Annotated in this window: 89 protein-coding genes, 2 tRNA genes and 1 other annotated feature; of the genes, 41 read left to right on the top strand and 50 right to left on the bottom strand. The window is 49.0% G+C overall.

The genetic code is table 11. From position 1 onward, the window contains the following. The coding region (locus M979_RS07520) for an alkaline phosphatase PhoX (RefSeq protein ID WP_157093213.1) at positions 1 to 306 on the top strand (306 nt) is incomplete at its 5' end. A 147-nt stretch (positions 307 to 453) separates the two neighbouring features. On the opposite strand, the gene M979_RS07515 is transcribed toward M979_RS07520, so the two are convergent. From M979_RS07515 to mdtK, 3 genes are all read right to left on the bottom strand, one after another. Then, positions 454 to 530, bottom strand: a tRNA-Val gene (locus M979_RS07515). A gap of 26 nt (positions 531 to 556) precedes the next feature. Continuing rightward, positions 557 to 633 (bottom strand) — tRNA-Val (locus tag M979_RS07510). A gap of 153 nt (positions 634 to 786) precedes the next feature. Further along, positions 787 to 2,160 carry an MdtK family multidrug efflux MATE transporter gene (mdtK, locus tag M979_RS07505; protein WP_034455356.1) on the bottom strand — a complete coding sequence of 458 codons (1,374 nt, stop codon included), beginning with the start codon at positions 2,158 to 2,160 and terminating at the stop codon, positions 787 to 789. A gap of 226 nt (positions 2,161 to 2,386) precedes the next feature. Between mdtK and M979_RS07500 the strand changes: the two genes are divergently transcribed. Continuing rightward, positions 2,387 to 3,028, top strand: coding sequence for a riboflavin synthase (locus M979_RS07500; RefSeq protein WP_034455357.1), 642 nt, complete (start codon positions 2,387 to 2,389; stop codon positions 3,026 to 3,028). A 47-nt stretch (positions 3,029 to 3,075) separates the two neighbouring features. Here the strand turns inward: M979_RS07500 and M979_RS07495 are convergent, their stop codons facing one another. The 5 genes from M979_RS07495 to punC all read right to left on the bottom strand — a co-directional run bounded on the left by M979_RS07495 (position 3,076) and on the right by punC (position 9,664). Beyond that, positions 3,076 to 3,999: a LacI family DNA-binding transcriptional regulator gene (locus tag M979_RS07495; protein WP_064554310.1), complete on the bottom strand. Its 924-nt coding sequence runs from the start codon at positions 3,997 to 3,999 to the stop codon at positions 3,076 to 3,078. A 56-nt stretch (positions 4,000 to 4,055) separates the two neighbouring features. Then, positions 4,056 to 5,447 (bottom strand): glycoside hydrolase family 1 protein, encoded by a 1,392-nt coding sequence (locus M979_RS07490; protein ID WP_034455359.1) that lies wholly within the window; start codon positions 5,445 to 5,447, stop codon positions 4,056 to 4,058. 50 nt (positions 5,448 to 5,497) lie between these two features. Next, entirely contained in the window at positions 5,498 to 6,817 is a 1,320-nt protein-coding gene (locus M979_RS07485; RefSeq protein ID WP_064554309.1) for a PTS sugar transporter subunit IIC, read from the bottom strand. A gap of 206 nt (positions 6,818 to 7,023) precedes the next feature. Then, a complete protein-coding gene (gene cfa / locus M979_RS07480; RefSeq protein ID WP_064554308.1) occupies positions 7,024 to 8,172 on the bottom strand; it encodes a cyclopropane fatty acyl phospholipid synthase in 1,149 nt (382 codons plus the stop codon). Between the two features lie 298 nt (positions 8,173 to 8,470). Then, positions 8,471 to 9,664, bottom strand: coding sequence for a purine nucleoside transporter PunC (gene punC, locus M979_RS07475; protein ID WP_064554307.1), 1,194 nt, complete (start codon positions 9,662 to 9,664; stop codon positions 8,471 to 8,473). Between the two features lie 115 nt (positions 9,665 to 9,779). Between punC and punR the strand changes: the two genes are divergently transcribed. Further along, a complete protein-coding gene (punR, locus tag M979_RS07470; RefSeq protein WP_064554306.1) occupies positions 9,780 to 10,691 on the top strand; it encodes a DNA-binding transcriptional activator PunR in 912 nt (303 codons plus the stop codon). 68 nt (positions 10,692 to 10,759) lie between these two features. Here punR and purR read toward each other — a convergent pair whose 3' ends face one another. Next, positions 10,760 to 11,785 (bottom strand): HTH-type transcriptional repressor PurR, encoded by a 1,026-nt coding sequence (gene purR, locus M979_RS07465; RefSeq protein ID WP_034455364.1) that lies wholly within the window; start codon positions 11,783 to 11,785, stop codon positions 10,760 to 10,762. Between the two features lie 295 nt (positions 11,786 to 12,080). Between purR and cydH the strand changes: the two genes are divergently transcribed. Then, complete coding sequence (cydH, locus tag M979_RS23270) at positions 12,081 to 12,170, top strand: cytochrome bd-I oxidase subunit CydH (RefSeq protein ID WP_034455366.1); 90 nt, start codon at positions 12,081 to 12,083, stop codon at positions 12,168 to 12,170. A 52-nt stretch (positions 12,171 to 12,222) separates the two neighbouring features. Here the strand turns inward: cydH and sodB are convergent, their stop codons facing one another. Next, positions 12,223 to 12,804: a superoxide dismutase [Fe] gene (gene sodB, locus M979_RS07460; RefSeq protein ID WP_064554305.1), complete on the bottom strand. Its 582-nt coding sequence runs from the start codon at positions 12,802 to 12,804 to the stop codon at positions 12,223 to 12,225. A 198-nt stretch (positions 12,805 to 13,002) separates the two neighbouring features. Next, positions 13,003 to 13,851 (bottom strand): C40 family peptidase, encoded by an 849-nt coding sequence (locus M979_RS07455; protein WP_034455368.1) that lies wholly within the window; start codon positions 13,849 to 13,851, stop codon positions 13,003 to 13,005. Between the two features lie 362 nt (positions 13,852 to 14,213). On the opposite strand from M979_RS07455, the gene grxD reads away from it, so the two are divergent. Next, on the top strand, positions 14,214 to 14,558 hold the full coding sequence (gene grxD, locus M979_RS07450) for a monothiol glutaredoxin 4 (RefSeq protein ID WP_034455369.1): 345 nt from the start codon (positions 14,214 to 14,216) through the stop codon (positions 14,556 to 14,558). 59 nt (positions 14,559 to 14,617) lie between these two features. On the opposite strand, the gene rnt is transcribed toward grxD, so the two are convergent. The 5 genes from rnt to eptA form a co-directional block, all read right to left on the bottom strand. Next, positions 14,618 to 15,277, bottom strand: coding sequence for a ribonuclease T (gene rnt / locus M979_RS07445; protein ID WP_034455370.1), 660 nt, complete (start codon positions 15,275 to 15,277; stop codon positions 14,618 to 14,620). A 92-nt stretch (positions 15,278 to 15,369) separates the two neighbouring features. Next, on the bottom strand, positions 15,370 to 15,777 hold the full coding sequence (gloA, locus tag M979_RS07440) for a lactoylglutathione lyase (RefSeq protein WP_034455371.1): 408 nt from the start codon (positions 15,775 to 15,777) through the stop codon (positions 15,370 to 15,372). Positions 15,778 to 15,915: 138 nt separating this feature from the next. Then, positions 15,916 to 17,013 carry an alkene reductase gene (nemA, locus tag M979_RS07435; RefSeq protein ID WP_064554304.1) on the bottom strand — a complete coding sequence of 366 codons (1,098 nt, stop codon included), beginning with the start codon at positions 17,011 to 17,013 and terminating at the stop codon, positions 15,916 to 15,918. A 51-nt stretch (positions 17,014 to 17,064) separates the two neighbouring features. Beyond that, complete coding sequence (locus M979_RS07430; RefSeq protein WP_034455373.1) at positions 17,065 to 17,664, bottom strand: TetR/AcrR family transcriptional regulator; 600 nt, start codon at positions 17,662 to 17,664, stop codon at positions 17,065 to 17,067. A gap of 71 nt (positions 17,665 to 17,735) precedes the next feature. Next, positions 17,736 to 19,364 carry a phosphoethanolamine transferase EptA gene (gene eptA, locus M979_RS07425; protein ID WP_064554303.1) on the bottom strand — a complete coding sequence of 543 codons (1,629 nt, stop codon included), beginning with the start codon at positions 19,362 to 19,364 and terminating at the stop codon, positions 17,736 to 17,738. A gap of 184 nt (positions 19,365 to 19,548) precedes the next feature. Here eptA and M979_RS07420 point away from each other — a divergent pair, with 184 nt between their 5' ends. The 3 genes from M979_RS07420 to sodC all read left to right on the top strand — a co-directional run bounded on the left by M979_RS07420 (position 19,549) and on the right by sodC (position 21,345). Further along, complete coding sequence (locus M979_RS07420; RefSeq protein ID WP_034455375.1) at positions 19,549 to 19,788, top strand: DUF1289 domain-containing protein; 240 nt, start codon at positions 19,549 to 19,551, stop codon at positions 19,786 to 19,788. A 57-nt stretch (positions 19,789 to 19,845) separates the two neighbouring features. Next, positions 19,846 to 20,742, top strand: coding sequence for an aldo/keto reductase (locus tag M979_RS07415; protein ID WP_034455376.1), 897 nt, complete (start codon positions 19,846 to 19,848; stop codon positions 20,740 to 20,742). 81 nt (positions 20,743 to 20,823) lie between these two features. Next, complete coding sequence (gene sodC, locus M979_RS07410) at positions 20,824 to 21,345, top strand: superoxide dismutase [Cu-Zn] SodC (protein ID WP_064554302.1); 522 nt, start codon at positions 20,824 to 20,826, stop codon at positions 21,343 to 21,345. 2 nt (positions 21,346 to 21,347) lie between these two features. On the opposite strand, the gene M979_RS07405 is transcribed toward sodC, so the two are convergent. From M979_RS07405 to M979_RS07395, 3 genes are read right to left on the bottom strand one after another with little or no spacing between them, the layout of a single operon-like run. Then, positions 21,348 to 23,369 (bottom strand): FUSC family protein, encoded by a 2,022-nt coding sequence (locus M979_RS07405; protein WP_064554301.1) that lies wholly within the window; start codon positions 23,367 to 23,369, stop codon positions 21,348 to 21,350. An 8-nt stretch (positions 23,370 to 23,377) separates the two neighbouring features. Continuing rightward, positions 23,378 to 24,235: an efflux RND transporter periplasmic adaptor subunit gene (locus M979_RS07400; protein ID WP_034455379.1), complete on the bottom strand. Its 858-nt coding sequence runs from the start codon at positions 24,233 to 24,235 to the stop codon at positions 23,378 to 23,380. 3 nt (positions 24,236 to 24,238) lie between these two features. Continuing rightward, entirely contained in the window at positions 24,239 to 24,475 is a 237-nt protein-coding gene (locus M979_RS07395) for a DUF1656 domain-containing protein (RefSeq protein WP_034455380.1), read from the bottom strand. Between the two features lie 174 nt (positions 24,476 to 24,649). On the opposite strand from M979_RS07395, the gene slyA reads away from it, so the two are divergent. Then, on the top strand, positions 24,650 to 25,090 hold the full coding sequence (gene slyA / locus M979_RS07390) for a transcriptional regulator SlyA (RefSeq protein ID WP_034455381.1): 441 nt from the start codon (positions 24,650 to 24,652) through the stop codon (positions 25,088 to 25,090). 104 nt (positions 25,091 to 25,194) lie between these two features. Here slyA and slyB read toward each other — a convergent pair whose 3' ends face one another. Next, entirely contained in the window at positions 25,195 to 25,662 is a 468-nt protein-coding gene (slyB, locus tag M979_RS07385) for an outer membrane lipoprotein SlyB (RefSeq protein ID WP_064511755.1), read from the bottom strand. Positions 25,663 to 25,944: 282 nt separating this feature from the next. Here slyB and anmK point away from each other — a divergent pair, with 282 nt between their 5' ends. From anmK to pdxY, 5 genes are all read left to right on the top strand, one after another. Beyond that, positions 25,945 to 27,066, top strand: coding sequence for an anhydro-N-acetylmuramic acid kinase (gene anmK / locus M979_RS07380; protein WP_064554300.1), 1,122 nt, complete (start codon positions 25,945 to 25,947; stop codon positions 27,064 to 27,066). A gap of 158 nt (positions 27,067 to 27,224) precedes the next feature. Beyond that, entirely contained in the window at positions 27,225 to 27,548 is a 324-nt protein-coding gene (mliC, locus tag M979_RS07375; protein WP_051880466.1) for a C-type lysozyme inhibitor, read from the top strand. A 178-nt stretch (positions 27,549 to 27,726) separates the two neighbouring features. Beyond that, positions 27,727 to 28,383, top strand: coding sequence for a pyridoxamine 5'-phosphate oxidase (gene pdxH, locus M979_RS07370; protein ID WP_034455385.1), 657 nt, complete (start codon positions 27,727 to 27,729; stop codon positions 28,381 to 28,383). Between the two features lie 142 nt (positions 28,384 to 28,525). Beyond that, the gene (gene tyrS / locus M979_RS07365) at positions 28,526 to 29,800 is read left to right on the top strand and encodes a tyrosine--tRNA ligase (RefSeq protein ID WP_034455386.1); all 1,275 of its coding nucleotides are present in this window, start codon (positions 28,526 to 28,528) and stop codon (positions 29,798 to 29,800) included. A 99-nt stretch (positions 29,801 to 29,899) separates the two neighbouring features. Continuing rightward, positions 29,900 to 30,760, top strand: coding sequence for a pyridoxal kinase PdxY (gene pdxY, locus M979_RS07360; RefSeq protein ID WP_034455387.1), 861 nt, complete (start codon positions 29,900 to 29,902; stop codon positions 30,758 to 30,760). A 43-nt stretch (positions 30,761 to 30,803) separates the two neighbouring features. Here pdxY and gstA read toward each other — a convergent pair whose 3' ends face one another. From gstA to ydgT, 11 genes are all read right to left on the bottom strand, one after another. Next, positions 30,804 to 31,406 (bottom strand): glutathione transferase GstA, encoded by a 603-nt coding sequence (gene gstA, locus M979_RS07355; RefSeq protein ID WP_064554299.1) that lies wholly within the window; start codon positions 31,404 to 31,406, stop codon positions 30,804 to 30,806. Between the two features lie 111 nt (positions 31,407 to 31,517). Further along, complete coding sequence (gene dtpA, locus M979_RS07350) at positions 31,518 to 33,026, bottom strand: dipeptide/tripeptide permease DtpA (protein WP_034457046.1); 1,509 nt, start codon at positions 33,024 to 33,026, stop codon at positions 31,518 to 31,520. Between the two features lie 615 nt (positions 33,027 to 33,641). Continuing rightward, positions 33,642 to 34,277 carry an endonuclease III gene (gene nth / locus M979_RS07345; protein ID WP_064554298.1) on the bottom strand — a complete coding sequence of 212 codons (636 nt, stop codon included), beginning with the start codon at positions 34,275 to 34,277 and terminating at the stop codon, positions 33,642 to 33,644. Continuing rightward, positions 34,274 to 34,963 (bottom strand): electron transport complex subunit E, encoded by a 690-nt coding sequence (locus M979_RS07340; protein WP_034455390.1) that lies wholly within the window; start codon positions 34,961 to 34,963, stop codon positions 34,274 to 34,276. Before M979_RS07340 ends, nth begins: the two co-directional genes overlap by 4 nt. Continuing rightward, positions 34,960 to 35,586 (bottom strand): electron transport complex subunit RsxG, encoded by a 627-nt coding sequence (gene rsxG / locus M979_RS07335; RefSeq protein ID WP_064554297.1) that lies wholly within the window; start codon positions 35,584 to 35,586, stop codon positions 34,960 to 34,962. The genes M979_RS07340 and rsxG overlap by 4 nt, the downstream gene beginning before the upstream one ends. A gap of 9 nt (positions 35,587 to 35,595) precedes the next feature. Beyond that, positions 35,596 to 36,645 carry an electron transport complex subunit RsxD gene (rsxD, locus tag M979_RS07330; RefSeq protein ID WP_064554296.1) on the bottom strand — a complete coding sequence of 350 codons (1,050 nt, stop codon included), beginning with the start codon at positions 36,643 to 36,645 and terminating at the stop codon, positions 35,596 to 35,598. Next, on the bottom strand, positions 36,646 to 38,715 hold the full coding sequence (gene rsxC / locus M979_RS07325) for an electron transport complex subunit RsxC (protein WP_064554295.1): 2,070 nt from the start codon (positions 38,713 to 38,715) through the stop codon (positions 36,646 to 36,648). After that, complete coding sequence (gene rsxB, locus M979_RS07320) at positions 38,708 to 39,286, bottom strand: electron transport complex subunit RsxB (RefSeq protein WP_034455394.1); 579 nt, start codon at positions 39,284 to 39,286, stop codon at positions 38,708 to 38,710. The genes rsxC and rsxB overlap by 8 nt, the downstream gene beginning before the upstream one ends. Further along, on the bottom strand, positions 39,286 to 39,867 hold the full coding sequence (gene rsxA / locus M979_RS07315; protein WP_034455395.1) for an electron transport complex subunit RsxA: 582 nt from the start codon (positions 39,865 to 39,867) through the stop codon (positions 39,286 to 39,288). Before rsxA ends, rsxB begins: the two co-directional genes overlap by 1 nt. Positions 39,868 to 39,945: 78 nt before the next feature. Next, the gene (locus M979_RS07310) at positions 39,946 to 40,398 is read right to left on the bottom strand and encodes a DUF2569 domain-containing protein (protein WP_064554294.1); all 453 of its coding nucleotides are present in this window, start codon (positions 40,396 to 40,398) and stop codon (positions 39,946 to 39,948) included. A gap of 93 nt (positions 40,399 to 40,491) precedes the next feature. Beyond that, positions 40,492 to 40,707, bottom strand: coding sequence for a transcription modulator YdgT (ydgT, locus tag M979_RS07305; protein WP_034455397.1), 216 nt, complete (start codon positions 40,705 to 40,707; stop codon positions 40,492 to 40,494). Positions 40,708 to 40,987: 280 nt separating this feature from the next. On the opposite strand from ydgT, the gene M979_RS07300 reads away from it, so the two are divergent. Then, on the top strand, positions 40,988 to 42,028 hold the full coding sequence (locus tag M979_RS07300) for an oxidoreductase (protein WP_064554293.1): 1,041 nt from the start codon (positions 40,988 to 40,990) through the stop codon (positions 42,026 to 42,028). Positions 42,029 to 42,084: 56 nt separating this feature from the next. Here M979_RS07300 and speG read toward each other — a convergent pair whose 3' ends face one another. Both speG and M979_RS07290 read right to left on the bottom strand, forming a co-directional pair. Continuing rightward, complete coding sequence (speG, locus tag M979_RS07295; RefSeq protein ID WP_034455399.1) at positions 42,085 to 42,642, bottom strand: spermidine N1-acetyltransferase; 558 nt, start codon at positions 42,640 to 42,642, stop codon at positions 42,085 to 42,087. Between the two features lie 63 nt (positions 42,643 to 42,705). Further along, entirely contained in the window at positions 42,706 to 43,056 is a 351-nt protein-coding gene (locus M979_RS07290) for a DUF1283 family protein (protein ID WP_034455400.1), read from the bottom strand. 110 nt (positions 43,057 to 43,166) lie between these two features. Here M979_RS07290 and M979_RS07285 point away from each other — a divergent pair, with 110 nt between their 5' ends. The 5 genes from M979_RS07285 (at position 43,167) to M979_RS07265 (ending at position 49,532) form a co-directional block, all read left to right on the top strand. Continuing rightward, a complete protein-coding gene (locus M979_RS07285) occupies positions 43,167 to 43,493 on the top strand; it encodes a YnfA family protein (protein WP_034455401.1) in 327 nt (108 codons plus the stop codon). A gap of 191 nt (positions 43,494 to 43,684) precedes the next feature. Further along, complete coding sequence (gene rspA / locus M979_RS07280) at positions 43,685 to 44,899, top strand: starvation-sensing protein RspA (protein WP_064554292.1); 1,215 nt, start codon at positions 43,685 to 43,687, stop codon at positions 44,897 to 44,899. Positions 44,900 to 44,953: 54 nt separating this feature from the next. Then, positions 44,954 to 46,360, top strand: coding sequence for a glucuronate isomerase (uxaC, locus tag M979_RS07275; protein WP_064554291.1), 1,407 nt, complete (start codon positions 44,954 to 44,956; stop codon positions 46,358 to 46,360). A 27-nt stretch (positions 46,361 to 46,387) separates the two neighbouring features. Beyond that, on the top strand, positions 46,388 to 47,932 hold the full coding sequence (locus tag M979_RS07270; protein ID WP_064554290.1) for an MFS transporter: 1,545 nt from the start codon (positions 46,388 to 46,390) through the stop codon (positions 47,930 to 47,932). A gap of 148 nt (positions 47,933 to 48,080) precedes the next feature. After that, the gene (locus M979_RS07265) at positions 48,081 to 49,532 is read left to right on the top strand and encodes a mannitol dehydrogenase family protein (RefSeq protein WP_064554289.1); all 1,452 of its coding nucleotides are present in this window, start codon (positions 48,081 to 48,083) and stop codon (positions 49,530 to 49,532) included. 38 nt (positions 49,533 to 49,570) lie between these two features. Here the strand turns inward: M979_RS07265 and M979_RS07260 are convergent, their stop codons facing one another. Beyond that, positions 49,571 to 50,257, bottom strand: coding sequence for a GntR family transcriptional regulator (locus M979_RS07260; RefSeq protein WP_034455406.1), 687 nt, complete (start codon positions 50,255 to 50,257; stop codon positions 49,571 to 49,573). A gap of 95 nt (positions 50,258 to 50,352) precedes the next feature. Next, positions 50,353 to 51,102: a bifunctional NADP-dependent 3-hydroxy acid dehydrogenase/3-hydroxypropionate dehydrogenase YdfG gene (gene ydfG, locus M979_RS07255; protein ID WP_064554288.1), complete on the bottom strand. Its 750-nt coding sequence runs from the start codon at positions 51,100 to 51,102 to the stop codon at positions 50,353 to 50,355. A gap of 356 nt (positions 51,103 to 51,458) precedes the next feature. On the opposite strand from ydfG, the gene guaD reads away from it, so the two are divergent. The 5 genes from guaD to dcp are packed head-to-tail and all read left to right on the top strand — an operon-like array spanning position 51,459 to position 59,408. After that, entirely contained in the window at positions 51,459 to 52,790 is a 1,332-nt protein-coding gene (guaD, locus tag M979_RS07250) for a guanine deaminase (protein ID WP_064554287.1), read from the top strand. Beyond that, positions 52,787 to 54,223: a xanthine dehydrogenase small subunit gene (gene xdhA / locus M979_RS07245; RefSeq protein WP_064554286.1), complete on the top strand. Its 1,437-nt coding sequence runs from the start codon at positions 52,787 to 52,789 to the stop codon at positions 54,221 to 54,223. Before guaD ends, xdhA begins: the two co-directional genes overlap by 4 nt. A gap of 49 nt (positions 54,224 to 54,272) precedes the next feature. Continuing rightward, the gene (gene xdhB / locus M979_RS07240) at positions 54,273 to 56,558 is read left to right on the top strand and encodes a xanthine dehydrogenase molybdopterin binding subunit (RefSeq protein ID WP_425338129.1); all 2,286 of its coding nucleotides are present in this window, start codon (positions 54,273 to 54,275) and stop codon (positions 56,556 to 56,558) included. Continuing rightward, positions 56,555 to 57,325: a xanthine dehydrogenase accessory protein XdhC gene (gene xdhC, locus M979_RS07235; protein ID WP_064554284.1), complete on the top strand. Its 771-nt coding sequence runs from the start codon at positions 56,555 to 56,557 to the stop codon at positions 57,323 to 57,325. The genes xdhB and xdhC overlap by 4 nt, the downstream gene beginning before the upstream one ends. Positions 57,326 to 57,362: 37 nt before the next feature. After that, positions 57,363 to 59,408: a peptidyl-dipeptidase Dcp gene (gene dcp / locus M979_RS07230; RefSeq protein WP_064554283.1), complete on the top strand. Its 2,046-nt coding sequence runs from the start codon at positions 57,363 to 57,365 to the stop codon at positions 59,406 to 59,408. A 58-nt stretch (positions 59,409 to 59,466) separates the two neighbouring features. Here the strand turns inward: dcp and yciA are convergent, their stop codons facing one another. After that, positions 59,467 to 59,859 (bottom strand): acyl-CoA thioester hydrolase YciA, encoded by a 393-nt coding sequence (gene yciA, locus M979_RS07225; protein ID WP_034455413.1) that lies wholly within the window; start codon positions 59,857 to 59,859, stop codon positions 59,467 to 59,469. Positions 59,860 to 60,153: 294 nt separating this feature from the next. Here yciA and M979_RS07220 point away from each other — a divergent pair, with 294 nt between their 5' ends. Beyond that, positions 60,154 to 60,429: a hypothetical protein gene (locus M979_RS07220; protein WP_064554282.1), complete on the top strand. Its 276-nt coding sequence runs from the start codon at positions 60,154 to 60,156 to the stop codon at positions 60,427 to 60,429. Positions 60,430 to 60,523: 94 nt separating this feature from the next. Here M979_RS07220 and M979_RS07215 read toward each other — a convergent pair whose 3' ends face one another. The 4 genes from M979_RS07215 to M979_RS07200 all read right to left on the bottom strand — a co-directional run bounded on the left by M979_RS07215 (position 60,524) and on the right by M979_RS07200 (position 64,071). After that, a complete protein-coding gene (locus tag M979_RS07215; protein ID WP_034455415.1) occupies positions 60,524 to 61,060 on the bottom strand; it encodes a septation protein A in 537 nt (178 codons plus the stop codon). A 60-nt stretch (positions 61,061 to 61,120) separates the two neighbouring features. After that, positions 61,121 to 61,864 (bottom strand): YciC family protein, encoded by a 744-nt coding sequence (locus tag M979_RS07210; protein WP_034455416.1) that lies wholly within the window; start codon positions 61,862 to 61,864, stop codon positions 61,121 to 61,123. Positions 61,865 to 62,089: 225 nt separating this feature from the next. Next, positions 62,090 to 63,049 carry a YbgA family protein gene (locus M979_RS07205; RefSeq protein WP_064554281.1) on the bottom strand — a complete coding sequence of 320 codons (960 nt, stop codon included), beginning with the start codon at positions 63,047 to 63,049 and terminating at the stop codon, positions 62,090 to 62,092. A 293-nt stretch (positions 63,050 to 63,342) separates the two neighbouring features. Next, complete coding sequence (locus M979_RS07200) at positions 63,343 to 64,071, bottom strand: MerR family transcriptional regulator (protein WP_064554280.1); 729 nt, start codon at positions 64,069 to 64,071, stop codon at positions 63,343 to 63,345. A gap of 118 nt (positions 64,072 to 64,189) precedes the next feature. On the opposite strand from M979_RS07200, the gene M979_RS07195 reads away from it, so the two are divergent. Beyond that, positions 64,190 to 64,714: a lipocalin family protein gene (locus tag M979_RS07195; protein ID WP_064554279.1), complete on the top strand. Its 525-nt coding sequence runs from the start codon at positions 64,190 to 64,192 to the stop codon at positions 64,712 to 64,714. A gap of 143 nt (positions 64,715 to 64,857) precedes the next feature. On the opposite strand, the gene ydfZ is transcribed toward M979_RS07195, so the two are convergent. Next, positions 64,858 to 65,061, bottom strand: a complete 204-nt coding sequence (ydfZ, locus tag M979_RS07190; RefSeq protein ID WP_034457048.1) for a putative selenium delivery protein YdfZ — start codon at positions 65,059 to 65,061, stop codon at positions 64,858 to 64,860. 409 nt (positions 65,062 to 65,470) lie between these two features. Here ydfZ and ompW point away from each other — a divergent pair, with 409 nt between their 5' ends. After that, a complete protein-coding gene (ompW, locus tag M979_RS07185; protein ID WP_064554278.1) occupies positions 65,471 to 66,103 on the top strand; it encodes an outer membrane protein OmpW in 633 nt (210 codons plus the stop codon). 63 nt (positions 66,104 to 66,166) lie between these two features. Here the strand turns inward: ompW and trpA are convergent, their stop codons facing one another. The 5 genes from trpA to M979_RS07160 are packed head-to-tail and all read right to left on the bottom strand — an operon-like array spanning position 66,167 to position 72,699. Further along, positions 66,167 to 66,976 carry a tryptophan synthase subunit alpha gene (trpA, locus tag M979_RS07180; RefSeq protein WP_034455421.1) on the bottom strand — a complete coding sequence of 270 codons (810 nt, stop codon included), beginning with the start codon at positions 66,974 to 66,976 and terminating at the stop codon, positions 66,167 to 66,169. Then, complete coding sequence (gene trpB / locus M979_RS07175) at positions 66,976 to 68,169, bottom strand: tryptophan synthase subunit beta (RefSeq protein ID WP_064554311.1); 1,194 nt, start codon at positions 68,167 to 68,169, stop codon at positions 66,976 to 66,978. The genes trpA and trpB overlap by 1 nt, the downstream gene beginning before the upstream one ends. Positions 68,170 to 68,176: 7 nt before the next feature. Further along, positions 68,177 to 69,538, bottom strand: a complete 1,362-nt coding sequence (trpCF, locus tag M979_RS07170) for a bifunctional indole-3-glycerol-phosphate synthase TrpC/phosphoribosylanthranilate isomerase TrpF (protein WP_064554277.1) — start codon at positions 69,536 to 69,538, stop codon at positions 68,177 to 68,179. A 3-nt stretch (positions 69,539 to 69,541) separates the two neighbouring features. Continuing rightward, positions 69,542 to 71,137, bottom strand: a complete 1,596-nt coding sequence (gene trpD / locus M979_RS07165) for a bifunctional anthranilate synthase glutamate amidotransferase component TrpG/anthranilate phosphoribosyltransferase TrpD (RefSeq protein WP_034455423.1) — start codon at positions 71,135 to 71,137, stop codon at positions 69,542 to 69,544. Continuing rightward, positions 71,137 to 72,699, bottom strand: a complete 1,563-nt coding sequence (locus M979_RS07160) for an anthranilate synthase component 1 (protein WP_034455424.1) — start codon at positions 72,697 to 72,699, stop codon at positions 71,137 to 71,139. Before M979_RS07160 ends, trpD begins: the two co-directional genes overlap by 1 nt. 22 nt (positions 72,700 to 72,721) lie before the next feature. Continuing rightward, positions 72,722 to 72,819 (bottom strand) — a sequence feature (Trp leader region). 160 nt (positions 72,820 to 72,979) lie between these two features. Between M979_RS07160 and rnm the strand changes: the two genes are divergently transcribed. The 3 genes from rnm to rluB all read left to right on the top strand — a co-directional run bounded on the left by rnm (position 72,980) and on the right by rluB (position 75,458). Then, a complete protein-coding gene (gene rnm, locus M979_RS07155; protein WP_245164673.1) occupies positions 72,980 to 73,861 on the top strand; it encodes an RNase RNM in 882 nt (293 codons plus the stop codon). Beyond that, on the top strand, positions 73,858 to 74,478 hold the full coding sequence (locus tag M979_RS07150) for an L-threonylcarbamoyladenylate synthase (protein WP_034455425.1): 621 nt from the start codon (positions 73,858 to 73,860) through the stop codon (positions 74,476 to 74,478). Before rnm ends, M979_RS07150 begins: the two co-directional genes overlap by 4 nt. Before the next feature lie 95 nt (positions 74,479 to 74,573). After that, the gene (gene rluB, locus M979_RS07145) at positions 74,574 to 75,458 is read left to right on the top strand and encodes a 23S rRNA pseudouridine(2605) synthase RluB (RefSeq protein WP_034455426.1); all 885 of its coding nucleotides are present in this window, start codon (positions 74,574 to 74,576) and stop codon (positions 75,456 to 75,458) included. A 31-nt stretch (positions 75,459 to 75,489) separates the two neighbouring features. Here rluB and cobO read toward each other — a convergent pair whose 3' ends face one another. Together cobO and M979_RS07135 are read right to left on the bottom strand one after the other, a co-directional pair. Next, entirely contained in the window at positions 75,490 to 76,080 is a 591-nt protein-coding gene (cobO, locus tag M979_RS07140; RefSeq protein ID WP_064554275.1) for a cob(I)yrinic acid a,c-diamide adenosyltransferase, read from the bottom strand. Next, a complete protein-coding gene (locus M979_RS07135) occupies positions 76,077 to 76,838 on the bottom strand; it encodes a YciK family oxidoreductase (protein WP_034455428.1) in 762 nt (253 codons plus the stop codon). The genes cobO and M979_RS07135 overlap by 4 nt, the downstream gene beginning before the upstream one ends. Positions 76,839 to 77,098: 260 nt before the next feature. Here M979_RS07135 and sohB point away from each other — a divergent pair, with 260 nt between their 5' ends. After that, positions 77,099 to 78,148 (top strand): protease SohB, encoded by a 1,050-nt coding sequence (sohB, locus tag M979_RS07130; protein WP_064554274.1) that lies wholly within the window; start codon positions 77,099 to 77,101, stop codon positions 78,146 to 78,148. A gap of 51 nt (positions 78,149 to 78,199) precedes the next feature. On the opposite strand, the gene M979_RS07125 is transcribed toward sohB, so the two are convergent. Next, positions 78,200 to 78,451 (bottom strand): YciN family protein, encoded by a 252-nt coding sequence (locus M979_RS07125; RefSeq protein WP_034455430.1) that lies wholly within the window; start codon positions 78,449 to 78,451, stop codon positions 78,200 to 78,202. A gap of 402 nt (positions 78,452 to 78,853) precedes the next feature. On the opposite strand from M979_RS07125, the gene topA reads away from it, so the two are divergent. The 6 genes from topA to acnA all read left to right on the top strand — a co-directional run bounded on the left by topA (position 78,854) and on the right by acnA (position 86,389). Continuing rightward, positions 78,854 to 81,451 carry a type I DNA topoisomerase gene (topA, locus tag M979_RS07120; RefSeq protein WP_064554273.1) on the top strand — a complete coding sequence of 866 codons (2,598 nt, stop codon included), beginning with the start codon at positions 78,854 to 78,856 and terminating at the stop codon, positions 81,449 to 81,451. Positions 81,452 to 81,640: 189 nt separating this feature from the next. Then, positions 81,641 to 82,615 (top strand): HTH-type transcriptional regulator CysB, encoded by a 975-nt coding sequence (cysB, locus tag M979_RS07115; RefSeq protein WP_064546360.1) that lies wholly within the window; start codon positions 81,641 to 81,643, stop codon positions 82,613 to 82,615. Between the two features lie 321 nt (positions 82,616 to 82,936). Further along, a complete protein-coding gene (locus M979_RS22430) occupies positions 82,937 to 83,095 on the top strand; it encodes a YmiA family putative membrane protein (RefSeq protein WP_479682197.1) in 159 nt (52 codons plus the stop codon). A 2-nt stretch (positions 83,096 to 83,097) separates the two neighbouring features. Further along, on the top strand, positions 83,098 to 83,277 hold the full coding sequence (locus M979_RS07110) for a hypothetical protein (protein WP_064554272.1): 180 nt from the start codon (positions 83,098 to 83,100) through the stop codon (positions 83,275 to 83,277). 161 nt (positions 83,278 to 83,438) lie between these two features. Beyond that, positions 83,439 to 83,537 (top strand): small membrane protein YmiC, encoded by a 99-nt coding sequence (ymiC, locus tag M979_RS23920; protein WP_280643559.1) that lies wholly within the window; start codon positions 83,439 to 83,441, stop codon positions 83,535 to 83,537. 176 nt (positions 83,538 to 83,713) lie between these two features. After that, positions 83,714 to 86,389, top strand: a complete 2,676-nt coding sequence (gene acnA, locus M979_RS07105; protein ID WP_064554271.1) for an aconitate hydratase AcnA — start codon at positions 83,714 to 83,716, stop codon at positions 86,387 to 86,389. 35 nt (positions 86,390 to 86,424) lie between these two features. Here the strand turns inward: acnA and ribA are convergent, their stop codons facing one another. Next, the gene (gene ribA, locus M979_RS07100; RefSeq protein WP_034455434.1) at positions 86,425 to 87,018 is read right to left on the bottom strand and encodes a GTP cyclohydrolase II; all 594 of its coding nucleotides are present in this window, start codon (positions 87,016 to 87,018) and stop codon (positions 86,425 to 86,427) included. A 208-nt stretch (positions 87,019 to 87,226) separates the two neighbouring features. Here ribA and pgpB point away from each other — a divergent pair, with 208 nt between their 5' ends. The 3 genes from pgpB to lapB all read left to right on the top strand — a co-directional run bounded on the left by pgpB (position 87,227) and on the right by lapB (position 89,615). Continuing rightward, positions 87,227 to 87,991, top strand: a complete 765-nt coding sequence (gene pgpB, locus M979_RS07095) for a phosphatidylglycerophosphatase B (protein ID WP_034455435.1) — start codon at positions 87,227 to 87,229, stop codon at positions 87,989 to 87,991. Positions 87,992 to 88,133: 142 nt separating this feature from the next. Continuing rightward, positions 88,134 to 88,439 (top strand): LapA family protein, encoded by a 306-nt coding sequence (locus tag M979_RS07090; RefSeq protein WP_034455436.1) that lies wholly within the window; start codon positions 88,134 to 88,136, stop codon positions 88,437 to 88,439. 6 nt (positions 88,440 to 88,445) lie between these two features. Further along, a complete protein-coding gene (gene lapB / locus M979_RS07085) occupies positions 88,446 to 89,615 on the top strand; it encodes a lipopolysaccharide assembly protein LapB (RefSeq protein ID WP_034455437.1) in 1,170 nt (389 codons plus the stop codon). The last annotated feature ends 26 nt before the right edge of the window (positions 89,616 to 89,641 follow it).

Raw genomic sequence — 89,641 nt, 5'->3', positions numbered from 1 at the left:
ACTATCAACAAAAAAGCCTATGAAGGTATGGGCAACAACCAGATGCTCGCCACTGTTCCAGGCACCAACGAATATCGGCGTTTCCTGACTGGTCCGCGTGGTTGTGAGATAACCGGCATCGCCTTTACCCCAGATAACCGCACGCTGTTTATTAATATTCAACACCCAGGTGAACCTGGTGACGATATCAGCGATCCGGCAAATCCTACCGCCGTCTCCACCTGGCCTGACGGTGATAAAAACAGTCGCCCACGATCTTCCACTGTCGTTATTGTTAAAGCTGATGGCGGAATTATCGGTAGCTAACAAACAGTTTTCACAGGTGAGCGGAACAGGGATGTTTTGCTCAAAACCTGAAGACAAGGTGAGTGAATAATAATGACAGTTGAAATATTGGTGGGTTAGTTAGGATTTTTTACTGGAGAGATAAAACGTTGAATGTTTTTTATGAAATGGTGCGTCCGAGTGGACTCGAACCACCGACCCCCACCATGTCAAGGTGGTGCTCTAACCAACTGAGCTACGGACGCACTGTTTGCTGCGGTAAAACTTAGAATGGTGCGTCCGAGTGGACTCGAACCACCGACCCCCACCATGTCAAGGTGGTGCTCTAACCAACTGAGCTACGGACGCACTGTGTTGTCTGTGACAACGGGGACGAATATTAGCGGCAGCTCTTAAACCTTGCAAGCGCTAAACCGCAATTTTCTTCCATATTTCACTCGTTTGCTGAGCATCTGTGCAACTCGATGGAAAAATAGCCGCCATAACGGCGGCTATTCAAGTTTATCGCGCAGCACGCTGCAAAATCGTGATTGAAGGCTGACGTTGCAACCAACGCATACGCAACATCATCATAATTGCAGCTGAGGTCAAACCGATGATAAAGCCGGTCCAGAATCCTGCTGGCCCCATTGGCTCAACAACCCAATCGGTGAGTGCAAGAATATAGCCGCTTGGCAATCCCAACACCCAGTAGGCGATAAAAGTTATAAAGAAAATAGATCGTGTATCTTTATAACCACGTAGCACGCCGCTGCCGATAACTTGCACGGAATCGGAAAGTTGGTAAACCGCCGCCAGTAGCATCAGGTGCGCCGCCAGCGCGACAACTTCCGGATTACTGTTGTAAAGCAGGGCGATATGCTCACGCATCACAATGGTGAAGAGCGCTGTGAGGGTTGCCATGCACATGCCAACACCGATACCAGTCCATGCTGCAGTTTGCGCATCAAGTGTTGAACCCTGGCCCAGACGGAAGCCCACGCGGATGGTTACTGCCGCTGAAAGTGACATCGGCAATACGAACATTAATGAGCTGAAGTTCAGGGCTATCTGGTGGCCTGCAACGTCAACAATGCCCAATGGCGCTACCAGCAGTGCGACCACCGCAAACAGTGTGACTTCAAAGAACAACGCCAGTGCAATCGGCAGGCCCAGTTGGGTTAAGCGATACATCACCTTCCAGTCGGGTTTGATGAAGCCTTTTGGTAGCTTTAAATCGCGCATTGAGCGTGCTTTTCTCACATAAGAAATCATGAAGAAAAACATCACCCAATACACCGCAGCAGTTGCGACACCGCAGCCTACACCGCCGAGTTCCGGCATGCCAAAGTGGCCGTAGATAAAGATGTAGTTGACCGGAATGTTGACCAACAGGCCGATAAATCCCATCACCATGCCGGGTTTGGTTTTGGCCAGTCCTTCACACTGGTTACGGGCAACCTGGAAGAACAAATAGCCTGGGACGCCCCACAACAACGCGCGCAAATAGCCCACGGCTTTATCGGCAAGCTGCGGGTCGATATCTTTCATAGCATGAATAATATGGCCTGCATTCCACAGGACAATCATGATGAGCGCCGAGACTATTCCCGCCAGCCAGAAGCCCTGGCGAATCTGGTGAGCAATACGCTCACGACGGCCTGAGCCGTTGAGTTGCGCGACGGTTGGCGTCAGCGCCATTAGCAAACCATGGCCGAAGAGAATCGCGGGTAGCCAGATGGATGTACCGATTGCCACAGCGGCCATGTCGGTTGCGCTGTAGCCACCGGCCATCACGGTATCGACAAAACCCATTGAGGTTTGTGCAATTTGCGCGAGGATCACGGGTATCGCCAGTGCGAGTAACTGGCGGGCTTCAACTATGTACTTCTGCATTTGAACACCTGAATATTTTTAGTTATTAGAAAAACAACAAGACCGCCAGAAATGGCAGGAAAATAGGAATCGTAGGGGAATTAACCTGACTATTGTAGCGGCAGAAAACGAATACGCCAGCCAAATAATGGTGGGGTAGCGCGGATAGCTGGCAAGCCTTTTTTCCAACTGTTAAAGTGCTGCACTATAAATTATTAGCGACCATTTAATTACCAGGAGCTTTACGATGTTTACAGGTATTGTGCAGGGCACTGCGACCCTGGTCTCCATTGATGAGAAACCAAACTTCCGTACACACGTCATTGAAATGCCCGATGCGATGTTACCCGGCCTTGAAACAGGAGCGTCGGTTGCGCATAACGGCTGTTGCCTGACTGTCACGGAAATCAATGGCAACCACGTCAGCTTTGATCTTATGAAAGAGACGCTGCGCATCACCAACCTCGGGGAATTAGTGGTAGGCGACAGCGTTAATGTCGAACGTGCCGCTAAATTTAATGATGAGATCGGCGGGCATCTTATGTCCGGCCATATTATGACTACAGCGGAAATTGCGAAGATTCTGACCTCCGAAAATAACCGCCAAATCTGGTTTAAAATGCGTGATAAAACGCTAATGAAATATATCCTGCACAAAGGTTACATCGGCATTGATGGTATTAGCCTGACGGTGGGCGAAGTGACTGCTTCACGTTTCTGTGTGCATTTAATTCCAGAAACGCTTGAGCGCACCACACTTGGCAGCAAGAAACTCGGCAATCGTATTAATATTGAGATCGACCCGCAGACTCAGGCAATCGTAGATACCGTCGAGCGTGTACTGGCACAACGTGAAGCGACTTTGGATGCATTGCTACCGAAGGCGTGAATCTTGAGTTTTGTCGGATGTGCTCAGGCGGCATCCGACATTCTTTCTCATGCAATCAACAAACTTCCGCGCACCAAATCACTGGTATGTCGTTCGCCAAGCAGCAATTCAACTGCGCGACGGGCGATACTCTCCAGCGGATATTTGATGGCCGGTATCGCATTCGAACCAGGCATTCTGCTTGAGCCATCCAGACTAAACACCATCACCTGTTCAGGGACTGTTAACTGGTATTGATTGAGCATCATCACAGCTTCTTGCGCCTGTGTATCATCGGTAACCAGCAGTGCAGAAAACTTCACTCCGCGATTAATCAGGCGTTGCAGTGCAATACGCACCGATGATTCATCGTCAATCACCAACTGCCGGTTGAAGGGCACAACATGGTTGTGAAGTGCCTGATGATAACCTTCAAGTGTCAGCGCTGCCGCTTCACCACTGGCAAAGTTAATCAATGCGATTTGCCGCCGCTTTTGATTACATAAATAATGCACCGCAGTTTCGGCAGCAAAAATATGGTCACACTGAATACTGAGGTTATGTGAACCGCTCAGGCAATCAATCAACATGATTTCGTCATCAAGTTCCGGTAACGGAAAACGAGCGCCGACCACCACCAGTGCATCACATAACCCATTTGAAAGTTCCTGAGCTGCCTGAGCCACGCTGTCATGGTCATTGGCAAAGCGTAACAGCAAATGTTTCTGATGCTGATTAAGCTGTTTCTCAAGTGCTTGCAGGTAGCCCGTTGACTGCTGAATATGTTCGGTTGCACAGATAACGCCAATGCAATTGGTTGATTGGGAACTCAAAGATTGAGCGATAGCATTCGGTTTGTAGTTAAGTATTTCCGCCGCGCGTAAAACGGCCTGGCGGCTCTCTTCTTTCACGCCGCGACTGCCGCTTAAAACACGCGAAACGGTTGCTTTAGAAACCTGCGCAAGGCGTGCTACATCATTAATATTCGACATGGTGTGAGTTTCCCGCTTCTCAGCCAGAAACGGGCCTTGCGGCCCGAATGCTGAGATTACGTGCGATCGTTAAAGCCATTTTCTGCGGCGGTGGCTCTGTACCATTCGCCGCTTTTCTTGATGGTGCGTTGCTGAGTCTCAAGGTTTAACGAGACAAAACCGTAACGGTTTTTATAAGCGTTGCACCAGGACCAGTTATCAATAAACGTCCACATATGATAACCAAGACAGTTGCTGCCTTCGCTGATGCCTTTATGCAGCCACTTCAGGTGGTCGCGCACGAAATCAATACGGTAATCATCCTGAATCTGGCCGTTCTCGTCGAAGCGCTGTTCGTTTTCAACGCCCATGCCATTCTCTGAAATATAGCAATTTGGGTTACCGTAATTCTCACGTAGGTTGGTGAGAATGTCGTAAATCCCTTGTTCGTAGATTTCCCAGCCGCGATACGGGTTCATTTTGCGGCCTGGCATTTCGTAGGCTTCGAAGAACCACTCTGGCATAAACGGACTATCCGGGTTTACCAGTGAATCGCGGCATTTGATGCGGCGCGGCTGGTAGTAGTTGATACCAAGTAAATCGACGACGCCCGCAGCCAACAACTCTTTGTCGCCAGGCTGGCATTCCGGCAATTGGCCATGCTCTTTCAACAAGGCCACCAGTTCTTGCGGATATTCACCACGCAATGCGGGGTCAAGGAAGCTGCGGTTAAACATCAGGTCAGCAATGTTTGCCGCTTTCACATCCGCAGGGTTTTGCGAACGCGGGTACGAAGGGGTGAGGTTCAGGATAATCCCGATTTCGCCGCCATCGTTGCGCTCGTGGTAAGTTTTCACCGCCAGAGAATGGGCAATCATGGTGTGGTAAGCAACGGTGGCTGCACGTTTGAAATCCACTACATTCGGATAATGGAAGTCGTACAGATAGCCACCTTCGACAGGGACTACCGGCTCGTTAAAGGTAAACCAATGCTTCACGCGGTCGCCAAACAGCTCAAAGCAAACGTTAGCAAATTCAGCATATGCCGTGACAACGTCACGGTTCTCCCAGCCACCTTGCTTCTGCATTACCATCGGCATATCAAAGTGGAACAGGTTGATAAATGGCTTAATGCCTTGCGCTAACAGCTCATCAATAACCTGATTATAGAAGGTCACAGCTTCCTGATTTACCGCGCCGCGCCCTTCAGGGATAAGGCGTGCCCAGGAAATTGAGGTACGGAAAGTATTATGATTCAGCTCTTTTAGCAGCGCGATATCCTGCTTCCAGTTCTTATAGAACGTGGAGGTATCAGCAGGGCCTACGCCGTTATGAAAACGGGTTGGCTGTTCTTTAAACCACTGATCCCAAATGGTGGCTGACTTGCCAAAAGAGAGCGTTTCACCTTCAGTTTGCGGTGCTGAACTGGCGCTGCCCCACCAAAAATTATCAGGAAATACGTATTTCATTTTCGTTCCTCGTTTGACGTGCCTGCCATCCGGGCAGGCAATAAAAAATATCAGTTTGCTGTAATCGGGCTGTCATTTTCCTGGGTATTACGCTCTTCATCCTGTTTCAGCAGGGTGCGCTCGTAAGCTTTCAGGAATGGGTAATACATCACAGCCGACATGACCATACAAATCAGACACATGATTACGGGACTTACCGCCCAGTTTGCGGCCCATGAAGCACCAATTGGCGCAGGTGTGGTCCATGGTGTGAGGGAGACAACCTGGGCAACCCAACCTAATTTGGTCGCGATATAAGCAAGCGTTGCGTTAATCATTGGTACCAAAGTAAACGGCAAGAAGAACATCGGGTTCATGATGATTGGTGTGCCGAACAAAATGGGTTCGTTGATGTTAAAGAAGCTTGGCACCACGCCCATTTTGCCAATGGTGCGCAGGTGAATCGCACGGCTGCGCAATAGCAGGAAGGCTAATGGAAGTGTTGAGCCAACGCCGCCAATCAGCAGGTAGTGGTCCCAGAAGCCTTGCAAATAGATATGCGGCAGAACATTGCCCGCAGCCAGTGCCGTCTGGTTTGCAGAAAGGTTTGCCATCCAGAACGGGTTCATAATCCCGGTGACAATAAGCGCGCCGTGAATACCGGCGAACCAGAGAATCTGGCAGATAAACACCGAAATCAGAATCGCTGGCAGTGAATCGGATGCAGACACCAACGGTGCCAGCAGATGCATAATCGCCTCAGGAATAATCATTCCGGTTGTTGATTCGATAAACAAATTCAGCGGGTGCAGGGTGGCAACAATCACCACAACCGGAATCAGAATTTCAAATGAGCGCGCAACGCCGGTCGGCACTTCTTTCGGTAAGCGGATGGTGATGTTGTGGCGCTTTAATAACGCGTACATTTCGCTGGCGTAAATCGCTGTAATCAGCGCGGTGAAAATGCCCTGGCCGGAAAAATACTGCGTTGAAATCTGCCCGTCTTTATAGGGTGCTGCAACCAATAGGAAGGCCATAAAAGCCAGTAAACCGGTCATTATCGGGTCGAGCTTATAGTGCTTCCCGAGGCTTGCGCCAATACCGACGGAAATAAAAAACGTCATCACACCCATGCTGAGGTTAAACGGCAACATCAACTGTTCACGATAGGTGAGAGAAAAGTTCAGCCATGACCGTGCAAAACTCCAGCTGCTGTCTGGCGAGAAGGGCGGGAAGATAAACACTAACAAGAAAGAACCGATGATCATAAACGGAAGGGCGGAGATAAAACCGTCGCGGATGGCGATGACATGGCGCTGAGAGCCCATTGCTCCTGCCATTGGCGTGACTTTTTGCTCAATCACATTGACCATTTTTTGGTACATGCTCATGGCGGTATCCTTGCTATTGTTTTTGGGAAGTGGACTGATTGTGAAACAAGATGGAAACCGGTTTCCAATGGATAAACAGATAAGTGTTACCGGGATCAAACTCGTGAAAAAAGGAGCGCAGGAAACGTGAAGAGACTCACATTTTGTTAAGAAAATGCTACATGCTTGCGAGAATTGAATTAACCCCGGCGGTGCCGGGGTGGAAATCAGTGCGGAACCCGTAAACCGTTTTCGACACCACGAGTGAAGACGACTTGCCAGAGCTGGATATCACGTGCACGGAAGGCACCGGCACAAGCATTCAGATAATAACTAAACATGCGTTTGAATCGTTCTGAATAGTTATCTGCAATTTCCGGCCAAAAGTTATTGAAGCGTTCATGCCAGGCCATCAGTGTTTTGTCGTAGTCGGCACCAAAGTTATGCCAATCCTCCATCACAAAATGACCTTCGCTGGCATCGGCAATCTGGCGTACTGAAGGCAGACAACCATTAGGGAAAATGTACTTGTCTATCCATGGGTCAACACCATTAAAGGTTTTATTCGAGCCAATGGTGTGCAGCAGGAAAATACCGTCAGGTTTTAGGTTGCGGTCGGCAACATTAAAATAGGTGGCATAGTTTTTCGGCCCAACATGTTCGAACATGCCGACAGAGACAATGCGGTCAAATTGCATATCCAATTCACGATAATCTTGCAGAGCAATTTTAACGTTAAGACCAGTACAGCGCTCTTGCGCCATTTTTTGTTGCTCAGCGGAAATAGTTACACCATGAACGGCCACACCGTAATTCCGGGCAGCAAATTCTGCCAGACCGCCCCAGCCGCAGCCAATATCAAGTAGCGTCATTCCTGGCTCAAGATGCAGCTTATCGCAGATCATTTTCAGCTTGGCGTTTTGTGCATCACTTAGCGTGGTTGCCTCTTTCCAATAACCGCAGGAATATTGCATATGTTCATCGAGCATACGGCTAAATAAATCATTGCCCAGATCATAATGTTCTTTGCCGACTATCCATGCGCGTTTTTTTGATTGCAGATTAATTAAGCGCGCGGCGGCTACACGTAACGTGTCTTTTAAATGGTGAGGGAGTTGGCGCTCAAGTCCGGCGCGAATGGCGTTATGGAAAAAAACATCCAGTCGTTCGCAGTCCCACCAGCCGTCCATATAGCTTTCACCAAGACCCAGTGTACCTTCTTGCAGAACACGCTTAAAAAAATCGGGATGCTTAACCTGGATATCGAAGGGGCGTGGGCCATTAATTTCTATCCCCGCCTGCGTGAGCATATCGTTCACGATTCGATACCACGGGTTATTTCTTATTCTGACTTCTTCTATACACGATGAACTCATAGCTTCTCCACCACCAATGTGAGAGGAACCTTAAAACAGCGTAGACGCTATTTTGGGCATGTGAGAAATGTCACGGAAAATTCCGTGTGCCTGATATCCGACGTAGAACAGAGAAAGGGGACCGGGAGCCCCAAAAAAAAGACCTCTAAAACAAAAACGGGAGCCAAGAGGCTCCCGTTTTAATGTGATTATTATGGTGTTATTTGTTGAGCCGTTTATGAGTATAGGCTCGCTTAAGCGGTGATTCAATCACATATTCTTAGCAAGCTAACTACATAAATGCTGAGTTATTTTAATCTTAATGTGCATCGGATTCAGCCGTTTGCCAGACTTCAGCGTTTTTGCGGCGCTGAAACAAATAGCCCAGTATGGCCAGCACAATTGTGGCTAGCATGACACTGGTGGTGGTCAGCAGCGGTGTTGCCACAAGCCAGGAAACCATCAGGCTTGCGAAGAAACATAGCCCTAATTGCAGCGTGTTTTGCAGCGCTGCGGCTTTTCCCGTGGCTTGTGGGAATGGCAACAAGGCGGAAGCGACAACAATTGGGTAAATAGCGCCGTTGGCAATGGCCATCACACAGAATGGAATCAGCAGAGCAGTCAGGGTGGCATGACCGCTAACAGCGACCGCCCATGTGCCGAAAATACTCAGAGTATACAGAGCCAGCAGCCAGGGCAGCATTTGCTTGCCTTGCCATTTTTGCAGAGCACTACGGCAGCCGTATCCACCAATCAGGAAGGCGATAGTTTGTGGTACGTAGCTCAGGCCGATCGCCGCCGGGCTGTAACCCATATCGTTCAGAATAAATGGAGATCCGGTCAGCCAGGCAAAGAAGCTGGCTGAGCAGGCTGCGTAAATCAACACGTTGCCGCTATATACACGCGAGCGAAGTAACGACATAAAGCTGACTTTATTGTCTTCTGTTTGCGGGTGGTGCTGGGTACGTGGTTTCAGACGCAAAGTAGGGATCATCAGCACCAGAGTGATGGCAAACAGCGTGGCGAAAATCGCCTGCCAGTCAAAGTGGGTCAAAATCCAGCTACCCAGAAGTGGAGCCAGCGCAGGAGACAGGCCAACCAGCGGCATAATCGTTGCGAAAATACGATTTGCACGGTTTGCCGGGTAGTAATCGGTCACCAGCGCCTGCCAGCTTACCGCGGCAGAACATACACCAACGGCCTGAACGAAGCGCAGCACCAGCAGAGCAGTGGCACTTTCTACCCACAACATACCAATACAACCGACGGCGAATAGGCTCAGGCCTGCTAACAAAATTGGTTTACGTCCGAAATGGTCAGATAACGGCCCCCACATTAACTGGGCAAACGCAAAGCCGGCAAGGAACAGGCTCAGACTCGCACTGACGGCGGAGGCATCGGTCTGTAAATCTTGCTGAATGGCAGCGAAAGCAGGCAGATACATGTCTGTGGCGAGGAAGCCCAACACACTTAATCCAGCCAGCCAGATAAGAAATCCTTTTGATGGTTGCATAATGTTCTCTTGTTTTATCGTGCAGGTTGATTGCCGCGTGAGTGTACGGAGTGCAAATACGCTTGTGAAACGCTAATATTTGTAGGTTGCGTTCAAAAAATTTGTGAGCAGAGAAATGTGGTCAGAATATTCGCTGGAAGTGATAGATGCGGTAGCGCGCAATGGTAGCTTCAGCGGTGCAGCACAAGAGTTACACCGCGTTCCGTCAGCTATCAGCTATACGGTACGGCAGTTGGAAGACTGGTTAGCCGTTCCGTTATTCGAACGTCGTCATCGGGATGTAGAATTAACCCCCGCAGGCATCTTTTTTTTGAAAGAAGGCCGCTCTGTTATCAAAAAAATGATGACGACACGGCAACAGTGCCAACAGATCGCAAATGGATGGCGCGGCCATCTGGCGATAGCCGTCGATAATATCGTTAAGCCCGAACGAACGCGGCAGTTGGTGTTGGATTTTTATCGCCACTTTCCTGATATCGAACTGCGTATTTTTCAGGAGGTGTTTAATGGCGTGTGGGATGCGCTAGCTGACGGACGAGTTGAAGTCGCGATTGGCGCGACACAAGCCATTCCTGTCGGGGGGCGCTATGCTTTTCGCGATATGGGGGCGCTGAGCTGGCGCTGTGTGGTGTCATCAAACCATCCGCTGGCACGACAGGGCGGAACTTTAAGTGATGATGATCTACGGGCCTGGCCGTCGTTAGTACTCGAAGATACTTCCCGTTCGCTACCGAAGCGTATTACCTGGCTTTTGGATAACCAGCGTCGAGTTGTGGTTCCGGACTGGGAATCAGGCTCTGATTGTCTTAGCGCGGGGTTATGTATCGGCATGGTGCCATTGCACATAGCAAGGCCGTGGTTGGCTTCTGGGCAGTGGAGTGAGCTGACACTCGATAACCCATTCCCGGATGCAGCATGTTGCCTGACATGGCGGCAAAATGACGCTTCGCCAGCCCTGGCCTGGCTGCTGGAGTATTTAGGGGATAGCGAGACGATGAATCAGGAGTGGTTGCAGGAGCCATTATAAATCGGGTGGTAATCCACCCGACAACTGCATTTCATAGGTCGGATAAGCATAGCGTCATCCGACTTAACTTAGCGACGATAATCGCGGAATGGACCATCTGCCACTGAACGGCGTTCAATCAGACGTGGATGGACTTCAATCGACTGCGACTCTTCACGTTTATTGACGATTCTATCCAGCAGCATATTGAATGCTGTTTCACCCAACGAATCCTTCGGCTGGTGAATGGTGGTCAATGCCGGTGAGAAATAACGCGCGTTACGCACGTTGTCGTAACCGATAATGGAAATATCCTGCGGCACGCGTAAACCCATCTCATCAGCAGCACAAATTGCGCCCATCGCCATAATGTCACCGCCGCAGAATACTGCAGTAGGGCGATGAGACTGGCCGATTATCTGCTGCATGGCGCGGTACCCTGACTCAGGTTCAAAGTCACCTTGAACAATCCAGTTGTCTGGAATAGAGATACCCGCTTCTTCAAGTGCCTTCATAAACCCTGCATGGCGACCACCACCGGTATTACGTTCCATTTGACCGGGAATTGCACCAATCTCACGGTGGCCACGCTCAATCAAATAACGTCCTGCCAGGTAGCCACCGTGGAAAGCATTATCGACAACGGAGTCGGTAAAATCTGCGCGGGCTTCACCCCAGTCCATCACAACCATTGGGATGTGGCGATACTCTTCAAGCATAGTCAGTAATGATTCCGGATATTCAGAGCACATCACCAGCAGGCCATCAACGCGTTTTTGCGCCATCATGGATAAATAGGCGCGCTGTTTTTCGAAGTTGTTGTGCGCATTACCCAGAATCAGGGTATAGCCTTTTTCAAAGCAGCTATTTTCGACAGCTTCGATTATCTCGGCAAAATAGGGTGCTTCGCTGGAAGTGGCTAGCAAACCAATCGTTTTGGTGTGATTAACTTTCAAGCTACGCGCGACGGCGCTAGGTGAATAGTGCAATTGTTTAATCGCAGCCCATACCGCATTACGTGTCTCTTCCGCCACAAAACGGGTTTTGTTGATCACATGTGATACGGTTGTAGTGGAAACGTTTGCGAGCTTCGCTACGTCCTTGATTGTCGCCATTAAATTTCACTCCGGGCCATATCGTAAACCCCTGATAACCTATGTGTTAAACGATTGCGTACGCTAACTCCTGAGGCAACGTTAAGGTTGCAGGTATGCCGGGATTGCGACATAAAACGGAAGGAGGGCGTTGAATAGATGGTACGCAATAAATTAGCGTGGGATTTTGGCCTATCCTGGGGAAAAGTGAAAGAGGGAAAAGCGATATCAGGTTAAAACGAGGGGGATTTTTATGTCTGATTGTGGGAAAATCAATCCGACACACCGATTGTAAGGTAATAAAAGGAGTTTGCTAATGAGTACCGATCTGAAATTTTCAATCATGACCACGGTTGTCGTTTTGGCACTGATTGTGTGTGGCGCGCTAACCGCCGTACTGCATTGATACATCGCTCTGATTAAAATGGGCCGCAATCGCGGCCCATATCTTTTAGGTTTTATGCTGCCAGGTTCTTCGCAACAAATTCCCAGTTCACCAACGCCCAGAAATGCTCAAGGTAACCAGCACGAGCATTGCGATAGTCGATGTAGTACGCATGTTCCCACACATCCACAGTCAATAACGGCGTTGCTGCTGTTGTCAGTGGTGTACCCGCGTTTGAGGTAGAGACGATCGCCAAAGCACCATCTTCTTGTTTGACAAGCCAGGTCCAGCCAGCGCCAAAGTTTTTGATAGCCGCATCAGTGAATTGCTGTTTAAACTCAGCAAAGCTACCAAACGACTTATTAATGGCTTCCAGAAGCTCTCCAGTTGGTTCACCGCCAGCATTTGGTGCCAGGCAATTCCAGTAGAAGGTATGGTTCCAGACCTGAGCTGCGTTGTTAAACACGCCACCTTCGGAAGTACGAACGACCTCTTCGAGAGTTTTACCTTCAAACGCGGTGCCCTTAACCAGATTGTTCAGGTTAGTGACATAGGTTTGATGGTGTTTACCGTAATGGTATTCCAGAGTTTCGGCGGAGATATGCGGTGCTAAAGCATCTTTTGCATATGGTAGTGCAGGTAGTTCGAACGACATTGCTGACTCCTTATTACCCGTGATACTTCGAGCTACATCTTTGTTGGCTTTATTCATTCTCTTGCCGCTGCGATGCAACTCGAATTACTTTGGGTATCTATTGTTAAATAAACACTTTTAGTGCGGGTTTAGGGTAACAAATTGAAAGGATAAGCAAAAGAGGGAACTTACCTGCCCAGGGAAGGGCAGGTAGCAGATTTAACGAATGGTTTTAGGTGTCATAACGCGTTTTGCGCCGACATAGTGACGTTGCCAGTAATCTTCGCTCAAAGAGGTGATCTGGATGTCCTGACCGGTACGTGGTGACTGAATGAATTTACCATTGCCGACGTATACACCAACATGATCAGCGGTACCACGACCCTGAGTACGGAAGAACACCAAATCACCCGTTTCCAGCTCTCCACGATCTACAGATGAGGCATCACGCAGGTGATACATTTCATTCGCGGTACGAGGAATACGGAACTTCACTAAGTCTTTGTACGCGTAGTAAACCAGACCACTGCAATCGAAACCGGTAACTGGTGAGGTGCCACCCCAACGATACGGTTTACCGATCTGGCCCATCAATTTGTTCATTGCCGTTTTTTGTGCTTTTTGCACACGGACTTTATGCGCCGCTGCAATCGTCGTTGGCTGTTCTGATTTAACTTTTACACAATGCGCTTTATGGCCTTTACGCGGCTTGCTGCATTTTTCGGTGAAAGTAACAGGCTGGGCTTTTGCGAGCTTAGAAGTTTTATTGCGGGAGTTTTTTGCAAGATTCTTTGTTTTAGCGCTGCTGGCATTTTTGGCGGTTTTACTTTTTGCGGCAGTTGTTTCTTTTTTCTTGCTGGCCGTTTTAGCTGAGGTGGTGCTTTTTTTGCTGGCGGTGGTGGTTTTACTCTTACTGCTCTTTTCTGTGCTCTTCGTTGTATTTTTCACAACGTGCGCTTTGGACGCCACCACGGGACGAGCGTGCTCAGACGCCTGCGTCAATGGTGTATACGGCAAGGTAAATAGCAGAGCACAGAGCGTGATAGAAATTTTTGTTATCCGCGCCACTCGACAATCCCCTGGTTAAAATGAATGCATGAGAAAAACCATCATGCCCGTGTATGATTTTGCGAAACCCGCCGATTCTAATCTATTAAGTACGATAAAGTTAATAACCTTTTACTATTCGTCTTGCTGTTTCGTTACCGGACGCAAAAAAAATAACCAAACTAATGGTTGTAAGGCTATTTATTGATCAGGCTTAGGGTTATTTGCTGATTTTCAGTGGCAGGAAAAGTGTTATTCTTAATACATGTTGTCCCTCCATCGCGTATGACAGAAAAACCCTGTAAAAAATGGTGTTTTCTGGAGGGGGCGTCAATCGCTACAATGGCAGGCTAATGCCAGGACTTGGTTTGAGGAAGCATGCAATGAGCACTATTGAAAAAATCCAACAACAGATTACTGAGAACCCAATTCTTCTTTATATGAAAGGTTCTCCGAAACTGCCTAGCTGTGGCTTCTCCGCCCAGGCTGTGCAGGCGCTATCCGCTTGTGGTGAGCGTTTCGCGTACGTTGATATTTTACAGAACCCAGACATCCGTGCTGAGCTGCCAAAATACGCTAACTGGCCTACCTTCCCGCAGTTGTGGGTTGATGGTGAACTGGTTGGCGGTTGCGATATCATCATTGAGATGTATCAGCGTGGTGAATTGCAATCTCTGATTAAAGAGACTGCAGCTAAGTACAAATCTGAAGAGCCAGACGCAGAGTAATTTGCAACCGCAATCAGATCTAGCCAGAAGTAAAAAGCGACCCGTTAAGGTCGCTTTTTTTATGCTTCAGATTCTGGCTCAACCGGTAAAGGTAGAGGCCAACCACCGAGTCGTTTCCAGCGGTTGACGATTTCGCAAAATAGCATGGCTGTTTGCTCAGTATCATATAGAGCTGAGTGCGCCTGGCTGCTGTCAAATGGCATACCTGCGGCGATACACGCTTTGGCGAGTACCGTCTGGCCCAGCACCAACCCGCTCAGTGCGGCAGTGTCAAAGGTCACAAATGGATGGAACGGGTTACGTTTTAAAGAAGCACGTTCTGCCGCTGCCATCATAAAGCTGTGATCGAATGTCGCATTATGGGCGACCATGATCGCGCGGTTACAGCCGGTGTCTTTAATGCCTTTGCGCACCATTTTAAAAATTGCGTGCAGCGCGTCATATTCACTCACTGCACCACGCAACGGGTTATGCGGGTCGATACCATTAAAGGCCAGCGCTTCAGGCTGAAGAATTGCACCCTCAAAAGGTTCAACATGGAAATGCAGGGTTTCGTCAATCGATAACCAGCCGTCTTGATCCATCTTTAAGGTGATGGCTGCGACTTCAAGTAAAGCATCGGTTTTAGCGTTAAACCCGGCGGTTTCAACGTCAATGACTACCGGATAAAAACCACGAAAACGGTCGCACAGGCTATGCAGTTGCGTGTTGTCAGACATCAGGATCTCTTAATACGGGGAAAAAGCAGCGCGCATTATGGCAAATTTTAACAAGGGAAGCTAACGGGTGCAGATAGCACCCGTACAGAATATTAATTACCCAGGCCTTTACCTGCGTCTTTGCTTTCGATCAGCTCAATTTTGTAGCCGTCTGGATCTTCAACAAAAGCGATAACGGTGGAACCGCCTTTTACCGGGCCAGCTTCGCGAGTGACATTGCCACCGTTTTGGCGAATACGTTCGCAGGCTTCAGCTGCGTCATCAACGCTCAGCGCGATGTGGCCATAAGCATTGCCTAAATCGTAGCTGTCTGTGCCCCAGTTATAGGTCAGTTCAATAACAGCTTCTTCGGTTTCCGGGCCATAGCCAACGAAAGCCAGAGAGTATTTGTATTCCGGATTTTCACTGGTACGCAGCAGCGTCATGCCCAGCACGTTAGTGTAAAATTCGATGGAGCGTTGCAGATCGCCGACACGCAGCATGGTGTGAAGTAAGCGCATAAAATCCTCTTTTCCTCTTTATTCTTCAAGTTGTACTACCTACCTACAACCCGAATTATTTGGGCAAAATTAAAGGGTTAATTTTTAAATGTAAGGTAAGTATAGCGGCGAACTAGCGCCGCTATCAATGAAAGGGGACTATAAAGTCGGGTAATCGGTATAACCTTCTGCGCCACCACCATAGAAGGTTTCAGGGCGCTGGGCGTTGAGTTCTGCATTGTGATGCAGGCGTTCAACCAAATCCGGGTTAGCAATATAGTCACGGCCAAAGGCTACGGCGTCGATTAGACCTTTTTCAATTAATGCTTCGGCCTTTTCTGGGGTGTAAGCACCCGCACCGATGATCACACCGTTAAAGCGTTCACGTACTTTCTGACGGAACTCTTCGGTATAAGGTTGACCGCCAGCCCAATCTGGTTCAGACATGTGCAGATAGGCAATGCCACGTTTGTTCAATTCTTCAATCAGATATAGAGCATCGGCTTCTTCGTCCGGGCCGTTATCGACATTCTGGAAAGAACCGATTGGTGATACACGGATACCAATGCGATCGGCACTCCACTCTTTACTCACGGCATCAACCACTTCCAGGACCAGTCGTGCGCGGTTCTCGCGGCTGCCACCGTATTCATCGGTACGATGGTTGGATGTTGGTGACAGGAACTGGTGCAGCAGGTAACCGTGCGCAGAGTGTAATTCGACCATATCAAAGCCTGCATCTCGTGCATTACCTACAGCCTGGCGGAAGTCATTCACAATGCCCGGGATTTCATTAAGCTCAAGAGCACGTGGCATGGATGTATCGACACGAATGGCATGGCCGTTTTCATCACGTAATGAAGTGCGCGTACCGGCAGAAATTGCAGATGGCGCAACCGGAGCCTGTTGGTCTGGTTGGATGCTGGTGTGAGAGATGCGGCCAGTGTGCCACAACTGCACAGCAATGCGGCCGTCGGCTGCGTGTACGCCAGCGGTGATTTTTTTCCATGCAGCAATTTGTTCGTCGCTGTGCAGACCAGGTGCGCCTTCGTAGCCTTTAGCCTGTGCGGAAATTTGTGTTGCTTCGCTGATAATTAACCCAGAACTTGCACGCTGACGGTAGTACTCACCCATCAATGGTGTTGGAATGTCTCCAGGTACAATGCTACGCAGGCGGGTTAATGGTGCCATAAAGATACGGTTAGGCGTGGTAATCGCGCCGACTTTCAGTGGAGTAAATAATTTATCTGCTGACATAAAAACCTCAAGTAGACCGGTCGTCTAGTATTGAATTAAATAAAAAGCCTGTCAGGAGACAGGCTCCGCTAATAATTGGGTTACGTGGGCGAGGGCGCATTCTAGCGGTACCGCGCTACGTGAAATTTTCGCCTGAAGACTCGCTCCCAGCCAAAGAGCATAAATGACCTGGGCCTGGCTTAACGCTGAGCCAGTTAATTTCAGGCTTGATTCGGCATCACCTTTTTCCAGTGCATCTGCAATCTGGGAGACAATTTGCGCTGCACCTTTGTTCAGGGCCGCACGCATATCTTCTGAAAGGTCGCACACTTCAGCGGAAAGCTTTACCGTTAAACAACTGATCAAACTGCCGTGCTGGCAAAACCATGTCACCGTTTCCTGATACCAGGCCAGCAATTTTTCCCGATAATTGCCGCCATCGTGAGAAAAATGCTGCTGTAATCGCAGGTTGTAGGCAGTGTAGTAACGCTCAAGCATCGCTACGCCAAATGCTTCTTTTGACCGGAAGTAATGATAAAACGACCCTTTCGGTACTTCAGCTGTGCTTAACAGCTCGCTCAATCCCATGCCAGTAAACCCGCGTTGCAGGCAAAGCTGCTCGCCGGTAGCAAGGAGATGTTCACGAGTGTCATGTTCAGGATGTCTGTTCATGGAGATTACTGTAATAGACCAGTCGGTCTAAGGCAAGGTTCAGGCGGCAGAATTTCCTGCCGCCTGAAAGATCAGGCTTTACGGCATATGGCAAAAATATCCATATCCGATTGATATTCAGATGTTTTAATATCCATCATTCCCAGCAGCGTTGAGAAAATATTATCCTGAGAAACTTGCTCGGCAGCCGCTTTCTTCGTCAGGCAGTCCGCATTGATGGCAAAATTTTGTTGGTAATCTTTCGATAGCCAGAACAGGAATGGAATATGTGTTTGCTGTGAAGGGGCCAGCATATATGGCGTACCGTGCAGGTAAATACCGTTTTCACCCAGTGACTCACCATGGTCAGAAAGATAGACCAGTGCGGTATTAAATTTGTCGTCATGTGCTTTCAATTCATCAATGGTGCGGCTAACGATATCATCGGTGTACAAGATGGTGTTGTCATAGGTATTGATGAGCGACTGGCGATCGCAATCCTGAATCTGGTTACTGTCACACGTAGGTGTGAACGTGCGGAATTTATCCGGGTAGCGGCGATAGTAGGCCGGACCATGGCTACCCATCAGGTGCAGTACAATGACGGAGTCTTGCTGTAAACCATCCAGCACATTACCAAAGCGATGCAGAATTGCGTCATCCCAGCAGGATTTGTCTTTGCATAATGCGTCTAAATTCCATTGTGTCATATCGGTATGCGGGATACGGGCACAAGCCCCTTTACAGCCACCATCGTTATCACGCCACAGCAGATTGATACCCGCATGAGCCATGACGTCCAGTAATCCTTCCTGGTGACGAGCCAGCGATGCATCGTAATTTTTGCGTGACATATTGGAGAACATGCATGGCACAGAAATCGCCGTTTCAGTGCCGCAGGACGACGCATTAGGGAAATAAATAACGTCGCGTTTTTTCATCTCAGGGTTGGTATCGCGGATGTAACCATTTAGTGAGTAGTTTTCAGCACGTGAGGCTTCCCCGACAACAAAGACAACAACGGTTTTCTTTTTCTGCTGGCTAATCAACGGGCCTTTTTTCGCATCTTCGCCAATTTTTACCAGCGATTGATCGCCGGCAAACCAACGGGCGTTGCTGTAGCGGCTTATCGCGCTAATGTAGTTGGCAGGTGTCACCATTTTCACGACACCTTTGTTGTTACGGAACAGTGAGGCGTAGTCTTTATAAAATACGGATGCGACAAGAATAATGATCAACAGGCCAGCCAACACACCTACCAGCCGAGTCAGGAGGGTATACCACCAACGTGAAGGCTTGATTTTAATTGATGCCAGGATGAGCGCAGGCACGATGCCCGCAAGGCTGAGCCATATAAGCAATTGCGGAGTAATGAGTGCTACGGCTTCCTGGGAGTCGGTTTCAAAGACGTTCGTCATCATATTTTTGTCGATGACGGCACCGTAAGTGCTCATAAAATAGTTACTGGCCGCGCAGCCAATTATCAGTATTACCAGCATGGGTTTACGCAACCAAGGCAGGTTTATTATGCTGAAAATCGTCAACCAGGCGCTGAATAACACCACCGGTACAGAAATTGCGAAAAGCCAGCTATGGAACGAAACCGGAGCAATGATTTCCCAGGTGCGTTTTATGAACAAGAAATTGATTAATGTGAAGAAGAGCGCACAGCAAATATTAAACTTAGAATCGTTACACTGTAACTTTTTCAGGGATTCCATAACAGCCATAAATGATCATAAAGAGTGCCAACAGACTATTGAATAAAGATTAGGTGAACCTTAGTTTCAAAAATCCATTCATATCTTTGTTAACGGGACAAGCATTAAGAATATTTACCGCACCGCTTGCAACATTTTATTTGTCGGGCTTCAATTGAAGCAATACTACAAAAGAGGTGTGAGGGTGTCTGAACAGTTAGAATTTTTCCCGATTCAAAGCCCCTGTCGTGGGATCTGCCAGTCAGATGAACGCGGTTTTTGCCGTGGCTGTATGCGCAGCCGTGATGAACGATTTCAATGGCAGCAATTAAGCGATGGGCAGAAACAAGAAGTGCTGCGGTTATGTCGTCAGCGATTAATGCGCAAATTACGCGCGAACAAGTCAAATCCCCCCGAAGAACCGCAACAACCCTCACTTTTTTAATTCTTTGATACCGCTATACTCAGTCGCAGAATTCGTTTTATTACTGAGGATTGCTTTATGGTACAGCGCATTACAATTTCCCCGCAGGGCCCAGAATTTTCACGCCTGGTTATGGGGTATTGGCGTTTGATGGAGTGGAACATGTCCGCGCCTCAGCTAGCCAGCTTTATTGAAGAGCATGTCGATTTAGGGATTACTACCGCCGATCACGCTGATATTTACGGCGGTTACCAGTGTGAAGCTGCTTTTGGCGAAGCGATGCGCCTGGCACCACACCTACGTTCCAAAATGGAAATTGTCACCAAATGCGGTATTGCGACCACGGCAAACCCAGGTCACGCACTGGGTCACTATATTACCGATAAATCACACATCATCAGCCAGACTGAAAAATCACTCGAGAATCTGGCAACTGATTACCTCGACCTGCTGCTGATTCACCGCCCGGACCCTTTGATGGATGCTGATGAAGTTGCAGAAGCCTTCACTTCGCTGCATCAGAGCGGCAAAGTGCGCCACTTTGGCGTATCGAACTTTACCCCCGCACAGTTTGCTTTGTTGCAATCGCGTTTGCCTTTCACGCTTGCGACCAATCAGGTAGAAATCTCTCCGGTACATCAGCCAACTATTCTCGACGGTACACTGGATCAATGCCAACAGTTGCGTATTCATCCTATGGCATGGTCCTGCCTGGGTGGCGGTAGCTTGTTTAACGACGAGGCGTTCCAGCCGCTGCGTGATGAGCTGCAAGCCGTCGCAAATGAAATCGGTGCGGAGACCATCGAACAGGTGGTTTACGCGTGGGTGATGCGATTGCCGTCTAAACCGCTGCCAATCATCGGTTCCGGTAAAATTGAACGCGTGCGTTCAGCGATTCACTCCTTAAGTCTGGATATGAGCCGCCAGCAGTGGTTCCGTATCCGTAAAGCTGCATTGGGTTACGACGTGCCATAACCCGCAAAAACAGCTATCTCCCGGAGGATTCAACCTGTCTGGCCTATGCTTAACAGGTTGAACGTGAATCCGGGAGGTAATATGAAGCGAATAAGTCTGGCTTTTTTAACGCTATTTAGCTGCGCGGCTGTTCAGGCTGCGAGTACCGAAGTTCAAATAAATCTTGTCACACCTAAGGGGATTGGCCATTCTCTTGGTACCGTGAAAATCACCGAAACTGATAAAGGGCTGGTTTTTGCGCCCGATCTTCGAACTCTTCCTCCGGGCGAACATGGTTTTCATGTCCATGCCAAAGGCAGTTGTGAACCAGGCTTAAAAGAGGGGAAACCTTCAGCAGCTGAAGCGGCAGGTGGACACCTTGATCCTGATAAAACCGGCAAACACATGGGGCCGATGGGCGTCGGGCATTTGGGGGATTTGCCGGTGCTGGTGGTCGATAATGACGGTAGTGCAACCGCACCCGTTACTGCACCGCGCTTGAAAACGCTTGATGAAGTTAAAGGCAAGGCACTGATGGTGCATGTTGATGGCGATAATATGTCCGATCAACCTAAACCACTTGGCGGGGGCGGAGCACGCTACGCTTGTGGCGTAATTCAATAAACTCAGTGGCTACCTGCCAGAGTGCCGGCAGGTGGCGCTTGTTCCAGTTGTGAAAGTGAGCAGTAGAGCCGCCAGATAATTCCCGCAAGCTCACGCGCTGCCGGATGGTGATGATGTGCGAGCGTTTCAGACATGCGCTGCAGTTCCTGTAGCGTGGCTGTTAAAGAGCGTTGTTGTACACCTCGCTCACTCATGACATCCCGCAAGGTATGAATACACACATCTCGCACCTGTGAAAGCGGGTCGGAGCGTGTTTCCCATACTCGTAATTGCCATACCACATGGGAACAATTGAGTAATACCACTCCCCAACGCAGCAACCAGCGGCGCGCCACTTCATCTTTACTGTTACTCAATTGGCTGATGTGGTGATACACCAGCGATTCGAACTGGTTCTCAGAGTGTTGCGGTTTGCGGCTTAACTGATCGACAAAACCGCGTCGTAAGGCACGAATATGACGGCGGCCTTTACGTGTGTCGGAACCTGGGCGAAGAACAGAAAAAGCAACCCATGAAAGACCTACACCAATGACTTTTGCCAGATTGTCATTGAGGAAATCAGCTAAGTCATAAACCGGTGGATTAGTGACGGCGATAAACGACCCCATGAAAACAATTAATTGCCCCCACAGCCCGGCAAACTTGGGTTGTTGCAATTTCAGCAGTTGCATTGTCGCCAGCAGCGGTAATAAGAAAATCAGGAATTGCCAGAGATCGGTAATCTGTACCATCAGGCCAAATTTGACCAGGAAGCTAAATAAAGACAGCCATAGCAGGGTGCGCATCAATAGCGTAAGTGAGTTAAGCGGTGAGGCGACCGACGAATAGAGCACGCAACTGATCGCCGCCAACGACAACGCGCCGCTCCCGGCGTCCCATTGAGTGTTAATACACCAGGCGCCGGTTACGGTTATCACGCAAAAGGTTCGTAACGCGCTCCACAATGCTTCGGTATTATCCGTATGACGTGCCAGCGGTGGCGTTTTGGGGGGAGTGAGTTCTGAAACCGGGGTGGCATTTTCCAACTCACGTAACCAGCGGCTACTGTTCAGATACAACCAGCAGAAATACCGCAAGCGTAGCCAGAATGCCTGATGGCGATAATCAGCTTCGGGGCCTGGGGCAATCTGTTGCAACAATCGGGCGACGCTATATTTATGGGTACCTTCCCGTGCCAACTCACTAATCAATGCTTCAAGAACTGGCCACAGATTTTCCGGGGGATTTGGCCAGTTCATTAGCATGCGTCGAAGGCTTGAGATGACGCTGGTCAGACGTAATTGTTGATGTATTAAATAGTTGAGCAAATTATTCTGGCGGCGGAAGCGGTAATGGCTCCAGAACGCCTGAATTCTCAATAGATTCATGGTTAGAATCTGCCCAATAACACCTTCGTGTGCTGTTCGAATTGCATCTGTGGTTTCTGGCTTCCACAACATCGTTGCGTGCTCTAACAACCGGGCATGCATATTTCGCAACGCACTAAGAAGGGTGGTGCCATCTGAGGTACTGGGCAGTACCATCATCATCAAGCCACCACATAAAATCCCGACAATGACCTCACAAACGCGCGCCTGAGTAATGTCCCAAAGCTGGGTTGTTTCAACGGTATTGACCATCGGGAAAGCGATGATCGCAGCGGTGTAGCCCGCCAGCATAAAAGCATAGGCTACGTTGTTCTGGAAATGGCTGGAACTCCAGGTGCACAGTGCGAGCCAGGACGCCATTGCAAAGGTAAATAACCAAGGATCGTTGAGTGTATTACCCGCAATAATTAATGAGGCCATCGCGCCAATCAGGCTACCGGCGACTCGTCCCAGACTTTTACTTACCACGCCGCCGACGGTGGGGAAACTGACAACCGCCGCGGAGGTCATAGCCCAATAAGGTTCATCTAAGTTCAGGTAGTAAGCGATGGTTAATGCGAGGCACATCGCAATGGCATTACGCAAGGCATAACGCCATTGCCCGGCGTTTGCTTTCCCCCAGGGCGTGTTTTTCCATGCCAGTGACGAAAGTTTCATCGCCAGGATCAGTGTTTAATTGAAACAGTGCAGGTGGTGCCAGAAACCAGCGTAATACCTTGCGGGATCTGGTTTAGCTGAATGCGCACCGGCACGCGCTGAGCAAGGCGCACCCAGGGTACATTGGGTTTAATATCTGCCACCAAATCGCTGTCGCTTTCAACACTTTGGTCATAAATAGCGCGGCCAATACTTTGCACTTTTCCTGATAACGGTATATGCCCGCTATAGAGAACAATTTCGGCTAGATCACCGGGTTGAATATGGCGCAGTTTGGTTTCTTCAAAATACCCCACCACATAGAAAGAATGGCTGTCGACCAGCGCAAACACGGGCTGTCCAGAGGTTGCATAATTACCAGTACGCGTTGAAAGATTGGTTACCCAGCCATCAACAGGTGCGGTAACTGTGGTTTGAGAAATCTGCCATTTCGCTTGTTCGACGGTAGCTTCAGCGGCTTTTACGGCAGCTTGCGCGGCTTTGACATTAATATTTGCCGTGTCCATATCCTCGGCGGAAATGTAGTTGTGCGGCAGGTTTTTACGGCGATTTGCTTCATTGCTGGCTTTTGATAATTCTGACTGAGACTGAGCTAATTGCGCTTCAGCATTGAGTTGCGCAATGTGGTAGGGCGTTGAGTCAATGGTGAACAGAATGGTACCCGCTTTGACGAATTGGTTATCTTCAATATTTAGCTGAGTTATCGTTCCGGACACTTGCGGCGTGATGCTGACTTGCTCCGCCCGGACTTTCCCGTCTCGCGTCCAGGGGGATTGCATGTAATAATTCCATAACAGCCAGCCAACAATGATGGCTGCCGCGAAAATCACTAGTGTGGAAAAGTACTTTATTGTTTTCATATTCATGCTTTACCACACCACCAGAATGACAAGGGCTGCACTAACTGACAGCGAGAATAATGACAAATCCATTAATGTTGGATGCCAGATCTCGCCGGAATACATCCAGTCACGTAACAGATGATGCAAAATGAGCCAGATAAAAAAGCCGACGATAACCGCTTTAAAAAGAGGGGGGAAATAGATAGAAGCGCCAAACACTAAGTCCTGTAGAGGTAGGCCTGATGTTAAAAAATTGAAGCTCACGTCAGATAATCCTTTAAAATGCTGGGAAAACTGCCGTTTCTCCAGACTTAGATGTAAACTAAAAGTATAGCTATTTGCATAACATCAGCAAAAATAAGGATTTTGTTTTTTCAAGTAAAGCCTGCACAATAGTTTAAAATCAGTATAATAAGTTAGCAAGCTAATTATAAGGAGATGAAATTGGAATCGCCATTAGGATCAGATCTGGCACGGTTGGTGCGCATTTGGCGTGCTCTGATTGACCATCGCCTGAAACCTCTGGAATTGACACAGACACATTGGGTTACGCTGCATAATATTCATCAGTTGCCGCCCGAGCAGTCGCAGATTCAGTTGGCCAAAGCGATCGGCATAGAACAACCATCACTGGTCAGAACGCTTGATCAACTCGAAGAGAAAGGGCTGATTTCTCGTCAAACCTGCGCGAATGATCGTAGGGCAAAACGCATCAAGCTCACTGAGCGTGCTGAGCCTATCATCAATGAGATGGAGACGGTTATCAAGAAAACGCGCGAGGAAATTTTGTTAGGTATCAACGCTGAAGAACAGACGCTGTTGCTTAATTTGATAAATCGGCTGGAAAAAAATATCGTTGATTTGCAGACGAAAGAATAAGCTGTTTATTGCAAGCCTCATCATTCGATGAGGTTTTCTGTTTTGATTATTTGGCTAGCAAAGAAGCGAAGAGGGGTGACCTGTAAACAAGTCACCCTTCATAATTAATTTGGTGAGACGGTAACCTGGCTGCCGTTGCTGGCAAGTCTTACACGTTGACCTACAGTAAACTTGGTATCACCTTGTTTCTGAACGACCAGAATGGTGTTGCCATCGTCCTTACGAATTTCCAGTTCCACACCCTGAGTTTTGTTCATCGCACCCTGAACACTCTGACCCGCTACACCACCTGCCACTGCACCCGCAGCGGTAGCCAGTGAACGACCTGTACCACCACCCACTGTGTTACCCAGGAAACCACCCAGCACAGCGCCACCAATTGCACCCATCACATTTGAATCGTTACCGGCCTGGATCTGAACCGGGCGAGCAGATACCAAAGTACCATAAGTCACGCTTTGTACTTGTTTAGCATCAGAAGCGCTATATACGTCGCCTGAAAGTGAACTGGTGTTAGCGCAACCAGCCAGAGTTAACCCAACTAACGAGACTACCAGTATACGTGAAATCATTTGTGACTCTCCTGAACACGTGAAACGCTCAACTGAGCATCCTTCATGGCTAAATTATATGGTATTTGGGTGCTGAATTTAAAATAAGTTCAGACGATTAATGGCATTCATATTAAAAAAGCCTCTCTTAACCGAGTATCAACCATTCATAAATTAAATCTATGGCGCTATTAATATCTATCCGTAGAATATTTTTGTTAAAAATTATTAAGTAACCATCGCATAGAATGCTAGTTTATGGTTGAGTTTATCCCCAATTTGGCAAGTCGTAAGGAGTAACAGATGAAATCAGGGCGCTATATCGGTGTGATGTCAGGCACCAGCCTGGACGGGATTGACGTCGTTCTGGCCGCGATTGATGAACATCTTGTTGCACAACAGGCAAGTTATAGCCATCCCATCCCTTTAGAGATAAAAAATGCCATTCTGGCCATTTGCCAGGGGCAGCCATTAACCCTTTCTCAGCTCGGCCAACTTGATAATCGCCTTGGTAAATTATTCGCTGACGCTGTTCAGACATTGATGAACAACCAGGGGCTGACCTATACAGATATCACCGCAATTGGTTGCCACGGGCAAACCGTCTGGCACGAGCCACAAGGTGAAGCGGCGCATACCATGCAAATTGGGGATAACAATCAAATCGTTGCGCGAACAGGCGTAACTGTGGTTGGTGATTTCCGTCGTCGGGATATGGCTTTGGGTGGGCAGGGCGCTCCGCTGGTGCCTGCATTCCATCACGCTTTGCTGGCGCATCCCACGGAACATCGCATGGTGTTAAATATTGGCGGGATCGCTAATCTCTCTCTGCTTTTCCCTGAACAGCCAGTACGAGGGTTTGATACTGGCCCAGGAAACATGCTGATTGATGCCTGGATCTGGCGTCAACGCGGCAAAGCGTACGATAAAGACGCTCAATGGGCGAGCAGCGGTAAAGTCATTATTCCACTATTGCAGCAGATGCTAAGCGATCCATACTTCGCCATGCCTGCGCCAAAGAGCACTGGCCGTGAATATTTCAATTATGGTTGGCTTGAGCGCCAGTTAGCCGCATTCCCGGGACTTGCTGGAGAAGATGTCCAGGCAACGCTGACGGAGCTGACTGCCGTCACTATTTCAGAACAAGTATTGCTGAGCGGCGGTTGTGAGCGGCTGATGGTATGCGGTGGTGGAAGCCGTAATCCATTGCTGATGGCTCGTTTGAGTGGGTTGCTGCCGGGTATCGAAGTCACGACCACTGATGAGGCGGGAATTAGCGGTGACGATATGGAGGCGCTGGCATTCGCCTGGCTTGCTTATCGTACAATGTCAGGTCTGCCAGGAAACTTGCCTTCGGTGACCGGGGCGTCTGCAGCAAGCGTGATTGGTGCAATTTTCCCTGCTAACCCGCTGTGTTTACCCTAAATAGTGCGAGCGAACGTCGCCAATAAAAAGGTAACTTAAATTATGATGAGCATAATCAGAGTTAACTGAAATTCACTACCGCACTAAATCTCTAAACTGAAGCTAATGGGGGACGCTACTATCCCCCGCTATAAAAAAAAGAACTTCAGGACATGCAGATGAAAAAACTACTTATTGCCGCCATTCCCTTCATGCTTTCAGGATGTAGCTACTACAACACTTTTGTTGAGAAGATGCAGACGGACACTCTGCAATATCAGTGTGATGAAAAACCGCTTACCGTTAAATTAAATAACCAAAAGCAGATGGTGAACTTTGTTTATGACAACGAATATTTGTCGCTAACACAAGGTTTGTCTGCATCAGGTGCGCGCTATACCGATGGTGTTTACGTATTCTGGTCAAAAGGCGATACCGCAACGGTGTATCGTAAAGACACAGTCGTGTTGGATAATTGCCAGTTACAAAATCCCAAGCGTTGATACTCTTCAAACTTAAAGTCGCAGGGGGACTGCATTCTCTTAACCTGGTCACTCGCTTAAGTGAGTTTCAGGTCTTCGTTCGTTTACCCCCTATCTGCAACTTGAATTATTTTGAGTAGAGATTTCTCAGGGTGGAGCGCACAATAGCCTCCACCTAATCATACCCTGACGTAACGCCATGTCTGATAACGACTCTTTGCAACAAATCGCACATCTGCGCCGTGAATACACCAAAGGTGGTTTGCGCCGCACGGATCTTACCGAACAACCTTTGCCATTGTTTGAGCGCTGGCTTGCCCAGGCATGTGAAGCAAAACTTGCTGATCCTACTGCCATGGTAGTGGCAACCGTTGATGAAAGCGGGCAGCCTTATCAACGTATTGTTTTGCTAAAACACTTCGACGAGCGTGGTCTGGTGTTCTATACCAACCTCGGTTCACGCAAAGCCCATCATCTGGAAAATAACCCTCGTATCAGCCTGCACTTCCCGTGGCATATGCTAGACCGCCAGGTGATGGTGCAAGGAACGGCGGAGCGTTTATCGACTCTTGAAGTGATGAAATATTTCCACAGTCGCCCGCGTGATAGCCAGATTGGCGCCTGGGTTTCAAAACAATCCAGCCGTATTTCCGCGCGCGGAATTCTGGAAAGTAAATTTTTAGAGCTGAAACAGAAATTCCAGCAAGGCGAAATTCCGCTGCCGAGTTTCTGGGGTGGCTATCGCGTAACAATTGACCAAATGGAATTCTGGCAGGGCGGTGAACACCGTCTGCACGATCGTTTTTTATACCAGCGTGAAGGCGATGCCTGGAAAATAGACCGTCTGGCCCCATAACAGACGGAATTTGTTGTTCTAAGCGCTGGTACTCCTTCTATTGGCGCTTTATTCTATGTCCCCTAAGAAATTAACTTCTTTCGCCACAAGGCGAAAAGCCGTGTACCGGTAAAGGTGCAGTCGTATATAGATGGAGAATTTGATGGCGAGCATCAATTTGATAAAACAATTGCAAGAGCGGGGCTTAGTCGCCCAGGTAACGGATGAGGAAGCGTTAGCACAGCGACTGGCGCAAGGGCCAATTGCGCTGTATTGCGGCTTCGATCCTACCGCTGACAGCTTGCATTTGGGCCATCTGGTTCCACTGCTGTGCCTGAAACGCTTCCAGGAAGCAGGCCACAAACCGGTTGCGCTGGTGGGTGGTGCGACAGGCCTGATTGGCGACCCAAGTTTTAAAGCGGTTGAGCGTAAACTCAACACTGAAGATACCGTGCATGAGTGGGTGGAAAAAATCCGCCGCCAGGTTGCACCGTTCCTCGATTTCGATTGCGGCGAAAACTCGGCCATTGCGGCTAACAACTACGACTGGTTTGGCGGCATGAACGTGCTGACCTTCCTGCGTGATATCGGTAAACACTTCTCTGTTAACCAGATGATTAACAAAGAAGCCGTGAAGCAGCGTCTGAACCGTGACGATGTGGGTATTTCCTTTACCGAGTTTTCCTACAACCTGCTGCAAGGTTATGACTTTGCATGTCTGAACAAACTGCACGGTGTAGTGCTGCAAATTGGCGGTTCTGACCAGTGGGGTAACATCACCTCCGGTATCGACTTAACTCGCCGTCTGCATCAGCAACAAGCGTTTGGTCTGACTGTTCCGTTGATTACTAAATCTGATGGCACCAAATTCGGTAAAACCGAAGGCGGCGCAGTGTGGCTTGATCCGAAAAAAACCAGCCCTTACAAGTTCTACCAGTTCTGGATCAACACCGCTGACTCTGATGTGTATCGCTTCCTGAAATTCTTCACCTTCATGAGCCTCGAAGAGATTGACGCGCTGGAAGAAGAAGACAAAAACAGTGGTACGGCTCCACGTGCGCAATATGTGCTGGCTGAACAGGTCACTCGTCTGGTTCACGGCGAAGAAGGTCTGGAAGCGGCCAAGCGTATTACCAGCAGCCTGTTTAACGGCAACCTGAGTGATTTGACTGAAGCTGACCTTGAGCAACTGGCTCAGGATGGTGTACCGATGGTTGAAATGGAGCGTGGTGCTGATTTGCAACAAGCTCTGGTTGATTCGGAACTGCAACCATCTCGTGGTCAGGCGCGTAAAACCATCGCGCAAAATGCTATCACCATCAATGGTGAGAAGCAGTCCGACCCGGAATATACATTTGCTGATAGCGATATTCTGTTTAATCGCTACACCTTACTGCGCCGGGGTAAGAAAAATTACTGCCTCGTTTGCTGGAAGTAATTAAGAAAGATCAGAAGGGCGTGGGAAACCACGCCCTTTATGTTTGCCCGATTTGTTTACACACAACCAGAACCAATATCGTTCCATCCGAGTAGATATATGAAAAACATCCTTGCCATCCAGTCCCACGTGGTCTTCGGTCACGCAGGCAATAGTGCTGCCGAATTCCCGATGCGCCGTCTTGGCGCCAATGTATGGTCACTGAACACCGTTCAGTTCTCCAACCATACCCAATACGGAAAATGGACTGGTAGCGTGATGCCTGCCAGTCACCTAAGCGACATTGTTGAAGGAATTGCAGACATCGGGCAGCTTAAACGTTGCGACGCGGTGCTCAGTGGTTACCTTGGCTCTGCCGAGCAGGGCGAACATATTCTTTCTATTGTTCGTAAAACGAAAGAGGCCAATCCGCAGGCGAAGTATTTCTGCGACCCGGTAATGGGCCATCCTGAAAAAGGCTGCATCGTCGCCCCTGGTGTTGCCGAATTCCACACGCGTTACGCGTTGCCAGCCAGTGATATTATTGCCCCAAACCTGATTGAACTTGAGATCCTGAGCGGTCATGCGGTTAATTCCGTTGATGAAGCCGTTTCGACTGCGAGAGAACTTATCGCGATAGGCCCGGAAATCGTGTTGGTGAAACATCTTGCGCGTGCGGCATATCAGCAGGACCGCTTTGAGATGTTGTTGGTGACTGCAGACGAAGCCTGGCATATTCACCGTCCGCTGGTGGATTTTGGCGATCGTCAGCCCGTCGGTGTTGGTGATGTGACCAGTGGTCTGCTGTTGGTGAAATTGTTGCAGGGTGCAACGCTTCGTGAGGCCCTGGAGCATGTCACTGCTGCTGTGTACGACATTATGGTCGTGACGAAGAAAATGGACGAGTACGAACTGCAACTGGTTGCGGCGCAAGAAGGTATTGCGAAACCAGAGCACTATTTTACAGCTGTGAAGCTTTAAAACATAAACGCCCTCAACAGAGGGCGTTTTCAATGACGAACTGTTAAATCCCTTCAGCCGTCAACGCCGCCGCAACAGCCGGGCGTGCTTTCATTCGCGCCATAAACGCATCAATGTTGCTCAGACCCGCGAGATTCAGTTTCACGGCGTGCGCCCAGCGCAATACGGTAAACAGATATGCATCCGCCACGCTAAAGCGCAGACCCATCAGCCACTGCTTATCGTTAAGCTCTTCGTTCACGTACTGGAATTTCTTCTCGAGTGCTGCGCGAGCAATTGTTTTGTACTCTTCTGGCGTAGCCGGGTTGAACAGCGGAGAGAAACCTTTGTGCAGTTCGGTGGCGATGTAGTTCAACCATTCCAGCGTGTGGTAGCGCGTCATGCTCCCTGAAGGGGCAAGTAACTGGCGGTCAGGCACTTTATCTGCCAGGTATTGCACAATTGCCACGCCTTCTGTCAGCAACGAGCCATCGTCCAGCAACAATGCAGGGACTTGCCCCTTGGCATTAATTTCAAGGTAATCATCACCAGCTTCGGTTTTCTTTGCGGCTAAATCGACTTTCACCAGGGAGAAATCAACACCGGTTTCGCGCAGGATAATGTGTGGGGAGAGGGAACAGGCACCAGCTTTATAATACAGTTTCATTACTGAACTCCTATGGGGCGCTAAGATACCCTATGTTAGTGCGCATATGGGCAAAAAAAAAGCCGTTAGCGATAAAAGCTAACGGCTGAAAATAACATGTTCCCCGCTACATTACGCGGTAGCTGTTTCCTTAGCGGTCTCAGCTTTTTCATCAGTCTGCTGTGCCATACGGTTCAGCTTAGGCGCAGTGAGCATCATCAGAACCGCGATAACAGCGGTAGCAATACCAATCTGCATGAACACGTGACCATATACAGCCAGTGATTGCAGCGGGTCGGTTACGTTTTCTGGAACAGCCATCAGGTTTGCAACTTTACCTGCAATGATTGCAGCACCAGCGGTAGTCAGGAACCAGCTACCCATGATGAAGCCCATCAGGCGCTGTGGAACCAGCTGTGCAACCATTGCCAGACCCAGACCGGAAATCATCAGTTCACCGATACTCTGCAGCGCATAGCTCAGAATCAACCAGCTTACAGAGACGATACCGGCATCAGATGCGAATTTCGCACCCAGTGGCAGCACCAGGAAGGCCAGGGAACACAGGATCATACCGAACGCAAATTTGTGCGGCATAGGCATACGGTCGCCCATTTTGTTGTAGATTGCAGCCAGAATCGGGCTACCAATCATGATCCAGAATGGGTTCAGTGCCTGGAACTGCTCAGGTTCGAACATCACACCCAGAATGGAGTGTTCAACGTTACGAATAGCAAAGAAGTTCAGAGAGGTTGGCATTTGGCTATACAGCACGAAGAACACAATTGCTTCAACCATCAGAATGAATGCAACAATCATCTTACGACGAGCAGCACCCTGCATTGCGAAAGCTTCTTTAGCAAAGATAACCACGATGCCCAGAGCAACTACGCCCAGAACCATACGTGCGATGCCCTGGTTGTGCAGCAGCCAGGTTGCCGCAGTAATCAGTACCAGAACGCCAACAATGGTCGTTGCCAGTTTGCCAAAATGCACAGGCTGGAAGTCAGGTTTTGAACCGTGGTTTTTGACCCACTTCTTACAGAACATGAAGTTCACGAGAGTGATCAGCATACCCACGAAGCTCAGGGAGAACGCAACGCTCCAACCATACTTCGCTGCAAGCCATGGAGTGGCAAGCATGGAGAAGAATGAACCGATGTTGATGGACATGTAGTACATAGTAAATGCACCGTCCAAACGCGGATCATCTTTTTCATAGCAAGTAGAAAGCAGGGAGGATGGGTTAGCCTTAAACAGACCGTTACCCACAGCGATAGTCGCCATACCCATGTACACCACAGCCACATCGTGACCGGAGTAAGCTACCAGCGCGTAACCGATAGCCAGTACGATAGTACCGAGCACAATGACACGCTTGGTGCCGAGAACTTTATCGCCTAACCAACCACCGATAGCGACCATTCCGTAGACCAGTGCGCTGAAGGAAGAGAACAGGGTGATGGAGTCAGCTTCGGACATACCCAGCATTTTGACCAGGTAAACGGCCATAATACCTTGCAGACCGTAGTAGCCAAAACGCTCCCACAATTCGATAGAGAAAATCAGATAGAACGATTTAGGTTGTTTGAAAGCATTCAGACTAATGCTTTCTGCTGGTTTCTTGTTTGCAGTCGACACATATACCTCTTTTTTTACATCCCAATTTAACAGGAATTTTCTAAGCGTCATGCCAGTGGCATTCGCTTTTTTAGTTATAAGAAAGGGGAAACGGCGGGTAATGTTCACTATCCTGCGGTTCCAGGCAAGGGGTTTGTAATACTCTGTTACATATAACCCTGGCGGAATAAAGCTTCAAAAAGCAAATTGTTATTCAGCGTTAAATTTTATCAAAATGCGCTTTGCCGATTTATTCTCTTTGGTAATGCTAAAAAAAACGCATTTTAGTTATATATTCTGCTTTATGGCTGAATGTGTAGTGATATGGGCGGGGTGTAAAGATTTGTGCAGCCTATTGTACTGCTTAAGTGAGTTAATCACTGAGGAATGCGAGGTTATTTGTTTCATTCTGATGACTTAAATTTAACACTGAGTTATCAGTGTGATCTATGTCACATAGTTATGGAAAATTCTTATCGTAAAAAAACGATTAACCTGTTGAGGTGATTATTCGCCACAGGATGTAAACGAAGCGGCCGGGATTTATAGCATAAATCATTAGAGCCGGAGGTGTTAGCGGTATGGGGGAGTAGAGGATAACAAGATGGCCTACCACAAAAGCAGCAGGCCGGAGGATTAAAGTTCTACTTTCTCTTTGAATTCACACAGATCTTCAATGATGCACGAGCCACAGCGCGGTTTGCGGGCGATACAAGTATAACGGCCATGCAAAATCAGCCAGTGGTGACAGTCGACTTTAAATTCTGCCGGAACCACCTTGAGTAGTTTTTCCTCAACCTGCTCAACATTTTTACCGGGTGCAAAATTGGTGCGGTTGCAGACGCGGAAGATATGAGTATCTACGGCGATAGTGGGCCAGCCAAAGGCAGTGTTAAGCACAACGTTCGCTGTTTTGCGACCAACACCCGGCAGTGCTTCGAGTGCGGCCCTGTCTTCGGGCACCTCTCCGCTATGCAGCTCAATCAACATCCGGCATGTCTTGATGATGTTCTCAGCCTTGCTGTTAAAAAGGCCAATAGTTCTGATGTATGACTTAATGCCATCAACACCTAGCTCCAACATCGCCTGCGGTGTATTAGCCACAGGATAGAGCTTCGCCGTTGCCTTATTGACGCTGACATCGGTCGCCTGAGCTGATAGCAAAACGGCTATCAGCAATTCGAATGGGGAATTGAATTGTAACTCAGTGGTAGGGTGAGGATTGTTGTCACGCAAGCGCGTGAGGATCTCTAACCGTTTGCTCTTATTCATGACGCTTTCTCAGGATTTCCTTCCATTGCAGCAACTTGCGCTGCGCGACGCGTTTTCATCTTTTCATCAATAAGATACTTCACTGCCAGCATTAAGCCCAAGCCGATAAATGCACCGGGTGGCAACATTGCCAGCAGGAAAGGGGTATCAGTGTGGAAAACCTCAATGCGCAGGATTTTTGCCCAACTACCCAGCAGCGCATCGGCACCGTCGAACAACGTCCCATTGCCAATAATTTCACGCAACGAACCTAAAACAAACATTGCACTGGTAGCACCCATACCAATGGCTAAACCATCCAAAGCAGCGAGTGGCACACTGCTTTTTGCAGCAAACGCTTCGGCTCGACCAATAACGATGCAGTTGGTAACAATCAATGGAATGAAAATCCCCAACGACTGATACAGACCGTAAGCGTAGGCATTTATCAGCATCTGTACGGTACTGACTACCGAGGCGATGATCATTACATAAATTGGAATACGAATTTCTGTCGGAACCCAACGGCGCAGGGCGGATACGGCACTGTTGGTCAATACCAGCACCAGCGTAGTCGCAAGGCCAAGTCCAAGGGCGTTGGTGGCAGTAGAGGTCACCGCCAACAGTGGGCAAAGACCTAATAGCTGCACCAGTGCCGAGTTATTTTTCCATAATCCCTGAACGAGAATATTTTTTACTTCGCTCATGGTTGAGCTCCACAGGCAGGAAGATTATCAACTTGAGATGGCAGCGTTTTGGCGAATAATCCCGCTCGTTTTATCGCATTGACAACTGCGCGCGGGGTAATGGTCGCACCGGTAAACTGATCAAACTGGCCGCCATCCTTTTTTACCGCCCAGCTTGAATCATCATTGCCTTGAATGGTTTTGCCGGCAAAATGCGTGATCCAATCGCTCAGGCGGGTTTCGATTTTATCGCCCAGGCCGGGTGTTTCATGGTGTTCTGTGACACGTGAACCTAATACTTTGCCGTTAAAATCAGCCGCGACCAGCAATTGAATGGCGCCAGAATAGCCATCAGGGGCGGTAGTTTCCATGACGACCGCAACGGGTTGTTCACTTTTACGCGCCACATAAATATGGCGTTCGCCTTTCCCTAAGGGGGAATCATTGACGACAACACAACTGCCCTGAATGTTGTTGTCGTAGCTATCGGATGATATCACCTGATCAAATAAAAGCTTCTGCTGTGCAGCGGCCTGTTGTTCGATAGTATCTTTCGTTAAGGCGTTGACGACCGCAGTGAGCCCGGTTGCCAATATCGCAAACAGAGCCAAAGTAACGCCATGTTTTTGCATCGTTTTTAGCATGACGGCTCCTTAGCGATGCCCGTAAGCACGTGGTCGGGTGTAATAATCAATCAACGGCACAGTGATATTTGCCAGCAAAACGGCGAAAGCAACACCATCCGGATAACCACCAAACGTACGAATCAGCCAGACCAGTAATCCAGCCAACGCCCCGAAAATAAGGCGCCCACGATTGGTGGTCGAGGCCGTTACCGGGTCGGTGAGAATGAAAAATGCGCCGAGCATAGTTGCACCTGAGAACAAGTGAATCAGCGGGGATGCACATTTTTCAGGAGCAAACATCCAGCCGAGCGTGGAACACACGGCGAGTGTGAGCAGGAAACTAACCGGAATATGCCAACGAATGGCACCTTTGATAAGCATAAACAGACCGCCCGCCAGGAAAGCGAGGTTAACCCATTGCCAGCCGATACCCGCCAGTACACCGTTATAAATTGGCTCTTGTAACAGATCGTTGGCGGAATACCCGGCACGCAAGCCTGTTTTAAAGGTATCCAGTGGTGTTGCCTGACTTATCCCATCAATACCCATGCGCAACTGCGTCATAGTGTCGCCAGCCAGAGTAGAGCCGGAGAAAATAACGTGCAGCGAATCAACAAAGCCAGGAACCGTAGCGGCCAGTGTGTGTGGAGGTAACCAGGATGTCATCTGTACCGGGAAGGCAATCAGCAATACGACATAACCGACCATTGCAGGATTAAACGGATTGTTACCGAGCCCGCCATACAATTGTTTTGCAATTATCACCGCAAAAACAGTTCCCAGCACTACCATCCACCAGGGGGCAAATGGTGGAATGCTCATCCCTAACAGCAGACCAGTTAATGCGGCAGAGTTGTCACCGAGAATTCTCAGCGGTTGTTTGCGAAGTTTAAGGACCAACAGCTCAGCAGCAACTGCGGTCAGGATGCCTAATGCTATTTGCACCAGACTACCCCAGCCGAACCAATACCAAAGCATCGCCATTCCAGGCAACGTGGCCCAAGTCACCAACAGCATAATCCGAGAGGTGCTTCGCTGGTTATGGGTATAGGGGGAGCTTGCTATTTTGAAAACCATCTATTCCTCTGATGCCATTTGAAGCGCAGCTTTACGTGCCTGAACACGGGCAATAGCGGCGGCCACCGCGGCTTTGCGCGGATCTTGTTTTTCGGCAGGTGTTTCTACAGATTGTTGTTCAGCCTGGGCTGCTTTACGGGCTTTAGCTCGGGCAATAGCTGCTTCAACGGCGGCTTTGCGCGGGTCGATGGATTCGACCTCAGTCGCTTCAGCATCTGATGCCGCTTCATGCGATTGCGCCGCTTTTCGGGCTTTAGCTCGGGCAATAGCTGCTTCAACGGCAGCTTTGCGAGGGTCGATGGTTTCGACCTCAGTCGCTTTAGCATCTGATGCCGCTTCATGCGATTGCGCCGCTTTACGGGCTTTGGCTCGTGCAATAGCTGCTTCAACAGCGGCTTTGCGTGGGTCCGGGCTGGTAGTCTCAGTCGGGCTGTCTTGCGCTTCTTTTTCTGCCTGACGTGCCCGAGCTTGCGCTTTGCGCGCTTCACGCGCTGCAATCACCTGCTGGTTATCAGGCAGGCTACCTGGCTGAATAACAATTGGTTCACTACCTTGAGCTTTTTTGTTTTTCACTCGGGCAAGGGCCGCCTGGATAGCATCATTGTCTTTCGCTGTCGGTTGAACAGCAGCCTGCTTATGACGTTCAAGACGAGCAGCCTTTTCGCGCTCAAGACGAGCCTGACGCGCTTCAAAGCGAACTTTGGCTTCAGCTGTACGTCTGGCTTCCAACTCGATTTCGCGGATCTCAGCCTTTTCCTGGCGGAAATACTGCACTAACGGAATATTACTTGGGCAGACATAGGCACAAGCACCGCATTCGATGCAGTCTTTAAGATTATGCGCCTGGGCTTTATCGTGCTGTTGCCCTCGGCTGAACCAGTAAAGTTGTTGCGGTAACAAATCTGCCGGACAGGAGTCGGCACAGGCGCTGCAACGAATGCAACCCTGTTCTTCTTGCGGCGCGCCCATTTCGTTGGCGTTCGGTGCCAGCAAACAGTTAGTGATTTTTACGACCGGCACATCCAACCAGGGCAGGCTGAAGCCCATCAGCGGGCCGCCCATAATCACTTGTTGATCGTGCCCTGGACGGAATCCGGCAAAGTCGAGCAGATGACGAACAGGTGTGCCCAGTCGTGCCCAGACATTACCTGGCTGTTGGACTGCGCCGCCTGTCAACGTCACCACGCGCTCGGTCAACGGTTCGCCGTCTATAATGGCGCGCTTCACCGCAAACGCAGTACCGACGTTTTGCATCAGCACACCGATATAGGAAGAACGACCACCTTGCGGAACCTGTTTACCCGTCAGAATTTGCGTCAGTTGCTTTGCACCACCGGACGGATATTTGGTTGGGATCACCCGCAGCTCGATACCCTGCGCATTGCAAAGCACCGCACGCAGCATAGAAATCGCCTGCGGTTTATTATCTTCGATGCCAATTAACACGCGCTGCGGTTGCAGAATATGTGCAAGAATTCGAACACCATCGATAATTTGCGCGGCGCAATCCTGCATCAGGCGGTCATCGGCAGTGATGTAGGGTTCGCACTCAGCAGCATTGATAATCAGCGTGTCGATTTTATCGCCGCCGCCTTGTAATTTATTCCCGGTAGGGAAACCTGCGCCACCTAAGCCTGCAACACCGAACTGGTGAATACGGGTAATCAACTCCTCGCGGCTACGGGAGGTGTAGTCGTGCCAGCCATCACGCTCAATCCACTTATCGTCACCATCAGCTTCAATAATTACACTTAGCTCTGCCAGCGCAGAAGGATGGGCAGTGGAGTGGGGGGCAATGGCAGTTACGGTTCCGGATGTGGGGGCGTGAACAGGTAACATACGGCCGCGCCCACGCGTTAAAGGTTGCCCTCGTAACACATAATCGCCAGGTTTTACGCACAGTTCACCTTCAGCACCAATGTGCTGCTTCAGCGGCATAACCAATTTTTGTGGTAACGGAACCTGGCGTAATGGCGTGCCATTGGACTGAGTTTTCATTTCGGGTGGATGAATGCCACCATCGAAATCCCAGATTTTATCTTTTTTAAAACGGGTAAATAACTTAAGCATGTTGCTCCACCGGAATGATACGAACCGGGATTGTTTGCAGATCCCACTTCCAGCTTTCTGTGGTGGTTTCGACCGGTCGCAACTCAATACAGCGAGTAGGACATGGGTCGACACATAAATTGCATCCGGTGCAAAGGTCACTAATAACGGTATGCATTGCGCGGGTTGCGCCAACAATGGCATCTACCGGGCAGGCCTGAATACATTTTGTGCAGCCAATGCAGTTGGCTTCATCGATAACCGCCAACATACGCACAGGCTCCTGCGCTACGGCATCGCCTTCAATCGGCTGCGGGTCGACGTTAAGCAACGTGGCAATCTTTTGCATAACGGCTTCGCCGCCAGGCGCGCACAGATTGATCTTTGCGCCCTGGTTACCAACAGCTTCTGCATACGGACGGCAACCAGGATAGCCGCACTGCCCACATTGGCTTTGTGGCAGTAGTTCATCAATTTTATCAACAATCGGGTCTTCCTGGACCTGAAAGCGGCGTGAGGCATAACCCAGGATAAGCCCAAAGATCAGGCCTAACAGACCCAAAGCAACCACAGCAATCCAAATCGTACTCATCAGAACTTCACCAATCCGCTAAAGCCCATAAATGCCAGAGACATTAAGCCTGCGGTGATAAGCGCGATGGCATTGCCGCGAAAAGGAGCGGGAACATCGGCTACCGCAAGGCGTTCGCGAATCGCGGCAAATAGCACCATTACTAATGAGAAACCTACAGCTGCTGAAAAACCGTAGAGCGCCGATTGCAAAAAATTATGGCCGAGATTGATATTCAGCAATGCAACGCCAAGTACCGCGCAGTTAGTGGTGATGAGCGGTAAAAAGATACCCAACAGGCGATAGAGCGCCGGACTGGTTTTGCGGACTACCATTTCGGTAAATTGCACAACTACGGCAATTACCAGAATAAACGCCAGGGTACGCAGATAGACCAGATCAAGAGGAATAAGGATCAACTCATTGACCAGCCACGCGCAAATCGACGCCAGGGTCAGTACAAAAGTGGTCGCCAGCCCCATGCCGATAGCTGTTTCCAGTTTTTTGGAAACACCCATAAATGGGCACAGGCCAAGAAACTTCACTAATACGAAGTTATTGACCAGAACCGTACCAACAAAGAGCAGCAGATAATCTGTCATGAATGAGACCTGAAACAAAAAAAGCCGCCTATTATCGGCCAATAGACCGATGACGACAACGGGGCGTTTATAAGGTTATTACGGTTTAATAAATGTTTGCTTCACGCGGTTTGAGCGCTTGAGATAAGGAACCAGCAAGGCCGCAGCCAGCAGAGGGAACATCAGCTGACGCAATGCCAGATCGTCACTCACTGGAGAAAACGCGAAAGTTTTAATCGCCAACAACACCGACAGCAATAACCAAAGAATATAATGACGTACTACATTCTTACGGCGTTTGAAGAAGGCAATAGTCAACCACACGGTATAACCCCACATGGCAATCGCGCAGGCGATAGAGGTATACCAGAGCACCACCATTTTGGGGCCTTGTGCGCTCATAAGTCGATGGCTTTCTGGGGAGATAAGCATCATAAGATAAATGGCCAGAGCAATACTGCTGCTGAGTAAGGTCATTAATAGCCATGCGAGAGGGGCCAGGAGCCAGCCTGCAATACGTGGTGCTTGCGTAGGGACTTGGGTTGTCGCCATGTTTCCTCCCGAAAATAATAAGACTTTCCTTATGCGATTCATAAGGCGGGGGGGATTATAAGGTTTTTTCAACACTTTGCTACCGTCGCAGCACTAGACAACATACCGCCAGGCGGATTTTGGCACACAACCTAAATCAAACAGTCGCCCACCAGAAACTAATTCAGCACGACGATGATCGGCCGCGCGATACATATTCATCAGGTCAGTATTATCAGTCAGAGTGTAATTAAGATGGTCGAAGAGTTTTTCAAGGCTTTCAAGCGAGCTGATTTTACGAAACTTCATTAAATAATCGAGAGCGGTCATGAGGTGTAGTTATCCATGCAGTAAATGGCCAGGGCACGCTGTGCGTATGGTGTGTGCAAATAATAAACGAAAAGAGTCATTCATATATATAACCTAATGCTCATGATTGATTTTTTAGGAGTTTTCATGGGCTGATAAGCGGCATAACTGATGCTCAGGGTTGCTCTCTACAAGACACTCGTCTGGTGAGTGCGCAACTAGAACGCAACAATATAATTACCTGTTGTTACAATCCCCAGGATAGTATCCAATAGATTGTCCAAAAATATGAGGAAAGCAAATGAGTGATAACATTCGTGTCGGACTAATCGGTTACGGTTACGCCAGCAAGACGTTTCATGCCCCCTTAATTGTGGGTTCGCCGGGGATGGTTCTGGCGGGTGTCTCCAGCAGCGATGCCACGAAAGTTCATGCTGACTGGCCAAACATGCCGGTAGTCTCTGATCCTCATCATCTGTTCAATGACCCTAATATCGATTTAATTGTCATTCCAACACCAAACGATACGCACTTTCCGTTGGCTAAAGCAGCACTGGAGGCGGGTAAACATGTCGTTGTCGATAAACCGTTTACCGTGACGTTGTCACAAGCACGTGAGCTTGATGCTCTGGCGAAAAGCTGCGGCTTATTGCTTTCGGTATTTCATAATCGCCGTTGGGACAGCGATTTCTTAACGCTGAAAACATTACTGGCAGACGGCACTTTGGGTGAAGTTGCGTATTTTGAATCGCATTTCGACCGCTACCGCCCGCAGGTTCGTAATCGCTGGCGTGAGCAGGCCGGTGTCGGGAGCGGGATTTGGTACGATTTAGGGCCACATCTTATCGACCAGGCGCTGAATCTTTTCGGTCTGCCGGTTAGTTTGACCGTGGATTTAGGTCAATTGCGTCCAGGTGCGCAAGCAACAGATTACTTCCATGCTGTGCTGGCCTATCCGCAGCGTCGTGTTGTGCTGCATGGCACTTTGCTGGCAGCGGCAGAAACTGCTCGCTATATCGTGCATGGCACACGTGGCAGCTACATCAAATATGGCCTTGACCCACAAGAAGACCGTCTGAAAGCGGGCGAACGTTTGCCGCAGGAGGATTGGGGCTACGATATGCGTGATGGCGTATTAACGTTAGCGCAGGGCGAGGTGATGGCCGAACAAACATTGCTAACCGTACCGGGTAATTATCCGGCTTACTACGCAGGTATTCGTGACGCTCTGACCGGACACGGTGAAAACCCGGTTCCTGCGGCACAGGCCATCCAGGTTATGGAAATGATTGAATTAGGTATGGAATCTGCGAAACACCGCGCAACGTTGAACCTTGCGTAACACTCGTGGTTAGCAACATCTCACCCTGGTTTATACAGCAGGGTGAGATGAGCGCCTTACTGCGCAGTCGGTTTTAAAATTGTGCCAGTGCTTTTGTGTTCTGCCAGATATTGGTGCTGGAAAATACACATACGAATCGTGTTGCGGTATTCGCCGTTAATAAAGAATTCGTGGATTAATTCACCTTCCACCATAAAGCCCAGCTTCTTATAGATATGCACAGCTTTTTCATTTTCTTTATCAACAATCAAATACAGCTTGTACAGGTTTAACACCATAAACCCATAATCCATCGCAAGTTTTGCGGCGCGCGATGCAAGGCCTTTGCCCTGATAGTCAGGAGAAATAATTATCTGGAATTCAGCGCGGCGGTGAACATGGTTAATTTCAACCAGCTCGACCAGGCCTGCTTTTTCACCGTTACACTCGATAACAAAGCGGCGTTCACTCTGATCGTGAATATGTTTGTCATACAGGTCCGACAACTCGACAAACGCTTCATAAGGTTCTTCAAACCAGTAGCGCATCACGCTTGCATTGTTGTCCAACTGGTGGACGAAGCGGAGATCTTCGCGCTCCAGTGGGCGAAGCTTGATTTGTAGATCGTGGCTCATTTGAATTCCTTTCAAAGTGAATAAGGCTCCTGTTAAGAAGCCTTATTGGGTAACAGTACCAAATTACGGCGCGACAGTTCGACCAGTACGGCGGTCCAGGCAACGTAGGGTGTTAGGTTCCCAGTATGCGTTAACGTTAGCACTTTTCTGGCAATTATCGCGGGCATCAAAAGCCGTGTCGGTTTTGTCCCACTCTTTTTCGGCGCGTTTGTTCACTTTTTGGCGTAGAGAGCGTGTGTCATTCCATTGCTCTTTGTCCATCGCCGCATCCTGGCGAGTTTGCGCATTGTCACCCGATTCAATGATCAGCTTATTGGTCTGAGCATGGAGTGGTTGAACAAACGCAAATGCACTCAGCAGCAACGCCAATGGCAGTGTTGCCGTGGTGAGACGTTTGCGAAGGATTGTGTTCATTGCTATTTCCTTTTAGGGTGAAGCCCGACTTGTTAAAGTCAATAAATTATGGCGTGGGATACGTACCAGACGACCCATTATTGACCCCATTATCCCAGAGATTGTTCAATATGATCAAAACAACCTTGCTTTTTTTTGCCACCGCGCTTGCTGAAATCATCGGCTGCTTTTTACCGTGGCTATGGTTAAAACGTGACGGTTCCCCACTATTGTTGATTCCCGCAGCCTTCTCCCTTGCGATATTTGTCTGGTTATTAACCTTTCATCCAGCTGCCAGCGGGCGCGTTTATGCCGCATACGGCGGGGTGTACGTTGTTACCGCCTTGCTGTGGTTACGTTGGGTAGATGGGGTCAAATTAAGTACTTATGACTGGGTAGGCGCGACAGTCGCATTCTGCGGCATGTTGATCATTGTTGCTGGCTGGAGCCGTGCCTGAACAATTCCTCTTTTCCCTCTAAAAATAACCCCGCCGCCTTCTCATTCGAAATGTAACCCTATGCAAGAGTCGCAAAATAATTGTGACTCATTCCGCTAAAATTCGATTCATATACTTGTATGGTAGTTGGGTCAGGGTTAATTTCTTCCTCATTGAAGACTAATGATCTGATGTGTTGTAAGGAAACCTGAATGAAAATTGTAAAAGCAGAAGTATTTGTGACTTGCCCTGGGCGCAACTTTGTCACGCTAAAAATCACCACCGACGATGGGTTAACAGGCCTCGGCGATGCCACTTTAAATGGTCGCGAATTACCGGTTGCATCGTATCTGAAAGATCACGTTTGCCCGCAGCTCATTGGTCGCGATGCGCACCGCATCGAAGATATCTGGCAGTTTTTCTATAAAGGCGCTTACTGGCGCCGTGGGCCAGTAACCATGTCTGCGATTTCAGCCGTCGACATGGCGTTGTGGGACATCAAAGCAAAAGCCGCCAACATGCCGCTCTACCAGTTGTTGGGTGGGGCATCGCGTGAAGGGGTGATGGTTTATTGCCACACCACCGGTCATTCCATCGACGACGTGCTGGAAGATTACGCGCGCCATAAAGAGATGGGCTTCAAAGCTATTAGAGTGCAATGCGGCGTGCCGGGAATGAAAACGACCTACGGTATGGCAAAAGGCAAAGGCTTGTCTTACGAACCAGCAACCAAAGGCGACTGGCCAGAAGAACAGTTATGGTCGACGGAGAAATACCTCGATTTCACACCGAAATTGTTTGAGGCAGTGCGCAACAAATTTGGTTTCAACGAGCATTTGTTACATGACATGCACCACCGCCTGACGCCAATCGAAGCCGCGCGTTTTGGTAAAAGCATCGAAGAACATCGCCTTTTCTGGATGGAAGATCCAACACCCGCAGAAAATCAGGCGTGTTTCCGCCTGATTCGCCAGCATACCGTCACGCCAATTGCTGTTGGTGAGGTGTTTAACAGCATCTGGGACTGCAAACAGCTTATCGAAGAACAGCTTATTGATTACATCCGCACCACTATTACACATGCGGGGGGCATTACGGGTATGCGCCGTATTGCTGATTTTGCCTCGCTTTATCAGGTGCGTACTGGCTCTCACGGGCCTTCCGATCTTTCTCCTGTTTGCATGGCTGCCGCGCTGCATTTTGACCTGTGGGTACCGAACTTTGGCGTCCAGGAATATATGGGCTACTCCGAGCAGATGCTGGAAGTTTTCCCGCATAACTGGACGTTTGATAACGGTTATATGCACCCAGGTGATAAACCCGGGCTCGGCATTGAATTCGATGAAAAACTGGCCGCGAAATATCCCTACGAACCCGCTTATTTACCGGTTGCTCGCTTAGAAGATGGCACATTGTGGAACTGGTAATCCACTCATCAAATTAAATTTAAATAACCATAAGATGAACAATGGAGAAGCAACATGAGTTTCATCAACGATCGTTTCATGATTAATAATGAAGTAGGGTGTAGATTATATTCTGAGGTGGCGAAGTCGCTACCGGTGATCGATTATCATTGTCACCTTAATGCACAAGAAATTTACGAAAATAAATCATTTTCTGATATCACCGAGCTCTGGCTATCTGGTGATCATTATAAATGGCGCGCAATGCGCGCCAATGGTATCCCTGAAAATAAAATTACTGGTAATGCGACAGTGGCAGAAAAGTTTCAGGCATGGGCCGAAACGGTAGAATCCAGTTATGGTAATCCACTCTATCACTGGACACATCTTGAGCTCGATTTTTACTTCGGTATTCAAGAAAATCTAGGTTCTCATAATTGGCATGAGATAATGGACTCCTGCAATAGATTATTGTGTCAGGATGATTTTAAACCACGCAGTTTAATTTCTCGTTCTAATGTCGAAGTCGTTTGCACTACAGATTCACCATTAGATTCCCTGGAGTATCATAAACGATTACAGGAGGACTCTAACTTCACAACCAAAGTATTGCCAACATTTCGTCCAGATGAGGTGTTTGAGGAAGACTTGAAGACGTTTTCTCAATTTATTAATAAGTTATCCGAACTGACCTCCGTTAAGATTCATGACTTTTCTGACTTTAGTAAGGCTATTGGTAAAAGGGTTGACTGGTTTCACGAAGTAGGGTGTCGGATTTCCGACCATGGTCCTATTGATATTCAATATTTATCCGCTACTGAAGCTGAGGTTGATATTGTTTTTTCGCGCAAACTGAAAGGAGAAAAAATAAATAAGAGTGAATCTATTGTTCTCAGTAGTGCTATTTTAATCATGCTTGCAAAGCATTACAAAGAGCATGACTGGGCTATGCAAATTCATTTTGGAGCAATCCGCAGTAATAATACCCGGATGAAAAATGCATTGGGGATTAATACTGGGTTTGATTCGATTAGCGACCAATGCCACTTGGCTCAGGGTCTAAACGGGCTGTTGGATGCAATGGCTCAACGTGATTCACTCCCTAAGACTATCATCTATAATCTCAATGCCAGCTACAACGATGTTGTGGCAACAACGATTGCAAATTTCCAGTCTGGTGAAGACGGTATTAAATCACCGATCCAGTTTGGTTCTGGTTGGTGGTTTAACGACACGCGACGGGGTATGGAAAACCAATTGAATTGTCTGGCTGACCAGGGCTTATTGATGAATTTTATTGGCATGCTGACCGATTCGCGCAGTTTTATTTCCTATACTCGTCATGATTATTTCCGTCGCATACTCTGTAACCTTATCGGTGGTTGGGTAGAGCGCGGAGAGGTTCCTGACAATAAAAAAGTGCTGTCGAAAATTATAAAAAATATCTGTCACGACAATGCCAAAAACTATTTTTCGTTTTGATTACTACCTACGTGATGAGGATGGAATATGTCTCGTACCAATAAAAAAATTACAATCCCCGTTAGTATCGGTTATGGCGTAACGGATATTATGGGTGGTGGTGCTTTTACCGTTATAGGCGCCTGGTTATTATTTTTCTACACAACGTTTGTTGGCTTGTCTCCCGTTGAAGCAGCCTCAATTGTAGCCATTGCGCGAATCGTCGATGCTATTGTTAGTTTGTTTATGGGTAGTTTTACCGACCACTTTTATAAAAATTATTTAGGTAAGAAGTTTGGTCGTAGACGTTTCTTCTTGTTAATTGGCGCACCGTTGATGCTGGTTTACTCTTTATTATGGGTGAATGGCATGAATTTTGGTTTCTATCTGGCTGTTTACTTGGCGTTTGAAATTATTGCAGCGATGGTTCTGATTCCATGGGAAACATTACCGTCAGAGATGACTAAGGATTTTAACTCTCGTACCAAGCTATCCACCTGTCGAATGTTCTTTTCCGCATCAGGTACTTTCCTGGCAACATTTATTCCAGGGTTGTTAATTAGCCACTATGGTGAACATGATGCAAATGCTTATTTGATTAATGGTGTGGTATTCGCAGTTCTGTTTATGTTGTGCGTATTTATCTCCTGGAAAGTCACCTGGGAACGTGATCTCACCCCTGAAATGCTAGCTGAGTTGGAACAACCAAGGAAGATAATGACGTTCTCAGAAAAAGTTATTGCACTTGGAAGATTATTCGCGGAATACGCCAGCACGCTTAAAGTCAGAGCATTCAGAAAACATCTGGCTATTTATTTACTCTCGTTTACCGCAAAAGATGTTTATAACACGGTGTTTGTTTTCTTCTGCGTATATTGCCTGAATGTTTCTTCTTCACTAGCTGGAACATTGCTGTCCATGAGTATTGTGGGTTTACCTGTCACATTAGTTGCAGGGATGGCCATCATCAAATATGGGCCATCACGACTTTATGTATTTGCGTATAGCGTCATGATGTTGTGTTTAGTTGGTTTGTTTATGGTCTATCAATTCCCGACTGAAAACAAAATCATGCTGCTTGTGACACTGGCTGCGGTTTACCAGGTTGGACGCTGTGTTCTTGAATTTACCCCCTGGAATGTTTTCCCGTTCATTCCAGACATTGACGAAATGATCACTCGCCAGCGTCGTGAAGGGTTATTTGCCGCGGTAATGACGTTCTCTCGTAAAACAACCGTTGCGATTGCAACCTTTATTGTCGGTGTATTGTTGCAGTTTGGCGGTTTTGTGAAAGGCAGTCAGGTTCAACCTGAAGCAGCGGTAAATATGATTGCAACGCTGTTGTTTGCTGGCACCGCAGGACTGCTTATTTTGGCACTTTGGCAGGCACTCACGTTCCGTTTAAACAAACGGACTCACAAGATTTTTGTGGATGAAGTTGAACGCCTGAAAGCGCACGGTGCGAAGAAAGATGTTCATCCTGAGACACGGAAAGTGGTTGAGGATTTAACGGGGTGTAGTTACGAGAAGTTATGGCTTGAGAAAAAAGCTGACTCAACCAAAACAACGACTCCTGTGCCACTGATGCGCTAACGATTGAATGTCATAAATGTGAGTTGTTATACATCTTTCGGGGTTGTGTCATACCAAAAGTAATAAAGTTTAATGCAAATCAATATGCAGACTACCATGTCAGGTAGTCTGTGGCAGTCCCCAAGTTCACTACTCAGCGAGTTTTAAAATGGAAAACAAGCTCTTATCTGCAAAAGCTATTCTCCCAAAATATGACCGTAGCAAACTGGTATCCCGTATCGTTCATCTTGGTTTCGGTGCATTCCATCGTGCTCATCAGGCAGTTTACGCCGATATCCTGGCTAATGAGCACGGCAGCGATTGGGGTTACTGCGAAGTCAATCTGATTGGTGGCGAACAGCAAATTGCTGATTTGAAACAGCAAGACAACCTTTATAGCGTGGCAGAAATGTCTGCCGACGCATGGCATTGCCGCGTTGTAGGTGTGGTGAAAGAAGCCATTCACGCACAGGTTGATGGCCTGGAAGCGGTATTTACCGCAATGACTCAACCTGAAGTTGCGATTGTCTCTTTAACCGTGACTGAAAAAGGCTACTGCCACACTCCGGCAACCGGCACTATCTTGCTCGATCATCCATTAATTGCACACGACCTGGCCAATCCGCAGCAGCCGAAATCGGCACCTGGTGTGATTGTTGAAGCACTGGCTCGCCGTAAAGCGGCTGGTTTGCCGGCATTTAGCGTGATGTCCTGCGACAATATGCCAGAAAATGGCCACGTAACACGTAACGTCATTACAGCGTACGCTCAGGCAATTAACCCAGAGCTGGCGACATGGATTGAATCTCATGTGACATTCCCATCCACTATGGTTGACCGCATTGTTCCGGCTGCTACGGCAGAAACTCTGGAACAAGTTGCAAAAGCAACGGGGGTCGCTGACCCTGTGGCTATCGCATGTGAACCATTCCGCCAGTGGGTCATCGAAGATAACTTTGTTGCTGGCCGTCCTGAGTGGGAAAAAGCCGGTGCTGAACTGGTTAAAGATGTTCTGCCATACGAAGAAATGAAATTGCGCATGCTTAACGGTAGCCACTCATTCCTGGCATACCTCGGCTACCTGGCGGGTTATCAGCACATTTCTGAATGCATGCTGGATGAGAATTATCGTCGCACTGCGCACGCTTTAATGCTGCAAGAACAAGCGCCAACGCTGAAAGTGCAGGGCGTTGATCTGGCGAAATATGCCGATTCATTGATTGCGCGTTATACCAACCCGGCACTGCGCCACCGTACCTGGCAAATCGCAATGGACGGTAGCCAGAAACTGCCACAGCGCTGGTTAGATTCCATTCGCTGCCATCTGGCAAACGGCGGCAAATTCTCTCTGCTGGCTCTGGGTGTCGCAGGTTGGATGCGTTACGTGGGTGGTGTTGACGAGCAAGGTAATGCAATCGAGGTCAGTGATCCGCTGCTGTCTGCCATTGAACAAGCAGTGAGCGCAAGTCAGGAAGGGGAAACCCGTGTTAAAGCTCTATTGGGGCTGAAAACTATCTTTGGTGAAGATTTACCTGCTAACGAGAAATTCGTAGCCCAGGTGACTGAATCTTATCTGGCACTGCGTGAAAACGGCGCGAAAGCGACGGTTGCAAAATTCTGAATATAACGTTCTACACTCGCCCGGAAACGGGCGAGATATTACTCTTCACTAAACCAGTCACGTTTTTCTTTGCGAATCAACAGTATTGACTGGCTAATCTCATGCAGATGGCGATGCATCGCCTGATCCACACTGTCTTCATCTTTGCGTTTAAGCGCCTCAAAAATATCGTGATGCTGTGAAAGCAACATTTCCGGTGGCGTGACGTGATCAAGGCTCATGTAACGCACTCGGTCCATGGTTGCTTTGATATTTTCGACGGTATCCCACGCCAGGCTACAATCGGCAACCAAAGCTAATTGCTGGTGGAACTCATCGTCTAACTGGAAGAAATCATCCATCTGGTTACGGTCAATGGCGGTTCGTTGCTGGTTCAATAATTGCTCAAGCATATACAGATGTTCATCTGTTGCCATACTTGCTGCACGTTTCACCACTGCGCGCTCAATAGCTTCACGCACGAAACAACCATTCTTTACCTGGCTTACAGATATTTTGTTCACGTAAGTGCCGCGCTGTGGGCGAATTTGCACCAGCCCGGTTTCTGCCAGTTTAATAAATGCTTCGCGCACCGGTTGGCGTGAGACTTCAAACCGTATAGACACTTCTTTTTCAGAAAGGGGTGTTCCAGGTGGAATTAAGCAACGAACAATATCACGACGCAAAATGCGGTAGATTTGTTGGTTTACAGGTTGTGTGGGGTTGAGCAAGTTTGACGGTGACATGAATTTTTTCTTATCGTTGATGAGCCGCGCAAATTTAACATTTATTTGTACGATCGCCCATACCCAGAATAGTGATGTGGGTATGGGCTGGTTGATTAACCTTCTCGGTGAACACTCAATCCGGCAAATGACTGGCTAACTGGCATCATCTCCAGCGTGTTGATGTTGACGTGCTTTGGTAGCGTTGCAACCCACCAGACAGCTTCAGTGACATCTTCTGCCGTCAGCGCATTGGCATTTTCGTAGGTTTTTTCAACCTTGCCATCATCGCCTTTGAAACGCACGTTAGAAAACTCAGTACCGCCCACCAGGCCCGGCTCAATATCTGTCACGCGGATGGCCGTTTTATGCAGGTCTGTACGCAGGTTCAGGCTGAACTGGCGTACGAACGCTTTTGTTGCGCCATAAACGTTGCCACCGGCATACGGCCAACTCCCTGCGGTAGAGCCAATATTGATGATGTGACCACGATTGCGCTCCACCATACCAGGCAGCACGGCGCGAGTCATATAGACCAGACCTTTATTGTTTGTATCGATCATGGTTTCCCAGTCATCCGGGTCGGCTTTGTGTGCAGGCTCCATGCCCAGCGCCAGACCAGCATTATTGACCAGAATATCAATATTGCGCCATTCGGCAGGCAACTGCTCCATCGCTTGTTCGATAGCCGCGCGGTTACGAACATCAAGTTGCAGTGTAATGATGCTATCGCCCAGTTCTTCTTTAAGCTCTTGTAGACGTTCGTGGCGGCGGCCAGTGGCAATCACTTTATGACCCTGTTGCACAAAACGACGGGTAATACTCTCACCAAATCCGGCAGTGGCGCCGGTTACCAGAATAATCATCTCACTGTTCCTCAACGCTTTTTATGTCGCAATACCTTAGCACGCTAAGGCTGTTAGTGATAATTGAACTTTAGTATGGCAGCACCTGTGCATTACTGGTGCAACAAGGCCATGTCTGTGCAACGTGTTGGTGCAGGCTATTCCTCAAATTTTAACAATCCAACTCATGATATCAAAAGGCAACCGTTTGCAGGAGTGAGCAATCGTTTGCATGCTAAAAAGTTGCGCGAATGTTGCGCAACAAGAGTGTGTGTAATCTAAGCTGTTGTTATAAAAATGATTAAATCTAAATTCCAACATGGCATCAACATTGCAGCTATTAACTCATTCTTCACAAGCCCCTTACAGGTACAGCGATGACAGTTAATTACACGCAAGCGCTACGCGGTCAGTTTTTCGATATGACTCAAACCGGGACACATCCCGACGAATTACTGGCTAATGCTCGTCATCACGAAGATGCAGTGCTGTTCCTTAATGAAGGCACTGTAGTTGCGTTGTTGCCATGGGAAGAAGGGCGCAGCTATCTGCGTGCTGAAAATGATTACATTGATTATCGCGGTAAGCTGATTATCCCGGGCTTCGTTGATACCCATCTGCATTATCCACAAACTGAAATGATTGGTGCTTATGGTGAACAACTATTGGAATGGCTGCAGACCTATACCTTCCCGGTTGAAAGCCAATATCAGGATAGTTCGCATGCGGAAAAAATGTCAGCCTTCTTCCTTAGCCAGTTACTGAGTAATGGTACAACCACGGCACTGGTATTTGGCACCGTACATCCGCAATCGGTCGATGCGCTTTTTAGCGCGGCAGAACATCTCTCGATGCGGCTTATTGCCGGTAAAGTGATGATGGACCGCAACTCCCCGGAATATCTCACGGAAACACCCGAGCAAAGCTACCTGCAGACCCGCGAACTTATTCAACGCTGGCACAAAAAAGGGCGGCTGAACTATGCGCTGACGCCACGTTTCGCGCCAACATCCTCACCGGAATTACTCGCTGCGGTACAAACGTTACGTGAAGAGTTTCCCGATACCTGGCTGCACACTCATCTTAGTGAAAACAGCGATGAAGTCGCCTGGGTAAAAAGCCTGTGGCCGGAATCTGAAAGCTACCTGGGCGTCTATCACCAGTATCAATTGACGGGGAAACGCAGCGTATTTGCTCATGCTATCCACTTGCAGGAGTGCGAATGGGATTGCCTGCATCGAACCGAATCGGCAATCGCCTTCTGCCCAACCTCTAACCTGTTTCTCGGTAGTGGCTTGTTTAACTTAAAGCAGTGCCATGACCGAGGGATCCGCATGGGCATCGGTACCGATGTGGGCGCAGGCACGACCTTTAATATGCTGCAAACGCTGGCTGAAGCGTACAAAGTCGCGCAACTTCAAGGTTACCGTTTGTGTGCCAGCGAAGCGTTTTATCACGCAACCCTTGGCGGCGCTCATGCGCTGGATCTCGACGATAAAATTGGCAATTTCTTACCCGGCAAAGAGGCCGATTTTGTGGTGTTGGATTTAGCGGTCACTCCGCTGCAAAAACTACGCTATGCCAATAGCCGCGATATCTATGAAAAATTATTCGTGCTGATGACGCTTGGAGACGATCGCAACATCTGGCACACCTGGGTCAACGGCAAATGCGTGTGGCAGCGAGATACGCTGGAGGTCGCGGCATGATTCAATTTTTGCTAAATCAAACATTAAAAACCCTCGACGATGTGGACCCGAACACCACAGTGCTGAACTGGTTACGCGGCAGTGAGCATCGTTGTGGCAGCAAAGAAGGGTGTGCATCTGGTGATTGTGGGGCCTGTACAGTGGTGCTCGGTCAAGTCGAAGGCGAGAATATGCGCTACCAGACGGCAAATGGCTGTATCACACTCGTCAGCCAGCTCGCAGGCAAACAACTGCTGACGGTGGAAGATTTATCGCAAGGCAGTGAGTTGCATCCGGTACAGCAGGCGATGGCGGATTGCCATGCATCACAATGCGGCTTTTGTACTCCAGGTTTTGTTATGTCGGGATTTGCACTGCAAAAATCTCACGCAGCCGCACAGCGCCATGAGATTGAAAAGAGCCTTGCGGGAAATCTTTGCCGCTGTACTGGCTATCGCCCAATTATTGACGCTATGCAGCATAGCTGTGTAACCACGCAAGATCAGTTCACTCGCACTGAATCGCAAACTGTGTCGCGATTAAAAGCGCTACAACCAACGGAGATGGTAGAGCTGACGAAATCCAACCGTTGCCTGTTACCTAAAACAGTTTCCCAGTTGGCTGTACTTTATCAACAAAATCCGCAGGCAAGCTTGCTGGCAGGGGGCACCGATCTGGCGCTGACGATAACCCAGCAGTACCAATCACTGCCATTGATTATCGGGCTTAACCAGATTGATGAACTTAAGACGATTACGGTGACGGAAAGCCAGATTCGTATTGGGGCGATGGCAACGTTGCTGGCGTGTCAGGACGCCTTACAACCTTTAATTCCGGCGTTTGCACAGGTACTTGATCGTTTTGCCTCTGCGCAAATTCGCAACCACGGCACACTGGTAGGGAATTTGGCGAATGCCTCGCCTATAGGCGATGGGGCACCGATGTTACTGGCTCTGGGTGCTGAACTCGAACTGCGCTGCGGCGACACCGTGCGCATACTGCCGCTGGCTGAATTCTTCCTGAGCTATCGTAAAACCGCTTTGCAACCCGGTGAATTTATCAGCGCGGTGCTGATTGAGCGCGCTGCTATCGCCCCGACATTTGCCGCGTGGAAAATCTCAAAGCGAATGGATGATGACATTTCGACGGTATTTGGCGCATTTAACCTGCATTTCAATGATGGCGTGGTGACAAGTGCAAAGCTGGCATTTGGTGGCATGGCTGCGATCCCGGCGCGAGCTAAACGTGCGGAGCAAACGCTTTCAGGCTTACCATTCACACAGCAAACATTAGACCTGGCATGTCATGCACTGGCAGCAGACTTCCAGCCGTTAACAGATTTCCGGGGTTCAGGTCGTTACCGTTTGATTGTTGCGCAAAATCTACTCAGGCGTTTGCTATTACAACAAACCGAACCCGGTTATTTGCTGGAGGTAAAAAGCTATGTCAACTAATCCGGTGCGCCTTTCAGAGCAGGCATTAATTAAGCAATTTTCCCGTGAAATGAGTGGTGGAGCGGGTAAGAGCCGTAAGCATGAAAGTGCTGATAAGCATGTGAGTGGTAAAGCTGAATACATTGATGACAAGCTGACATTGCCGGGTATGTTGTATCTGTGCCCGATTCTTAGCCAACATGCTCATGCGCGAATTACCAGAATCGACACTACCGAGTGTTACTCCGTTGCTGGCGTGGTGCGAGTCTTTAGCTGGCGGGATGTTCCCGGCGAACTGGACATTGGCCCGTTGGCACCAGGCGATCCGCTATTTGCCCGAGATCTGGTTGAATACCACGGACAGGTTGTACTGACGGTGGCTGCGGAAACGTCCGAGGCGGCGCGCGCTGCGGCACTCAAAGCGGTCATTGAATACGAAGTTCTTGAGCCGGTGCTGGATGTCGAAGAAGCCTTGCGCCGCGAGCTATACGTGCAAGAACCGCACGTTCATCAACGTGGCGATGCAGAGCGAGCGCTGGTTTCAGCGGCGCATCGTATTCAGGGGCAATTTCATATCGGCGGGCAGGAACACTTTTATCTCGAAGGGCAAATTGCCGTGGTGCAGCCAGGTGAAGACGGCAGCCTTATGGTCTGGTCGTCGACCCAACATCCTACCGAAGTACAAAAATTGGTGGCTTCGGTGCTGGGGGTGACGATGAATAAAGTCACCGTCGATATGCGCCGTATGGGTGGCGGCTTTGGTGGCAAAGAAACGCAGGCTGCGGGGATTGCCTGCCACGCGGCGCTGGTTGCCGCGTTAACCGGACGACCGGTGAAAATGCGCCTTTCGCGTCGTGACGATATGCGTATCACCGGTAAACGGCATCCGTTTTTTGTGCGCTATGACGTAGGCTTTACCGACGAAGGAATCCTGAACGGCGTGGTAATCGATCTGGCGGCCAACTGCGGTTACTCGCTGGATCTGTCGGGATCGATCTGCGATCGCGCGATGTTCCATGCCGATAATGCCTACTATCTGGGTGATGCCAGAATAACAGGCTATCGCTGTCGTACGAATCTGGCATCCAATACGGCATATCGCGGGTTTGGTGGGCCGCAGGGGATGGTCGCCATCGAACAGATTATGGATCACATTGCCCGCGACTTAGGTCTTGATCCGCTGGAAGTGCGTAAACGTAATTACTACGGTGATACTGAGCGTAACGTCACGCACTATCACCAGACGGTTGAACACAACATCATGCCGGAAATCACCCGCCAGCTTGAGGCGAGTGCCGATTACCACGAAAGGCGTGTACAAATCAGCGAATTCAACCGCCATAGCCCAGTGTTAAAACGTGGCCTGGCGCTCACGCCGGTCAAATTTGGCATCTCTTTTACCTCCAGTTTTCTCAACCAGGCCGGTGCACTGTTGCTGATTTATACCGATGGCACGGTGCAACTTAACCACGGTGGCACGGAAATGGGACAGGGGTTGAATACCAAAGTGGCGCAGGTGGTTGCCGACGTGCTGCAAATTCCTGTGGAACAGATCCAGGTTACGGCGACCAATACTGGGAAAGTGCCCAACACCTCACCAACGGCGGCGTCATCTGGTGCCGATCTTAATGGCAAAGCCGCAGAAATTGCGGCGCTGGCAATTAAAGAACGGCTGGTGGAAATGCTATGCCGCTTGCACAAATGCAGCGCTGAACAGGTGGCGTTTCGTAATGGCGTGGTGAAAGTCCCGGGGCGGCATTTTAGCTTCGCTGAGATCGCCAACCTGGCGTGGTTGAATCAGGTGCCTCTATCAGCAACCGGATTCTACAAAGTGCCCGGAGTCCATTACGATCGAGCGGCTGGGCGCGGGCAGCCGTTTTACTATTTCTCCTACGGCGCGGCATGTTCGGAAGTGATTATCGACACACTGACGGGCGAGTATCGCCTGCTGCGCACGGACATTCTGCATGATGTTGGCAATTCGCTAAATCCGGCGCTGGATATTGGGCAAATCGAAGGGGGTTTTGTGCAGGGCGCAGGTTGGTTGACTTGTGAAGAGCTGGTGTGGGATGAAAAAGGGCGACTGCTGACCGACAGCCCGATGAGTTACAAAATCCCGGCTATCAGCGATGCACCAACCGACTTCAGAGTTAAGCTGCTGGAGAATCATGCTAACCCGCAGCACACGGTTTATCGTTCCAAAGCGGTCGGTGAACCGCCGTTTATGTTAGGAATTTCAGTGTGGTGCGCTTTGCAAGATGCGGTGGCAAGCGTCTCGAATTACCAGAAACACCCGCTGTTAGATGCCCCTGCAACGCCGGAGCGCGTTTTCTGGGGCTGTCAGGAGGTCCCATGAATGATGAATGGATTAGCATTCTGATGCAGCTACGCGAGCGCCGCGAACCGTGCATATTGCTTACGCTGTTGGCTGACAAAGGCTCAGTGCCGAGAAATTGTGGCACCAAGATGATTGTCGGGCGAAAGCAGAATTTCCTGACTATCGGTGGCGGGCATCTTGAATTCCAGTGCATTGCGATGGCGCGTGAGATGCTGGAAAAGCAGGCTACACAACCGCATACCGAGCATTTTAATCTTGGCGCGCGGCTAGGGCAGTGTTGTGGTGGCATGACCACTGTTTTATTTGAACCGCTAATCCAGCCGCAGCCACACATCATGGTTTTCGGTGCAGGCCATGTAGGGCAAGCGCTGGTGGCATTATTATCAACGTTACCCTGTCACATAACATGGGTGGACGAGCGTCCTGATATGTTTGCAGCGGCCCCAAAAGGGGTAACAACCTTGCAGGCTGAAGACCCATTGGATGCGGTGAAATCGGCTCCAGAGCAAAGCTATTTTATTGTAATGACACATCACCATCCGTGCGATCTTGAACTGACCGAAGCGATACTTAAACGTGGTGATTACCGCTATCTGGGCTTGATTGGTTCGCAAACCAAACGGCAACGCTTTGAATATCGGCTTTCGGGAAAAGGGATTACGGCTGAACAACTCTGCACGCTGCGTTGCCCGGTTGGCCTGCCGGATGTGAAAGGTAAACTCCCGGCGGAGATCGCCGTCGCCATCGCCGCGGAGATTATTGCCGTGTATCAGGCGGCCAGTTGAGCTATAAGTTATCTTTTGCAGTCAGCAGGAGTGCAGCATGCAAACGGAAAATCCGTTTTATCACGTCAGTTTATTGCCGTATCAGGCCCCTCATTTTGACGACATCCAGGACAGCCACTATCGCACGGCGTTTGATGAAGCTAAACGTATTAAGCGCGAAGAAGTTGCGGCGATAGCGAATAACCCGGCTGAACCGACATTTGAAAACACCTATCTGGCGCTGGAAAAAACCGGGCAGATGTTAGGGCGAGTCACCAATGTCTTCTTTGCCATGACATCAGCGCACACTAACGATTATCTGCAACAGTTGGATGAAGAATTTGCCACTGAATTAGCAGAGCTTGCCGATGAAATGCGCCTTAATACCATGCTGTTTGAGCGTCTGGATAGCGTTTATCAACACCGCAACTCAGCAGGGCTTGATGAAGAGTCTCTGCGCCTGGTTGAAGTCGTCTGGCAGAGTTTTAGATTTTCGGGTGCAACGTTAAGTGATGAAAAAAAAGCACGTCTTAAGGTGCTGAATAAAGAAGCCGCCCAGCTTAGCAGCCAGTTTAATAATCGTCTGCATGCAGCGGATAAAGCCGCAGGACTGGTGGTTGATGATGTACAGCAACTGGCGGGTTTAACACCGGCAGAAATTGCCTCTGCGGCGCAACATGCCAGTGCTAAGGGCCTGAATGGAAAATACTTAATCCCATTACTTAATTTCACCCAGCAGCCCGCGCTGCAATCACTTCAAGACCGGCAGACGCGTGAGAAACTGTTTAAAGCGGGTTGGTATCGCACTGAGCAAAATGATGATAACGATACACGTGCTATCGTCTCGCGCCTGGCCACACTGCGTGCAGAACAGGCGCAATTGCTCGGTTTCGAAAATTACGCTGCCTGGAAAATTGCCGACCAAATGGCGGAAAAGCCGCAGGCTGCACTGGAATTTATGCGTGACATCGTGCCAGCTGCCACTGCACGCGCACAGCGTGAACTGGCTGATATTCAGCAGGTCATTGACGAACAACAGGGCGGATTTAAAGCCGAAGCCTGGGACTGGGCATTCTACGCAGAGCAAGTCAGACGTGCGAAATACGACCTTGATGAAGGGCAAATTAAGCCTTATTTCGAGTTAAACAATGTTCTAAGTGATGGCGTTTTTTGGGCAGCCAGCCAGCTATTTGGTCTGAATTTTGTCGAGCGCTTTGATATCCCTGTCTATCACGACGATGTGCGCGTGTGGGAAATCTTTGATAAAGACGGGCGCGGCATGGCGCTGTTCTATGGCGATTTCTTTGCTCGCGACAGTAAAGGTGGCGGAGCATGGATGGGTAACTTTGTTGAACAATCCACGCTGCTGGATAACGCTCCGGTGATTTATAACGTTTGCAACTACAACAAACCCGCAGCCGGTGAAGCTGCGCTTATCTCCTGGGATGATGTCGTTACGCTATTCCATGAATTTGGTCATACCCTACATGGGTTATTTGCCACCCAATGCTACGCGACACTTTCTGGTACTAATACACCGCGCGACTTCGTTGAGTTCCCTTCGCAAATCAATGAACACTGGGCGAGCCATCCCCAGGTGTTTGCGAACTACGCGCGCCATTATCAGACGGGTGAGGCGATGCCTGATGCGTTGAAAGAGAAGTTATTCCGTGCCGCACGCTTTAATAAAGGCTACGACATGACGGAGTTGCTTGCTGCAGCATTACTGGATATGAACTGGCACAGTTTACCGGCTGGCAGTACGGTTGAAGATGTGGCGCAGTTTGAAACGCAAGCGCTGGAAAGTGAGCACATTAATCTTCCAACCGTTCCTCCGCGTTATCGCAGCAGTTATTTCGCGCACATCTTTGGTGGCGGTTATGCGGCAGGTTATTACGCATATATCTGGACGCAAATGTTGGCTGATGACGGCTATCAATGGTTTGTGGAACAGGGCGGGTTGAATGCTCAAAACGGGCAGCGTTTCCGTGAGGCGATTTTGTCACGAGGTAACAGTCGGGAACTCAACGCGCTCTACAACGATTGGCGTGGACATGCACCTTACAGCGAACCCATGCAGGTTAATCGTGGTTTAAAAAGCTAAATATGAGCAAAGAGAATAAAAAATGCGCCATTCGGCGCATTTTTTATTGAACGCTAAACTAGCGCGGGAAAGTGCGAGGTTTACCCTCGTTATCAACAGCGACATAAATAAAAATGGCTTCTGTCGCTTTATAGCGCTGGCCAATTGGCTCAGACGAGACCTTTTTCACCCATACTTCCACATTAATGGTAATAGAGCTATTGCCGCGCTTGATGCAATTAGCATAGCAACACACTACATCGCCTACGGCGACAGGCTTAAGAAACGTCATCCCGTCAACACGGACAGTGACGACACGGCCATGAGCAATTTCTTTAGCCATAATCGCGCCACCCATATCCATTTGCGCCATCAACCAGCCGCCAAAGATATCACCGTTAGCGTTGGTGTCAGCGGGCATGGCTAAGGTGCGTAATACCAGTTCCCCTGCGGGAGTGTCTTGTTGCGTCATTTCACGTTCCAAAAAGTCATCATGGATTTAATCGTTGTTGAATTTGCTTAATATTTTTCGCTAAACGCTAATTTATCACATTTATGATTATTATGGCCTGCCGCCGCCCTTGGGCGCTCGGTCTTGAGCAATATGATGCGCGAAAAGCCCTAAGCACACAAAGCTAATAATCACATTAATAAACTGTCTACTATCCGCAACACTGTTGCACCCTATAAAGCACGTTGCCTCGTATTAACTAAAGCATCCTGCAACGTACTACGTGTTTTTATTATTTAGTGGGCGAATGTTTATATGAAAAAAACTCTTCTTTTGGCGGTTGTGATTACATGCGGGATCGGTTCGGCAATGGCGCAAAACGTGACTGTCGATGTGCCAAGCGGCTATAAAGTTGTGGTGGTACCGTCTTCAGTCACCGTTTCCCAGGCGATCAACGTCACTACCACACCACAGACCGTGTACGTTGCTCCCGCTCCGGCGCCTGTAGCAGCCTATCATCCACGTGCGCGCCATGTTGCAAGCGTAGCGGAAGGGATGGTGATCGAGCACCAATATGACGACCATCACTAATCGCAATTAAATGTATTACTGATAAAAATGCCCCGCTCAATTTGAGCGGGGCATTTTTATATTCAGAGGTAATCGCTGTTGATTTTAAACGCGGTTACTTCTCTTCCTGCGGCATGTGGCGATAAATGTAGACGCCACTTAGTAGGGTAAATACTAGCGTCGCAGCCGTCAGGCCAAACACTTTAAAATTGACCCATACGCTTTGTGGCAGCCAGAACGCAACATAAATATTCAGTGCACCGCAGACGATGAAAAACAACGCCCACGCGACGTTCAAACGTGACCACACGCTTTGCGGTAGAGAGATCTCTTTGCCCAACATACGTTGAATCAACGGTTTACCCATCACCAACTGGCTAATCAGTAATGCGGCAGCAAACAGGCCGTAGATCACGGTGACTTTCCATTTGATAAATTCATCATTATGGAAGAACAGCGTCAGGCCGCCGAAAACGGCCACCATCAGGAAGGTAATCAGCGCCATTTTTTCTAGCTTGCGGAATTTATACCAGCTATAGACCAGTGCAAAACCGGTGGCGACGATGAGAGCTCCGGAGGCCACATAAATGTCGTACATTTTATAGAATGCAAAGAAAACAATCAGGGGCAGGAAGTCGAGAAACTGCTTCATAATCTGTTCCGTAAAATGACTCCTGAGCCCTCAGTTCAAAGGTTCAGGAGTAAGTGAATGTTATTGGCGTACCAGCATATATAAACGGAATACGTAGATGAGCAACACCGCTGAAATCAGGTTGCTTATCGTATTTGCTATCACCCCGCCAACAGCAGGTGACAGTGCTGCAAATGAAGAGGCGAGCATCAGGAGTGCAGTTTTTGCCAGTAACCAGCTAATCACTGCAGGTGCAACGAGGCGCATATTTCCCCAGGCAAGACGCATACTGCCGCGCATCGACTGGAAAATCCCTACTTTATCCTGCACAACCATAACCGGCGCAAATGAAAGCAAAATTGCTAACAGTACGCCCGGTACCACAATCAGCATGATGCCGATTTGCACCAGGAAGGTTGTCAGGAACATCAAAATAAAGATTTTAGGCAACACTGGAGCCGACGTACCAATCGCACGCAACGCACTCACGCGCTGTCCGGCACTCACCATCTGAATTAAAACCAATACACTACCCGCAAGGATTGCATTGCCGATCAGACCCGCAAATGTCGACGCCGCAGAGGCTTTAAGTAACATTTGCTGCTGCTCAGGTGTCATGTTTTGCACAAGATCAAACAGCCCCATGCTATTCGATAAATTATCTCCCTCGCTAAGGATAGACATTTGCTCGTCGCTGGGTGAAAAGGCGTGACCGATCACAACCGAAATAAAGGCACAAAGTAAAGCGATCAGTAAGACAGTAACAAACTGATTGCGTAGAAAATTCCCCGTGTCACGGTACACAGAACCCGCCGTGATAGACATGCACTCTCCTTGATGTTGCTCGGTTAAAAAACAGCGGGAATTGTACCCTGGATGAAGGGCGCTGGCACCGACAAGATGCGCGCTATAAGTAAGTTACTGTCAATGTGAAAATTGATTTGGAGTAGACATTGCCGTTTTGCCAATAAGTGAACATAAAATAGACCAGAGGCAGACTTTGGGCTTGACGCCGCACAGCTGCGCTATAGCGAATATTTCGTTGTCTGCTCAGTTAACCGTCAGACGCAGGCATAAATTTTCGGGGTAGGGAGAAAAGTAGTTTTGCGTCAGCAGGTAGCTGTCAGGGTACTCGCCCAGATAATGATTCAACAGGGTGAGTGGGGCAAGGAGTGGTAACAGCCCATCACGGTAGTGAAGGATCACGTCGCGCAGCTCCCCACGTTGGCGAGTATTGAGTTGATTACGGAAGTAGCCCTGAATGTGCATGAGTACGTTAGTGTGATTTTTACGCGATGCAGGATTTTTCAGGATCGTCATTAGTTTTTCGCGATACTCAACGAAGAAAGTATCAAGATCTTCCCACTCGTGCAGCGAGGCGACGAAAGGCCCAATTTCCCTGTATCCTGGCTGGTGATGAGCTAGCAACTGGAGTTTATAGCGGCTGTGGAATTCCAGTAGTGCGCGGCGAGTCAGGCCGTTTTCACGCAGAGTATTGAGTTCGTGCAAGGCGAAGACTCGCTCGACAAAGTTTTCACGCAGGACCGGGTCGTGAAGGCGGCCATCCTCCTCAACGGGCAGCCACGGGAATTTTTCAAGCAGCGCACCGGTAAACAGACCCACTCCCTCTTTGCGTCCGCGATTCCCTTTTTCGTCATACAGCCGTACGCGCTCCATGCCACAGCTCGGTGATTTCGCGCAGACGATAAAGCCTGAAAGATTAGCCTGCTGTGGTAACCAGGAGTCAGCGAATTTGACCATTTTCTGGGTAACGTCATCATGAGGGGCATGGCTAAAACGCATGCGGATATCGCCTTCAGTAGTCTGGATCAGGCGCAACGCCGGGCGCGGAACGGGCAGGCCGATGGCCATCTCCGGGCAGATGGGTTTGAAGGTCACCCACTGAGATAACTCGTCCATGACAAAACCCATACGCTTATGACCGCCGTCAAATCTTACTGTTGAGCCGGTTAAACAGCCGCTGATCCCAATGATAGGTTTAGTGTGCATGGTGTAACCCTCTTATTGCTCTTTGCGGGTAAGTGGCGTATCGACGACGGATGGCATTGTGCGCATGAGTCTCCCCCTGGCTGTGGGGATGTTTTTTAATCGTATAATTAAACTTAGACAATTAAAAATATTTGTACAAGTTTAGAATGAAGTTGTTTTTATTTTTCAACAATATCAATTGATTACTCATGTCTGTTTTTGCTGTATTTAATGGGTTTTTTAAAAGACATGCCAGATACGCAACTTTTTACGGTTGCTTATCATGGAGAGGGAACGGGTGTGGGGAAACGGTTTTAGAGCGAAATAACGTCGAGCGAAACGACCTGTTGCTGCCAAATTGCGATCTGTTTTTTGCGGGCAGCGGTAACTTTACCGGTGGTGACCAGCAGCCAGTTCCGCTCAGGGAAGATCTCGGGTGCCAGCATGGCAGGCGGCACGGGGAGCACGTCAATACGCTGTCCTTGACCCGTACGTTTAAGCGCTTCGAGCCAGATTTCACATGGGTCGCTAAGGTGCCAGCCGGTGATCAGGTAATTATCTCCCGGCGCTTTTTTATCACCCTCGAGGCAAAATGAGGTATAGGAAATGATGATGCCATCCAGGACTTCACGCAACGTCATCATCGCGGGGATGTTTGCCGAGACTTTACTGCGCAGCGGTCGCAGGACTTCGGTGACTATCTCGGGGCGCGGATACTCGCGGCCTGAATCGTAAATCTGCTGACGCAAAGATTCGATTTTTCCCTCTTTCAACTTCTGCAACATGCTCTCCTGAAGGGTGAGCCAGTTGTTTGTGCGGCGTGCTTCCGGACGGGCCAACAAGGGCTTCACCTGGCTGACAGGGACACCCTTTTTCACCCAGTCGAGAATTTTAAGCGCCTGCTGGACATCGTCATCACTATACAGGCGGTGCCCGCCATCGGTGCGCAACGGTTTGATTAAACCATAACGACGCTGCCAGGCGCGTAGTGTGGTTGCGTTTATCCCGCAAAGCCGGGCAAATTCACCGATGGAATAGGGCATAAAGTACACCTGATGACAAAGATTAATCTCAATATACTACGAATATTTGCTGCCTGAATGAAGAGCAGGGTGTTTGCACTACACTTTACTTCCAACCGCGTAGATGAAAGGAGGTCTTATGAAGCTATGGCCCGTTGTAACCGGTGTTGCGATCGCACTGACACTGGTTGCTTGTAAATCTCCCACGCCACCGAAAGGCGTTCAACCAATAACTAACTTTGATGCCAACCGCTACCTTGGCAAATGGTACGAAGTCGCTCGCCTTGAAAATCGATTCGAACGCGGACTTGAGCAGGTAACAGCTACCTATGGCACGCGCCGCGATGGCGGTATCAGCGTGCTCAATCGTGGATATGATCCGATTAAAAACAAATGGAATGAGAGTGAAGGGAAAGCCTCATTTACCGGTGCGCCTACAACAGCCGCGCTGAAGGTTTCATTCTTTGGTCCGTTCTACGGCGGCTATAACGTGATACGGCTTGATGATAATTACCAGTACGCACTGGTGAGTGGGCCGAACCGTGACTATTTGTGGATACTGTCGCGTACGCCAACCATTCCGGATGCGGTGAAGCAAGATTACCTGAACACCGCGCGCAGTCTTGGCTTTCAGGTCGATCAGCTAGTGTGGGTGAAACAATAAATTACCTGGAGTAGATAGTAATATTCAAAACACTCTTGCTCTGATGCTCTATTCAAATAAGGCCACCTGTTCGGTGGCCTTAAACAATTTGTTTCCAGGGTTATCTTATTTGTACAAACAAAGTGCTCACTCAATAAGATCTATCAGTGAAGTTCAAGTCTAACTAACTCCATCGGGCAGAACACCCCTTCACAACCTTCGATTTCAACACATTCAGAACGACGAATTTGCTCGGCTGATTTACCTTCGCCGTGAATGGTCTTAATGACACCAGTCAGACCTTTATTGAACACCATAACACGGCTGCCAGTTGTAATAGCGTTACGGTAGCAATCATAGGTCAACATCATCATTCCTCCTTTTTTGTTGTATTGAGACGAGATGATTTAACGGCAAATAAATAGATCTTCACGGGCAAATATGTTTTGAGCTAAATCAAAATTTTCTAAATTTTAGATGCTCAAGAAAAGACCAAAGTAGATTAGCTAAACAAAATATTTTCACCACCAGACAAATGGCCAGCACTGCAGTGCTGGCCATTTTCGCTCTTGATGCTGAATAACGTTACCTGTACCAGATCATGTCTTGCTACGGATCAAACGACATAAAAGGTGTGACTTTAAGCAAAATGCGAAAAATTAATCCAGATCATTAAATGTTAAATTATCCAATGAAGTGTGATCGATGCCAGATCACTTTGTACCCAATAATGGGTATATTCAGCCCGCTTTATAAAACCATAACAAGGAGAGGGCTATGAAAAAATTATCTGTGGCGTTACTCGCATTTACCTGTTTGTCTGGTGAAGTGCTGGCGCATCAACAAGGTGAATTCTTCATGCGTGCGGGTTCTGCAACCGTGCGCCCAACGGAAGGTTCTGACAATGTGCTTGGCATGGGCGGTTTTAGCGTCAGCAACAATACCCAACTGGGACTGACATTTGACTATATGGTGACCGATAACATCGGCATTGAGTTGCTCGCGGCTACACCTTTTCGCCATCGCGTTGGTTTAGGCCCGACAGGTGATCTGGCTACCGTTCGCCAATTGCCACCAACGCTGATGGCACAGTGGTACTTTGGTGATGCGAAAAGCAAAGTGCGTCCATATATTGGTGCCGGCATTAACTACACCACCTTTTTTGATACCGACTTTAACCAGACCGGCAAAGATGCTGGCTTAACCGATCTTAGCGTGAAAGATTCATGGGGGGCGGCGGGGCAAGTCGGGCTGGATTACATGGTTAATGATAACTGGCTGTTGAACATGTCCGTCTGGTATATGGATATCGATACCGAAGTGAAGTTTAAAGCCGGTGGTGAAGAGCAGAATATCAAAACGCGGATCGACCCGTGGGTATTTATGTTCTCGGCAGGTTATCGCTTCTGATATTAAGAGAATGTCGGATGCCGCAAGGCGATATCCGACATTTATTTCAGCCTAAAATTAAGCTTAAGCTGTGCGTGTCGCAGCTTTCAAACTCTGAACAAACGCTTTCAGCTCACTTAACATCACATCAGGCTTATCCAGATTCTTCTCGATAATTTTCACGATGGCAGAACCAGAAATCGCCCCCGCTGCACCTGCGCTGATGGCATCTTTAACTTGTGAAGGTTCGGAAATCCCAAAGCCCTGCAATGACGGTGCGGCACCAAACTCTGTCAATTTCTCTACCAGATGATGAAGCGGCAATTGCGCGCGCGTTTCGGCGCCCGTTACACCGGCACGAGATAACAGGTAGGTATAACCGCGGCCGTGGGTAGCAATTTCACGCAGCAGCGCATCATCAGCATTCGGCGGGCAAATGAAGATAGGCGCGACATTGTGGCGCATTGCTGCCTGGCGGAATGGCGCAGACTCTTCGATTGGCACATCGGCAATTAACACCGAATCGACACCGACTTTGGCACACAGCGCGTAAAACTCGTCTATGCCGCGGTTATAAACCAGGTTGGCATACATCAGCAGGCCAATCGGAATGGTCGGGTGTTTCTGGCGAATCGCTGCCAGCATTTCAAAGCACTGCGTTGGTGTAACGCCTGCGGCAAAGGCACGCAGTGCCGCATTCTGAATGGTCGGGCCATCGGCTAACGGATCGGAGAAGGGAATGCCCAGCTCCAGCGCATCGGCACCCGCTTCAATCAGCGCGTCGATAATCTTTAGCGATTGCTCCGGAGATGGGTCGCCAAGTGTTACGAAAGGAACAAAAGCGCCTTCCTTACGAGCTTGCAATTGTTCGAATGCGTGTTGATAACGTTCCATTAGATTTCCCCTCGCGCTTTCAAAATGTCGTGAACGGTGAAGATGTCTTTGTCACCACGGCCGGAGAGGTTTACCACCAGCAGCTGTTCTTTTTCTGGATTTTCTTTGATCATTTTCAGCGCGTGCGCCAGTGCATGGGACGATTCCAGGGCCGGGATAATGCCTTCACTGCGACACAACGTTTTGAATGCTTCAAGCGCTTCGTCATCGGTGATGGACACATAATCGGCACGGCCAATGCTGTTCAGGTGCGCATGCTGTGGGCCTACAGACGGGAAATCCAGACCGGCAGAAATAGAATAAGATTCTTCAATCTGGCCTTCGTCAGTTTGCATCATCGGGGATTTCATCCCGAAATAGATGCCAACACGACCATGTTTCAACGGTGCGCCGTGCTCGCCGCTTTCAATACCGTGCCCGGCTGGCTCAACACCAATCAGGCCAACTTTTGTATCGTTGATAAAGTCTGCAAACATACCGATGGCATTGGAACCACCGCCCACACAGGCGATCACGGCATCCGGCAGACGGCCTTCTTTTTCGAGGATCTGCGCTTTGGTTTCTTCACCGATCATGCGCTGGAACTCACGCACGATGGTCGGGAATGGATGCGGGCCTGCTGCGGTGCCGAGCATATAGTGCGCGGTGTCATAGCTGCCAGACCAGTCACGCAATGCTTCGTTACAGGCATCTTTCAGCGTGGCGGAGCCGCTATGTACTGGAATCACTTCAGCACCCATCAGGCGCATGCGGAACACGTTCGGCGACTGACGCTCCACGTCTTTTGCACCCATATAGATGCGGCATTTCAGCCCGAGCAGGGCGCTGGCTAATGCTGATGCCACACCATGTTGACCGGCACCTGTTTCGGCGATGATTTCAGTTTTTCCCATTTTCTTAGCAAGCAAAGCCTGACCGAGAACCTGGTTGGTTTTGTGTGCGCCGCCGTGCAGTAGATCTTCACGTTTCAAATACAAGGTGGTTTTGGTGCCAGCTGTCAGGTTACGGCATTTGGTCAGTGCAGTTGGGCGGCCTGCGTAGTTTTTCAGCAAGTCATTAAATTCAGCCTGAAACTCAGCATCGCTTTGCGCGGCAACAAACGCTTCTTCTAACTGACGCAGCGCAGGCATCAGGATTTGTGGCACGTACATGCCACCAAACTCACCGAAATAGGGATTAAGTAAAGTCATGATATTTTCCTTAGTAAGCCCGCAGCGTCTGGAAGACGGCTGCCAGCTTGTTAGCATCTTTAATACCCGGTGCGCTTTCGACACCTGAGTTGAAATCTAAACCTATGCAGCCTGTTGTTGCTGCTTCGACGCAATTATCTGCACCCAGTCCGCCAGCCAGAATGACGTTTTCCAGATTCTGACCTGCCAGGAGGGACCAATCAAAACGCTGGCCGCTGCCGCCCTGGCCGTTGTCGAAGAGGTATTTGTCGACGTGGTTTAAATCACGCGCCGGTAAACTCTCTTTCACGCTCAGGGTTTTCCAGATTTGCACGTTCGCCGGAAGTATTGCGCGTAGCTCGTCGATATATGCCTGATTCTCATCACCATGCAGTTGCACAGCAGACAAAGTGAATTTTTCGGCTTTCTGTACTACTTCACTCACCGGAGTGTTGCGGAACACACCAGCAAATTTCAGTGGGGCTGCGGCAATCACCGATGCGGCGGTTTCCTCGCTAACAAAGCGCGGTGAGGATGGCACGAAGATCAGGCCGCCATAGATAGCACCTGCTTCATATGCAGTGCGGGCATCTTGTGGACGTGTCAGACCACATACTTTGTTTTCGCCTAACGTCACACGGCGCACCGCTGCGTTCAGATCGTCCTCGCCCATCAAGGCTGAACCAATCAAGAAGCCATTAGCGTAGTGGCTAAGTTCGCGGATTTGCCCGTAGTTGCTGATGCCAGACTCGCTGATAACTGTCACACCGTGTCCCAAACGTGGCGCTAATTGGCGCGTACGGTTCAGATCGATGGACAAATCACGCAAGTCACGGTTATTGATACCGACAACTTTAGCGCCCAGGGTGATTGCGCGCTCGAGCTCTTCTTCATTGCTCACTTCGGTCAGCACGCCCATATTCAGGCTATGTGCCACAGCGGCAAGCTGACGGTACTGCTCGTCGTTAAGAACAGACAACATCAACAGACAAGCATCGGCCTGATAAAAACGGGCCAGGTGAATCTGATACGAGTCGATAATAAAGTCTTTGCACAATACTGGCTGCGTGACGATGTTGCTGACGATAGGCAGGAAATCGAAGCTGCCCTGGAAATATTTTTCATCAGTCAGTACTGAAATAGCGGAAGCGTAATGTTTATAAACATTCGCAATACGCGCCGGGTCGAAATCATCACGAATCACGCCTTTAGATGGAGAGGCTTTTTTGCACTCCAGAATGAAGGCGGTACGGGCACCTTGCAGTGCGTGATAGAAGTTACGTGTCGCCGGTACAATGTTGTTCTGGAAACTTGCCAAGGGTTGCTGTTGCTTACGCGCTTCAACCCAAATCGCCTTATCATCGACGATCTTCTTTAATACGGTGTCCTGCATGACTTATCCTCTTCCTGCAAGTGCTGTTACCCGGTCGTATGCTGCGCCGCTGCGTAATACTTCCAGCACTCGTTGTGCGTTCGCTTTGAGATCTTCTTGCCCATGTAGACGCATTAACATTGCGACGTTTGCCGCCACAGCGGACTCATGAGCTGTCTCTCCTTTACCTTGTAACAGGCGGCTGAGAATGTCACGGTTTTCTTCCGGTGTGCCGCCTGCAAGCTGGTCCTGGTGATAAGCAGGAAGGCCAAAGTCAGTCGCTTCCAACTGGTAGCTTTTGATCTCGCCGTCATGCAGCTCTGCAACTTGTGTGGTGGCATGCAGTGAAACTTCATCCATTCCACCGCTATGTACGACTGCTGCCCGTTTGTAACCCAACACGCGCAGTGTTTCAGCAATCGGCAGCACCAGTTCCGCACTATAAACGCCAATCAACGCCATTTGTGGATGTGCCGGGTTAATCAAGGGCCCAAGCACGTTAAACAAGGTGCGCGTCTTTAACTGCTGACGCACAGGCATCGCATGGCGGAATCCGGTGTGGTATTTCGGTGCGAACAGAAAACAAACGCCCAAATCATCAAGTGCTTTCCGAGATGATTCGGCACTCATTTCAAGATTAATACCAAATGCGGCCAGCAAGTCGGAAGAGCCAGATTTACTGGAAACGCTACGGTTACCGTGTTTCGCAACTTTCAGGCCCACGGCCGCAGCCACAAATGCGCTGGCGGTGGAAATATTGATGCTGTTGCTGCCATCGCCACCAGTACCGACAATATCGGCAAACGGATAGTCCGGGCTTGGGAATGGCGCTGCGGCTTCGAGCAATGCGGTGGCTGCACCAGCAATCTCATTAGGATGTTCACCACGCACTTTCATACTTACCAGTGCTGCCGCCAACTGTTCTGGCTTGAGTTCACCGCGCACAATTCCGGCAAATAGCTGGTGGCTCTCTTCACGGCTGAGGGTTTGCGCTTTATACAGTTTGTCGAGAATCGGTTGCAGCGTGTTGGCTTGTTTTAACTTCAGCAATGCCCAGTCGAGAGTCTGCTCAAGTAAACGCGCGCCGTGAGTGGTCAGAATCGATTCCGGGTGGAACTGGAAACCACACACACGGTCAGCATCGTGGCGAACGGCCATTACCATGCCATCAAAATGAGCGTTGATGGTTAAACCCGCCGGAATATTGCTGCCAACTAATGAGTGGTAGCGCGCAACCGGCAGTGGGTTGGGTAAACCGGCAAACATGGCTTCGCCATCATGGGAGATAATTGATGCTTTACCATGCAGGATCTCACCCGCCTGGCCGACATAACCACCATAAGCTTCAACAATAGCCTGGTGACCCAGACAGATACCGATAATCGGCAATTTGCCACGCAGGCGAGTCAACAGTTCCGGCATACAGCCCGCTTCACTCGGTGCGCCTGGGCCTGGTGAGAGCATAAGAACCGGGTTGTCCATGGTTTCCAGACGCTCAATTAAGGTCTGTGCGGGAACATGGTTACGGTAGATGACGACATTGTGTCCGTTAGCACGCAGCTGATCGGCCAGGTTATAGGTAAACGAGTCGATATTATCGAGCAGCAGAATGTCAGCCATCAGAAAATCTCCTGTGCGTGATGCGCGGTAGCGATAGCGCGCAGTACAGCGCGGGCTTTGTTACGGGTTTCGTCAGCTTCGGACTGAGGTACGGAATCAAGCACTACGCCAGCCCCTGCCTGTACCGTGGCGATGCCGTTTTCGACATAGGCGGAGCGAATAACGATACAGGTGTCTAAATCGCCATGAGCGGTAAAGTAGCCGACGGCACCGCCGTAGCTGCCACGGCGAACACCTTCAGCTTTGGCAATTAGCTGCATAGCGCGCACTTTCGGGGCGCCGCTCAGCGTGCCCATATTCATGCAGGCCCGGTAAGCATGGAGTACGTCGAGGTCTTTATGCAGTTCGCCAACAACCCGAGAAACCAGGTGCATCACAAAGGAGTAACGGTCGACTTTAGTCAGGTCAGCAACATAACGACTGCCCGGCGTGCAAATACGTGCCAGGTCGTTACGCGCCAGGTCAACCAGCATTAGATGTTCGGACATCTCTTTATGGTCAGTACGCATTTCTAGCTCAATGCGGCTGTCGAGGTCACGATCAAGCGAGCCATCAGCACGGCGACCGCGTGGACGAGTACCGGCAATGGGGTAAATTTCAATCTGACGTGATTTCGCATCATATTTCAGCGAGCTTTCTGGTGACGCACCAAACAGAGTGAAATCGTTATCCTGCATAAAGAACATGTACGGGCTTGGGTTGCTCTTCTTCAGTGTCTGGTAAGCGGCAAGTGGAGAAGGGCACGGCAGTGAGAAACGGCGCGATGGGACAACCTGGAAAATCTCACCGATGCGAATGGCTTTCTGCATTTTGCGCACCACATCGCCAAACTCTTCATCACTCTGATTGCATTCGCAGGTCATGCGTTCCACTTTTTGCACTGGTAACGCAGAAGGTTCCTGTTGCAACTGCTTGCTCAGTTGTTCAGAACGCTGAATCAAACGCTGTTTTTCTGAAGCTGATGGGGTGAACAAGCTGGCCTGAATGCGGGTGTGTTTTTTCTGATGGTCGATAACCAACAATGTTTCTGCCAGGTAGAAACAGTAGTCAGGGCAGTTGTTGTCTTGCTTTAGAGCGGGCAAGTCTTCAAACCCTGCAACCAGATCGTATGCAAACAAGCCGCCAAAGAACATCGCTTCACGCTCGTTTTCGGGCACTGTTACCAGCTCCTGCATGATACGGAACGCATCAAAAACTGACAGGGAACACAGGCGCGCGTCTTCATCCAACAGCGAACTGATAGCCGGGAACCGCAGCACGCGGCCTTGTGGGGAATGCTTATTCTCAACGCCTGCAGGCAGCGCCGCATCCAGCAATGGGAGCAATGATGCACCATTCTCTGAAAGAGCGTGAATGGTGACAGTGTCACCCAAGGCGGTAATACGCAGCGCACTATCAACTAACAGCAGGCTTTTTAAATCGTCCTTACTGTCGATATCGGCGGATTCGAGCAGTAAGGTTGCAGGACGTGCGCCGCACAACTGGTGAAAAACGGCTGTCGGGTTATCACGATATGGCGCGTCGTTAATCAGTAATTCGAGCGCTGGTTTTTGTGTTTGCATTTTTTGCTCTCATATTTTGTTCAAAAAAAAGCCCGCTTCATTGGCGGGCCTGGTATCTGGGCTGAACTACAGCCATAGCGATTACACTGCCCGTTATCAGGAAGTACGCCACCAGCTATGCATGCGGATTATCGCTTTCATTATCAGATACCTTTCTCGTGTGAACTTGCGTACTAGTTAACTAGTTCAATGAATCAAAGTCAATAGCGATTTTTAGTTATGAAGGAAAATCGCTATCATGAGCGGCGTTTTTCTTTTTATTAACAAACCCGGAGTTATTTTGAGCCAACCAACACTAGCGGTGATTTACGACTTACATAGCCATACCACCGCATCAGATGGCCTGTTAACGCCAGAAGCGTTAGTACAACGAGCCGTGGATATGCGTGTTGGTATTTTGGCAATCACCGACCATGACACAGTAGCCGGAATTGCTGCTGCAAGGGAAGCGGTATCACGTCTGCAATTGCCTTTGCGTTTAATCAGCGGTGTGGAGATCTCCACCGTTTGGGAAAACCATGAAATACACATAGTTGGGCTAGGTGTTGATGAAAATCACCCGGCGCTGCTGGCGTTTCTGGGCGAACAAAGTGAACGCCGTGTACAACGCGCGGCTTTAATCGCTGAACGGCTTGAAAAGGCGAATATCCCCGGCGCGCTTGAAGGTGCCATGCGCCACGCCAACGGTGGTGAAGTGACCCGCGGCCATTTTGCCCGTTATCTGGTGGAATGTGGCAAAGCCAATACAATGGCTGATGTGTTTAAGAAATATCTTGCAAAAGGGAAAACCGGTTACGTTCCGCCACAGTGGTGTACAATAGAACAAGCTATTGATGTGATTCATCATTCTGGCGGGCAAGCGGTTCTGGCACATCCGGGCCGTTATGATCTGACCGCTAAATGGCTGAAAAGGTTGCTGGCGCAGTTTGCCGAAAGTGGTGGCGATGCGATGGAAGTCGCGCAGTGTCAGCAAGCCCCAAATGAGCGCACCCAGCTTGCAAGTTACGCACAGCAATTTAATTTGCTGGCGTCGCAGGGCTCAGATTTCCATATGCCGTGTGCGTGGATTGAGCTTGGGCGCAAGCTCTGGCTGCCAGGCGGTGTAGTACCTGTCTGGCAGAATTGGGATAGCGGGCACATTGCAAAAGAGAGGGCACTATGAGTCAATTTTTCTATATTCACCCGGATAACCCACAACAGCGTCTGATTAACCAGGCCGTTGAAATTGTTCGTAAGGGCGGCGTTATTGTCTACCCAACCGACTCGGGTTATGCATTGGGCTGTAAACTTGAAGACAAAACGGCAATGGAGCGCATTTGCCGCATTCGCCACTTGCCTGATGGGCATAATTTTACGTTGATGTGCCGGGATTTGTCCGAGCTTTCAACATATGCATTTGTTGATAATGTGGCGTTTCGCTTAATCAAAAATAACACGCCAGGTAATTACACCTTTATTTTAAAAGGCACCAAAGAAGTCCCGCGCCGTTTGTTGCAGGAAAAACGTAAAACGATTGGCTTACGTGTTCCTTCCAACCCGATTGCGCTGGCGTTACTGGAAGTACTGGATCAACCGATGTTATCAACATCGTTGATGCTGCCAGGCAGTGAATTTACCGAGTCAGATCCAGAAGAAATTAAAGATCGTCTCGAAAAGGTTGTCGATTTAGTTATCCACGGTGGTTACCTTGGGCAGCAACCGACTACGGTTGTTGATTTAACTGAGGATGCACCTGTTGTTATCCGCGAAGGCGCCGGTGACGCTAAGCCTTTCTTATAAGTGCATCTGCGGCTATACTGTGCGGCCTAAAATGGGGCTGATATGCTTCATTATCCCAATTCGACGCCTGTGAAGGCGACACCCGAGGAAGCTCAATGAGCGATAAGAGCGAAAAGTTACAAAAAGTTTTGGCCCGTGCAGGCCATGGTTCACGTCGTGAGATTGAAACCATTATCTCTGCCGGCCGTGTCAGTGTGGATGGCAAAATTGCCAAATTAGGTGACCGTGTTGAAGTAACACAGGCCCTGAAAATCCGTATTGATGGTCACCTGATTTCCATTAAAGAATCTGCAGAACAAATTTGCCGCGTGTTGGCTTACTACAAGCCAGAAGGCGAATTGTGTACGCGTAATGACCCGGAAGGGCGCCCAACCGTATTTGATCGTTTACCAAAACTGCGCGGCGCGCGCTGGATTGCTGTCGGTCGTCTGGATGTGAATACCTGCGGTTTGTTACTTTTCACCACCGACGGTGAGCTGGCAAACCGCCTGATGCACCCAAGTCGTGAAGTGGAGCGAGAATACGCAGTACGTGTGTTCGGTGAAGTTGACGACGTAAAAGTGAAGCAACTGGGCCGCGGTGTGCAGCTTGAAGATGGCCCAGCCGCGTTTAAAACCATCAAATTTACCGGTGGTGAAGGCATTAACCAATGGTACAACGTTACTCTTACTGAAGGCCGCAACCGTGAAGTACGCCGCCTGTGGGAAGCAGTCGGTGTGCAGGTTAGCCGCCTGATTCGTGTGCGCTACGGTGACATCCAGTTGCCAAAAGGCCTGCCACGTGGTGGTTACACTGAACTGGACCTGGGCCAAACTAACTACCTGCGTAAACTGGTAGAGTTGCAGGAAGAGACTGAAAGCAAAGTGGCGGTAGAGAAGGACCGTCGCCGCATGAAGGCGAACCAGATTCGTCGTGCGGTGAAACGCCATACGCAAACTACTGGTAGCGGCGGCGGCCGTCGCGGTGGGCGTAGCAGCTAAAAACTAAACCCCTCAATTGAGGGGTTATTTTTTAATAATCAATACCAATTTGCGCTTTAACACCTGCGTCAAAGGCGTGTTTCACCGGCCTTAACTCACTGACCGTATCCGCCACTTCCAGAATATCGCGATGACAACCGCGGCCGGTAATAATAACCGTCTGGTTGACAGGACGCTGCGTCAGCGCCACTAGCAGCTCTTCCAGCGGCAGGTAATCGTATGCAACCATGTAGGTGATTTCGTCCAGGATAACCATATCCAGCGTCTCGTCTGCCAGCATACGCTTTGCATGCTCCCACACTTCCAGGCACGCTGCAGTATCGGTTTCGCGATTTTGCGTATTCCAGGTAAAACCGGTCGCCATCACCTGAAATTCAACACCCATTGGTTCTAATAGGTTACGTTCACCATTTGGCCACTGGCCCTTGATGAACTGGATTACGCCTACTTTCTTACCGTGGCCTACCGCACGAGTGGCGGTGCCAAAGGCCGCTGTGGTTTTACCTTTTCCGTTGCCGGTAAAGACAATCAAAATACCTCGTTCTTCTTGTGCAGCAGCGACTCGTGCATCGACTTTCTCTTTTTGACGTTGCTGACGCTGTTGGTGACGATCTTCACTCATTCGGAAATTCCTGGTTTGCGGTTGGGTTGAGCATCAAAGCTCATGCCTGTTTTACGACGACTGTCATCGCCCATCAGCCATAAATAGAGCGGCATGAGATCCCGTGGCGTTTTCAGCTTTTCAGGATCTTCTGTGGGGAATGCACTAGCACGCATTGCAGTGCGTGTCCCACCGGGGTTTATGCAATTGACGCGTAAATTATGTTGTTTATATTCTTCCGCCAGCACTTGCATCATACCTTCGGTGGCAAATTTTGATACCGCGTAAGCACCCCAACCCGCACGCCCCTGACGGCCTACACTTGAGCTTGTGAACACTAGCGAACCGGCATCAGATTTGAGTAATAAAGGAAGTAATGCCTGAGTCAGGAAGAACGTGACGTTTACATTTACCTGCATCACGTTCTGCCACGTTTGCGGATCTTGTTCATCCATTGGGCAAATATCGCCGAGAATACCAGCATTGTGCAGCACACCATCTAAGCGGGGAATAAGTCCCGCAAGCTTTTGCGCAAGGGTATGGCAGTCTTCAGGTGTTGCGTTTGAAAAATCCAGGGTAAACCAGTTTGGCAAGCTGCCATAACGGGTATTGATTTCATGAGCGACTCTACGCAGTTTATCTTCGCTGCGGCCAAGTAGAATGACTCTTGCGCCATAACGTGCATAAGTTAACGCGGCTTCTCGTCCGATACCATCACTGGCACCGGTGACTAAAATGATGCGATTTAGCAGTAAATCTGTTTTCGGTTGATAGTGCACTCTCAACTCCTCGCGCGATGCTTTTGCTCACGTCTTATTTCTCGGATTTATAACCTTTAGGCTTTATGCCTGAAAGAACTGGTTATTTCAATCAGGCGACAGGAGACAATACCTTTGATTAACATTTTGCAAAAGTTTCATGTCGATAAAGACATTCAGGAACAGGGCTCGCAGCATTTATAGTTGCTTGCAGACGTAGAATCACGGCTCGGTTACACTGGGCGACAGATATTTAATGCTCTGAATGGAAGGCGGAAAGCGTGGATCTGATTGCAAACTATGGGTTGTTTTTGGCGAAAATTATCACGGTCGTTGCGGCTATTGGCATACTTGTCACAATAATCGTGAATGTTGCCAGTCGTAAAAGACATCAGCGAGGTGAGCTGCATCTCACCAATTTAAGTGAACAATACCAGGAAATGCAGGAAGAAATGCAGGTGGCAAGGCTTGATGGCCATCAGCAAAAACTCTGGCATAAAGCTCAAAAGAAAAAGCACAAACTCGAAGCGAAACAAGCTAAAGCACGCGCTAAACGTGGTGAAACGGTTATTTCTGACAAACCAACACTTTATGTATTGGATTTTAAAGGAAGTATGGATGCTCACGAAGTCACTTCTTTGCGCGAAGAGATAACCGCTGTGTTGGCCGTGGTGAAACCTGAAGATGAGGTTCTGCTGCGTCTGGAAAGCCCTGGTGGTGTCGTTCATGGCTACGGGCTCGCAGCATCACAATTACAGCGTCTGCGTGACAGTAAAGTACGTCTGACGGTTGCCGTGGACAAAGTCGCTGCCAGCGGTGGTTATATGATGGCGTGTGTGGCGGATAAAATTGTCGCTGCACCGTTTTCTATTATCGGCTCGATTGGTGTTGTGGCGCAGGTTCCAAACTTCCATCGCTTGCTAAAACGCAATGATATAGATGTTGAGTTGCATACTGCAGGGCAGTACAAACGCACACTGACACTGTTTGGTGAAAACACCGAGCAGGGGCGCGAGAAATTCCGTGAAGACCTTAACGAAACCCACCAGCTGTTTAAGCAGTTTGTACACGATATGCGCCCATCATTAGATATTGATTCTGTGGCGACTGGTGAACATTGGTACGGCACTCAAGCTTTAGAAAAAGGGTTGGTCGATGCGGTGAGTACCAGCGATGATTTGCTGATTAATCTGATGAAAGACCGCGAAGTGATCAACGTTCACTATACGCGCCGTAAAAAAATGATGGACCGTTTTACCGGTAGTGCGGCAAACAGCCTTGATAATCTGTTGCTGCGCTGGTGGCAACGTGGTGAAAAACCACTATTGTAATCAAATTCATTGCGTGATGAAAAACGAGGCCATTTGGCCTCGTTTTTTTGTTTAGTCTTGCAGGTGATATTTTTCAGCAAACACATGTGCAAGATGTTTAAACATATTAAATACTGCGGTGCTTTTGCCGGTAGGTAAGCCTTGCTCATCAAGGAAGTATTCACCTTTGAATACCAGCACTCCGTTTTTTTGTTCGACGTCAGTTGCTTCCATTCCATGCATGAAATCTTCATGGGCACGGATTACTTTGTTGGCTTCAATAATTAGCGACTGTTTATCGATAGGTTGAGTGGTCGGTTTCATGATTTCCTCCTTTAAAAACTGGCAGTAGTGTACTTCCGCTATACTGCAAAGGGCAATATCTCCCTGTAAACCTAAGGTGATTTAATCAGTTTACTGTGCTGGCAGGAATCGGTGCTGCATGCTAATAAAGTTGCGTAACTCATTTTATCAGGTAGAGTGTGACGCTTTCGCAAATCTGGCAACGGAATTGCTTGACATTCAACCAAAGTTCCGTCGTGCTATGTCACCGATGCGAAAGACTCGTTATCTCAATCACCTGCGAATGTTCGCTTAATCCGGACGGTGATGAAAAAAGAGTTGATATCCATTGACGCTGTCGCAATATAGAAAAGCGCGTCGCCAGTGGAAGGTGCAACTAGCGTGCGACGTCTCCTGGAAGAATTACATTAGGTAAAGGTGAATATGGGTAAAGCTCTCGTCATCGTTGAGTCCCCGGCAAAAGCCAAAACGATCAACAAATATCTCGGGAATGACTACGTGGTTAAGTCCAGCGTCGGTCATATCCGTGATTTGCCGACCAGTGGATCAACCACCAAGAAGAGCGCTGACTCCGCCTCCACCAAAGGGACCAAAAAGGTCAAAAAGGATGAACGCGGTGCGCTCGTAAATCGTATGGGTGTCGATCCATGGCACAACTGGGAAGCACAGTACGAAGTACTGCCTGGTAAGGAAAAAGTGGTTTCAGAACTGAAATCACTGGCTGAAAAAGCAGACCATATCTATCTCGCAACCGACCTTGACCGCGAAGGGGAAGCCATTGCATGGCACCTGCGGGAAGTGATCGGTGGTGATGAATCCCGCTATAGCCGCGTGGTGTTTAACGAAATCACTAAAAATGCTATTCAGCAGGCATTCGAAAAACCGGGCGAGTTGAATATCGACCGTGTTAACGCACAGCAAGCGCGTCGTTTTATGGACCGCGTTGTGGGCTACATGGTGTCGCCACTGCTGTGGAAGAAGATTGCCCGTGGTTTGTCTGCTGGCCGCGTACAGTCTGTTGCTGTGCGTCTGGTTGTTGACCGCGAACGTGAAATTAAAGCGTTTGTACCAGAAGAATATTGGGAAGTTGACGCGAACCTGACGACGCCGAAAGGCGACAGTCTGCCGGTTCAGGTCAGCCATCATAAAGACAAGCCATTCCGCCCGGTTAACCGTGAGCAGACCATGTCTGCGGTTAGCGAGCTGGAAAAAGCCAGTTATTCAGTGCTTGAGCGTGAAGATAAGCCAACCAGCAGCAAGCCGGGTGCGCCATTCATCACCTCAACTTTGCAGCAAGCTGCAAGTACCCGTCTTGGTTTTGGTGTGAAGAAGACCATGATGATGGCACAGCGTCTTTATGAAGCGGGCCATATCACTTACATGCGTACTGACTCAACTAACTTGAGCCAGGATGCAGTGAGCATGGTACGTGGATATATCGAAGATAATTTTGGTAAGAAGTATCTTCCAGAAGCCGCGAATCAATACTCCAGCAAAGAAAACTCGCAAGAAGCGCACGAAGCGATTCGTCCTTCTGATGTGAGTGTTGTTGCTGAGTCGCTTAAAGATATGGAAGCTGACGCGCAGAAGCTTTATCAGCTGATCTGGCGCCAGTTTGTTGCGTGTCAGATGACACCTGCGCAGTACGATTCCACCACTTTAACGGTGCAAGCCGGTGATTTCCGTCTTAAAACGCGCGGTCGTACGCTGCGTTTTGATGGCTGGACGAAAGTGATGCCTGCGCTGCGTAAGGGTGACGAAGACCGCACATTGCCAGCTGTAGAGCAGGGTGATGAACTCGCTCTGGTTGAAGTCATTCCTGGCCAGCACTTTACGAAACCACCGGCTCGCTTTAGTGAAGCCTCGTTGGTTAAAGAGCTTGAAAAACGTGGCATTGGCCGTCCATCTACCTACGCATCAATCATTTCCACCATCCAGGATCGTGGTTATGTGCGTGTAGAAAATCGCCGTTTCTATGCTGAAAAAATGGGTGAAATTGTTACTGACCGCCTGGAAGAAAACTTCCGTGAGCTGATGAACTACGATTTCACCGCGCAAATGGAAAGCAGCCTTGACCAGGTGGCCAATAATCAGGCTGAGTGGAAAGGGGTGCTGGACAACTTCTTCAGTGATTTCAGTGAGCAGCTTGGTAAAGCTGAACTGGATCCGGAAGAAGGCGGTATGCGTCCAAACCAGATGGTACTGACCAGTATCGATTGCCCGACTTGTGGTCGTGAAATGGGTATCCGTACTGCAAGCACCGGTGTGTTCCTCGGTTGTTCGGGTTACGCACTGCCACCTAAAGAACGCTGCAAAACCACCATTAACCTGGTGCCGGAAAACGAAGTCCTGAACGTGCTTGAGGGTGACGACGCGGAAACTAACGCACTGCGTGCAAAACGTCGTTGTGCCAAATGCGGTACCGCGATGGACAGCTACCTCATCGATCCAAAACGTAAGCTGCATGTTTGTGGTAATAACCCAACATGTGATGGTTACGAAATCGAAGAGGGCGAATTCCGCATTAAGGGTTATGACGGTCCAATCGTTGAGTGTGAGAAATGTGGTTCTGAAATGCACCTGAAAATGGGGCGTTTTGGTAAGTACATGGCTTGTACTAACGACGATTGCAAAAATACCCGTAAGATCCTGCGTAACGGTGAAGTTGCTCCACCGAAGGAAGATCCGGTTCCGTTGCCAGAACTTCCTTGCGAGAAGTCAGATGCGTATTTTGTCCTGCGTGATGGTGCGGCGGGTGTTTTCCTTGCAGCAAACACTTTCCCTAAATCGCGTGAAACACGTGCGCCATTAGTGGAAGAACTGTACCGCTTCCGTGACCGCTTGCCTGAGAAACTGCGTTATCTGGCTGATGCGCCGCAGCGAGATGCTGAAGGTAACAAAGCGGTTGTTCGCTTTAGTCGTAAGACGAAACAGCAGTATGTTTCTTCTGAGAAAGAAGGCAAAGCGACCGGCTGGTCAGCATTCTTTGTGGATGGCAAATGGGTTGAAGGGAAAAAGTAATTCCTTTTAACATGAAAAGCCGGGGCCTATGCTCCGGCTTTTTTGTGTCCGGTATATAACCTGATTATTATTTTTTCTTTCAAACTATACAAATAGGGTATAACTGATATAGTGACTTAAGAGAATTTTACCTCGCCCGACCCCCGCCGTTGTTCGTGTTGGGGCTGCTTTTACTGCGGATGGAACGCCATGAAACTACAGCAACTTCGTTATATCGTAGAGGTGGTCAATCACAACCTCAACGTCTCGTCCACGGCAGAAGGGCTTTACACTTCTCAGCCGGGGATCAGTAAGCAAGTGCGTATGTTAGAAGATGAACTGGGGATTCAGATCTTTGCGCGTAGCGGGAAACACCTGACACAGGTGACGCCTGCCGGGCAGGAGATTATTCGAATTGCCCGCGAAGTGCTGTCGAAAGTCGATGCGATTAAATCTGTCGCCGGTGAGCATACCTGGCCGGACAAAGGTTCGCTCTATGTCGCCACAACCCATACACAGGCGCGTTATGCGCTGCCAAACGTAATCAAAGGGTTTATTGAGCGTTACCCGCGAGTTTCGCTGCATATGCACCAGGGGTCACCAACACAAATTGCTGAAGCCGTGTCTAAAGGCAATGCCGATTTTGCGATAGCGACCGAAGCTTTACATCTTTACGATGATTTAGTGATGTTGCCGTGCTACCACTGGAATCGCTCGATTGTTGTCACGCCCGATCATCCGCTAGCATCAAAAGAGTCAGTCTCTATCGAAGAGCTGGCGCAATATCCGCTGGTTACCTATACCTTTGGTTTTACCGGGCGTTCTGAATTGGATACTGCATTTAATCGTGCAGGATTAACACCACGTATCGTGTTTACAGCAACTGATGCTGATGTGATTAAAACTTATGTGCGTCTGGGGTTAGGCGTCGGGGTTATTGCCAGTATGGCGGTGGATCCAGTTTCAGATCCTGATTTGGTACGTATTGAGGCTCAAGGCGTATTTAGCCACAGCACCACTAAAATTGGTTTCCGTCGTAGTACGTTCTTGCGCAGTTACATGTATGATTTCATTCAGCGTTTTGCCCCGCATCTGACTCGTGATGTGGTTGATACCGCTGTAGCATTGAGATCTAACGAAGATATTGAAGCGATGTTTAAAGATATTAAATTACCAGCAAAATAATATCGCTAGGTATCTTTCCATGCGCGAAAGATACCTCTTCTCATTTGAATTAAGAATATGATTTACCTCTCTCCATATTAATACCCTTCTCAAAATACTAATTCCCCACACAAGATAAGTGGTTAATCTGTCTCAATTAAGCGACAAACGTAGATAATAAATAACCACTGCGCAAACTTACTGTTTCAATTATTTATTTCAGGTCAAAAGATTAAATATTTTCCTGTAACTGGAAAGCAATTTCGCTGGCTTTTGTACTAGAGTTTCTTTAGGATTAATCCCAGCTGGCGATTAATTATACCGATTGTTTAATGTTTTTTGATAAGTGGTGCCGATTGTATGAGGTTAGCAATGCCTTCAGGAAGTGAAGAACCGCAAAAGGAAACAGGGCTTAAACGTAAAGCCTGGATGGCGGTGTTTCTCGTATCAGGTCTGTTCTGGCTCGTTGTCGCGTTGGCAGCCTGGCATTTTTGGGGGTAATTATGACAACTCTTGCTCAAACACAAGTGCAAAAAAGTGTACGTCAGCAAGATGAAAAGCCGCAGCAAGAAGCAAAATCTGGAGAAGTTCAGGTTCCTGAGTCATGGCAGTTGACTCAACAACAAAAAGATTTTATCGATCTGTTTTCAACAGACGAACATGACGAACATATAGAACAATAAGAGTTATTTTTATTTACCTTTATTTAACTTGCGGTCAATCACACTTTTTATTAGATGTGATTAGCACCTCACTCTTTAAGTAATCACTACACACAGCAATATTCAAACAGGCTGATTAATTATTCAGTCATAGTGTTTACCAAAAATAAAGAGAGTGGATTATGGATACTCACTGTAGTGCCAAATACTGGTCATGGCTTAGCGCCTTTTCCGTTTCGTTTGCATTTTGGGTGCAAATGCTCTGGATAGTGATTCACTAATTATTCTGACACCCTGGGCCTCCCGGGGTGTAATCAAATCTCCCCTCTGTGTTTACACGACCCGATTTATCAATTTGGGTTGTTATCAAATCGTTACGACATCTTTGTGTTATCTTTAATACTGTCCCTGATCTTAGTCAGGGATACCGCTATCCTAAGAGATTTACGGAGGAGCTATGTCGTTAACCCTACGAGAAGCCAGTAAGGATACTTTACAGGCGCTGAATAAAACCTATCACTATTACAGCTTGCCGCTTGCCGCAAAGGAACTTGGGGATATCACTCGCTTACCCAAGTCATTGAAAGTTCTGCTTGAAAATCTGCTGCGCTGGCAGGATGAAAACTCCGTCACTCAAGATGATATTCATGCCCTGGCCGCCTGGCTGAAGAATGCTCATGCCGATCGTGAAATTGCTTATCGCCCGGCGCGTGTTCTGATGCAGGATTTTACTGGCGTACCGGCAGTGGTTGATTTAGCCGCCATGCGTGAAGCTGTAAAACGTCTGGGCGGAGATGTTGCCAAAGTTAATCCACTTTCTCCTGTTGACCTTGTTATTGACCACTCTGTTACTGTCGATCATTTCGGTAATGACGATGCTTTTGAAGAAAACGTTCGTCTGGAAATGGAACGTAACCATGAGCGATATGTTTTCCTGCGCTGGGGCCAACAAGCATTTAGTCGTTTTAGTGTGGTGCCGCCGGGTACGGGAATCTGCCATCAAGTCAACCTGGAATATCTTGGCAAAGCAGTATGGAGCGAAATGCAGGGTGATGAGCTGGTAGCTTATCCCGATACGCTGGTGGGTACCGATTCCCACACCACGATGATCAACGGCCTTGGTGTACTGGGCTGGGGGGTAGGCGGTATAGAGGCTGAAGCTGCCATGCTGGGACAGCCTGTTTCGATGCTGATCCCGGATGTTGTCGGTTTTAAACTTGACGGTAAATTGCGGGAGGGCATTACTGCTACCGACCTCGTACTTACCGTCACGCAAATGCTCCGTAAACACGGCGTGGTTGGCAAATTCGTTGAATTCTATGGCGATGGTCTGGACTCATTACCACTGGCCGATCGCGCAACCATCGCTAATATGGCACCAGAATATGGTGCAACCTGCGGTTTCTTCCCGATTGATGCCGTCACGCTGGATTACATGCGCCTGAGCGGGCGCAGTGAAGAGCAAATCGCGCTGGTGGAAGCCTATTCGAAGGTGCAGGGGATGTGGCGTAATACGGGTGATGAACCTGTATTTACCAGCACACTGGCACTGGATATGAATGAGGTTGAAGCAAGCCTTGCCGGGCCGAAACGCCCACAGGATCGTGTTGCGTTGGGGGATGTGCCAAGAGCCTTTAGCGCCAGCAATGAACTTGAAGTAAATTCCAGCCATAAAGATCGCGCACCCGTGGATTACACCATAGGTGGGAAGAGCTATCAGCTGCCAGATGGGGCGGTGGTGATTTCGGCCATTACGTCTTGTACTAACACTTCAAACCCGAGTGTTCTGATGGCTGCGGGTTTGCTGGCAAAAAAAGCCGTGACCTTAGGTTTAAAACGTCAGCCGTGGGTAAAAGCGTCACTGGCGCCAGGCTCTAAAGTTGTTTCGGATTATCTGGCAAAGGCGAAACTTACCCCTTATCTCGATGAATTAGGTTTTAACCTGGTGGGTTATGGCTGCACCACCTGTATTGGTAACTCCGGGCCGTTGCCGGATCCTATCGAACAGGCAATTAAGAAAGGTGATCTGACCGTCGGTGCCGTGTTGTCAGGAAACCGTAATTTCGAAGGGCGTATTCATCCGCTGGTGAAAACTAACTGGCTGGCATCGCCACCGTTAGTGGTGGCTTATGCGCTTGCCGGAAATATGAACGTCAATCTGACCACCGATCCACTTGGGCATGACCGCAAAGGTGATCCTGTTTATCTCAAAGATATTTGGCCGACCAGCCAGGAAATCGCCCGTGCTGTCGCACAGGTTTCAACGGAAATGTTCCATAAAGAGTACGCTGAAGTCTTTGAAGGCACGCCTGAGTGGCAAAGTATCGAAGTAGACCATTCAGATACCTATGGCTGGCAGAGTGATTCTACTTATATTCGTCTGTCGCCATTCTTTGATGATATGGAAGCTACGCCTAAACCGTTGCAGGACATTCATGGAGCCCGCGTACTGGCCATGCTGGGAGATTCAGTTACCACTGACCATATTTCACCAGCCGGGAGTATTAAGCCTGATAGCCCAGCGGGGCGATATCTACAAAACCATGGTGTTGAGCGCAAAGATTTTAACTCCTATGGGTCGCGTAGAGGTAACCACGAAGTGATGATGCGCGGGACTTTTGCCAACATTCGCATTCGTAACGAAATGGTGCCGGGCGTTGAAGGGGGAATGACGCGTCTGCTACCTGGCGACGAAGTCATTTCAATTTATGACGCTGCAATGAAATATCGAGACAAAGGCATTCCACTCGCGGTGTTTGCTGGTAAAGAGTATGGCTCCGGTTCCAGTCGTGACTGGGCGGCGAAAGGACCGCGTCTGCTTGGGGTGCGAGTGGTTATCGCTGAGTCATTTGAGCGTATCCACCGTTCAAACTTGATTGGCATGGGTATTTTGCCACTGGAGTTCCCACAGGGCGTGACGCGTAAAACGTTACGGCTGACCGGTGAGGAGTTTATTAACATTAGCGGGCTCAATGATCTGACGCCAGGCGCTACGGTTCCGGTGATATTAACCTTCGCCGATGGTAGAGAAGAGGTGGTGGAGTGCCGCTGCCGTATTGATACCGGCAATGAACTGACGTACTTCAAAAATGACGGCATCCTGCATTACGTTATTCGCAACATGCTAAATTAGCCAAAAATCTCCCCCAGCGATGGGGGAGAAATCTCTTAATCTTCGGACAGCAAATGGCCCATTTTGGCGGCCTTAGTATCCAGGTAATGCGCGTTTTTCGGATTACGGCCCACGATCAGCGGCACACGTTCAACGATATTAATCCCCGCTTCACTGAGAATTTCTACCTTGCGTGGATTGTTGGTCAACAAGCGTACAGCATCGACACTTAATAGCTTAAACATGTCAGCACACAACGTGAAGTCACGTTCATCGGCTGCAAAGCCGAGTTGGTGGTTGGCTTCGACCGTGTCGTAGCCTTTATCCTGCAATGCATAGGCGCGGATTTTATTAAGCAGACCAATATTGCGGCCTTCTTGACGGTGATATAACAAAATACCGCGACCTTCTTCTGCAATCTGCGAAAGAGCAGCTTCAAGCTGGAAACCGCAATCGCAGCGCAGGCTGAACAGGGCATCCCCCGTCAGACACTCAGAATGCACTCGCGCCAGAACAGAATCATTCCCGCTAATATCACCAAAAACCAGAGCAACATGGTCTTGTCCAGTTGCCAGTTCTTCAAATCCCACCATCAGGAAATCGCCCCATGGGGTTGGCAGTTTGGCTTCTGCCACACGTTTAAGCTGCATGTGATTCTCCAGGTACTTATGTTGGCACTCATCGTGCCTGCCAGCTGTCTGGCTTGTTTAATTACTTCCGGCTATTTTGCCACAACGGCGGGTACTTCACCTAATTGACTGCCAGGACTCCTATTTTTACGCTTTGCGTTACTCTACGTTTTCCCATCGGTGCGCTTTTTCAGGTATTCTTAATGTTCAAATTGCATAAGGATAAGTGATGCGGGCAATAGCAAAGCGAACGACAATTGGTGCCGGAATACTGTTAGTCATGCCTTTAGCCGTATGGATTTCGGGGTGGCAGTGGGTTCCCGGAGGACATAGTGTCTGGCTTAAAACGATGTATTGGGTGACCGAAACGGTAACCCAGCCCTGGGGCATTATTACTCATGTTTTGTTGTGCGGTTGGTTTTTGTGGTGCCTGAGGTTTCGCTTAAAAGCAGCACTGATGCTATTTGCCATACTCGGTGCGGCTATTCTTATTGGGCAGGGCGTAAAATCAGTTATTAAAGACAAAGTGCAAGAGCCGCGTCCATTTGTTGTATGGCTGGAAAAGACGCAGCATATTCCAACAGATGAGTTCTACAATTTAAAACGTAAAGAGCGTAGCGAACTGGTAAAAAGCCAGCTTGAAACGCAACAAGAAGTGCCTGCATGGTTACGTAAACACTGGCAAAAAGAGACCGGTTTTGCATTCCCTTCAGGGCATACCATGTTTGCGGCAAGTTGGGCCTTATTGGGCGTCGGATTGTTGTGGCCTCGCCGGCGAACTTTGACAATTGCTTTGCTGTTAGTTTGGGCAACCGGAGTAATGGGCAGCCGGTTGCTTCTCGGGATGCACTGGCCGCGCGATTTAGTGGTAGCCACAATCATCTCCTGGGCGTTGATAACATTGGCAACCTGGCTTGCACAAAAATTATGCGGCCCGCTTTCACCGCCACCGCAAGAGGCTGATGAAATTGCCGAACGGGATGATGAGCCTTGAGATTATTGATTTAATCCCCATTTCTTATGAATTGGACGCTCTCTATGGATTCCACGAACACCCGAGAAATGGTAGTTTATACCGTTGGATAAATGCATTCGGGCATAATTTAGTCGCGTAAGACCACATGACGGGAAGTAATGTGAAATACTTATTCATTTTCTTACTGGTGCTAGCGATTTTTGTGATTTCTGTCACTCTGGGCGCGCAAAACGATCAGGTAGTCAATTTCAACTATCTGTTGGCACAAGGCGAATACCGTGTCTCCACTTTGTTGGCGACTCTTTTTGCTGCTGGTTTTTTACTGGGCTGGCTGATTTGTGGCCTGTTCTGGTTGCGCCTGCGGGTATCACTTGCGCGTGCCGATCGTAAAATTAAACGCCTGGAGCAACAAATTACTACAGATTCCGATGTTACTGCGGCTGTTGTACCGGCTGTGAAGGAATAACCTGCCATGCTGGAATTGTTGTTTCTGCTACTTCCTATCGCTGCCGCCTACGGCTGGTACATGGGGCGAAGAAGCGCACAACAAGATAAACAACAAGAGGCTAATCGCCTGTCGCGTGACTACGTGGCGGGGGTTAACTTCTTGCTGTCAAACCAGCAAGACAAAGCTGTTGATCTTTTCCTCGATATGCTCAAGGAAGATACCAGTACCGTTGAAGCCCACCTCACGCTTGGTAACCTGTTCCGCTCACGTGGTGAGGTTGATCGCGCTATCCGTATCCACCAGTCTTTAATGGAAAGTGCTTCACTAACCTACGAACAGCGTTTGCTGGCCGTGCAGCAGTTGGGCCGTGATTATATGGCTGCTGGGTTGTATGACAGGGCTGAAGATATGTTTGCCCAGTTGATCGATGAAACTGACTTTCGAATCGGGGCGTTGCAACAATTGTTGCTGATTCACCAGGCAACCAGCGACTGGCAAAAAGCCATTGAAGTAGCAGAACGTTTGGTCAAGCTCGGAAAAGATAAACAACGTACTGAAATTGCCCACTTCTATTGTGAACAGGCGGTGCAATTGATGGGGAGCGATGATCTTGATAGGGCTATGTCGCTGCTTAAGAAAGGTGCGGCTGCCGATAAAAATTGCGCGCGCATATCTATCATGATGGGCCGCATCTTCATGGCTCGTAACGAATATGCAAAAGCCGTTGAAACATTGCAGCGTGTTATCGATCAAGATAGCGAATTAGTCAGCGAAACGCTGGAAATGCTACAGACCTGCTATCAGCAATTAAATAAACCACAAGAGTGGGAAGCGTTCTTAAAACGCTGTGTTGAAGAGAACACAGGGGCAGGTGCGGAATTGATGCTTGCTGAGATCCTTGAGCAAAAAGAGGGGGCTGAAGTCGCGCAAGTTTATATCAACCGTCAACTCCAGCGTCATCCCACAATGCGTGTGTTCCATCGTCTGATGGATTACCACTTGCAGGAAGCAGAAGAAGGACGTGCGAAAGAGAGCCTGATGGTGCTTCGTGATATGGTTGGCGAACAGGTGCGTACTAAGCCTCGCTATCGTTGCCAGAAATGTGGTTTCACGGCCTTTACACTCTACTGGCATTGTCCGTCTTGCCGGGCATGGTCAACGATTAAACCTATACGTGGCCTGGATGGGCAGTAGCAGCTAATTGACTAGTTCTGATATAC

The sequence above is a fragment of the Buttiauxella noackiae ATCC 51607 genome (genome assembly GCF_001654865.1).
GTDB lineage: Bacteria > Pseudomonadota > Gammaproteobacteria > Enterobacterales > Enterobacteriaceae > Buttiauxella > Buttiauxella noackiae.
Note: the sequence above shows the minus strand (reverse complement) of the source record. Positions and strands in the feature narration are given on the sequence as shown.

Coding starts and splice junctions, on each gene's coding strand:
- sodB (WP_064554305.1), bottom strand. CDS start 12,804: ATGTCGTTCGAACTACCTGCACTACCATATGCAAAAGATGCTTTAGCA.
- uxaC (WP_064554291.1), top strand. CDS start 44,954: ATGAGTTTCATCAACGATCGTTTCATGATTAATAATGAAGTAGGGTGT.
- M979_RS07265 (WP_064554289.1), top strand. CDS start 48,081: ATGGAAAACAAGCTCTTATCTGCAAAAGCTATTCTCCCAAAATATGAC.
- xdhA (WP_064554286.1), top strand. CDS start 52,787: ATGATTCAATTTTTGCTAAATCAAACATTAAAAACCCTCGACGATGTG.
- xdhC (WP_064554284.1), top strand. CDS start 56,555: ATGAATGATGAATGGATTAGCATTCTGATGCAGCTACGCGAGCGCCGC.
- rsxA (WP_034455395.1), bottom strand. CDS start 39,867: ATGACAGATTATCTGCTGCTCTTTGTTGGTACGGTTCTGGTCAATAAC.
- M979_RS07490 (WP_034455359.1), bottom strand. CDS start 5,447: ATGAAATACGTATTTCCTGATAATTTTTGGTGGGGCAGCGCCAGTTCA.
- M979_RS07205 (WP_064554281.1), bottom strand. CDS start 63,049: ATGCACACTAAACCTATCATTGGGATCAGCGGCTGTTTAACCGGCTCA.
- rspA (WP_064554292.1), top strand. CDS start 43,685: ATGAAAATTGTAAAAGCAGAAGTATTTGTGACTTGCCCTGGGCGCAAC.
- purR (WP_034455364.1), bottom strand. CDS start 11,785: ATGGCGACAATCAAGGACGTAGCGAAGCTCGCAAACGTTTCCACTACA.
- cobO (WP_064554275.1), bottom strand. CDS start 76,080: ATGAGTGAAGATCGTCACCAACAGCGTCAGCAACGTCAAAAAGAGAAA.
- rsxB (WP_034455394.1), bottom strand. CDS start 39,286: ATGAGTACGATTTGGATTGCTGTGGTTGCTTTGGGTCTGTTAGGCCTG.
- M979_RS07500 (WP_034455357.1), top strand. CDS start 2,387: ATGTTTACAGGTATTGTGCAGGGCACTGCGACCCTGGTCTCCATTGAT.
- ydfG (WP_064554288.1), bottom strand. CDS start 51,102: ATGATTATTCTGGTAACCGGCGCCACTGCCGGATTTGGTGAGAGTATT.
- punC (WP_064554307.1), bottom strand. CDS start 9,664: ATGCAACCATCAAAAGGATTTCTTATCTGGCTGGCTGGATTAAGTGTG.
- anmK (WP_064554300.1), top strand. CDS start 25,945: ATGAAATCAGGGCGCTATATCGGTGTGATGTCAGGCACCAGCCTGGAC.
- M979_RS07220 (WP_064554282.1), top strand. CDS start 60,154: ATGAAAAAAACTCTTCTTTTGGCGGTTGTGATTACATGCGGGATCGGT.
- ydgT (WP_034455397.1), bottom strand. CDS start 40,707: ATGACCGCTCTCGATTATTTAATGAAGTTTCGTAAAATCAGCTCGCTT.
- rnt (WP_034455370.1), bottom strand. CDS start 15,277: ATGTCTGACAACACGCAACTGCATAGCCTGTGCGACCGTTTTCGTGGT.
- M979_RS07200 (WP_064554280.1), bottom strand. CDS start 64,071: ATGCCCTATTCCATCGGTGAATTTGCCCGGCTTTGCGGGATAAACGCA.
- pdxH (WP_034455385.1), top strand. CDS start 27,727: ATGTCTGATAACGACTCTTTGCAACAAATCGCACATCTGCGCCGTGAA.
- M979_RS07195 (WP_064554279.1), top strand. CDS start 64,190: ATGAAGCTATGGCCCGTTGTAACCGGTGTTGCGATCGCACTGACACTG.
- grxD (WP_034455369.1), top strand. CDS start 14,214: ATGAGCACTATTGAAAAAATCCAACAACAGATTACTGAGAACCCAATT.
- M979_RS07260 (WP_034455406.1), bottom strand. CDS start 50,257: ATGTCACCGTCAAACTTGCTCAACCCCACACAACCTGTAAACCAACAA.
- mdtK (WP_034455356.1), bottom strand. CDS start 2,160: ATGCAGAAGTACATAGTTGAAGCCCGCCAGTTACTCGCACTGGCGATA.
- acnA (WP_064554271.1), top strand. CDS start 83,714: ATGTCGTTAACCCTACGAGAAGCCAGTAAGGATACTTTACAGGCGCTG.
- topA (WP_064554273.1), top strand. CDS start 78,854: ATGGGTAAAGCTCTCGTCATCGTTGAGTCCCCGGCAAAAGCCAAAACG.
- yciA (WP_034455413.1), bottom strand. CDS start 59,859: ATGACGCAACAAGACACTCCCGCAGGGGAACTGGTATTACGCACCTTA.
- rsxC (WP_064554295.1), bottom strand. CDS start 38,715: ATGCTTAAGTTATTTACCCGTTTTAAAAAAGATAAAATCTGGGATTTC.
- rluB (WP_034455426.1), top strand. CDS start 74,574: ATGAGCGATAAGAGCGAAAAGTTACAAAAAGTTTTGGCCCGTGCAGGC.
- mliC (WP_051880466.1), top strand. CDS start 27,225: ATGAAAAAACTACTTATTGCCGCCATTCCCTTCATGCTTTCAGGATGT.
- speG (WP_034455399.1), bottom strand. CDS start 42,642: ATGAGCCACGATCTACAAATCAAGCTTCGCCCACTGGAGCGCGAAGAT.
- M979_RS07150 (WP_034455425.1), top strand. CDS start 73,858: ATGAGTCAATTTTTCTATATTCACCCGGATAACCCACAACAGCGTCTG.
- M979_RS07430 (WP_034455373.1), bottom strand. CDS start 17,664: ATGAACAGACATCCTGAACATGACACTCGTGAACATCTCCTTGCTACC.
- gstA (WP_064554299.1), bottom strand. CDS start 31,406: ATGAAACTGTATTATAAAGCTGGTGCCTGTTCCCTCTCCCCACACATT.
- lapB (WP_034455437.1), top strand. CDS start 88,446: ATGCTGGAATTGTTGTTTCTGCTACTTCCTATCGCTGCCGCCTACGGC.
- pgpB (WP_034455435.1), top strand. CDS start 87,227: ATGCGGGCAATAGCAAAGCGAACGACAATTGGTGCCGGAATACTGTTA.
- M979_RS07215 (WP_034455415.1), bottom strand. CDS start 61,060: ATGAAGCAGTTTCTCGACTTCCTGCCCCTGATTGTTTTCTTTGCATTC.
- nemA (WP_064554304.1), bottom strand. CDS start 17,013: ATGTCAGCAGATAAATTATTTACTCCACTGAAAGTCGGCGCGATTACC.
- ymiC (WP_280643559.1), top strand. CDS start 83,439: ATGGATACTCACTGTAGTGCCAAATACTGGTCATGGCTTAGCGCCTTT.
- M979_RS07300 (WP_064554293.1), top strand. CDS start 40,988: ATGAGTGATAACATTCGTGTCGGACTAATCGGTTACGGTTACGCCAGC.
- M979_RS07340 (WP_034455390.1), bottom strand. CDS start 34,963: ATGAGCGAAGTAAAAAATATTCTCGTTCAGGGATTATGGAAAAATAAC.
- M979_RS07495 (WP_064554310.1), bottom strand. CDS start 3,999: ATGTCGAATATTAATGATGTAGCACGCCTTGCGCAGGTTTCTAAAGCA.
- ompW (WP_064554278.1), top strand. CDS start 65,471: ATGAAAAAATTATCTGTGGCGTTACTCGCATTTACCTGTTTGTCTGGT.
- slyB (WP_064511755.1), bottom strand. CDS start 25,662: ATGATTTCACGTATACTGGTAGTCTCGTTAGTTGGGTTAACTCTGGCT.
- slyA (WP_034455381.1), top strand. CDS start 24,650: ATGAAATTGGAATCGCCATTAGGATCAGATCTGGCACGGTTGGTGCGC.
- M979_RS07210 (WP_034455416.1), bottom strand. CDS start 61,864: ATGTCTATCACGGCGGGTTCTGTGTACCGTGACACGGGGAATTTTCTA.
- M979_RS07285 (WP_034455401.1), top strand. CDS start 43,167: ATGATCAAAACAACCTTGCTTTTTTTTGCCACCGCGCTTGCTGAAATC.
- pdxY (WP_034455387.1), top strand. CDS start 29,900: ATGAAAAACATCCTTGCCATCCAGTCCCACGTGGTCTTCGGTCACGCA.
- tyrS (WP_034455386.1), top strand. CDS start 28,526: ATGGCGAGCATCAATTTGATAAAACAATTGCAAGAGCGGGGCTTAGTC.
- M979_RS07110 (WP_064554272.1), top strand. CDS start 83,098: ATGACAACTCTTGCTCAAACACAAGTGCAAAAAAGTGTACGTCAGCAA.
- eptA (WP_064554303.1), bottom strand. CDS start 19,364: ATGGAATCCCTGAAAAAGTTACAGTGTAACGATTCTAAGTTTAATATT.
- cfa (WP_064554308.1), bottom strand. CDS start 8,172: ATGAGTTCATCGTGTATAGAAGAAGTCAGAATAAGAAATAACCCGTGG.
- M979_RS07485 (WP_064554309.1), bottom strand. CDS start 6,817: ATGAGCATGTACCAAAAAATGGTCAATGTGATTGAGCAAAAAGTCACG.
- cysB (WP_064546360.1), top strand. CDS start 81,641: ATGAAACTACAGCAACTTCGTTATATCGTAGAGGTGGTCAATCACAAC.
- ribA (WP_034455434.1), bottom strand. CDS start 87,018: ATGCAGCTTAAACGTGTGGCAGAAGCCAAACTGCCAACCCCATGGGGC.
- trpD (WP_034455423.1), bottom strand. CDS start 71,137: ATGGCTGACATTCTGCTGCTCGATAATATCGACTCGTTTACCTATAAC.
- cydH (WP_034455366.1), top strand. CDS start 12,081: ATGAGTACCGATCTGAAATTTTCAATCATGACCACGGTTGTCGTTTTG.
- M979_RS07415 (WP_034455376.1), top strand. CDS start 19,846: ATGGTACAGCGCATTACAATTTCCCCGCAGGGCCCAGAATTTTCACGC.
- punR (WP_064554306.1), top strand. CDS start 9,780: ATGTGGTCAGAATATTCGCTGGAAGTGATAGATGCGGTAGCGCGCAAT.
- sodC (WP_064554302.1), top strand. CDS start 20,824: ATGAAGCGAATAAGTCTGGCTTTTTTAACGCTATTTAGCTGCGCGGCT.
- trpCF (WP_064554277.1), bottom strand. CDS start 69,538: ATGCAGGACACCGTATTAAAGAAGATCGTCGATGATAAGGCGATTTGG.
- trpA (WP_034455421.1), bottom strand. CDS start 66,976: ATGGAACGTTATCAACACGCATTCGAACAATTGCAAGCTCGTAAGGAA.
- M979_RS07405 (WP_064554301.1), bottom strand. CDS start 23,369: ATGAAACTTTCGTCACTGGCATGGAAAAACACGCCCTGGGGGAAAGCA.
- rsxG (WP_064554297.1), bottom strand. CDS start 35,586: ATGCTAAAAACGATGCAAAAACATGGCGTTACTTTGGCTCTGTTTGCG.
- M979_RS07160 (WP_034455424.1), bottom strand. CDS start 72,699: ATGCAAACACAAAAACCAGCGCTCGAATTACTGATTAACGACGCGCCA.
- M979_RS07270 (WP_064554290.1), top strand. CDS start 46,388: ATGTCTCGTACCAATAAAAAAATTACAATCCCCGTTAGTATCGGTTAT.
- rsxD (WP_064554296.1), bottom strand. CDS start 36,645: ATGGTTTTCAAAATAGCAAGCTCCCCCTATACCCATAACCAGCGAAGC.
- dcp (WP_064554283.1), top strand. CDS start 57,363: ATGCAAACGGAAAATCCGTTTTATCACGTCAGTTTATTGCCGTATCAG.
- M979_RS07400 (WP_034455379.1), bottom strand. CDS start 24,235: ATGAATATGAAAACAATAAAGTACTTTTCCACACTAGTGATTTTCGCG.
- guaD (WP_064554287.1), top strand. CDS start 51,459: ATGACAGTTAATTACACGCAAGCGCTACGCGGTCAGTTTTTCGATATG.
- nth (WP_064554298.1), bottom strand. CDS start 34,277: ATGAATAAGAGCAAACGGTTAGAGATCCTCACGCGCTTGCGTGACAAC.
- M979_RS07310 (WP_064554294.1), bottom strand. CDS start 40,398: ATGGCGACAACCCAAGTCCCTACGCAAGCACCACGTATTGCAGGCTGG.
- gloA (WP_034455371.1), bottom strand. CDS start 15,777: ATGCGCTTACTTCACACCATGCTGCGTGTCGGCGATCTGCAACGCTCC.
- xdhB (WP_425338129.1), top strand. CDS start 54,273: ATGAGTGGTGGAGCGGGTAAGAGCCGTAAGCATGAAAGTGCTGATAAG.
- M979_RS07125 (WP_034455430.1), bottom strand. CDS start 78,451: ATGAAACCGACCACTCAACCTATCGATAAACAGTCGCTAATTATTGAA.
- M979_RS07290 (WP_034455400.1), bottom strand. CDS start 43,056: ATGAACACAATCCTTCGCAAACGTCTCACCACGGCAACACTGCCATTG.
- ydfZ (WP_034457048.1), bottom strand. CDS start 65,061: ATGTTGACCTATGATTGCTACCGTAACGCTATTACAACTGGCAGCCGT.